Annotated in this window: 105 protein-coding genes, 1 rRNA gene, 8 pseudogenes and 2 riboswitches (1 of these 116 running past the window's edge); of the genes and pseudogenes, 61 read left to right on the top strand and 53 right to left on the bottom strand. The window is 71.9% G+C overall.

The window, feature by feature from the left end; genetic code table 11:
• From rrf to ACWD1U_RS26110, 11 genes are all read left to right on the top strand, one after another.
• Positions 1-95 (top strand): 5S ribosomal RNA (rrf, locus tag ACWD1U_RS26060); the annotation flags it as partial.
• A gap of 109 nt (positions 96-204) precedes the next feature.
• The gene (locus tag ACWD1U_RS26065) at positions 205-813 is read left to right on the top strand and encodes a CDP-alcohol phosphatidyltransferase family protein (RefSeq protein WP_451111001.1); all 609 of its coding nucleotides are present in this window, start codon (positions 205-207) and stop codon (positions 811-813) included.
• 113 nt (positions 814-926) lie between these two features.
• A complete protein-coding gene (locus ACWD1U_RS26070) occupies positions 927-3,422 on the top strand; it encodes a sugar phosphate nucleotidyltransferase (protein ID WP_451111002.1) in 2,496 nt (831 codons plus the stop codon).
• A 98-nt stretch (positions 3,423-3,520) separates the two neighbouring features.
• Entirely contained in the window at positions 3,521-4,435 is a 915-nt protein-coding gene (locus ACWD1U_RS26075; protein ID WP_451111004.1) for a DUF881 domain-containing protein, read from the top strand.
• Positions 4,432-4,764: a small basic family protein gene (locus tag ACWD1U_RS26080; RefSeq protein WP_003988855.1), complete on the top strand. Its 333-nt coding sequence runs from the start codon at positions 4,432-4,434 to the stop codon at positions 4,762-4,764. The genes ACWD1U_RS26075 and ACWD1U_RS26080 overlap by 4 nt, the downstream gene beginning before the upstream one ends.
• Positions 4,765-4,769: 5 nt before the next feature.
• A complete protein-coding gene (locus ACWD1U_RS26085) occupies positions 4,770-5,696 on the top strand; it encodes a DUF881 domain-containing protein (RefSeq protein WP_451111006.1) in 927 nt (308 codons plus the stop codon).
• A gap of 61 nt (positions 5,697-5,757) precedes the next feature.
• Entirely contained in the window at positions 5,758-6,711 is a 954-nt protein-coding gene (locus tag ACWD1U_RS26090; RefSeq protein WP_451111008.1) for an FHA domain-containing protein, read from the top strand.
• A 53-nt stretch (positions 6,712-6,764) separates the two neighbouring features.
• Positions 6,765-7,502 (top strand): transcriptional regulator FtsR, encoded by a 738-nt coding sequence (gene ftsR, locus ACWD1U_RS26095; RefSeq protein WP_451111010.1) that lies wholly within the window; start codon positions 6,765-6,767, stop codon positions 7,500-7,502.
• An 83-nt stretch (positions 7,503-7,585) separates the two neighbouring features.
• The gene (locus ACWD1U_RS26100) at positions 7,586-8,059 is read left to right on the top strand and encodes a bifunctional nuclease family protein (RefSeq protein WP_003988851.1); all 474 of its coding nucleotides are present in this window, start codon (positions 7,586-7,588) and stop codon (positions 8,057-8,059) included.
• A gap of 307 nt (positions 8,060-8,366) precedes the next feature.
• The gene (locus ACWD1U_RS26105; protein WP_451111011.1) at positions 8,367-9,050 is read left to right on the top strand and encodes a MerR family transcriptional regulator; all 684 of its coding nucleotides are present in this window, start codon (positions 8,367-8,369) and stop codon (positions 9,048-9,050) included.
• Between the two features lie 129 nt (positions 9,051-9,179).
• The gene (locus ACWD1U_RS26110; RefSeq protein WP_451111012.1) at positions 9,180-10,652 is read left to right on the top strand and encodes a DNA polymerase IV; all 1,473 of its coding nucleotides are present in this window, start codon (positions 9,180-9,182) and stop codon (positions 10,650-10,652) included.
• A 232-nt stretch (positions 10,653-10,884) separates the two neighbouring features.
• Here ACWD1U_RS26110 and ACWD1U_RS26115 read toward each other — a convergent pair whose 3' ends face one another.
• A complete protein-coding gene (locus ACWD1U_RS26115) occupies positions 10,885-11,262 on the bottom strand; it encodes a PRC-barrel domain-containing protein (RefSeq protein ID WP_451111013.1) in 378 nt (125 codons plus the stop codon).
• 113 nt (positions 11,263-11,375) lie between these two features.
• A riboswitch (glycine riboswitch) is annotated at positions 11,376-11,471 on the top strand.
• A 177-nt stretch (positions 11,472-11,648) separates the two neighbouring features.
• Between ACWD1U_RS26115 and gcvP the strand changes: the two genes are divergently transcribed.
• Positions 11,649-14,534: an aminomethyl-transferring glycine dehydrogenase gene (gene gcvP, locus ACWD1U_RS26120; RefSeq protein WP_451111014.1), complete on the top strand. Its 2,886-nt coding sequence runs from the start codon at positions 11,649-11,651 to the stop codon at positions 14,532-14,534.
• Between the two features lie 70 nt (positions 14,535-14,604).
• On the opposite strand, the gene ACWD1U_RS26125 is transcribed toward gcvP, so the two are convergent.
• The 5 genes from ACWD1U_RS26125 to ACWD1U_RS26145 all read right to left on the bottom strand — a co-directional run bounded on the left by ACWD1U_RS26125 (position 14,605) and on the right by ACWD1U_RS26145 (position 19,999).
• On the bottom strand, positions 14,605-15,669 hold the full coding sequence (locus ACWD1U_RS26125; protein ID WP_451111349.1) for an ABC transporter ATP-binding protein: 1,065 nt from the start codon (positions 15,667-15,669) through the stop codon (positions 14,605-14,607).
• A 19-nt stretch (positions 15,670-15,688) separates the two neighbouring features.
• Positions 15,689-16,519, bottom strand: coding sequence for a molybdate ABC transporter permease subunit (gene modB / locus ACWD1U_RS26130; RefSeq protein ID WP_451111016.1), 831 nt, complete (start codon positions 16,517-16,519; stop codon positions 15,689-15,691).
• Complete coding sequence (gene modA, locus ACWD1U_RS26135; protein WP_451111018.1) at positions 16,516-17,325, bottom strand: molybdate ABC transporter substrate-binding protein; 810 nt, start codon at positions 17,323-17,325, stop codon at positions 16,516-16,518. The genes modB and modA overlap by 4 nt, the downstream gene beginning before the upstream one ends.
• A 154-nt stretch (positions 17,326-17,479) precedes the next feature.
• Complete coding sequence (locus tag ACWD1U_RS26140; RefSeq protein ID WP_451111019.1) at positions 17,480-17,875, bottom strand: TOBE domain-containing protein; 396 nt, start codon at positions 17,873-17,875, stop codon at positions 17,480-17,482.
• A 144-nt stretch (positions 17,876-18,019) separates the two neighbouring features.
• Positions 18,020-19,999: an amino acid transporter gene (locus ACWD1U_RS26145; protein ID WP_451111020.1), complete on the bottom strand. Its 1,980-nt coding sequence runs from the start codon at positions 19,997-19,999 to the stop codon at positions 18,020-18,022.
• A gap of 447 nt (positions 20,000-20,446) precedes the next feature.
• On the opposite strand from ACWD1U_RS26145, the gene ACWD1U_RS26150 reads away from it, so the two are divergent.
• From ACWD1U_RS26150 to ACWD1U_RS26165, 4 genes are read left to right on the top strand one after another with little or no spacing between them, the layout of a single operon-like run.
• Positions 20,447-21,739 carry an extracellular solute-binding protein gene (locus ACWD1U_RS26150; RefSeq protein WP_451111351.1) on the top strand — a complete coding sequence of 431 codons (1,293 nt, stop codon included), beginning with the start codon at positions 20,447-20,449 and terminating at the stop codon, positions 21,737-21,739.
• 6 nt (positions 21,740-21,745) lie between these two features.
• Positions 21,746-22,744 (top strand): carbohydrate ABC transporter permease, encoded by a 999-nt coding sequence (locus ACWD1U_RS26155; protein ID WP_451111021.1) that lies wholly within the window; start codon positions 21,746-21,748, stop codon positions 22,742-22,744.
• Positions 22,741-23,580 carry a carbohydrate ABC transporter permease gene (locus ACWD1U_RS26160; protein WP_451111022.1) on the top strand — a complete coding sequence of 280 codons (840 nt, stop codon included), beginning with the start codon at positions 22,741-22,743 and terminating at the stop codon, positions 23,578-23,580. The genes ACWD1U_RS26155 and ACWD1U_RS26160 overlap by 4 nt, the downstream gene beginning before the upstream one ends.
• A 54-nt stretch (positions 23,581-23,634) precedes the next feature.
• Positions 23,635-24,702, top strand: coding sequence for an endo-1,4-beta-xylanase (locus ACWD1U_RS26165; protein WP_451111024.1), 1,068 nt, complete (start codon positions 23,635-23,637; stop codon positions 24,700-24,702).
• Between the two features lie 58 nt (positions 24,703-24,760).
• Here ACWD1U_RS26165 and ACWD1U_RS26170 read toward each other — a convergent pair whose 3' ends face one another.
• The 3 genes from ACWD1U_RS26170 to ACWD1U_RS26180 form a co-directional block, all read right to left on the bottom strand.
• Complete coding sequence (locus tag ACWD1U_RS26170; protein ID WP_451111025.1) at positions 24,761-24,976, bottom strand: hypothetical protein; 216 nt, start codon at positions 24,974-24,976, stop codon at positions 24,761-24,763.
• 213 nt (positions 24,977-25,189) lie between these two features.
• Positions 25,190-25,396, bottom strand: coding sequence for a DUF5999 family protein (locus tag ACWD1U_RS26175; protein WP_451111027.1), 207 nt, complete (start codon positions 25,394-25,396; stop codon positions 25,190-25,192).
• Between the two features lie 428 nt (positions 25,397-25,824).
• Complete coding sequence (locus ACWD1U_RS26180) at positions 25,825-26,409, bottom strand: hypothetical protein (protein WP_451111029.1); 585 nt, start codon at positions 26,407-26,409, stop codon at positions 25,825-25,827.
• Positions 26,410-26,963: 554 nt separating this feature from the next.
• Between ACWD1U_RS26180 and ACWD1U_RS26185 the strand changes: the two genes are divergently transcribed.
• Together ACWD1U_RS26185 and ACWD1U_RS26190 are read left to right on the top strand one after the other, a co-directional pair.
• Positions 26,964-28,481 carry a glutamate--cysteine ligase gene (locus tag ACWD1U_RS26185; RefSeq protein WP_451111031.1) on the top strand — a complete coding sequence of 506 codons (1,518 nt, stop codon included), beginning with the start codon at positions 26,964-26,966 and terminating at the stop codon, positions 28,479-28,481.
• A gap of 67 nt (positions 28,482-28,548) precedes the next feature.
• Entirely contained in the window at positions 28,549-29,349 is an 801-nt protein-coding gene (locus ACWD1U_RS26190) for a CPBP family intramembrane glutamic endopeptidase (RefSeq protein WP_451111033.1), read from the top strand.
• A 50-nt stretch (positions 29,350-29,399) separates the two neighbouring features.
• Here ACWD1U_RS26190 and ACWD1U_RS26195 read toward each other — a convergent pair whose 3' ends face one another.
• Positions 29,400-30,218: a PhzF family phenazine biosynthesis protein gene (locus ACWD1U_RS26195; RefSeq protein WP_451111035.1), complete on the bottom strand. Its 819-nt coding sequence runs from the start codon at positions 30,216-30,218 to the stop codon at positions 29,400-29,402.
• 176 nt (positions 30,219-30,394) lie between these two features.
• On the opposite strand from ACWD1U_RS26195, the gene ACWD1U_RS26200 reads away from it, so the two are divergent.
• Positions 30,395-31,006, top strand: coding sequence for a PadR family transcriptional regulator (locus tag ACWD1U_RS26200; RefSeq protein ID WP_451111037.1), 612 nt, complete (start codon positions 30,395-30,397; stop codon positions 31,004-31,006).
• Positions 31,007-31,060: 54 nt separating this feature from the next.
• Here ACWD1U_RS26200 and ACWD1U_RS26205 read toward each other — a convergent pair.
• A pseudogene (locus ACWD1U_RS26205) lies at positions 31,061-31,373 on the bottom strand (hypothetical protein).
• Positions 31,374-31,586: 213 nt separating this feature from the next.
• On the opposite strand from ACWD1U_RS26205, the gene ACWD1U_RS26210 reads away from it, so the two are divergent.
• The 3 genes from ACWD1U_RS26210 (at position 31,587) to ACWD1U_RS26220 (ending at position 34,447) form a co-directional block, all read left to right on the top strand.
• Positions 31,587-32,123: a Clp protease N-terminal domain-containing protein gene (locus ACWD1U_RS26210; protein WP_451111038.1), complete on the top strand. Its 537-nt coding sequence runs from the start codon at positions 31,587-31,589 to the stop codon at positions 32,121-32,123.
• 148 nt (positions 32,124-32,271) lie between these two features.
• Complete coding sequence (locus tag ACWD1U_RS26215; RefSeq protein WP_451111039.1) at positions 32,272-33,270, top strand: EamA family transporter; 999 nt, start codon at positions 32,272-32,274, stop codon at positions 33,268-33,270.
• Positions 33,271-33,496: 226 nt separating this feature from the next.
• Positions 33,497-34,447 (top strand): DMT family transporter, encoded by a 951-nt coding sequence (locus ACWD1U_RS26220; protein WP_451111041.1) that lies wholly within the window; start codon positions 33,497-33,499, stop codon positions 34,445-34,447.
• Between the two features lie 39 nt (positions 34,448-34,486).
• On the opposite strand, the pseudogene ACWD1U_RS26225 reads toward ACWD1U_RS26220, so the two are convergent.
• Together ACWD1U_RS26225 and ACWD1U_RS26230 are read right to left on the bottom strand one after the other, a co-directional pair.
• Positions 34,487-35,119 (bottom strand): annotated as a pseudogene (locus ACWD1U_RS26225) (FMN-binding negative transcriptional regulator).
• Positions 35,119-35,805: a pyridoxamine 5'-phosphate oxidase family protein gene (locus tag ACWD1U_RS26230; RefSeq protein WP_451111043.1), complete on the bottom strand. Its 687-nt coding sequence runs from the start codon at positions 35,803-35,805 to the stop codon at positions 35,119-35,121. Before ACWD1U_RS26230 ends, ACWD1U_RS26225 begins: the two are co-directional and overlap by 1 nt.
• A gap of 35 nt (positions 35,806-35,840) precedes the next feature.
• Between ACWD1U_RS26230 and ACWD1U_RS26235 the strand changes: the two genes are divergently transcribed.
• On the top strand, positions 35,841-37,172 hold the full coding sequence (locus tag ACWD1U_RS26235; protein ID WP_451111045.1) for an aminotransferase class I/II-fold pyridoxal phosphate-dependent enzyme: 1,332 nt from the start codon (positions 35,841-35,843) through the stop codon (positions 37,170-37,172).
• Here ACWD1U_RS26235 and ACWD1U_RS26240 read toward each other — a convergent pair.
• A complete protein-coding gene (locus ACWD1U_RS26240; protein ID WP_451111046.1) occupies positions 37,163-38,113 on the bottom strand; it encodes a DMT family transporter in 951 nt (316 codons plus the stop codon). The two genes, ACWD1U_RS26235 and ACWD1U_RS26240, sit on opposite strands and share 10 nt — an antisense overlap.
• A 75-nt stretch (positions 38,114-38,188) precedes the next feature.
• Between ACWD1U_RS26240 and ACWD1U_RS26245 the strand changes: the two genes are divergently transcribed.
• Positions 38,189-39,091 (top strand): LysR family transcriptional regulator, encoded by a 903-nt coding sequence (locus tag ACWD1U_RS26245; RefSeq protein ID WP_451111048.1) that lies wholly within the window; start codon positions 38,189-38,191, stop codon positions 39,089-39,091.
• Positions 39,092-39,103: 12 nt separating this feature from the next.
• Here the strand turns inward: ACWD1U_RS26245 and ACWD1U_RS26250 are convergent, their stop codons facing one another.
• Complete coding sequence (locus ACWD1U_RS26250) at positions 39,104-39,574, bottom strand: pyridoxamine 5'-phosphate oxidase family protein (protein WP_451111050.1); 471 nt, start codon at positions 39,572-39,574, stop codon at positions 39,104-39,106.
• Positions 39,575-39,704: 130 nt separating this feature from the next.
• Between ACWD1U_RS26250 and ACWD1U_RS26255 the strand changes: the two are divergent.
• A pseudogene (locus ACWD1U_RS26255) lies at positions 39,705-40,320 on the top strand (isochorismatase family protein).
• On the opposite strand, the gene ACWD1U_RS26260 reads toward ACWD1U_RS26255, so the two are convergent.
• On the bottom strand, positions 40,307-40,771 hold the full coding sequence (locus tag ACWD1U_RS26260; protein WP_451111052.1) for a Rieske 2Fe-2S domain-containing protein: 465 nt from the start codon (positions 40,769-40,771) through the stop codon (positions 40,307-40,309). The pseudogene ACWD1U_RS26255 and the gene ACWD1U_RS26260 sit on opposite strands and share 14 nt — an antisense overlap.
• 197 nt (positions 40,772-40,968) lie before the next feature.
• Between ACWD1U_RS26260 and ACWD1U_RS26265 the strand changes: the two genes are divergently transcribed.
• From ACWD1U_RS26265 to ACWD1U_RS26295, 7 genes are all read left to right on the top strand, one after another.
• The gene (locus tag ACWD1U_RS26265; RefSeq protein WP_451111053.1) at positions 40,969-41,724 is read left to right on the top strand and encodes a HipA family kinase; all 756 of its coding nucleotides are present in this window, start codon (positions 40,969-40,971) and stop codon (positions 41,722-41,724) included.
• A complete protein-coding gene (locus ACWD1U_RS26270) occupies positions 41,721-42,134 on the top strand; it encodes a DUF3037 domain-containing protein (RefSeq protein ID WP_451111055.1) in 414 nt (137 codons plus the stop codon). Before ACWD1U_RS26265 ends, ACWD1U_RS26270 begins: the two co-directional genes overlap by 4 nt.
• Positions 42,135-42,343: 209 nt before the next feature.
• Positions 42,344-43,105: a 3-oxoacyl-ACP reductase FabG gene (fabG, locus tag ACWD1U_RS26275; protein ID WP_451111057.1), complete on the top strand. Its 762-nt coding sequence runs from the start codon at positions 42,344-42,346 to the stop codon at positions 43,103-43,105.
• Between the two features lie 12 nt (positions 43,106-43,117).
• Positions 43,118-43,876, top strand: coding sequence for an SDR family oxidoreductase (locus ACWD1U_RS26280; RefSeq protein ID WP_451111059.1), 759 nt, complete (start codon positions 43,118-43,120; stop codon positions 43,874-43,876).
• A 199-nt stretch (positions 43,877-44,075) separates the two neighbouring features.
• Positions 44,076-45,659, top strand: coding sequence for an ABC transporter substrate-binding protein (locus tag ACWD1U_RS26285; protein WP_451111061.1), 1,584 nt, complete (start codon positions 44,076-44,078; stop codon positions 45,657-45,659).
• 91 nt (positions 45,660-45,750) lie between these two features.
• Positions 45,751-46,434 (top strand): uracil-DNA glycosylase, encoded by a 684-nt coding sequence (locus ACWD1U_RS26290; RefSeq protein ID WP_451111063.1) that lies wholly within the window; start codon positions 45,751-45,753, stop codon positions 46,432-46,434.
• Between the two features lie 117 nt (positions 46,435-46,551).
• Positions 46,552-47,064 (top strand): hypothetical protein, encoded by a 513-nt coding sequence (locus ACWD1U_RS26295; protein WP_451111065.1) that lies wholly within the window; start codon positions 46,552-46,554, stop codon positions 47,062-47,064.
• 10 nt (positions 47,065-47,074) lie between these two features.
• Here ACWD1U_RS26295 and ACWD1U_RS26300 read toward each other — a convergent pair whose 3' ends face one another.
• From ACWD1U_RS26300 to ACWD1U_RS26310, 3 genes are all read right to left on the bottom strand, one after another.
• A complete protein-coding gene (locus tag ACWD1U_RS26300; RefSeq protein ID WP_451111066.1) occupies positions 47,075-47,593 on the bottom strand; it encodes a hypothetical protein in 519 nt (172 codons plus the stop codon).
• A gap of 112 nt (positions 47,594-47,705) precedes the next feature.
• Positions 47,706-48,218: a DinB family protein gene (locus ACWD1U_RS26305; protein ID WP_451111068.1), complete on the bottom strand. Its 513-nt coding sequence runs from the start codon at positions 48,216-48,218 to the stop codon at positions 47,706-47,708.
• A gap of 42 nt (positions 48,219-48,260) precedes the next feature.
• Complete coding sequence (locus ACWD1U_RS26310) at positions 48,261-48,851, bottom strand: TetR/AcrR family transcriptional regulator (protein ID WP_451111070.1); 591 nt, start codon at positions 48,849-48,851, stop codon at positions 48,261-48,263.
• An 81-nt stretch (positions 48,852-48,932) separates the two neighbouring features.
• Here ACWD1U_RS26310 and ACWD1U_RS26315 point away from each other — a divergent pair, with 81 nt between their 5' ends.
• Positions 48,933-50,117, top strand: coding sequence for an FAD-dependent monooxygenase (locus tag ACWD1U_RS26315; RefSeq protein WP_451111072.1), 1,185 nt, complete (start codon positions 48,933-48,935; stop codon positions 50,115-50,117).
• 11 nt (positions 50,118-50,128) lie between these two features.
• Entirely contained in the window at positions 50,129-51,034 is a 906-nt protein-coding gene (locus ACWD1U_RS26320) for a Gfo/Idh/MocA family protein (protein WP_451111074.1), read from the top strand.
• Here the strand turns inward: ACWD1U_RS26320 and lnt are convergent.
• Both lnt and ACWD1U_RS26330 read right to left on the bottom strand, forming a co-directional pair.
• Positions 50,958-52,544, bottom strand: a complete 1,587-nt coding sequence (lnt, locus tag ACWD1U_RS26325) for an apolipoprotein N-acyltransferase (protein ID WP_451111076.1) — start codon at positions 52,542-52,544, stop codon at positions 50,958-50,960. The genes ACWD1U_RS26320 and lnt overlap by 77 nt on opposite strands.
• Before the next feature lie 67 nt (positions 52,545-52,611).
• Positions 52,612-52,805 (bottom strand): annotated as a pseudogene (locus ACWD1U_RS26330) (nuclear transport factor 2 family protein); the annotation flags it as partial.
• Positions 52,806-52,879: 74 nt separating this feature from the next.
• On the opposite strand from ACWD1U_RS26330, the gene ACWD1U_RS26335 reads away from it, so the two are divergent.
• Positions 52,880-53,095 carry a DUF4291 family protein gene (locus ACWD1U_RS26335; RefSeq protein ID WP_451111077.1) on the top strand — a complete coding sequence of 72 codons (216 nt, stop codon included), beginning with the start codon at positions 52,880-52,882 and terminating at the stop codon, positions 53,093-53,095.
• Positions 53,096-53,135: 40 nt separating this feature from the next.
• Here ACWD1U_RS26335 and ACWD1U_RS26340 read toward each other — a convergent pair whose 3' ends face one another.
• The 3 genes from ACWD1U_RS26340 to ACWD1U_RS26350 all read right to left on the bottom strand — a co-directional run bounded on the left by ACWD1U_RS26340 (position 53,136) and on the right by ACWD1U_RS26350 (position 54,928).
• Positions 53,136-53,315 (bottom strand): hypothetical protein, encoded by a 180-nt coding sequence (locus ACWD1U_RS26340; protein WP_451111079.1) that lies wholly within the window; start codon positions 53,313-53,315, stop codon positions 53,136-53,138.
• 108 nt (positions 53,316-53,423) lie between these two features.
• Positions 53,424-54,299, bottom strand: coding sequence for an undecaprenyl-diphosphate phosphatase (locus ACWD1U_RS26345; protein ID WP_451111081.1), 876 nt, complete (start codon positions 54,297-54,299; stop codon positions 53,424-53,426).
• A 158-nt stretch (positions 54,300-54,457) separates the two neighbouring features.
• Positions 54,458-54,928 carry a winged helix-turn-helix transcriptional regulator gene (locus ACWD1U_RS26350; protein ID WP_451111083.1) on the bottom strand — a complete coding sequence of 157 codons (471 nt, stop codon included), beginning with the start codon at positions 54,926-54,928 and terminating at the stop codon, positions 54,458-54,460.
• Positions 54,929-55,021: 93 nt separating this feature from the next.
• Between ACWD1U_RS26350 and ACWD1U_RS26355 the strand changes: the two genes are divergently transcribed.
• Positions 55,022-56,191 carry a thiolase family protein gene (locus ACWD1U_RS26355; RefSeq protein ID WP_451111084.1) on the top strand — a complete coding sequence of 390 codons (1,170 nt, stop codon included), beginning with the start codon at positions 55,022-55,024 and terminating at the stop codon, positions 56,189-56,191.
• 22 nt (positions 56,192-56,213) lie between these two features.
• Here ACWD1U_RS26355 and ACWD1U_RS26360 read toward each other — a convergent pair whose 3' ends face one another.
• Entirely contained in the window at positions 56,214-57,005 is a 792-nt protein-coding gene (locus ACWD1U_RS26360; RefSeq protein ID WP_451111086.1) for a TVP38/TMEM64 family protein, read from the bottom strand.
• A 333-nt stretch (positions 57,006-57,338) separates the two neighbouring features.
• Here ACWD1U_RS26360 and tuf point away from each other — a divergent pair, with 333 nt between their 5' ends.
• Positions 57,339-58,508: an elongation factor Tu gene (gene tuf / locus ACWD1U_RS26365; RefSeq protein ID WP_451111088.1), complete on the top strand. Its 1,170-nt coding sequence runs from the start codon at positions 57,339-57,341 to the stop codon at positions 58,506-58,508.
• Positions 58,509-58,619: 111 nt separating this feature from the next.
• Entirely contained in the window at positions 58,620-59,465 is an 846-nt protein-coding gene (locus ACWD1U_RS26370) for a spermidine synthase (protein ID WP_451111089.1), read from the top strand.
• Positions 59,466-59,671: 206 nt separating this feature from the next.
• Here the strand turns inward: ACWD1U_RS26370 and ACWD1U_RS26375 are convergent.
• Positions 59,672-60,115, bottom strand: a pseudogene (locus tag ACWD1U_RS26375) (hypothetical protein); the annotation flags it as partial.
• A gap of 163 nt (positions 60,116-60,278) precedes the next feature.
• Between ACWD1U_RS26375 and ACWD1U_RS26380 the strand changes: the two are divergent.
• The gene (locus ACWD1U_RS26380) at positions 60,279-60,731 is read left to right on the top strand and encodes a DUF4442 domain-containing protein (protein ID WP_451111091.1); all 453 of its coding nucleotides are present in this window, start codon (positions 60,279-60,281) and stop codon (positions 60,729-60,731) included.
• Between the two features lie 51 nt (positions 60,732-60,782).
• Here ACWD1U_RS26380 and galU read toward each other — a convergent pair whose 3' ends face one another.
• Positions 60,783-61,730 carry a UTP--glucose-1-phosphate uridylyltransferase GalU gene (gene galU, locus ACWD1U_RS26385; protein ID WP_451111093.1) on the bottom strand — a complete coding sequence of 316 codons (948 nt, stop codon included), beginning with the start codon at positions 61,728-61,730 and terminating at the stop codon, positions 60,783-60,785.
• Between the two features lie 351 nt (positions 61,731-62,081).
• Here galU and ACWD1U_RS26390 point away from each other — a divergent pair, with 351 nt between their 5' ends.
• The 3 genes and pseudogenes from ACWD1U_RS26390 (at position 62,082) to ACWD1U_RS26400 (ending at position 64,896) form a co-directional block, all read left to right on the top strand.
• Entirely contained in the window at positions 62,082-63,929 is a 1,848-nt protein-coding gene (locus ACWD1U_RS26390; protein WP_451111094.1) for a ricin-type beta-trefoil lectin domain protein, read from the top strand.
• A gap of 30 nt (positions 63,930-63,959) precedes the next feature.
• Positions 63,960-64,132, top strand: a pseudogene (locus ACWD1U_RS26395) (phosphoketolase family protein); the annotation flags it as partial.
• Between the two features lie 140 nt (positions 64,133-64,272).
• On the top strand, positions 64,273-64,896 hold the full coding sequence (locus ACWD1U_RS26400; protein ID WP_451111096.1) for a DedA family protein: 624 nt from the start codon (positions 64,273-64,275) through the stop codon (positions 64,894-64,896).
• A gap of 89 nt (positions 64,897-64,985) precedes the next feature.
• On the opposite strand, the gene ACWD1U_RS26405 is transcribed toward ACWD1U_RS26400, so the two are convergent.
• Positions 64,986-65,513: a gamma carbonic anhydrase family protein gene (locus ACWD1U_RS26405; RefSeq protein ID WP_451111098.1), complete on the bottom strand. Its 528-nt coding sequence runs from the start codon at positions 65,511-65,513 to the stop codon at positions 64,986-64,988.
• Between the two features lie 108 nt (positions 65,514-65,621).
• Here ACWD1U_RS26405 and ACWD1U_RS26410 point away from each other — a divergent pair, with 108 nt between their 5' ends.
• Positions 65,622-66,437, top strand: coding sequence for an acyltransferase (locus tag ACWD1U_RS26410; RefSeq protein WP_451111099.1), 816 nt, complete (start codon positions 65,622-65,624; stop codon positions 66,435-66,437).
• Positions 66,438-66,455: 18 nt separating this feature from the next.
• Here ACWD1U_RS26410 and ACWD1U_RS26415 read toward each other — a convergent pair.
• Positions 66,456-66,849 (bottom strand): annotated as a pseudogene (locus tag ACWD1U_RS26415) (EamA family transporter).
• A 95-nt stretch (positions 66,850-66,944) separates the two neighbouring features.
• On the opposite strand from ACWD1U_RS26415, the gene ACWD1U_RS26420 reads away from it, so the two are divergent.
• Positions 66,945-67,517: a helix-turn-helix domain-containing protein gene (locus ACWD1U_RS26420; protein ID WP_451111101.1), complete on the top strand. Its 573-nt coding sequence runs from the start codon at positions 66,945-66,947 to the stop codon at positions 67,515-67,517.
• A 217-nt stretch (positions 67,518-67,734) separates the two neighbouring features.
• Here ACWD1U_RS26420 and ACWD1U_RS26425 read toward each other — a convergent pair whose 3' ends face one another.
• Entirely contained in the window at positions 67,735-68,793 is a 1,059-nt protein-coding gene (locus ACWD1U_RS26425; protein WP_451111103.1) for a cation diffusion facilitator family transporter, read from the bottom strand.
• A gap of 64 nt (positions 68,794-68,857) precedes the next feature.
• Between ACWD1U_RS26425 and ACWD1U_RS26430 the strand changes: the two genes are divergently transcribed.
• On the top strand, positions 68,858-69,217 hold the full coding sequence (locus ACWD1U_RS26430; protein WP_451111105.1) for an ArsR/SmtB family transcription factor: 360 nt from the start codon (positions 68,858-68,860) through the stop codon (positions 69,215-69,217).
• A 1-nt stretch (position 69,218) separates the two neighbouring features.
• Here ACWD1U_RS26430 and ACWD1U_RS26435 read toward each other — a convergent pair whose 3' ends face one another.
• The 3 genes from ACWD1U_RS26435 to ACWD1U_RS26445 form a co-directional block, all read right to left on the bottom strand.
• Complete coding sequence (locus ACWD1U_RS26435) at positions 69,219-70,442, bottom strand: 4-hydroxybenzoate 3-monooxygenase (protein WP_451111107.1); 1,224 nt, start codon at positions 70,440-70,442, stop codon at positions 69,219-69,221.
• Positions 70,443-70,639: 197 nt separating this feature from the next.
• Complete coding sequence (locus ACWD1U_RS26440; RefSeq protein WP_451111109.1) at positions 70,640-72,280, bottom strand: APC family permease; 1,641 nt, start codon at positions 72,278-72,280, stop codon at positions 70,640-70,642.
• Positions 72,281-72,447: 167 nt separating this feature from the next.
• Positions 72,448-72,864, bottom strand: a complete 417-nt coding sequence (locus ACWD1U_RS26445; RefSeq protein ID WP_451111111.1) for a CoA-binding protein — start codon at positions 72,862-72,864, stop codon at positions 72,448-72,450.
• A 98-nt stretch (positions 72,865-72,962) separates the two neighbouring features.
• Positions 72,963-73,123, top strand: a riboswitch (cobalamin riboswitch).
• An 84-nt stretch (positions 73,124-73,207) separates the two neighbouring features.
• Between ACWD1U_RS26445 and ACWD1U_RS26450 the strand changes: the two genes are divergently transcribed.
• The 9 genes from ACWD1U_RS26450 (at position 73,208) to ACWD1U_RS26490 (ending at position 83,095) form a co-directional block, all read left to right on the top strand.
• Positions 73,208-74,236 carry an ABC transporter substrate-binding protein gene (locus tag ACWD1U_RS26450; RefSeq protein WP_451111113.1) on the top strand — a complete coding sequence of 343 codons (1,029 nt, stop codon included), beginning with the start codon at positions 73,208-73,210 and terminating at the stop codon, positions 74,234-74,236.
• Positions 74,233-75,294 carry a FecCD family ABC transporter permease gene (locus ACWD1U_RS26455; RefSeq protein WP_451111115.1) on the top strand — a complete coding sequence of 354 codons (1,062 nt, stop codon included), beginning with the start codon at positions 74,233-74,235 and terminating at the stop codon, positions 75,292-75,294. Before ACWD1U_RS26450 ends, ACWD1U_RS26455 begins: the two co-directional genes overlap by 4 nt.
• A complete protein-coding gene (locus ACWD1U_RS26460) occupies positions 75,291-76,139 on the top strand; it encodes an ABC transporter ATP-binding protein (protein WP_451111117.1) in 849 nt (282 codons plus the stop codon). Before ACWD1U_RS26455 ends, ACWD1U_RS26460 begins: the two co-directional genes overlap by 4 nt.
• 30 nt (positions 76,140-76,169) lie before the next feature.
• Positions 76,170-76,925, top strand: a complete 756-nt coding sequence (locus tag ACWD1U_RS26465) for a hypothetical protein (protein ID WP_451111353.1) — start codon at positions 76,170-76,172, stop codon at positions 76,923-76,925.
• Entirely contained in the window at positions 76,922-77,464 is a 543-nt protein-coding gene (locus ACWD1U_RS26470) for a SixA phosphatase family protein (RefSeq protein ID WP_451111119.1), read from the top strand. Before ACWD1U_RS26465 ends, ACWD1U_RS26470 begins: the two co-directional genes overlap by 4 nt.
• 28 nt (positions 77,465-77,492) lie before the next feature.
• Complete coding sequence (locus ACWD1U_RS26475) at positions 77,493-78,119, top strand: YigZ family protein (protein WP_451111121.1); 627 nt, start codon at positions 77,493-77,495, stop codon at positions 78,117-78,119.
• A 107-nt stretch (positions 78,120-78,226) separates the two neighbouring features.
• A complete protein-coding gene (locus ACWD1U_RS26480) occupies positions 78,227-79,390 on the top strand; it encodes an exonuclease SbcCD subunit D (protein WP_451111122.1) in 1,164 nt (387 codons plus the stop codon).
• On the top strand, positions 79,387-82,383 hold the full coding sequence (locus tag ACWD1U_RS26485; protein WP_451111124.1) for an AAA family ATPase: 2,997 nt from the start codon (positions 79,387-79,389) through the stop codon (positions 82,381-82,383). Before ACWD1U_RS26480 ends, ACWD1U_RS26485 begins: the two co-directional genes overlap by 4 nt.
• A 193-nt stretch (positions 82,384-82,576) precedes the next feature.
• Positions 82,577-83,095, top strand: coding sequence for an immunity 21 family protein (locus tag ACWD1U_RS26490; RefSeq protein WP_451111125.1), 519 nt, complete (start codon positions 82,577-82,579; stop codon positions 83,093-83,095).
• 179 nt (positions 83,096-83,274) lie between these two features.
• Here ACWD1U_RS26490 and ACWD1U_RS26495 read toward each other — a convergent pair whose 3' ends face one another.
• The gene (locus ACWD1U_RS26495) at positions 83,275-84,966 is read right to left on the bottom strand and encodes a DUF885 domain-containing protein (protein WP_451111127.1); all 1,692 of its coding nucleotides are present in this window, start codon (positions 84,964-84,966) and stop codon (positions 83,275-83,277) included.
• 32 nt (positions 84,967-84,998) lie between these two features.
• Complete coding sequence (locus ACWD1U_RS26500) at positions 84,999-85,490, bottom strand: Lrp/AsnC family transcriptional regulator (RefSeq protein WP_451111128.1); 492 nt, start codon at positions 85,488-85,490, stop codon at positions 84,999-85,001.
• A 67-nt stretch (positions 85,491-85,557) separates the two neighbouring features.
• Here ACWD1U_RS26500 and ACWD1U_RS26505 point away from each other — a divergent pair, with 67 nt between their 5' ends.
• Positions 85,558-86,775, top strand: a complete 1,218-nt coding sequence (locus tag ACWD1U_RS26505) for a trans-sulfuration enzyme family protein (protein ID WP_451111129.1) — start codon at positions 85,558-85,560, stop codon at positions 86,773-86,775.
• Positions 86,776-86,784: 9 nt separating this feature from the next.
• On the opposite strand, the gene ACWD1U_RS26510 is transcribed toward ACWD1U_RS26505, so the two are convergent.
• The 5 genes from ACWD1U_RS26510 to ACWD1U_RS26530 all read right to left on the bottom strand — a co-directional run bounded on the left by ACWD1U_RS26510 (position 86,785) and on the right by ACWD1U_RS26530 (position 93,134).
• On the bottom strand, positions 86,785-88,044 hold the full coding sequence (locus tag ACWD1U_RS26510; protein ID WP_451111130.1) for a GNAT family N-acetyltransferase: 1,260 nt from the start codon (positions 88,042-88,044) through the stop codon (positions 86,785-86,787).
• Positions 88,045-88,153: 109 nt separating this feature from the next.
• The gene (locus ACWD1U_RS26515) at positions 88,154-89,716 is read right to left on the bottom strand and encodes an alkaline phosphatase D family protein (protein ID WP_451111132.1); all 1,563 of its coding nucleotides are present in this window, start codon (positions 89,714-89,716) and stop codon (positions 88,154-88,156) included.
• Between the two features lie 125 nt (positions 89,717-89,841).
• A complete protein-coding gene (gene pdxR / locus ACWD1U_RS26520; RefSeq protein ID WP_451111134.1) occupies positions 89,842-91,281 on the bottom strand; it encodes a MocR-like pyridoxine biosynthesis transcription factor PdxR in 1,440 nt (479 codons plus the stop codon).
• 262 nt (positions 91,282-91,543) lie between these two features.
• Entirely contained in the window at positions 91,544-92,374 is an 831-nt protein-coding gene (locus ACWD1U_RS26525) for an alpha/beta fold hydrolase (protein ID WP_451111136.1), read from the bottom strand.
• Between the two features lie 106 nt (positions 92,375-92,480).
• Positions 92,481-93,134: an NADPH-dependent F420 reductase gene (locus ACWD1U_RS26530; RefSeq protein ID WP_451111137.1), complete on the bottom strand. Its 654-nt coding sequence runs from the start codon at positions 93,132-93,134 to the stop codon at positions 92,481-92,483.
• A 110-nt stretch (positions 93,135-93,244) separates the two neighbouring features.
• Between ACWD1U_RS26530 and ACWD1U_RS26535 the strand changes: the two genes are divergently transcribed.
• The gene (locus tag ACWD1U_RS26535) at positions 93,245-94,129 is read left to right on the top strand and encodes an RNA polymerase sigma-70 factor (protein WP_451111139.1); all 885 of its coding nucleotides are present in this window, start codon (positions 93,245-93,247) and stop codon (positions 94,127-94,129) included.
• Positions 94,130-94,295: 166 nt separating this feature from the next.
• On the top strand, positions 94,296-95,057 hold the full coding sequence (locus ACWD1U_RS26540; RefSeq protein ID WP_451111141.1) for a GntR family transcriptional regulator: 762 nt from the start codon (positions 94,296-94,298) through the stop codon (positions 95,055-95,057).
• A 69-nt stretch (positions 95,058-95,126) separates the two neighbouring features.
• Here ACWD1U_RS26540 and ACWD1U_RS26545 read toward each other — a convergent pair whose 3' ends face one another.
• The 3 genes from ACWD1U_RS26545 to ACWD1U_RS26555 form a co-directional block, all read right to left on the bottom strand.
• The gene (locus ACWD1U_RS26545) at positions 95,127-96,284 is read right to left on the bottom strand and encodes an ROK family transcriptional regulator (protein ID WP_451111142.1); all 1,158 of its coding nucleotides are present in this window, start codon (positions 96,282-96,284) and stop codon (positions 95,127-95,129) included.
• A gap of 87 nt (positions 96,285-96,371) precedes the next feature.
• On the bottom strand, positions 96,372-97,034 hold the full coding sequence (locus tag ACWD1U_RS26550; protein WP_451111144.1) for a response regulator transcription factor: 663 nt from the start codon (positions 97,032-97,034) through the stop codon (positions 96,372-96,374).
• A gap of 14 nt (positions 97,035-97,048) precedes the next feature.
• Positions 97,049-98,218, bottom strand: coding sequence for a sensor histidine kinase (locus tag ACWD1U_RS26555; protein ID WP_451111146.1), 1,170 nt, complete (start codon positions 98,216-98,218; stop codon positions 97,049-97,051).
• 108 nt (positions 98,219-98,326) lie between these two features.
• Between ACWD1U_RS26555 and ACWD1U_RS26560 the strand changes: the two genes are divergently transcribed.
• Genes ACWD1U_RS26560 through ACWD1U_RS26570 form a run of 3 tightly spaced genes read left to right on the top strand, consistent with a single transcriptional unit; the run spans position 98,327 to position 100,465 of the window.
• Complete coding sequence (locus tag ACWD1U_RS26560; RefSeq protein WP_451111147.1) at positions 98,327-99,247, top strand: ABC transporter ATP-binding protein; 921 nt, start codon at positions 98,327-98,329, stop codon at positions 99,245-99,247.
• A gap of 2 nt (positions 99,248-99,249) precedes the next feature.
• Positions 99,250-99,978 carry an ABC transporter permease gene (locus ACWD1U_RS26565; RefSeq protein WP_451111148.1) on the top strand — a complete coding sequence of 243 codons (729 nt, stop codon included), beginning with the start codon at positions 99,250-99,252 and terminating at the stop codon, positions 99,976-99,978.
• A gap of 55 nt (positions 99,979-100,033) precedes the next feature.
• Positions 100,034-100,465, top strand: coding sequence for a hypothetical protein (locus ACWD1U_RS26570; RefSeq protein ID WP_451111150.1), 432 nt, complete (start codon positions 100,034-100,036; stop codon positions 100,463-100,465).
• Positions 100,466-100,469: 4 nt separating this feature from the next.
• Here the strand turns inward: ACWD1U_RS26570 and mug are convergent, their stop codons facing one another.
• The 7 genes and pseudogenes from mug to ACWD1U_RS26605 form a co-directional block, all read right to left on the bottom strand.
• Positions 100,470-101,015, bottom strand: a complete 546-nt coding sequence (mug, locus tag ACWD1U_RS26575; protein ID WP_451111151.1) for a G/U mismatch-specific DNA glycosylase — start codon at positions 101,013-101,015, stop codon at positions 100,470-100,472.
• A gap of 13 nt (positions 101,016-101,028) precedes the next feature.
• Complete coding sequence (purB, locus tag ACWD1U_RS26580; protein WP_451111153.1) at positions 101,029-102,471, bottom strand: adenylosuccinate lyase; 1,443 nt, start codon at positions 102,469-102,471, stop codon at positions 101,029-101,031.
• Positions 102,472-102,888: 417 nt separating this feature from the next.
• Positions 102,889-103,668: an SGNH/GDSL hydrolase family protein gene (locus tag ACWD1U_RS26585; RefSeq protein WP_451111155.1), complete on the bottom strand. Its 780-nt coding sequence runs from the start codon at positions 103,666-103,668 to the stop codon at positions 102,889-102,891.
• Between the two features lie 163 nt (positions 103,669-103,831).
• Entirely contained in the window at positions 103,832-104,845 is a 1,014-nt protein-coding gene (locus tag ACWD1U_RS26590; protein ID WP_451111156.1) for a hemolysin family protein, read from the bottom strand.
• Positions 104,842-106,182: a hemolysin family protein gene (locus tag ACWD1U_RS26595; protein WP_451111158.1), complete on the bottom strand. Its 1,341-nt coding sequence runs from the start codon at positions 106,180-106,182 to the stop codon at positions 104,842-104,844. The genes ACWD1U_RS26590 and ACWD1U_RS26595 overlap by 4 nt, the downstream gene beginning before the upstream one ends.
• Before the next feature lie 186 nt (positions 106,183-106,368).
• A pseudogene (locus ACWD1U_RS26600) lies at positions 106,369-106,605 on the bottom strand (GNAT family N-acetyltransferase); the annotation flags it as partial.
• Positions 106,606-106,626: 21 nt separating this feature from the next.
• On the bottom strand, positions 106,627-107,046 hold the full coding sequence (locus tag ACWD1U_RS26605; protein WP_451111160.1) for a GNAT family N-acetyltransferase: 420 nt from the start codon (positions 107,044-107,046) through the stop codon (positions 106,627-106,629).
• Positions 107,047-108,004: 958 nt separating this feature from the next.
• On the opposite strand from ACWD1U_RS26605, the gene ACWD1U_RS26610 reads away from it, so the two are divergent.
• Positions 108,005-109,639: an RICIN domain-containing protein gene (locus ACWD1U_RS26610; RefSeq protein WP_451111161.1), complete on the top strand. Its 1,635-nt coding sequence runs from the start codon at positions 108,005-108,007 to the stop codon at positions 109,637-109,639.
• A gap of 221 nt (positions 109,640-109,860) precedes the next feature.
• Here the strand turns inward: ACWD1U_RS26610 and ACWD1U_RS26615 are convergent, their stop codons facing one another.
• The 3 genes from ACWD1U_RS26615 to ACWD1U_RS26625 form a co-directional block, all read right to left on the bottom strand.
• Positions 109,861-110,205, bottom strand: coding sequence for a DUF5958 family protein (locus tag ACWD1U_RS26615; RefSeq protein ID WP_451111163.1), 345 nt, complete (start codon positions 110,203-110,205; stop codon positions 109,861-109,863).
• Between the two features lie 91 nt (positions 110,206-110,296).
• Positions 110,297-110,431: a hypothetical protein gene (locus ACWD1U_RS26620; RefSeq protein WP_451111165.1), complete on the bottom strand. Its 135-nt coding sequence runs from the start codon at positions 110,429-110,431 to the stop codon at positions 110,297-110,299.
• Positions 110,428-112,616 carry the 3' portion of an ABC transporter permease gene (locus ACWD1U_RS26625; RefSeq protein WP_451111166.1) on the bottom strand. It continues 379 nt past the right edge of the window, so only the last 2,189 of its 2,568 coding nucleotides appear in the window; its start codon lies off the right edge, out of view — the gene reads right to left on this strand; it ends in the stop codon at positions 110,428-110,430. The genes ACWD1U_RS26620 and ACWD1U_RS26625 overlap by 4 nt, the downstream gene beginning before the upstream one ends.

Below are 112,616 nucleotides of genomic sequence, written 5' to 3' on the forward strand. Positions count from 1 at the left end.
AAACGCCCGGTTACATTCCGAACCCGGAAGCTAAGCCTTACAGCGCCGATGGTACTGCAGGGGGGACCCTGTGGGAGAGTAGGACGCCGCCGAACTTCCTTTAGAGCTCTGGCTCTTGGGCACACTGCCCGAGAGCCAGAGCTTTTTTGCGTTGAGGTAAGGTCAGGGGGCATCGTTGGCACGTTTCCCACAGGAGGCCCCCGGGTGGAGGTTCAGGAGACTCGCGTCCAGACGGACCGTGTGCTCACCATCCCGAACATCCTCAGCATGGCGCGTCTCGTCGGCGTACCCGTCTTCCTGTGGCTGATTCTGTGGCCTGAGTTCGGCGGGCCCCAGAGTGACGGTTGGGCCCTTCTGGTACTGGCTCTCAGCGGCGTGAGTGACTACCTGGACGGCAAGCTCGCGCGGCGCTGGAATCAGATCAGCAGCCTCGGCCGGCTTCTCGATCCCGCGGCCGACCGGCTCTACATTCTCTCGACGTTGGTCGGCCTCACCTGGCGCGAGATTCTGCCCCTCTGGCTGACCGCCGCACTCCTGGCGCGCGAGCTGGTTCTGCTGGTAATGGTGGGCATCCTCCGCCGCCACGGCTATCCGCCGCCCCAGGTCAACTTCCTGGGCAAGGCCGCAACCTTCAACCTGATGTATGCCTTCCCCCTGCTCCTGCTCAGTGACGGGAGTGGCTGGATCTCGTCACTGGCTGCGATTTTCGGATGGGCGTTCGCCGGATGGGGTACAACGCTCTATTGGTGGGCAGGAGTCCTCTACGTAGTACAAGTCCGCCGCCTGGTCCGTGCGGACGCCATGGCCGATTGAACTCGCGGACCGCTCCGGCCGTAGGGGCGCGATGGCCCGCGCTGGAAAAGTGCGGGACAATCCTGGCGGGGGAAGTCGGCTAGACCGTCGTCTCTGAGGAGGACGCTTCCGACATGAAGGCCGTCGTGATGGCCGGTGGCGAAGGCACGCGCCTTCGTCCCATGACCTCAAGCATGCCCAAGCCGCTCCTGCCTGTGGCCAACCGCCCGATCATGGAGCATGTGCTGCGGCTGCTCAAAAGGCATGGGCTCAACGAAACAGTCGTGACTGTCCAGTTCCTGGCTTCGCTCGTCAAGAACTACTTCGGTGACGGCGAAGAACTCGGGATGGAGCTCACCTATGCCAATGAGGAGAAGCCACTCGGTACCGCCGGAAGCGTCAAGAACGCCGAAGAGGCGTTGAAGGACGATGCCTTCCTTGTCATCTCCGGCGACGCTCTGACGGACTTCGACCTCACCGAGCTCATCAATTTCCACAAGGAGAAGGGCGCGCTGGTCACGGTCTGTCTGACCCGTGTCCCCAACCCCTTGGAATTCGGCATCACCATTGTCGACGAGGAAGGCAAGGTGGAGCGCTTCCTCGAGAAGCCCACCTGGGGCCAGGTCTTCTCCGACACGGTGAACACCGGCATCTACGTGATGGAGCCCGAGGTCTTCGACTACGTCGAGCCCGATGTGCCCGTCGACTGGTCCGGCGATGTCTTCCCGCAGCTGATGAAGGAAGGCAAGCCGGTCTACGGCTATATCGCCGAGGGGTACTGGGAGGACGTCGGCACGCACGAGAGCTATGTGAAGGCGCAGGCCGATGTCCTGGAGGGCAAGGTCGACGTCGACATCGACGGGTTCGAGATCTCCCCGGGAGTGTGGGTCGCCGAGGGAGCCGAGGTGCACCCCGACGCCGTTCTCCGCGGCCCCGTCTACATCGGTGACTACGCCAAGGTCGAGGCCGGCGCCGAGATCCGGGAGCACACCGTCGTGGGCTCCAACGTGGTCGTCAAGAGCGGCGCGTTTCTGCACAAGGCCGTCGTCCACGACAACGTCTACGTGGGGCCGCACAGCAATCTGCGCGGCTGCGTGGTCGGTAAGAACACCGACATCATGCGCGCGGCGCGGATCGAGGACGGGGCGGTCATCGGTGATGAGTGCCTGATCGGTGAAGAATCGATCGTCCAGGGCAATGTTCGGGTCTACCCGTTCAAGACCATCGAGGCCGGTGCCTTCGTCAACACCTCGGTGATCTGGGAGTCCAGGGGGCAGGCGCACCTCTTCGGTGCCCGCGGTGTGTCCGGGATCCTGAACGTGGAGATCACGCCGGAGCTCGCGGTGCGCCTCGCGGGCGCCTACGCGACCACGCTGAAGAAGGGCTCGACCGTCACCACGGCCCGTGACCACTCGCGTGGTGCCCGTGCCCTGAAGCGTGCGGTGATCTCCGCGCTGCAGGCCAGCGCCATCGACGTACGGGACCTGGAGAACGTGCCGTTGCCCGTGGCGCGGCAGCAGACCGCGCGGGGCAGCGCGGGCGGGATCATGATCCGTACCACGCCGGGGGTGCCGGACTCCGTCGACATCATGTTCTTCGACGGGCAGGGTGCCGACCTCTCGCAGGGCAGCCAGCGAAAGCTGGACCGGGTGTTCGCCCGGCAGGAGTACCGGCGCGCCTTCCCCGGTGAGATCGGTGACCTTCACTTCCCGGCCAGCGTCTTCGACTCGTACACCGGGTCACTGCTGCGCAACGTCGACACGACCGGGATCGCCGAGTCCGGGCTCAAGGTGGTCGTGGACGCGTCCAACGGCAGTGCGGGGCTCGTGCTGCCGAGTCTCCTGGGCAAGCTCGGGGTCGACTCGCTGACGATCAATCCCGGCCTCGACGAGTCCAGGCCGACGGAGACCGCCGACGTGCGGCGGTCGGGCATGGTGCGGCTCGGGGAGATCGTGGCGTCCTCGGGAGCCGCGTTCGGCGTGCGGTTCGACCCTGTGGGCGAGCGTCTGTCCCTCGTCGACGAGAAGGGGCGGATCATCGAGGACGACCGGGCGCTGCTGGTGATGCTGGACCTCGTCGCCGCCGAGCGGCGCAGCGGCCGGGTCGCGCTTCCGGTGACCACGACCCGCATCGCCGAGCAGGTGGCGGCGTACCACGGAACCCAGGTCGAGTGGACGACTACCTCTCCCGACGACCTCACGCGCGTGGGCGGTGAGGAAGGGACGATCTTCGGTGGTGACGGCAAGGGCGGCTTCATCGTCCCCGAGTTCAGCAGCGTGTACGACGCCACGGCGGCCTTCGTCCGGCTCATCGGGCTCGTGGCGCGGACGCAGCTCACGCTCAGCCAGATCGATGCGCGGATCCCGCGGGCGCACGTCCTGAAGCGGGACCTGGCGACTCCGTGGGCCGTCAAGGGGCTCGTGATGCGGCGGGTCGTGGAAGCCGCCGGAGACCGCTTCGTGGACACCACGGACGGTGTGCGTGTGGTGGAGACAGACGGCCGCTGGGTGATGGTCCTGCCCGACCCCGCCGAGGCCGTCACCCACCTGTGGGCCGAGGGCCCGGACGACGCCTCCGCGCAGGCCCTGCTGGACGAGTGGGCAGCGGTCGTGGACAGCGCCGGCCGATAGAACGGCCTGCACGCGGGCGTGCCGGACAAATGTCCTCGACGGGGCCTGTCCGGCACGCCGGTGGGGCCGTTCGGAGGTAGTGGCCCCGACATGCGACGATGTGCGGCATGCCGCAGCAACCCCCCATTCGGAGCACACCCGCGCGGCCCCGGCGCCCGGATGCGTCCATGTCGTTGCTCACCAACGTCATGGACCACAGCCTCGACGACGGATACGCCGAGGCCGCCGCGCGCAAGATGGCCGCGGGCGACGGCGGCATGCCGAAGACCCTGCGGGCGAAGCTGGGGCTCGCCGCCGGCCTGGTGCTGGCGGCCCTGGTCGTGACCGTGGGTGCGGCCCAGGCACGGGTCGCCGCCCCGGTCGTCGCCAAGGAGCGGGAAGAGCTGGTTGACCGTATCGACCGGGAGACCGAGGCGGCGGACAAGCTCGAGGACGCCGTCGACGACCTGCGTGCCGACGTGAGCGCGCGGCAGCGCGAGGCGCTGAAGCACAGCGGCGGCAGCGCCGACTCCGATCTGGTGGGCATCCTGTCGGGTGCCGTCGCGGTGCACGGTCCCGGTGTGAAGCTCGTGGTGAACGACGCCAAGGAAGCCGGCACGGGCGGTGACGGCGACCCGCGGGAGACCTCCGGGTTCTCCGACACCGGCCGGGTGCGCGACCGGGACATGCAGCGCGTGGTCAACGGGCTGTGGGAGTCGGGCGCCGAGGCGGTCTCCATCAACGGGCAGCGGCTGACGGCGCTGTCCGCGATCAGGGCCGCGGGGGACGCCATACTGGTCGACAACAAGCCGCTGGTACCGCCGTACACGGTCCTCGCGGTGGGGGACGGGCAGCGGCTGAGCACGCGGTTCCAGAACAGTGCGGACGGGTTGTACCTGAACGCGCTGCAGGAGAGCTACGGCATCAGGACAGGCATCTCCGTGGAGGACGACCTCCGGCTGCCTGCCGCGCCGAGCGTGACCGTACGTACTGCACAGCCGAGCACTGAGAAAAGCGAGAAGGGCACATCGTGATCGCCGTACTGGGCCTCGTCGTGGGAGTCGTGGCCGGCCTGTTGGTCCGGCCTGAGGTTCCGGCGGTGGTCGAGCCTTATCTGCCGATCGCTGTCGTGGCGGCGCTCGACGCCGTCTTCGGCGGCCTGCGGGCGATGCTCGACGGCATCTTCGACGACAAGGTGTTCGTGGTGTCGTTCCTGTCGAACGTCGTCGTGGCGGCGCTGATCGTCTTTCTGGGTGACAAGCTGGGTGTCGGTGCCCAGCTGTCCACGGGTGTGGTGGTCGTCCTCGGCATCCGGATCTTCTCCAACGCCGCGGCCATCCGCCGGCACGTGTTCCGGGCGTGAGGCCGATGAGCGAGCACGACGACCGGCGTTCCGAGGAGCACCGCGACACGCCCGGGGAGCGGCGCGACGGAAGCGGCGAATCCGGGAACAGGCTGCGCAAGGAACTGCCGCAGGAGGTGACCGTGCCGGCGCCTGCCGCCGAGGACGCCCCTTCCCTCGCACCCGCACCGGAGCTGGAGCCGGAGCCGCAGGTGGAGCCCGAGCGGGGGCTGACGGGCCGGCAACGGCTGGTGCAGGGGCTGTGGCCGCCCCGGGTCACCCGGGCGCAACTCATCGTCGCGGTGCTGCTGTTCGGCCTCGGGTTCGGGCTGGCCGTGCAGGTGGCCTCGAACAGCGACAGCGACAGCGCCCTGCGTGGCGCGCGTCAGGAAGATCTTGTCCGCATCCTCGATGAACTGGATGACCGTACTCAGCGTCTTGAGGACGAGAAGCAAGGTCTCGAGAAGCAGCGTGACGAGCTGGAGAACAGCTCGGACCAGGCCGAGGAGGCCCGGAAGCAGACGATCGAGAAGGAGAGGCAACTCGGCATCCTGGCGGGCACGGTGGCCGCGCAGGGGCCCGGCATCACCATGACGATCCAGGACACGAAGGGGACGGTCGAGTCGGACATGCTGCTCGACGCGATCCAGGAGCTGCGCGCGGCGGGTGCGGAGGCGATTCAGGTGAACGGCGTGCGGGTCGTCGCCGGCACGTATCTCGCGGATTCCGGCAAGGGTGTCAGCGTCGACGGGAACAAGATCAACGCCCCCTATCGTTTCAAGGTCATCGGCAAGCCGCAGGACCTCGAGCCGGCGCTCAACATCCCCGGAGGCGTGGTGCAGACTCTCGAGAAGGAACACGCCACCGTCACGATCGAGCGGTCGCCCAAGATCGTCGTGGACGCCTTGCGAGCGGCGAAGCGGCCTGACTACGCTCGGTCGTCCTCGCAGTGAACCGGGGGTGCATGGGCGGCGTCCGGCGAGGGCAAGAGGTTGCGGGGGGTCGGCGCACCGAATGGGTGGTGCGTGGTGGAAACTGTCTGGTGCAGACGGACGTTGTCAGGATGTCCGGGTCGGCCAGAGTGTTCAGTCAGGGTTCGTCCTGCCCCACGGGCGGGTCTGTTTCGGTCAAGGGGAATCGCCCGTGAAGTTGTTTGCGAAGTTGTTCGGCAAGAGCGCGCGTGAAGGCAGCGACAATGCGACCGCTCGCCATCGCGCACAGCCTGACGCGGAGGGCCGGCGGCCGCTGTTCCGGGACCAGGTCGGCGGTCCGGGCGGCGATGTTTCCGGTGGTCAGGGCGCGCCGTCGGTTGACCCTGCGCAGTCCAGCGGCATAGGTTTCGGGCAACCGTCAGCCTCAAGTGCGGGTGGAGGGTTCTCCGACCCGTATGCGTCCCATGCTCCGGGTGAGCAGCCGCGGCAGGAGGATCCGATGTCGGCCCTGGTGTGTACGAGGTGCGGTAACCGCAACGCGGAGAACAGCCGCTTCTGTTCCAACTGCGGTGCGCCGCTGCGGGCCGGTGCGGCGGCGGAGCGTCCGTCCGAGACGACTTCCACGATCTCCATCTCCGGTCTCGAGGCCTACGACAGCGAGGCCACCGGCCAGACGCCGATGCCGACGCTGTCCCCCGAGGCACAGGCGGCCGTCGACGCGCTGCCGCTGGGTTCCGCGCTCCTGGTCGTGCGCCGCGGGCCGAACTCGGGCAGCCGCTTCCTGCTGGACGGTGATCTGACCACGGCCGGGCGTCATCCGCAGAGCGACATCTTCCTGGACGACGTGACGGTCTCCCGGCGGCACGTGGAGTTCCGCCGCGGTCGGGACGGCTCGTTCACGGTGGCCGACGTCGGCAGCCTGAACGGCACCTACGTCAACCGCGAGCGGATCGACCAGGTCGCCTTGAACAACGGCGACGAGGTGCAGATCGGCAAGTACCGGCTGGTCTTCCACACCAGCCAGCGGGGCTACTGACCCGGCCACCGTCCGGGGAACCCCAGCGAAGGTCCATCCGTCAGGGAAGGTCCATGCTTCAAACACCGAGCGGCGGTGCCGGACACGGTACCGCCGCCACGGACAGTGGGCTGATGAGCATCGGCACGGTGCTGAACGTGCTGCGTGACGAGTTCCCCGAAGTGACCATCTCCAAGATCCGCTTCTTGGAGTCGGAGGGGCTCATCGAGCCGCAGCGGACCCCTTCGGGGTATCGCAAGTTCAGTGCTCGTGACGTCGAGCGCCTCGGCCACGTCCTGAGGATGCAGCGGGACCACTATCTGCCCCTGAAGGTGATTCGGGAGCATCTGGAGGCCATGGAGCGCGGAGAGGCCGTCCAGCTGCCGGTCGTGGGCCGTCAGGGTGACGGCGCTTGCGTGCCCGAGGTCCGCGAGGGGCCCACGGCGGCCAGGATCGGGCGGGCGGAGCTGCTGGCCGCCGCGGGCATCGAGGAGGAGGAGCTCGTGGAGTGGGAGTCGTACGGGCTCCTCACCCCACTTCAGGACGGGTCGTTCGACGCCGAGGCGGTCACGGTGGCCGCGCTCGTCACCGAGCTCGGGCGGTTCGGGATCGAGCCCCGGCATGTGCGGATGATGAAGGCCGCCGCAGATCGTGAGGCCGGGCTCGTGGACCAGGTGGTGGCCCCGCTGAGAAGGCACCGGAACCCGCAGACCAGGGCTCATGCGGAGGCCCGTACGAAGGAGCTGGCTGGGCTCACCGCGAGGCTGCACGCCGCGCTGCTGCAGACGGCGCTCGGGGTACGCCTGCCGTGAGGGGCCGGGCGCGCGGGGCCGGATCAGGCGCCCGACCCCTGCCCGACTACCCAAACGTCCCGGGCACGGCCTAGGGTTACTGTGTGAACGAGCTCGATGTCGTAGGTGTCCGGGTCGAAATGCCCTCCAACCAACCGATCGTGCTGCTGCGTGAAGTGGGAGGCGACCGTTACCTTCCCATCTGGATCGGACCGGGGGAGGCGACGGCGATCGCCTTTGCCCAGCAGGGCATGGCTCCCGCGCGGCCGCTGACCCACGACCTGTTCAAGGACGTGCTGGAAGCCGTCGGCCAGGAGCTCACGGAAGTGCGCATCACGGACTTGCGTGAGGGCGTCTTCTACGCCGAGCTGGTCTTCGCCAGCGGCGTCGAGGTGAGCGCCCGGCCGTCCGACGCCATAGCGCTCGCCCTGCGCACCGGGACGCCGATCTACGGCAGTGACACGGTGCTCGACGACGCCGGTATCGCGATCCCGGACGAGCAGGAGGACGAGGTGGAGAAGTTCCGCGAGTTCCTCGACCAGATCTCCCCGGAGGACTTCGGCAGCAGCAGTCAGTGAGCTCCGGAGCCGGCGCGGGCCGGACTTCGGGAACAGAGGTTGGTACGTCATACGGGCGGCCCGGCGGACGACGTGGTCCGCGGCAGGGGCGCCCGCCGTATTGGCGGGGAAACGCCCGCAGGTGCCGGAGGCTTGTGAGAGCGTCATGCGGCCCGCGCCGAAGGCATTCGGCTAGCCTTTCCCCGCGGTGGGGCACGGGAAACCACTCTTAGGGTGATTATCACTCGGCGTGGCGAGTGTGGCGATCGTTGACGCACCCCTGACGACTGCCTACCGTCGAGAAGGCAGGTCAAGGACGGAGGTCGGCGTGAGAAGCAGCGGCGACGGTACGGCTGGGGGCGGCCCCGAACGCAGTCTCAGGGCGAGCGGTCCGTACCCTCCCCCCGGCTCACGGCTCCGCTCGAGCGGGGGATACCCCCAGCCCGACGGCTCGGTCGATCACGCTCCGCAGCGACCGACGGCGGTGCCGAGCAGCGGAGGGACGACGTCCATGGCGTCCGAGCAGATCGGTTATCGCGGCCCCACGGCCTGCGCGGCCGCAGGCATCACCTACCGGCAGTTGGACTACTGGGCACGCACGGGGCTCGTCGAGCCGAGCGTGCGCCCCGCCCACGGGTCCGGGACGCAGCGGCTGTACAGCTTCCGGGACGTCGTCGTCCTGAAGATCGTCAAGCGGTTCCTCGACACCGGGGTGTCGCTGCAGAACATCCGCACGGCCGTCCAGCACCTCAGGGAACGCGGTTTCAGCGACCTGGAGCGGATGACGCTGATGAGTGACGGCGCGACGGTCTACGAGTGCAGCTCCCCCGACGAGGTCCACGCCCTGCTCCAGGGGGGCCAGGGCGTCTTCGGGATCGCCGTGGGCGTGGTGTGGCGGGACGTGGAGAGCGCGCTGTCCCAGCTGCACGGGGAGCGGATCGACACCGGGGAGACCCTGATCGGGTCCAACCCGGCGGACGAGCTGGCACGACGGCGCAACCGGGCCGTCTGAGCCGTCCGGCTCGGGGTGGATGCAGCTGCGGCATGCGGGCGTTTCCGCGCCGGGGTGGAAGCGGTTGCCCCGGCCCGGTTCGGGTGGTCGGGCGGGGCGCTGTCAGTGGTGTAGGGCAGCATCGGAGATGTGAGAACCGCGCCCACGATCCTGCATCTCGACATGGATGCCTTCTTCGCCTCGGTGGAGCAGGCGTCCAAGCCGAGTCTGCGCGGAAAGCCCGTGGTCGTCGGTGGGCTCGGGCCGCGGGGTGTGGTGGCGACCGCGTCGTACGAGGCGCGGGTCTTCGGCGTGCACTCGGCGATGCCCATGGGGCAGGCCCGGCGGCTGGCGCCCAACGCCGCCTATCTCGTGCCGCGCTTCACCTTCTACCGGGCGATCAGCGAGCGGGTGATGGAGCTGCTGCGGGCGCTGTCGCCGCTGGTCGAGCCGCTGAGCCTGGACGAGGCGTTCGTGGACCTGGAGGCCGGAGGAAAGGCCTGGGACGAGCAGTCGGCGCGGCTGGTCGGGGCGCAGCTGCGCGCGGACATCCGGGCTATCACGGGGCTCACGGGGTCGGTGGGGCTCGCCGCCTCCAAGATGCTCGCGAAGATCGCCTCGGAGCAGGCCAAGCCGGACGGCCTGGTGGTGATCGAGCCGGGGACCGAGCGGGCGATGCTCGGGCCGATGCCGGTGCGGACCCTGCCGGGGGTGGGGCCGGCGACGGGCGACCATCTGCGGCGGGCCGGGATCACCACGGTCGAGGAGATCGCCGAGGCGGGGGAGGACGAGCTGGTCCGGCTGCTCGGGAAGGCACACGGGCACGGTCTCTACGCCATGGCGCTGGCGCGGGACGACCGGCCCGTGGTCGCGGAGCGGGAGGCGAAGTCGGTGTCGGTCGAGGACACCTACGACGTGGACATCCACGACCGGGTGCGGGTCGGGCTTGAGGTGCAGCGGCTCGCCGACCGGTGCGTGCGGCGGCTGCGCGGCGCCGGGCTGTCCGGGCGGACCATCGTGCTGAAGGTGCGGCGCTACGACTTCTCGACGCTCACCCGGTCCGAGACGCTGCGCGGCCCCACGGACGACCCCGCGGTGATCCGTGAGGCGGCGGCCAGGCTGCTGGACTCGGTCGACACGACGGGCGGGGTGCGGCTGCTCGGGGTGGGCGTCAGCGGGCTCGCCGACTACACGCAGGAGGACCTGTTCGCGCAGGCGGCCGGCGAGCGGGCGGTCGCAGAAGATCCAGCCGAGGAGAACGCCGAGGCGCCGGTCGAGGAGCAGCCGGTGCCCGCCGAGCGGCGATGGCCCGCGGGGCACGACGTGCGCCACGCCGAGTTCGGGCACGGGTGGGTGCAGGGCAGTGGCCTGGGGCGGGTCACCGTGCGGTTCGAGACGCCCGGCTCGGGGCCGGGACGTGTGCGGACCTTTCCGATCGGCGATCCCGCGCTGGAGCCGGCGGATCCCTTACCGCTGGTGTTACGAAGACCCGAGGGCGGGGGGCACGGCGGTTCCGCAGAGGCGCAGGGCAGGGGCGGGCCGGGTGCTGCTCCCGGTCCCGCGGGCACACCGGCGGGGATCTCCTCGGCCGCGGACACAGCGTCCGGGTTCTCTTCGGCGTAGAGCTCGTGCGCCGGAAGGGCATCACAGCGCGGGAACGCCAACGCCACCCCCACGTCGGCGGTGGTGACCGCCGGGGCCACCGTCGAGGGCGCGGGGTTGGACGCCGGTCCTCTTGCCTATCGCGGCCGAGGTGTGCGGACGGAGCCGCCTGCGAAGGTGACTCCTCCGTGCCGGAGCAGCGGTGTCGCTCCTGCGGCGTCCGGGGCACAGCGGACGGCTACGGGGCCTGGGCTCAGGTCGTCGTCTCGTCCTTGCCGGCGAGCCGGCCGAAGTCGTGCTCCGGAAGCGGGGGCGGGGCGGCGACGTCGAGGCCGTAGTGGTGGTAGAGCTGGAGTTCCTGCTCCGGTGAGAGGTGGCGGCCCACGCCGAAGTCGGGGGCGTCCTTGATGAGGGCGCGGTCGAAGGGGACGCGCAGGGCGCCTTCGATCAGTTCACTGGGCTCCAGGGGGACGAACGCGTCCCTGCTGAACAGCCCGGTCCGTATGGCCGCCCACTCCGGTTCGCCGGTGGCGTCGTCGAGGTAGACCTCGTCGATCGTGCCGATCCTGGTTCCATTGCGGTCGAACGCCTTGCGGCCGATCAGGTGGCGCGGATCGATATCGGTACGCACGTGCCCTCCACAAGGTCGCAAGTCTTCTGTAGACACCACAAAACGGCACAACCGGGGACCCGGCCACTCGAAGGTTCGTGCGTTGACCCCGCTGGTACGCTGGCAGCGGCTGCTGACCCCGTGCGGGAGAGTCCTCCAGACAGCATCGGAGGCGCCGAAGGAGCAAATCCTCCCCGGAATCTCTCAGGCACACGTACCGCACGGACGAGGTCACTCTGGAAAGCAGGGCGGGTGCCGACGGCTTCCGCTCTCACCGACGGTGAAAACCGGAGGCCTTCGGGCGATCCGGTGAAGCTCTCAGGTTGAGATGACAGAGGGGGAGGCCGTCCGGGTACCCGTGCCGTGGTGCCCCTCGCAGGTCGTGTCAGACCAGGAGGCCTCCGCAAATGACCGCCCATCGCATTCCGCTCTCCGAGCTCGAAGAGGCAGTCCCCTTCGAGCAGCGCCACATCGGCCCCGACCACGAGGCCCGGGCCAAGATGCTCGCGCAGGTCGGCTACGGCTCGCTGGAGGAGCTCACGGCCGCCGCGGTCCCGGCCGTGATCAAGAGCGCCGAGGCGCTGGACCTGCCGGGCGCCCGCAGCGAGGCCGAGGTGATCGCCGAGCTGCGCTCCCTCGCCGAGCGCAACCAGGTCCTCGGCTCCATGATCGGGCTCGGGTACTACGGCACGTTCACGCCGCCGGTCATCATGCGCAACGTCATGGAGAACCCGGCCTGGTACACGGCCTACACGCCGTACCAGCCGGAGATCTCGCAGGGGCGGCTCGAGGCGCTTCTGAACTTCCAGACCATGGTCGCCGACCTGACCGGGCTGCCGACCTCCGGCGCCTCCCTGCTCGACGAGGGGACAGCGGCCGCCGAGGCCATGGCGCTGTCGCGGCGTCTGGGCAAGAACAAGAGGGGCCTGTTCCTGGTCGACGCGGACGTGCTGCCGCAGACCATCGCCGTGATCCAGACCCGGGCCGAGCCGACCGGCGTCGAGGTCGTCGTCGCCGACCTCAGTGACGGCATCCCCGCCGAGATCGCCGAGCGTGAGATCAACGGCGTGCTGATCCAGTACCCGGGCGCCTCCGGAGCCGTCCGGGACATCAAGCCGGTCATCGACCGGGCGCACGAGCTCGGGGCGCTCGTCACCGTCGCCGCCGACCTGCTCGCGCTGACGATGCTGAGGTCGCCCGGGGAGCTCGGCGCCGACATCGCGGTCGGGACGACGCAGCGCTTCGGTGTGCCCATGGGCTTCGGCGGGCCGCACGCCGGCTACATGGCCGTCCAGGAGAAGATGGCGCGCAGCCTGCCCGGACGGCTCGTCGGCGTGTCCGTCGACGCGGACGGGAACAGGGCCTACCGGCTGGCGCTGCAGACGCGTGAGCAGCACATCCGCCGGGAGAAGGCCACCAGCAACATCTGCACCGCGCAGGTGCTGCTCGCCGTCATGGCCGGCATGTACGCCGTCTACCACGGGCCGGAGGGCCTGAAGGGCGTCGCGCAGCGCACCCACCGGTACGCCACGGTCCTCGCCGCCGGTCTCGCGAACGGCGGTGTCGAGGTCGTGCACGAGGCCTACTTCGACACCGTCACGGTGCGCGTGGAGGGCCGGGCCGCCGAGGTCGTGGCCGCCGCGCGGGACAACGGGGTCAACCTGCGTCTCGTCGACGCCGACCACGTCTCCATCGCCTGCGACGAGACCACCACCCGGGCCCAGCTGCGTGCCGTATGGGCCGCCTTCGGTGTCGAGGGTGTCGTCGAGGCACTGGATGCCGCCGCGGAGGACGGGCTTCCCGTTGATCTTCTGCGCACCGACGAGTACCTGACGCACCCCGTCTTCCACCAGCACCGCTCCGAGACCGCCATGCTGCGCTACCTGCGCCGGCTGGCCGACCGGGACTACGCGCTCGACCGCGGCATGATCCCGCTGGGCTCCTGCACCATGAAGCTCAACGCGACCACGGAGATGGAGCCGGTCACCTGGCCCGAGTTCGGGCAGCTGCACCCCTTCGCGCCCGCTGAGCAGGCCGCGGGCTACCTCACCCTCATCCACGAGCTGGAGGACCGCCTCGCCGAGGTCACCGGCTACGACAAGGTCTCCCTCCAGCCCAACGCCGGGTCGCAGGGCGAGCTGGCCGGTCTGCTCGCCGTGCGCGGGTACCACCGGGCCAACGGCGACGCGCAGCGCACCGTGTGTCTGATCCCCTCGTCCGCGCACGGCACCAACGCCGCCAGCGCGGTGATGGCGGGCATGAGGGTCGTCGTCGTGAAGACCGCGGAGGACGGCGAGATCGACGTCGAGGACCTGCGGGCGAAGATCGAGCAGCACCGCGACGAGCTGGCCGTGCTGATGATCACCTACCCGTCCACCCACGGTGTGTTCGAGGAGCACGTCGCCGACATCTGCGCCCAGGTGCACGAGGCGGGCGGTCAGGTCTACGTCGACGGGGCCAACCTCAACGCGCTCGTGGGACTCGCCAAGCCGGGGCACTTCGGCGGGGACGTCTCGCACCTGAACCTGCACAAGACCTTCTGCATCCCGCACGGCGGCGGCGGTCCCGGCGTGGGCCCGGTGGCGGTGCGGGAGCACCTCGCGCCCTACCTGCCGAACCACCCGTTGCAGCCCGAGGCCGGCCCGGAGACCGGCGTCGGTCCCATCTCCGCGGCGCCGTGGGGTTCCGCCGGCATCCTGCCGATCTCGTGGGCGTACGTCCGGCTCATGGGCGGCGAGGGGCTGAAGCGGGCCACGCAGGTGGCGGTGCTCAGCGCCAACTACATCGCCAAGCGGCTGGAGCCGCACTACCCGGTGCTCTACACCGGCCCGGGCGGACTCGTGGCGCACGAGTGCATCATCGACCTGCGGCCGCTGACCAAGGCGACCGGGGTGAGCGTCGACGACGTGGCCAAGCGGCTGATCGATTACGGCTTCCACGCGCCGACGATGTCGTTCCCGGTGGCCGGGACGCTGATGATCGAGCCGACCGAGTCGGAGGACCTGGCCGAGCTGGACCGTTTCTGCGATGCGATGATCGCCGTTCGCGCGGAGATCGAGAAGGTCGGTTCCGGCGAGTGGCCCGCCGACGACAACCCGCTGCGCGGCGCCCCGCACACCGCCGGCGCGCTCGCCGGGGAGTGGGAGCACGCCTACAGCCGAGAGGACGCCGTCTTCCCGGCCGGGGTGTCGGCCGCCGACAAGTACTGGCCGCCGGTGCGCCGCATCGACCAGGCCTTCGGCGACCGGAACCTCGTCTGCTCCTGCCCGCCGCTGGACGCCTACGAGGACTGATCGACCGACCGGTCAGGGGGAGGGGCTCCGCTGTGCGGGGCCCCTCCCGTTCATTCCACGGCGAGCGGCGTCAGGCCGGGTACGCGTGCGTCTGCGTCGCCTTGACCGTCGCCCACACCGGTGCCCCGGGGTGCAGGTCGAGTTCCGCCGCGGCGACGGTGGTCAGGTCGGCGGTCAGGGGGAGTTCGCCGGTGAGGTCGGCGCGGATCTGGTCGCTGTGCGTCTCCAGGCCGGCGACCTCGCAGTGCCACAGGTTGCGGGCGCTGGAGCCGGCCGGGCGCTCCCGGTACAGCGTCACCGCGCTCGGCGGGAACGCCACGAAGACGGGACCGGAGAGCTCCTCGGTGGTGGTGATGGCGGGGCCCGTGGAGAGCCGGACGGTGTGGCCCTCGGCCTGCCCCCGGTAGAGGTTGAGGCCGACCAGCCGGGCGATGTAGTCCGTACGCGGATGGCGGGCGATGCCCGCGGGTGTGCCCTCCTGGACGACCTGACCGTGCTCGACGACGACCAGGCGGTCGGCCAGCACCATGGCGTCCAGCGGGTCGTGCGTGACCAGGACGGCCACGGCCTCGAACTCCGCCAGGTGTCGTCGGAGCTGGGCACGTACCTCCAGTCGGGTACGGGCGTCGAGGGCGGCAAGGGGTTCGTCCAGGAGCAGCAGCCGGGGCCGGGTCGCCAGGGCCCGGGCCAGGGCCACGCGCTGGGCCTGACCGCCGGAGAGGCGGCGGGGTTTGGCGCCGGCGTGGTCGGCCAGGCCCATGCGGTCCAGCCACTCGGCGGCCTGGGCACGGGCCTCGGCCTTGCCGGCGCCGCGGCAGCGTGGCCCGAAGGCGACATTGTCCAGGGCGGTCAGATGCGGGAACAGCAGGTAGTCCTGGAAGACGACACCGACCGGGCGGGCCTCGGGCGGGGTGCCGTCCAGCCCGGTGCCGTCCAGACGCAGATGGCCCGCGGAGAGGGGGACGAGCCCGGCGAGTGCGCGTAGGGCGGTGGTCTTGCCGGCGCCGTTCGGGCCGAGGAGGGCGACGACCTCCCCGGGGGCGGCGGTGAGGGCGACGTCGAGACGGAAGGAGCCGCGGTCCACGACGAGGTGGGCGTCGAGCCCCTCGGTCGTCGGGTCGTCGAGGTGGGTCATCAGGGCGTCGTCCAAAGTGTCAGGAGGCTGTCATCCACCGGTCGCGCAGGGCGGCCAGTACCGCGATGGACACGGCCAGCAGCACCAGGCTGAGGGCGATCGCCGCCGCCGGGTCGTTCTGCAGGGCGAGGTAGACCGCGAGCGGCATGGTCTGTGTACGGCCCGGGAAGTTGCCGGCGAAGGTGATGGTCGCGCCGAACTCCCCGAGGGCCCGGGCCCAGGCCAGTACGGCTCCGGCCGCGATGCCCGGCGCGATCAGCGGCAGGGTGACCCGGCGGAACGCGGTGAGGCGGGAGGCGCCCAGGGTGGCGGCCGCCTCCTCGTAGCGCGGGTCGGCGGCCCGCAGGGTGCCCTCCACGCTGATGACGAGGAACGGCATCGCCACGAACGTCTCCGCGAGGACGACACCCGTCGTGGTGAACGGCAGGGTGATCCCGAACCAGGAGTCGAGCCACTGACCGATCACGCCGTTGCGCCCGAAGGCGAGCAGCAGGGCCACACCGCCCACGACCGGCGGCAGCACCAGCGGCAGCGTCACCAGGGCCCGTACGAGGCCCCGGCCGGGGAAGCGCGTGCGGGCCAGCAGCCAGGCCAGGGGCACACCGACGACCAGGCTGAGGCCCGTCGCAGCGGTGGCGCACAGAAGGGAGAGCCGGAGCGCCTCCCACACCCCGGCGCTGGTCAGCTGCTCGGGAAGGCTGCGCCAGGGTGCCCGGACGAGCAGCGCGATCAGCGGCAGGAGCAGGAAGGCCAGGCCGATCAGGGCGGGCACCAGCAGAGGGACCGGCACGAACCGGGTCCGGCCGCGGGGGCGGTCGCGGCGAGGCCGGCTCGCCGGGGTGTCGCTCACGGCTCGAGGAACCCGGCCCCGGACAGCACCTTCTGGCCCTGCGCGGACCTCACGAGTGCCATGAAGGCCTTTGCCGTGCCGGGGTTGGGGGCGTTCTCGAGCAGGACGATCGGATAGTCGTTGACCGCGTCGGCCGACTCGGGGAAGTCCACGCCCTGCACCCTGTCACCCGCCGCCCGCACGTCGGTCCGGTAGACGACGGCCGCGTCGGCCTCCTTCAGCTCGACCTTCGTCAGTGCGCTCTTGACGTCCTGTTCGTAGGAGACAGGGGTGAGCTTCACGCCACCGGAGTCCAGCGCCTTCCGGGCGGCGGCGCCGCACGGAACCGTCCTGTCGCACAGGACGACCTTCAGGCCGGGCTTGGTGAGGTCCTTCAGGGAGGAGATCCTGTCGGGGTTGCCCGGCAGGGTGGCGATCTCCAGCCGGTTGCGGACGAAGGTGGCCGGTGTGCCCACCGCGTCCTTCTCGTCCGTCACGATCGCCATCGTGTTGGTGCTGGCGGCGGCGAAGACGTCGGCGGGGGCGCCGCTGGTGATGCTGGCGGCGAGGGTGTCGCTGCCGCCGAAGTTGAAGGCGACCTCGGTACCCGGGTGCCGCTTCTCGAACGTCCTGCCCAGCGCCTTGAAGCTCTCCTCCAGGGAGGCGGCGGCGAAGACGGTGACCGTCCCCGAGAGTTTCGGCGACGAGGACGAGCCCTTGTCCGACCCCGTACCGGAGGAGGAGCAGGCGCTCAGTGTCAGCAGCGCGGCGGCGGATGCCCCGGCGACCTGGAGGATCCGGCGGTGGCGGAGCGCGGAACGGGTCATCTCGGGGCCACTCCTCTGCGGGCTGGAGGAAGAGCCCGCCGGGCTCTCCCGATGGATCGATCATACTGGCGCATCTGCCAGGCAGAAGCTTCCTGTCGCTTCGCATGAGCGAGGCAAGCAGGGGTGGTGGGTGTGTATGTGCGGACCTACGGAGTCAGGCGCGATCGATGTGGACGTTCGTCGACTTCACACGGGCCGTCGCCTCCATGCCGACCTCCAGTGCCAGCTCCTCCACGGCCTCACGGGTGAGCAGGGAGACGAGCCGGTGCGGGCCGGCCTGGATCTCCACCTGGGCGGCGACATCGCCGAGCTTGATCGCGGTGACGATGCCGGGGAAGGCGTTGCGGGCCGAGGTGTACGGGATGTCCTCCTCGGCGGTTCCGGACCTGGCGAGTTCGACCGAGAAGGCGGCCAGGTCCCGTCCGTCGACGAGTCGCCGCCCGGTTTCGTCACGGTGTGTGGCGACGCGGCCCGCGTCCGCCCAGCGCCGGGCGGTGTCCGGGCTCACGCCGAGCAGCCGTGCTGCCTGGCCGATCGTGTAGGACTGCATGCCGGTCACCTTAGGGCCGCGGGCGGGAATGGTGGACGCGGGGCGGTCGTGCCGCGCGTACGGATCACCGGTGGGATCAACTACGGCCAGGTTGTCGTGCGCCCGCCGCGCAGGGCTTCGGCAGGAGGGGACCGGCGGCCTGGCTCAGCCCACGTGCACCTTCGGCCGCCGCTTCCGGTCCGGTTCCGCCTCGCGCAGGACTTCCCGGGTCACCGGGGCGACCTCGCCCTGGCCGAACAGGAAGAAGCGCAGGAGGTTGGCGAAGGGCCCGCCCTCGGTCCACTCGAAGTAGATGTGCGGGGTGCAGCCGGTCGTGTCGCGGACGTACAGCAGGAGCGCGGCCAGGGCGTTGGGGATGGAGGAGGACTCCAGGGTCAGGACGCGGTAGCGGTCGTGCAGCACCTCGCCGCGTACGGTCAGGCTCGCTTCGAACTCCGACGGGTCGGTGACCGTCACCTCGACGAAAACGAAGTCCTCCTGGCCGGGCACATCGTTGTCCTGCCGGATCTGCTCGATCTTGTCGCGGTACTCGGCGATGTCGCGCCGGTCGGGCTCGTTGGCGATGAACCGCATCCGCCGGCTGGCCATGTCGCGCACGAAGCGCTCCGCCATGTCGTCCAGGGTCACGCTGGTCACGCGGAGCTCGAACGCTCTGGCCAGCCGTGACAGCAGCGAGACGAGGATGATGCCGGCGATGAAGCAGGCGCCGATCTTCACACCGTCCGGGCGCTCGATGACGTTCGCGACGGTCGTGTAGAGGAACACCGCGGAGATGACCGCGAACGCGATGGTCCAGTTCCGCTGCCGGGCCTTACGGGAGGCGATGGTCACCGCGATCGCGGCGGAGCTGATGAGGACGAGCACACCGGTGGCGTAGGCACCGCCCTGCGCGTTGACGTCGGCGTCGAAGATCCAGGTGACCAGGAAGGCGATCAGCGTGAAGACGATGACCATGGGCCGTACCGCGCGGGCCCAGTGCGGTGCCATGCCGTAGCGGGGCAGGTAGCGCGGCATCAGGTTGAGCAGGCCCGCCATCGCGGAGGCGCCGGCGAACCACAGGATGGCGATGGTCGAGACGTCGTAGACGGTGCCGAAGGTGTTGCCCAGGTAGTCGTGCGCCAGATAGGCCAGCGCGCGCCCGTTGGCCTGGCCGCCCGCCTCGAACTCCTTCGCCGGGATGAGGAGGGTGGTGATGAAGCTGGTCGTGATCAGGAAGACGCTCATGATCAGAGCGGCCGTCGTGAGCAGCTTCTTGGTGTCGCGGATGCGGCCGGCCGGCCGTGCCTCGGTGTCGTCCGGGTCGCCCTTGACGTGCGGCATCACGGCGACGCCGGTCTCGAAGCCGGAGAGGCCGAGCGCGAGTTTCGGGAAGACGAGCAGGGCGAGGCCGATCATGACGAAGACGTTGCTGTGCTGGGTGGTCAGGGCGCTCGACCAGTCGGTGATGACATGCCCCGCGGTCGCGACATGGTAGAGGCCGACGACCACCACGACCACGTTCAGTGCGAGGTAGGCGCCCACCAGCGCGACCGCGACACCGATCGCCTCCAGGAAGCCCTTGAGGAACACCGCACCCAGGAGGGCGATGAGGACGAGGGTGATCAGCATCTGCTTGTCGTGCAGGACACCGTTCAGATGCGGGTTCTCCACGAGGTGGGTGGAGGCGTCGGCAGCCGACAGGGTGATGGTGATGAGGAAGTCGGTGGCGGCGAAGCCCAGCAAGGTCAGGACGAACAGCTTGCCCTGCCAGAAGGAGAGCAGCCTTTCCAGCATCGCGATCGAGCCCTCGCCGTGCGGGCTCTCCTCGGCCACGCGGCGATAGACGGGCAGGGCGCCGGCCAGGGTGACGACGACCAGGACGATGGTCGCGACGGGGGACAGCAGGCCGGCGGCGAGCGCCGCGATGCCCGGCTGGTATCCGAGGGTGGAGAAGTAGTCGACGCCGGTCAGGCACATCACCCGCCACCAGCGCTGGCCCCGGTGCGGGGGTTCCGGTTCGGCGTGGGGTCCGGTGTGGCCGCCGTCCTTGCCCATGTCGGACAGGCCCTCCAGCATCCAGGCGCGCAGTCGGCTGGGTGGGACGGGCTCCGTACGGCTCGGCGGAGGGTGCTCAGTGGTGGCCATCGTCGTGCTCCCGATGTGCGGATCGGCCTGGTTCCGGCCATCACTGGACGGCCCGATCAGCGTAAGCGGAGCGTGACGCTGTGGCCCGTGGATGAGGGGGCTGAGTGCGTCAAGCTTCCGTTAAGAGTGGGGCGGGGCACCTCCGGCCCGGGTGGCCGAGGGTGTGAAACGCGTGTTGAGAGCGGGGAGAGCGGCTGCCGACCGCCCGTCCGTGCGGCTCTCCGGTTCCCGTCGGTCGGTCCGTAGGTCACCACGCTGTGTGATCGCGGAGAAATCCACCCGTAACGTTCGTCTTCCGAATCGAATGTTTCGCACCCTGCCCAAGGCCCTTGCAGGGGACTGAAGATTCACCGCGTCCGAGGGGTTGTCACCCTTTGCAGGCTGTCTCTAGGGTGCGGCAACAGCGAAGCTTTCCGGATTCAGTTCGAAACTTTCGAGGAGAGCATGATGGGCGACCCGGCACTGTCCCGCCGCGGCTTCCTGGCGGCCTCCGCCGCGGCCGGCCTGGGGACGACGGCACTGACCGCATGCGGCGGGGACTCGGACGGAGGGGCGTCCGGGACGGCCACGATCGAGTGGTGGAACATCTCCACCACTCAGCCGGCCAAGGACGTCTGGGCCGCCCTCGCCCGGAGGTTCGAGGCGCAGAACCCCAGGGTCAAGGTGAAGATCGTCCAGCTGGAGAACGACGCCTACAAGTCGAAGATGACGGCCCTGACGGCCTCCGGGAAGCTGCCCGACATCTTCCACACCTGGGGCGGCGGCGTACTGAAACAGCAGGTCGACGCCGGACTCGTCGAGGACCTCACGGACCGGACCAAGGCGTGGGGCGACGCCCTGCTCCCGGTCGCCAGGGAGCCGTACCTGGTGGACGACAGCGTCTACGGCATCCCGTTCGACATCGGCATGATCGGCTTCTGGTACAACAAGGCGCTCTTCGAGAAGGCAGGCGTCAGTGAGCCCCCGACCACCTGGAGCGGCTTCCTCGACACCGTGCGCAAGCTGAAGGCCGCCGAGGTCACGCCCCTGGCGCTGGCCGGCAAGGAGAAGTGGCCCGGCATGTACTACTGGGCCTACCTGGCGATGCGCACCGCCGGCGCCGAAGCGTTGCAGACGGCCTACGAGGAGAAGGACTTCACCGGCGCCCCCTTCGTCGAGGCGGGTGAGCACCTGGACGAACTCGTCGGTCTCCGGCCGTTCCAGAGGGGCTTCCTGGGAGCCGCCTACTCCACGCCCACCGGACAGGCCGCCACCGTCGGCAACGGCAAGGCGGCCATGGAGCTCATGGGGCAGTGGGCGCCCACCGTGCAGGCCGACGCGGGCAAGGGCCTCGGCAAGGACCTCGGTTTCTTCCCCTTCCCCGCGGTCGAGGGCGGCAAGGGCACCATCACCGAGGTGTTCGGCGGAGGCGGCGGACACGCCCTGCGCCGGGGCGCCCCGCAGGCGGCCGTCGACTTCCTGAAGTTCTTCGCCTCAGAGGCCACCGACCTGGAACTGGTCAAGAAGACCGGGGTCCTTCCCGTGGTCCCGGCGGCCGAGAGCGCCATCGTCGACCCCAACATCAAGGCCGTACAGGCACAGCTGAAGCAGGCCACCGGCTTCCAGCTGTACCTCGACCAGGCCTACGCGCCCGCCGTCGGCCAGGAGGTCAACGACAGTGTCGCCGCGCTCATCGCCGGGTCGAAATCCCCCGGGCAGGTCGCCCAGTCGATCACGAAGACCGCGAAGGAAGAGCAGTAGCCGGCGATGACCTCCACCTTCCTGCCGGACAAACGGACCGAACCCGGCGTCGGTTCCCCCCTCCCGCCCACGGACCGGGGCCGGAGCCGCGCCCGGCGTCGCACGCTGCACTGGCTCACCGCGGCCGGCTTCCAACTGCCCGCCCTGGTGCTGTTCACGGGGCTCGTGCTGATGCCGATGCTGTTCGCCCTGTACGCCGCCTTCTTCCGCTGGGGCGGCTTCGGCATGCCCTCCGACTACATCGGCGGCGAGAACTTCACCCGGCTCTTCCAGGACGCCGTCTTCCTCGGCGACCTGTGGCGCTGTCTCGTGCTGGTGGTGCTGTCGCTCGTCATCCAGCTGCCGTTCGCGCTCGCCATGGCCGTGCTGCTCAACCAGCGGATGCGCGGCCGGGCGGTGTACCGGATGCTGTTCTTCGCGCCGTACGTCCTGTCGGAGGCCATCACCGGAATCCTGTTCGGCATGATCTTCGCCCCGGACGACGGCTTCGCCGACCAGGTCCTCGGCGGGATCGGGCTGGACGGGGTGGGCGGGCAGTGGTTCGCCGACCAGTCCACCGTCATGGCGACCCTGTTCCTGGTCATGACCTGGAAGTACTTCGGCTTCCACATGATGCTGTACCTGGCCGGGCTCCAGGCCGTCCCCAGGGAGCTGACCGAGGCGGCGCTGATCGACGGGGCCGGGCCCTGGCAGCGTTTTCGCAGCGTGACGCTGCCGCTGCTCGCGCCCACCCTGCGCATCAGCGTGTTCCTGTCGGTCATCGGCTCGATCCAGCTCTTCGACCTGGTGTGGGTGACCACCGCGGGCGGCCCGGACCACCACTCCGAGACCATGGCCGTGACCATGTTCCAGTACGGCTTCAAGCGCTACCAGGTCGGCTACGCCAGCGCGATCAGCGTGGTCATGTTCGGCATCAGCCTCGTCTTCGCCCTCGCCTACCAGCGGTTCGTGCTCCGGCGCGACCTGGAAGGGGCCACCACGACCATGCGGGGTGACGGAAAATGACAGTCGGTCAGAAGGCCCGTAGAGGCGGGAACCTTCCGCTGCACCTCGTCCTGGTCGTCGTCGGCGCGGTCATGGCCGTCCCCCTGCTCTATGCCGCGCTGTCCGGCTTCAAGTCCACCGACGAGCTCTCCCGCAACCCGGTCGGTCCGCCCGAGTCGTGGGTGACCTCCCACTACACCGGAATCCTCGCTTCGGGTGACTTCTGGCGGCTGATCGGCAACAGCACGCTGATCGCGGTGGGCACGACCGTCCTGGTCGTCGCGGTCTCCGCGCTGTCCGCCTTCTCCTTCGCGCGGTTCGCCTTCCGCGGCCGGGAGGCGCTGTTCACGCTGTTCACGATGGGGCTGATGTTCCCGTTCGCGGTGGCCGCCCTGCCGCTGTTCCTGCTGCTGCGCTCCCTGGACCTGCTGGACAACCCGCTCGGCGTGATCCTCCCGCAGGCGGCCTTCGGTCTGCCGATGACGATCATCATCCTGCGGGGCTTCTTCCGGCAGATCCCCGGGGAGCTCGAGGAGGCGGCCACGCTCGACGGGTGCAGCTCGTTCGGCTTCTTCTGGCGGGTGCTGCTGCCCATGGCCCGGCCCGCGCTCGGCACGGTCTCGGTGCTGGCCGTCGTCACCAGCTGGAACAACTTCTTCCTGCCGCTGCTGGTGTTCACCGACGCGCAGTGGTGGACGCTGCCGATCGGAGTCCAGCAGTTCCAGGGGCAGTACTCGGCGGAGTACGCGAAGGTCTTCGCCTATCTGGTGCTGGCCATGGTTCCCGCCCTCGCCTTCTACTCGGTCGCCGAGCGTCAGCTCGTCGGCGGCCTCACCGCCGGCGCCACGAAGGGCTGACGCGCGCCGCATCCGTACGGCTCACCCCACCCTTCAACCGTGAGGAGTCGCACCATGCGCAGAACCGCTCCACGGCTCGGACTCGCCGCGGCGTTCGCCGCCGCCGCGCTGATGCTCGGCGGCATCGTCACCGGGCCCTCGGCACAGGCGGACGAGCACCACGGCCAGGAACCGACCCTCGCCGACCTCGCCCAGCGGCACGGCCGCTACTTCGGCAGCGCGACCGACAACCCCGAGCTCGTCGACGAACCGTACAAGGCCCTGCTCGGCAGCGAGTTCGACCAGATCACCCCCGGCAACGGCATGAAGTGGTACGCGACCGAGCCACAGCAGGGCGTGTTCGACTTCTCGCAGGGCGACGAGACAGTGAACCTCGCCCGGGCCAACCGGCAGAAGGTACGCGGCCACACGCTCGTCTGGCACAGCCAGCTGCCGGGGTGGCTCACCGGGCGGGAGTGGACGGCCCGGGAGCTGCGGGCGGTGCTGAAGAAGCACATCCAGACGGAGGTACGGCACTACCGGGGCAAGGTGTTCGCCTGGGACGTCGTCAACGAGGCGTTCAACGAGGACGGCACGTACCGGGAGACGGTCTTCTACAGGACGCTCGGCCCCGGCTACATCGCCGACGCACTGCGCTGGGCGCACCAGGCCGATCCGCGCGTCAAGCTGTACCTCAACGACTACAACATCGAGGGGATCGGCCCGAAGAGCGACGCCTACTACAAGCTGGCCAAGCAGCTGAAGGCTCAGCGCGTCCCGCTGCACGGCATCGGCCTCCAGGCCCATCTGGCCCTGCAGTACGGCTATCCGACCACCGTGGAGGACAACCTCCGCCGCTTCTCCCGACTAGGCCTGGACACCGCGCTCACCGAGGTCGACATCCGAATGCAGCTGCCAGCGACCGAGGAGAAGCTGGCCCGGCAGGCCGAGTGGTACGGGGACCTGACCGAGGCGTGCCTGGCGGTGCGCCGGTGCGTCGGGATCACCCTTTGGGACTACACCGACAAGTACTCCTGGATCCCGGCGTTCTTCCCGGGCGAGGGCGCGGCCCTGCCGTGGGACGAGGAACTGCGCCGCAAGCCGGCGTACTTCGCGATCCGTGAGGCGCTCGGAGGGAGGTAGCGGGACGCGGCGCCCTGCCGCCGGGGGGCGGTGGGGCGCGCGCCCCCGGTAGCGGGCGTCAGATCGGTGGCGCCGTGCTCGCCCGTACCACCGGCTCGGTGCCCGGCTCCATCCGGGGCGAGTCCGGCTGCTCGTGGCGGGGCAGGCCGATGATCGTGCGGACGGCCGGTTTGCCCCTGTCGGAAGGGGGCCGGCGGATCGTCGTCAGGGGCGGAGCCGACCAGCGGACCTCCGGAGGGTCGTCGAGATCGGCGTCGGCCTCACGTGCTCCCACTCTCGCCCCACCTCCGTCGACACGGCACCGGCGGAACGTCCAGGAGTCTTCCGGGAAACGGGCGTCCGTGGGAAGGCGTGCGAGTCACCGACGGCCCGTCGCGGGGGGTGACGGGGAGTGACGGCAGCCGGACACGCGTCGGGGCCGGTGCGCAGGGTGTCCCGCAGCCGGCCCCTCAAGTCTGCGGGCGGGCGCCATTCCGCCCGGCGCTCCTCAGGCGGCCGTCATCACCTGGCTGCCGGCCAGCGGACGGTGCGGGGCGATGACCCGGCCGTCCGGCAGGAGCTCACCGGTGTCCTCGAAGAGCACCACGCCGTTGCACAGCAGGCTCCATCCCTGCTCCGGGTGGTGCGCCACGAGGCGGGCGGATTCCCGGTCGGCGGAGTCGGCTGACGGGCACGGCGTCTGGTGCTGGCACATGGGCGGGATCTTTCGCTCTGTCGTGGTGGACGTGGTGGCCGAGTTGACGGAGTTGAATGAGTCGTCTGTGGTGTCTGTTCCGCGGCTGGAAAGGTCGTTCATGGCCGCCCCCCGTTGGAATGAGTCGTCGGAACCCAGTGTTGCCCTACGGGCGTCGATCCGCAGGGATTTCGCAGCACCGCTTCTCACAGGTTGAGGACGCATCACCCGCGCGGACGGTTCATCCCAACGGGACTGTCACTTCGGGTGGTTCGCCGTGGCCGGATGGGGCTAGTCCGGCCGGGCGCCGACCCTTTCGGCTCGTGCGAGCCATGGGGTGCTCCTGAGAGCGATCGTGTGAGCTAAAGCGATCGTGCGAGCGAAGAAAAGCCCGTACCCCGCCGCCGGAATTCGGCGACGGGGTACGGGGAACTGCGCGGCGCCGCGCTTCAGGCGGGTGAGCCGAGCAGCCGCGTCGGGGTCGCCCGGTGGGTCAGCATCGGGAGGAGTTCGGCTACGCGGTGCGGGCGATGTGCCGCGATGCCGGGAGGTGCGGGCGCCAAGGGGACGAGCAGGTCGGTGGCGGCGGGATGGCCGACGGCGCCGTCCGCGCTGCGGTCCTCGTGCAGCCAGAGCGTCAGCATGTACAGGCTGGGCACCGACAGCAGGCGGGGCTGGTACGGCTGCGGCATCGTCTCGGCCTGGCGCAGGGCGCGCTCGGTGGAGGTGATGTACGGGCCCTCGAAGAAGTGGGAGAAGACCCAGCCGTCGGGGGTCAGCTTGGTCTCCGCCGCGGCCACGGCGTGATCGCCGCAGCGGATCAGGAACCGCCACCCCGCCAGCCGGGTCGCGGACACGCCCTCTGCCGTGACCCGGTCGAGGACGTGGACCGGCAGCGGGAGCTCGGGTGTGGCGGGCCCCTGGCCGCCGAGGAGGGAGGGAGTTCGGGCTTCGCGGACCGCGGTGGGCGAGGAGAGCGCGGTCAGGACGGAACGGAGTGCGGACGCGGGAGCCGGCGGGACATGCAGCGGCATGGTGGGTCGCCTCTCATTCAAAGGCACGGTGGCGCGAGGGCGGGGCGAGGGCGGACGGCGCTGTCAGCTCACGGGGGTCAGAGAGGGCAGGGGCCGGGTCTGAGAACGAGAGGGGGTGGGGTCCGTGGAACGTCGTCTCGACGACAGGACCCGTCGACCGCGGGCGCCAACCTTCTGCCTTGTTCGCGGAGTTTATACGACACGGGTTCAGACTGTGTTTCGTCTAGCCGTTTCCGGTGAGTAGAACAAGGGTACATTCGGTCGTCGATACGCGAGAATTATCCCGTTTCCAGGCGGGGGTGTGCACCGGTGACCTCGGCGAATGCCCGCGAACCGGTCGGCCCATTCTCGTCGGCGTTTTTCACGAGTTCGCGGTACCCGAACCTGTCGTGCGCGTCATGCCGGGTGAATGTGCCACCGGTCACATGTGACCAGCGTAGCGGTCGGCGGGCCTCCCCGGGACGTTATCGATCGCTTTCGCTGGGCATCCTCCACCTGACCGGGACCCCGGCGGCCGGATCTTCGGCCGGCATCATCCGAGAAGGGACGCTTCGATGGGGGAGAAGGTCGTGGCAGGCCGGTTCGACCTGTCCGATCGCCAGCGCTACCGTGACAAGCTGCGTCGCTGTCTGACGGGCTTGGAGCGACTCCTGGCGGAGAAGCGGTTCGATCGCCCCAAGAACCTCATGGGTCTGGAGATCGAATTGAATCTCGCGGGCGCCGACGGCATGCCGAGAATGTTGAACGCGCAAGTCCTCGAACGCATCGCGAGCCGCGACTTCCAAACAGAACTCGCCATGTTCAACCTGGAAGTCAACATTCCCCCACACCGCCTGGGTGGTCGGGTATTCGACCGGCTCGCGGAGGAACTCCGAACGTCACTGGCATATGCTGACCGGAAAGCCAACGAGGTCGACGCCGGTATTGTGATGATCGGCATTCTGCCGACCCTCGACCGTGACGACCTGGTCTCGTCGAACCTCTCCGACGTCGACCGCTACACCCTCCTCAACGACCAGATCGTGGCCGCCCGCGGCGAGGAGTTCACCCTCGACATCGACGGTGTGGAGCACCTGAGCTGCACCTCGAAGTCCATCGCGCCGGAGGCCGCCTGCACCTCCGTGCAGCTGCACCTGCAGGTCACCCCGGCCCGGTTCGCCGACGTGTGGAACGCGGCCCAGGCGGTCGCCGCGGCACAGATCGCCGTCGGCGCCAACTCGCCCTTCCTGTTCGGCCGCGAGCTGTGGCGTGAGTCGCGGCCCCCGCTGTTCCAGCAGTCCACCGACACACGCCCGCCCGAGCTCCAGGCCCAGGGCGTCCGCCCGCGCACGTGGTTCGGGGAGCGCTGGATCTCCTCGGCGTACGACCTGTTCGAGGAGAACCTGCGCTACTACCCGGCCCTGCTGCCGATCTGCGAGGACGAGGACCCGCTCGAGGTGCTCGACCGGGGCGGCGCCCCGTCGCTCGCCGAGCTCGTCCTGCACAACGGCACGATCTACCGCTGGAACCGCCCGGTCTACGGTATCGCCGACGGCGTCCCCCACCTGCGCGTGGAGAACCGCGTCCTGCCGGCCGGACCGACCGTCGTCGACATCGTCGCCAACGCGGCGTTCTACTACGGCGTCGTCCGCGCCCTCGCCGAGGAGAACCGGCCGGTGTGGACCCGGCTGCCGTTCGAGGCGGCCGCCGCCAACTTCGACGCCGCCTGCAAGGACGGCATCGAGGCCCGCTTCACCTGGCCCCGGCGCGGCCGGTACGGCGGCACCACCCAGGTCGACGCGGTGAACCTCGTCCGGGACGAACTGCTGCCGCTCGCCGAGGCCGGCCTGGACGCCTGGGGTGTCGAGCCGGCCGACCGCGACCTGTACCTGGGCGTGATCGAGGAACGCTGCCGGCGCAGGGCGAACGGGGCGAGCTGGCAGGCGGCGACCTTCCACAAGGCCCTCGACGCGGGCCTCGGCCGGGAGGACGCGCTGGCCGCCACCACCCGGCGCTACCGCGAGCTGATGCACAAGGGGGACCCCGTGCACAGCTGGCCGGTGGGGCTGCCCGATCCGGTGTCGCCGGGCTGACGCGCCCGCGGGGTGACATCCGCCTGCCGCCATACTGATCCGACAGGTCGGTGAAGTGGAGGCAGGTGTGCAGGCGGAGGCGAGCCCGGTGGGCGATTCCATTCCCCGGCAGGGGCTCTCGCGGCGGATGCTGCGCAACGAGACACTGCTCGTCCTGGCGCTGTCGCTCGGCGCGAGTGGAGTCTCCGCGCTGATCAGCTTCATCGGGTCGGTCACCAAGCCGGGCGGGCTCAAGGACCAGGCGGCCACGATGAACGCCTCGGCCGCGCCCGGCCGCCCCTGGCTCGACCTCGCCTGGCAGCTCTTCGGGATCACCACGGCGCTCGTGCCCGTCGCGCTCGTCGCGCACTTCCTGCTGCGCGAGGGCGCCGGCCTGCGCACGATCGGCTTCGACCGGACCCGCCCCTGGCCCGACCTCGGCCGCGGGGCGGCGATCGCGGCGGTCATCGGCAGCACCGGGATCGCCTTCTACCTGGCGGCGCGCGGCCTCGGATTCAACCTCACCGTGGTGCCCGAGGCGCTGCCCGACGTGTGGTGGAAGTTCCCCGTGCTGATCCTCTCCGCGATCCAGAACGCGGTGCTGGAGGAAGTGATCGTCGTCGGCTACCTGCTGCGCCGCATGGGCCGGCTGGGCTGGACGCCGACGGCTGCCCTGGTGGGAAGTTCCGTCCTGCGCGGCTCGTACCACCTCTACCAGGGCATCGGCGGCTTCGTCGGAAACATGGTCATGGGCGTCGTCTTCGTCTACCTCTACCGCCGCTGGGGCCGTGTCGGCCCCCTGGTGGTGGCCCACTCGCTGCTCGACATCGGCGCGTTCGTCGGATACGCGCTGCTGGCGGGCAAGGTGGGGTGGCTGCCGACGGCGTGAGGGGCTGAAGGAAGGGGCGTACGGCCGGGTCGTACGCCCCTTCGCTCATCTCAGGCCAGCAGCTCGCCCTCGACGACGGTGACCGCTCTGCCGGTCAGCAGGGTGCGGTCGCCGCGCAGCTCCGTGCGGACGCGGCCGGAGCGGGGTGAGGCCTGCAGACCGGTGAGGCCGGGGCGGCCCAGGCGCTCGGACCAGAACGGGGCGAGCGCGGTGTGGGCGCTGCCGGTCACCGGGTCCTCGTCGATGCCGACGTTCGGGAAGAAGCAGCGCGAGACGAAGTCGTAGCCCCCTGCCGGGTCCTGTGCCCGGGCCGTGGCGATGACGCCGCGCTCGGAGTGGGCGGCGAGGGTTTTGAGGTCGGGGCTGAGGCCGTGCACCGTCTTCTCGTCGGCGACCTCGACCAGCAGGTCGCCGAGGTTCGGGCCGGTGTCGAGGACCGTGAGCGGCTCGGTGCCCAAATCCTCGGCGAGGCCGGCGGGCGGGTCGACCGGGGTGAGCGGGGCCGTCGGGAAGTCCACCGTGACGGAGCCGTCGGCCGCCGAGGTGGCGACGAGGACGCCACTGCGGGTGGCGAACCGCACCGGGCCCTCGTGGGTGCCGGTGGTGTGCAGGACGTGCGCGGTGGCCAGGGTCGCGTGGCCGCACAGCGCGACCTCGGTGGCGGGCGTGAACCAGCGCAGCGCCCAGTCGGCCTCGCCGCCCGGCGGCAGGGGGTGGGCGAAGGCCGTTTCGGCGTGATTGACCTCCAGGGCGACGTCCTGCAGCCAGGAGTCGTCCGGGAAGGTGTCCGCGTCTTTCAGGAGCAGCACTCCTGCCGGGTTGCCGGAGAAGGGGCGATCGGTGAAGGCGTCGACGATTCGGATCCGCATGCCCCGACGCTAGGGGTTCCACGAAGCGGCGGACCAAGGCCAATTCACGAGTGCCGGCCCGGTTCTGCCGGCCGGGTGCCGGGGAGCTTCGGCGAGCCGGGCCTTGTCGGACGAGCTATTCCGATATATCGTTGACGCATCACGACAGATCAACGATGAGATGGAGAGTGGTTGCGATGCGTACCCACGGTTTCGAGCACGGGCATGGCCACGGCGGGGGCGGCTTCGAAGGGCTGCGAGCGGCTTTCGGTCCCTTCGGTCCTGGAGGCCCCGGCTGGGGTGGACCCGGCGGCCCGGGCTTCGGCCCCGGCTCCTGGGGCGGACGAGGGCGCGGAGGGCCGAGGGGAAGGGCGCGGCGCGGTGACGTACGGGCCTCGATCCTGGCCCTGCTGAAGGACCGGCCGATGCACGGCTACGAGATGATCCAGGAGATCGCCGAACGCAGCGGCGGGGCGTGGAAGCCCAGTCCCGGCTCGGTCTACCCCACGCTTCAGCTGCTGGAGGACGAGGGGCTGATCCTGAGTGAGTCCGAGGGCGGCAAGAAGCTGTTCTCGCTCACCGAGGCGGGCCGCGCCGCCGCCGACGAGGGGCCCGAGGCGCCCTGGGAGGAGGCCTCCCGCGGGGTCGACTGGGAGGCCCTCGGCGAGATCCGCTCGGCCGGCTTCGGTCTGATGGAGGCCTTCGGCCAGGTCTGGAAGGCCGGCAACAAGGAGCAGCGGGAGAAGGCGCTCGGTGTCATCAACGAAGCGCGCAAGAAGCTGTACCTGATCCTCGCCGAGGAGGACTGACCCTCACGCGGGAGGCGCCCCCGGATCATCCGGGGGCGCTCGTCGTGCACGGGGTCAGGTCACCAGGCCGTCCAGCCCGCGCGGCAACTCGTTCACGGCCGCCGTGGGCGAGTCCTTGAGCTTGCCCGCCGGCAGGGACACCGTCGCGCCGGTGAGCTCGCCGTCGATGAGGACGTTCCTCCCGTCCGCGTCCGGAGTGAAAGGCCGCGCCCACGTCCAGGGGCTCGGGGCCGCCCTTCGGGAGGCTGGTGTGGTCCGCGTTCCACTCGCCGTACGCGGACCAGTCCGTGAGCTTGGCCCGCACCTTCTCGGCCGGCGCCCCGACTCGTGCCTCCGCGCCGAGCGCCGACTTCGGCCGTGCGACCACATCTTCATGTCGGGCCGGCTGTCGCGGAACGTAGCCGTGACGGCTCCGATGTTCCATACTGACGAACCGTCAGCCGTCCTGGGGTTCGCGCCGAAGCAGCCTGATGTCCTCCGTAAGGAGGAGACGCGGTCGGTGGAGTCCACTTCCCGTGGGACGCGAGAATGCTTCCCACCGGGGATGCCCCAGGCCCGCGGGACTGATGGGGTAGGGGGTGTGCAACCCCATTTCCCCCGGCAGTCGGCCCATGAGCACGGCATTCAGCGCGTGGACAACGATGCCAGGCTCAGTGACGAGCTGGCGTCGGTGGTCGGCGGCGCCCGTCGCAGGGCGGTCCGGGACGGGGACCGGCAGATCGACACGGCCCATCTGCTCCACTCCCTGCTGGAATCCGACCCAGAGGTGCGTGCCGTCTTCGGTGAGGGGCCGCAGATCGCGCGGCTGCTCGGCTATCTCGTCCAGCGCAGCATCGGCTACGGCCTGCGCTGGCGAAGGGGCGTCGAGGACTCCGACGCGGTCCCCGTGGTGACGGAGACGGCGGGTTTCTCGCCGCTCGCCGCCGCGTCGATGGAGTACGCCTGCGAACGCGCTGCCGGGTGCGGCCGGCCGGCCCGGGGCACCGACCTGCTCGCGGCGATCGTCGTCGACCGACAGGCGCGCGCCGTCGAGGTGCTCCAGCGGGCCGGGATCGACCCGCGCGAGGTGTTCGCCCGGCTCGAGGACAGGCCGGGCGCCTCACAGGAGCGTGGCTAAGGGGTCCTTGCACTGTGCCCGATCAGGTCGCTCATAGTGCAAGGACCCCTAAAGCCGCGCACTGAGGGTGGGGGCTTCGCCTCGTCCATGCTGTGAGACAGGTGTCATAGGGGGTGACGCTCCTGTCGTGGCCTGCCATCATGTTCCGGTGCGTACGACGGACAGCAGCGCGAGTGGGCGCGGCAGGGGTGTGGGCCTCGGTCTCGCGCTCGTGTCCGCGGTGGCCTTCGGCGGATCCGGTGTCGCGGCCAAACCGCTGATCGAGGCGGGCCTCGACCCGTTGCACGTGGTGTGGCTACGGGTGGCCGGGGCGGCCCTGGTGATGCTGCCGCTCGCCGTGCGCCACCGCGCGCTGCTGCGCCGACGCCCCGGGCTGCTCGCCGGGTTCGGGCTGCTGGCCGTCGCCGGTGTCCAGGCCTGCTACTTCGCCGCGCTGTCCCGGATCCCCGTCGGGGTGGCGCTGCTCATCGAGTATCTGGCGCCCGCCCTCGTCCTGGGCTGGGTGCGGTTCGTGCAGCGGCGGCCCGTGACCCGTGCGGCGGCGGTCGGTGTCGTCCTCGCGGTCGGCGGACTCGCCTGTGTCGTCGAGGTGTGGTCGGGCCTCGGCTTCGACGCTCTGGGACTGCTTCTCGCGCTCGGCGCGGCCTGCTGCCAGGTCGGCTACTTCGTGCTGTCCGACCAGGGCAGCGACGCCGGGGACGAGGCGCCCGACCCGCTCGGCGTCATCGCCTACGGACTGCTCGTCGGCGCGGCCGTGCTCACCGTCGTCGCCCGGCCGTGGGGCATGGACTGGTCGGTGCTCACGGGCGCCGCGCGCATGGACGGCACGCCCGTCGCCGCCGTCGTCCTGCTGGCCTGGATCGTCCTCGTCGCCACGGTCGTCGCGTACGTCACCGGTGTGGTCGCCGTGCGCCGGCTCTCCCCGCAGGTCGCCGGGGTCGTGGCCTGCCTCGAAGCGGTCATCGCCACCGTCCTGGCCTGGGTGCTGCTCGGCGAGCACCTGTCGGCGCCGCAGATCGCCGGCGGCGTGGTCGTGCTGGTGGGCGCCTTCATCGCGCAGTCCTCGACGCCCGCGAAGGGGTCGGAGCAGCCGGTGGCGAGCGGTGGCCCGGAAAGGGAATTGTCCACCCCCGGGACCACCGCATAGGGTGGCGATCATGCCTTCGAACGCGCTCGTTCTTCCGCCTCCGGCCGCCTGAGGCGGGCCCTCCGGAAACCGCGCCCGGCGCTCTCGCCGCCGGGCCGAACGGTGCTGCCCGTAGACGAAGTCCGTGGACCCCGCTGATCTCGACCGATCCGGGGTTCTTCCCGAACTTCCGCGCATCCGCCGCCCGACACGGGTACGGCGCCGTGCGCTTCTGCGGAGAGAACACGTGTCGAACACTGTCTCCGGCCTGCCCGTCGGGCGAGGCCTCCTCTATCTGATCTTCGCCGGTGTCGCCTGGGGCACCGCGGGCGCGGCAGCCTCCCTGGTCTACCAGGCCAGTGACCTGGGCCCGGTCGCCCTTTCCTTCTGGCGTTGTGCCGCCGGTCTGGTCCTGCTGCTCGCCGTGCGCCTGCTGCGGCCGCGCACCGGCACGCCCGGCCGCGAGCCGCTCGGCCGCAGGGCGTTGCGGGCCGGCGTCACCGGGCTCGGGCTCGCTGTCTTCCAGACCGCCTACTTCGCGGCCGTCTCCGCCACCGGCCTCGCGGTGGCCACCGTCGTGACCCTGGGCGCGGGGCCCGTACTCATCGCGCTCGGCGCGCGGCTGACGCTGGCCGAGCGACTGGGCCGGGGCGGAATCGCGGCCGTCGTGGGCGCACTCGCCGGGCTCGCGGTCCTCGTCCTCGGCGGCGGGGGTGCGGCCGTACGCCCGTGGGGTGTGCTGCTCGCGCTGCTGTCCGCGGCCGGATACAGCGTGATGACGCTGCTCACCCGCCGGTGGGGCCGCCACGGCGAAACCGACGCCTCCCGGACGACCGTCGAGGCCTTCGCCGTCACGAGCCTGTGCCTGTTGCCGTTCGCCCTGGCCGAGGGTCTCCTGCCGCACACCGAGGAACCCGGCCTGCTGCTGGTCCTGCTGGCGTACGTCGCCGCGGTGCCGACCGCCCTCGCGTACGGCCTCTACTTCGCGGGCGCCGCCGTCGTACGCTCCGCCACCGTCTCGGTGATCATGCTGCTGGAGCCGGTGAGTGCGGCGTTCCTCGCGGTCGTCCTTCTCGGTGAGCACCTCACGGCGCCGACCCTGGCCGGCACGCTGCTGATGCTGGGCTCGGTCGCGGGGCTGGCGGTGGGGGAGACCCGGGGTGCGCGGACGGGGGAGGAGCCGGTGACGCTCGTGTGAGGACCGGGGGGCCTGCTCGGGTGCCGCCCGCCCGCTCCCTCAGGCCCCCCGCCCGCGCAGCAGGTGTTCGCGCGCCCTCCAGTCGCGCGGACCGCTGCGGGCAGCGAGGCCGGTGGCGATCCGGTCCCGGACCTCGGCCGGCTTGTGAGCGGCGTACTTGAACTTCGCCCGTACCTCCGTCACTTCGAGGCGCAGGGCGCGGATGCCGGCGAGCATCCGCCCGTACGGGGCATCGCCGACCGCCGCCCGGGCCGAGACACCCGGGGCTGGAAGTGGTCGACCTGGCGGTTGAGGAGAACGGCCTTCTCCGCCGGGTCGTCCACGACGTGGGCGCGACAACGAAGCTGGACGGCTGCGTAGAGGCTCGTCGGGACGCCGTGTTCGGGCGGGACGTCCGGGGCGGCCTGCCAGGGGCCGGGCACGTACACGTAGTCGTCGACCACGCTCAGCAGGACGTCCGGGTCGGCCTCCAACGCGTCCCAGAGCGGGTTCGGCCGGGCGAGATGGGTGACGACCTCGCCGTGCTCGGGGTCGTACGCGAAGTGCAGGGGCTGGACGTGCGGCGGTTCGCCGGCCAGGCCGTTGACGGCGAGCTGCCCGAAAGTCGTGGTCGGCCAGCCACCGTTGCCATTCGGCGTCGTCGCCGGGCGCGTCCCAGGGGTGGATCAGCATCACAGCGCCTCGAGATAGCCGGGCAGTTCGGTGCCGGTGGCCAGGCCGGGGTCGGGGACCGGGGTGCCGTAGGCGCGCCGCACCGGGACGATGCCCGCCCAGTGGGGGAGGGTCAGGTCCTCGGGCTCGTCGTTGACGCCGCCGGTGCGGAGCTTGGCGGAGACCTCGTGCAGGTCCAGGCGGATCACCGCGGTCGCGGCCAGCTCCTTCTTGTCGGCGGGGCGTGAGTCGGCGGAGCGGCCCGGCACGACGTGGTCGACCAGGGCGTCCAGAGCCCGGCGCTTCTCCTGCGGGTCCGTCACGTCGTGGGCGACGCCGTGCACCACCACGGAGCGGTAGTTGATCGAGTGGTGGAAGGCCGAGCGGGCCAGGACCAGCCCGTCGACGTGGGTGACCGTCAGGCAGACCGGGAGGCCGGGGTCCGCCTGGCCGGCCGCCCGCAGCGGACGAGAGCCCGTCGAGCCGTGCACGTAGAGCCGCTCGCCGACCCGGGCGTACAGCGTGGGCAGGACGACCGGCGCGCCGTCGCGCACGAAGCCCAGATGGCAGACGTAGGCCTCGTCGAGTATCGCGTGCACCAGTTCCCTGTCGTACGAGGCCCGGTCCGGGGAGCGGGTGGGGACGGTGCGGTCGGTCGGGGTGTAGGCGGCGTCGGGCTGTGACGGCGTCTGCGCGGTCCCCTGCATGGCGCTCTCCCTTGCACTAGTGCATAATCAGCTTTGTGCTAGGAGAGTATCGGATCAGCGGGCGGCGCGCAGCGGACATCTCCGCGAGCATCGAGCGGGCGGTGGGGGCGGGCGAGCTGCGGCCGGGTCAACTGCTGCCACCCATGCGGGAGTTGGCGGAACGGCTGGGTGTGAACCCCAACACGGTCGCGGCCGCGTACCGGACACTGCGGGACCGCGGGGTCATCGAGACCGCGGGCCGGCGCGGCAGCCGGGTGCGGCCCGCGCCGGCCACGACCGGGCGGGACCACATCCGGGTGGACGTCCCCGACGGGGTGCGGGACGTGGCGAGCGGCAACCCGGATCCGGCGCTGCTGCCACCGCTCGCGGGCGCGTTCGCGGCGGCGGCCGCCGAGGGCGACCGGGCGCCCGTCCTGTACGGGGACACCCCCGTGGAGCCGCGGCTGGCCCGGATCGCCCGCGCCGGTCTCGACGCCGACGGCGTGCCGGACGGTCCGCTCGCCGTGGTCTCCGGGGCGCTCGACGGCGTGGAGCGGGTCCTGGCGGCCCACCTCAAGCCCGGAGACACCGTCGCCGTCGAGGACCCGGGCTGGGGCCGCACCCTCGACCTGGTGCCGGCGCTCGGGCTGCGGACCGTGCCCGTCCGCGTCGACGACGAGGGGCCGCGACCCGAGGACGTGCGCGGGGCGCTGGAGGCCGGGGCGCGGGCCCTGATCGTCACGGACCGGGCGCAGAACCCGACCGGCGCCGCGGTGAGCGCCGCACGCGCGGGCGCCCTGCGCTCCGTGCTCCGGGAGCAGCCGGAGGTGCTGCTGATCGAGGACGACCACGGCCACGGCATCGTCGACCTGCCCCTCCACCCCCTGGCCGGCGCCACCCGGCACTGGGCGTTCGTCCGCTCGGCCGCCAAGGCCTACGGCCCCGACCTGCGTCTCGCCCTGCTCACCGGAGACGCCGTCACCGTCGACCGGGTCCGTGGCCGGCAGCGGCTCGGGCCCGGCTGGGTGAGCCTGCTGATGCAGCGGGCGCTGGTGCGGCTGTGGGCCGACGGCGCGGTGGACACGGCCGGGGTGGCGGCGGCGTACGGGCGGCGGCGGGACGCGCTGATCGATGCCCTCGAACGGCACGGCGTCGCGGCGCACGGACGGAGCGGCATGAACGTGTGGGTGCCCGTGCGCGACGAGACCGGTGCCGTCGCCCGGCTGCTGCACGCCGGCTGGGCCGTCTCTCCCGGCGCCCGCTTCCGGCTGAGCGCGCCGTCCGGCATCCGTGTCACCGTCTCGACGCTCACCGGGGACGAGACGGAGGCGCTGGCCGACGCCATCGCCTCCGCTCTCGGCCCGGCACCGCAGCGGAGCTACGTCTGAGACAGCGGCCGGGGCTTCGGGTGTGCCTGTGTGAGCGCCGCCCCGATCAGCACGATCACCGCCCCGACCGGTGTCGACCAGGTGAGTGACTCGCCGAGCAGGGCGACGCCAGCGGCCGTGGCGATGACCGGGATGAAGTACGTGACCATCTGCGCGGTGGTCGGGCCGACCTCGGCGACCAGGCCGTACTGCAGGAGCACGGCGAGGCCCGTGCCCAGTGCGCCCAGGGCGGCGATCGCCAGCAGCGGCACGACGGACACGCTGGTGGGCAGGGTCGTGAACAGCGGGGTGACCAAAGCCAGTTGGACCGTCGCGAGGAGCAGTTGCGCGCCGGTCATGGACAGGTGCGAGTGGCTCGTGCCGGCCAGGGTCCGGCGGACGTAGATCCAGCCGACGGGGTAGCTGAGGGAGGCGAGCAGGGCCAGGGCCGTGCCGGTGGCGTCCAGACCGTGGAAACCCTGCCAGACGCCCAGCACCGTGAGCGCCCCCAGGAAGCCCAGCCCGAGCCCGGCGACCCGCACCCGGGTCGGGCGGTCCTCCGACAGGGCGACCAGCGACAGGGCCATGCCCCACAGCGGCGAGGTCGCGTTGCAGATGCCCGCCAGCGTGGACGGGATGGTCAGCTCGGCGTAGGCGAACAGGGAGAAGGGCAGGGCGTTGAGCAGGAACGCGGCGACCGTCAGATGCCCCCAGACGCGGGCCCCCCGCGGCAGCCGCTCGCGTCGCACCGCCATCGCGGCGGCCAGCACCGCCGTACCGAACACCAGTCGGCCGAGCGTCACTTGGAACGGGGCGTAGCCCTCGGTGCCCACCTTGATCAGAAGAAAGCTGAAGCCCCAGATCAGGGACAGGGCGGCGAAGCGGAGGCGCCAGTCGAGGCGGGGCCGGGGCCGTTCGGGCGGTGTGGTGGTGACCCGGCTGGAGGTGGTGACGGTGCTCATGCCGGCCACGATGCGGGAACACGACCTCGTAGCACAATCGAGAATTCGCGCCCGGTATTGCGTAGCATTGCTTACGTGTTGAACCTGGAGCGCCTCCGCACCCTCGACGCCCTCGCCCGGCACGGCTCGGTCAGCGGTGCCGCCGACGGGCTGCACATCACGACGTCCGCCGTCTCGCAGCAGTTGTCCAAGCTGGAGCGAGAGGTCGGCCAGCAGCTCCTCGCCAAGAACGGCCGGGGCGTGCGGCTCACCGACGCGGGTCGGCTGCTCGCCGAGCACGCCGCGCGCATCCTGTCCCAGGTCGCGCTCGCCCAGTCCGACCTGGAGGCCCAGCGCGGGCAGGTCGTCGGTGAGCTCAGACTGTCGGCGTTCCCGACCGCCGCGCGCGGCCTCTTCCCGCACGCGCTGTCCGCGCTGCGCGAGCAGCATCCCGCGCTCCGGCTGCGCTCCTGCGAACTCGAACCGGAGCAAGGGATCGCCTCAGTCGTGCGCGGCGACCTCGACCTCGCCGTGGTGCTCGACTGGTACAACAAGCCGATGGCGCTGCCCGACGGCCTGGTCAAGGCCTCGATCCTGGACGACCCGGCCGAGGTCGCCGTGCCGGTGGACCACCGGCACGCCGGGAGCGAGGAGGTGGACCTCGCCGAGTTCGCCGACGACGAGTGGATCACCTGGGGCCAGGGCGAGTTCTGCCACGAGTGGCTGATGTTCACGCTCCGCTCCATGGGTGTCGAGCCGATCGTCGGCCACCGCGCCGCCGAGAGCCACACGCAGCTCGCGCTGGTCGCCGCGGGCCTCGGGGTGTGCATCGCCCCGCGGCTCGGCCGCCATCCCGTGCCGGACGGGGTCGTGACCGTCCCCCTCAGACAGCGGGTCCGGCGGCATGTGTACGTCGTCTGGCGCGCGGACGCCGACCGGCGCCCGTCGATCAGGGCCGCGGTGACGGCCCTGCGCGCGGCGGGGGAGGGCCTCGGCTGATCCCGGCCGGCGCTACCGCGCCCCCAGCTTGCGGAAGTCCCAGGACACGATCTTCTCCGGTATCAGCCGCAGCCAGGCGTGCCGGCCGTCGTGCGGCATCTCCTCCAGGCCGAAGTGCTTCCACGCGAACAGCGTCTCGGGGACGTCCAGTTCGGCGCGCAGCTCGCCCGTGCGCGGGATCTCGCCCACGAATTCGACCGCGCCCGACAGCTCGGCGTCGCGCAGCTCGTCGTACTCCTCGCCGGTGTCGACCACGATCGCCACGCGAGGGTCGCGCCGCAGGTCGGTCCACCGCTTGCTGCGCACGACCGAGTACAGCCACATCGAGGTGCCGTCCCAGGCGAACCACAGGGTGCTCACGTGCGGTGCGCCTGCCGCCGACACCGTGGCGACCCGGCAGGTGCGCTGCGTGGTCAGGAAATCGTCCAGCTCGCCAGGCGTCATCATGATCTTCCGGCCCCGGCGCTGCTGCGTGACGGTCATGCTCCCCCTCTTTCTCCCACGTCGTGCCAGAGGAGATCCTCTGACATCACGTCAGAAAAAGGATGAGTGCTCTTCCGTTCGTGCGCGATGCCGGCCACGCCCGCCCGGCCGTCGGCGACAGGGGGGGACCGTGCCCTCGTACGAAGCGCTCGGCGAACTCCTCGATCCGGACACCACCGTGCCGCTCACCGTCGAGTGCCGGGAGGGAGTCGCCGGGACGGACAGCGCACTGCCCGAACTCGCCGGCCAGGCGCGTGCCGGTGGGGCGCTCGCCGGCGTCGCCCGGCTGGTGGAGCCGCCCACGCCGGCGGTGTCCAGGTCGGTGGTCCAGTCCGTCGCCGAACGCCGCCCCGACGGCCGCAACGCCTGTCTCCTCCGAGCCCGCCGGACGCCTGCCCGTCCAGCAGCCATCCGGCCCGCCGGCGGAAGAGGTGGCCGCCCCGATCGAGGCCGCCGAGGGGGACCTCGTCGTACGGCGGCCGCGCGGGCTGTCGCCGCTGCAAGGGCCGACGTCGATCCGCTGCTGCGCAACCTCGGCTGCCACACCCTGATCGTCACCGGGGTCCCGGCCGCCGTGGCCGTACCCGACGCCGTGAACCGAGGCAGCACCGCCGTCGTCCCCGCGGACGCCATCGCGGGGCTGCCCGTCGACTGCACCCCCGCGATGATCAGCCACCCTCGCGTGGGTCGCCACAGACGAGGTGCCGGCGTGTCCGGAGCGCCCGCGGGGGATCAGGCGAGCGTGATGGAGTCGCCGTTCACGCTGATCTGCTTCGCCTCCAGCGGTTCGACCGCCGGCCCCTTCTTCACGCTGCCGTCGAGGACGGAGAACTGACTGCCGTGGCAGGTGCAGGAGATGATGTCGTCCTTGAGGTCCACCATCGGGCAGTCGCGGTGGGTGCAGATCGTCGAGAAGGCCTTGTAGTCGCCCGCCGCCGGCTGGGAGACCACGACCTTCTCGTCCTTGAAGATCTTGCCGCTGCCCTCGGGGATGTCGGAGGTCTTGGCGATCGCCGCACCACCGGCTCCCTCGTTCGTCGCGCCGCCACCCCCGGTTCCCTGTTCGGTGGACGAGCCGGACGCCTTGTCGTCCGAGCCGCACGCCGTCAGCGCCACGGTGAGCCCCGCCACGCCGACCGCCGCCACGACGGTACGGCGGTTCGGTCCCGACACCGGCTGAACTGATTCGCTGGTCATGCTGACGTTCCTTCCGGGGGTTCGTGATCTGCCGAGAGGTACGGCCCTCGGGGACCCGCTGTTCAGACAACGCCGAAATCCTGACCCCTTCGCGGGAGGACGTGGGTAAAGCGGGGCTGTCGGTTCGCTGTCGGGTTCCGGCCCCGCCCCCGCGAGGCCGTCGCCGACGCCCGGGGCGGCGTCAGTAACCTGGGGCGATGCTCAAGGAAGTGATCGCGACCCGGTTCATCGCGCCCCTGCGCGAGGGCGGTTCGCTGCCGGGCCTCGTCGAGGCCGACGACTTCGGCCTGTACGTCCTGAAGTTCGCCGGCGCGGGACAGGGACGCAAGACGCTCGTCGCCGAAGTCGTCTGCGGGGAGCTCGCCCGTCGGCTCGGGCTGCGGATGCCGCGCCTGGTCACGGTCGAGCTCGACGCGGAGCTGGGGCTCGGGGAACCCGACCAGGAGGTGCAGAGCCTGCTCAGATCCAGTGGCGGCACCAACCTCGGCATGGACTTCCTCTCCGGCGCGCTCGGCTTCGATCCGCTCGCTTTCCGGGTGAGCCAGGAGGAGGCCGGGCGGATCGTCTGGTTCGACGCGCTGGTCAACAACGTCGACCGGTCCTGGCGCAACCCCAACCTACTGATGTGGCGCGGCGAGCTGTGGCTCGTCGACCACGGCGCGACCATGATCTGGCACCACAACTGGCCCGGCGTGGAAGCGTCCGCGGCCCGCCCGTACGACGCCTCCGACCACGCGCTGGCGCCGTTCGCGCCCGACGTCGCCTCCGCCGCGGCCGAGTTGGCGCACCAGGTCACTCCCGAACTCCTCGCCGACGTCACCGCGCAGATCCCCGACGCCTGGCTGACGGACGAGCCCGGTTTCGGCGCGCCGGACGATCTGAGGCTGGCCTACGCGCGGCCGCTGCTCGCGCGGGCCGCCGTCATCCACGACCGCATCCAGGGGCTCAAGTGAACGACCGGCACATCATCAAGGGCGGGCCGCGGGACCGCCAGGTCTACGAGTACGCCCTCCTGCGCGTGGTTCCGCGCGTCGAACGCGGCGAGTGCCTCAACGCCGGGGTCCTCGTCTACTGCCGCGCCGAGGCCTACGTCGGCGCCCGCACCCACCTCGACGAGGCGCGCCTGCTGGCCCTCGACCCCGAGGCGGACGTCCCCGGCATCCGCGCGGCGCTGGGGGCCGTCGAGGCCGTCTGCACAGGTGGCCCCTCAGCCGGCCAGGCATCGTCCGACGACCCCGGGCGCCGCTTCCGCTGGCTGGTCGCCCCCCGCTCGACGATCGTCCAGCCGGGCCCCGTCCACACGGGCCTGACCAGGGACCCGGCGGCGGAGACGGAACGGTTGCTGGCCCTGCTGGTGCGGTGAGGGCTCACCAGCAGGGCCCGGACGTCAGCTCCGGCGGCGTTTCACCACTACCCCTTGGCCCGACCGGGTGTGCGCGGGGCCGCGCCGGGCATCGTGGGCTCGGGGGATGGATCACATGGCTCGTCCGGCCGTTGACACCGGGTGCCAGGGCTTCTAGCGTCACCCCCACTGAAGGTACTAAGCGGTCGCTCACCTGAGGAGAACCAGTCATGTCCACCACTGAGCAGCGGGTCGCCGTCGTCACCGGTGCCGCGCGCGGGATCGGTGCCGCCACCGCCGTACGACTGGCCGCGGAGGGTCGTGCGGTCGCCGTCCTCGATCTTGACGAGGCGGCCTGCAAGGACACCGTCGAGAAGATCACCGCCGCCGGGGGCAAAGCCATCGCGGTCGGGTGCGACGTCTCGGACGAGGCCCAGGTCGAGGCGGCCGTCGGGCGGATCGTCGAGGAGCTCGGCGCGCCGACGATCCTCGTCAACAACGCGGGCGTGCTGCGCGACAACCTGCTGTTCAAGATGAGCGTCTCCGACTGGGACACCGTCATGAACGTGCACCTGCGCGGCGCCTTCCTGATGTCCAAGGCCTGCCAGAAGCACATGGTGGACGCGGGATTCGGCCGGATCGTCAACCTGTCGTCGTCCTCGGCGCTGGGCAACCGCGGGCAGGTCAACTACTCGGCCGCCAAGGCGGGCCTCCAGGGCTTCACGAAGACCCTCGCCAAGGAACTCGGCAAGTTCGGCGTCACCGCCAACGCCGTCGCCCCCGGCTTCATCGCCACCGAGATGACCAAGGCCACCGCCGACCGGGTCGGCATGGGCTTCGAGGACTTCAAGGCCGCCGCCGCGACCCAGATCCCCGTGGCGCGCGTCGGGGAGCCGGAGGACATCGCCAACGCCATCGCCTTCTTCACGGGCGAGGCGGCCGGGTTCGTCTCCGGCCAGGTGCTGTACGTGGCCGGCGGACCGCTCGACTAAGGGACGGCAGACATGACTTCCGTGGAACTCTCCGGCAAGGCCGCCCTCGTCACGGGCGCCAGCCGCGGCATCGGCTACGGCGTCGCTGAGGCGCTCGTCGCCCGCGGCGACCGCGTGTGCATCACCGGCCGCAACGAGGACGCCCTCAAGGAGGCCGTCGAACAGCTCGGCTCCGACCGCGTGATCTACGTGGCGGGCAAGGCGCACGACGAGGCCCACCAGGCCGTCGCCGTCGAGCGCACGATGGAGGCCTTCGGCCGCCTCGACTTCCTGGTCAACAACGCCGGCACGAACCCGGTGTTCGGCCCGATCGCCGACCTCGACCTGAACGTCGCGCGCAAGGTCTTCGAGACCAACGTCGTCTCGGCGCTGGGCTTCGCCCAGAAGACCTGGCACGCCTGGCAGAAGGACAACGGCGGCGCGATCGTCAACATCGCCTCCGTCGCGGGCCTGTCGCCCTCCCCGTTCATCGGCGCGTACGGCGTCAGCAAGGCCGCGATGATCAACCTGACCGTGCAGCTCGCGCACGAGTTCGCGCCCAAGGTGCGGGTCAACGCGATCGCCCCGGCCGTTGTGAAGACCAAGTTCGCCCAGGCCTTGTACGAGGGCCGGGAGGCGGAGGCCGCGGCTGCCTACCCGCTGGGCCGGCTCGGCGTGCCCTCCGACATCGGCGGCGCCGCCGCGTTCCTCACCTCCGAGCAGTCCGACTGGGTCACCGGCCAGACGCTCGTCGTGGACGGCGGCATCTTCCTCAACGCCGGCACGGGCTGACACCGGCTCGCACGCGGCACGGCACGGGGCGCCCCTCGACGGGAGGGGCGCCCCTCACCCGCGTAAAGGCGCCGCAAAGGAAGATGACAACATCGTCAAAGGTTTATCGATCAAGGAGTCATGTACCGGCAGGGTCAGCCGGCGCGGCACTGCGGTATGGTCTGCCGACCCTTGGTATGGCAGATCGAGGAGCGTGCGCGTGTTCAACCGGAACCGATGCCTGCGTATGGCGGCCATCGCGTCCATATCGTCCCTGGTCACCGGGTGTGGCGTGCTGGCGTCCGACACCCCGGAGGACGAAGGACCCATCGTGGTGGGCACCACCAGTGCGCCCAGCACGCTCGATCCTGCCGCCTCCTGGGACAGCTCCTGGGAGCTGTTCCGCAACATCTACCAGACGCTCCTGAGCTACCCGACGGGCACGAGCGAGCCCCAGCCGGACGCCGCCGAGCAGTGCGGCTTCAGCGACTCCTCGAACGAGGTCTACCGCTGCGAGCTGCGCGAGGGCCTGAGGTTCTCCAACGGAGACGCACTCGACGCCCAGGCGGTCAAGTACTCCTTCGACCGGATCCGCAAGATCAACGTCAACGGCGGCCCGGCCGGTCTGCTGGGCAGCCTCGAGCGGGTCCAGGCGCCGAACGACCGCGAGGTGATCTTCCACCTCAACAAGCCCGACGCCACCTTCCCGTTCGTGCTCGCCACCCCGGCCATGTCGATCGTGTCCCCCGAGGCCTACCCGCGGAACAGCCTGCGCAAGGACGACGACGTCGTCGGGTCCGGGCCGTACACCCTCGACTCGTACGACGAGGGCAAGGAGGCCGTCCTCACCCGCAACGACGCCTACAAGGGCTTCGCGGAACGCCGGAACGACGCGGTGACCGTCCGCTACTTCCAGGACTCCGGCGCCATGGTCAAGGCCCTGCGCGACAAGCAGATCGACGTGACCTACCGCGGCCTGGCCGCCGGCGACGTCGTCGACCTGCAGAGCAAGTCCTCCAAGGAGGCGGAGATCCAGCTCGTCGAGGGCACCGGCACCGACATCAACTACCTGGTGTTCAACCCGAAGGACTCCTGGGCGAACAAGAAGGCCGTGCGTCAGGCCATCGCGCAGGTCGTCGACCGGGCGGCGATCGCCCACAAGGTCTACAAGGACACCGTCGACCCGCTGTACTCCATGGTCCCCAAGGGCCTCACAGGCCACACCACAGGCTTCTTCGACGACTACGGCGACCCCGACGTCGCCAAGGCCCGCAAGATCCTCACCGAGGCCGGCATCAACCAGCGCGTCCCGCTCACCTTCTGGTACACGAGCGACCGCTACGGCTCCGAGACGGCCGCCGAGTTCAAGGAGCTGGAGCGCCAGCTCGAGGACTCCGGCCTGTTCACGATCACCCTCAAGAGCCGCCCCTGGAAGACCTACGTCGAGGGCTACCAGAAGGGCGAGTACCCGGTGTTCGGGCGTGGCTGGTTCCCCGACTTCCCGGACGCCGAGAACTTCATCGCGCCGTTCGTCGGCGAGCAGAACGCCCTCGGTACGCCCTACCCGGCGCCCGAGATCACCGGTGACCTGCTGCCCCGCTCGCGCCGGGAGAGCGACCGCGCGAACGTGGAGAAGGAGTTCGAGGAGGCCCAGCGGATCCTCGTGGACGACGCCCGGCTGCTGCCACTGTGGCAAGGTCGGCAGTACGTGGCGGCGAGCCGGGACGTCTCGGGCGCCGAACGGGCCCTGGACCCGTCGACGATCATGATGATGTGGGAGCTGCACCGCAAGACCGCCTGGTAGGCGGGCGGTCCCCACTCCTCCCGGCGCGTTGTCGGTGGTCGCCTGTAGGTTCTGAGGCCTGCAAGTGACCGCACATCGTGAGGACGTTGACGTGACCGACATCGCCATGCTGCCCGACTCCTGGCGCGGGGTTCTGGGTGACGAGCTGCAGCAGCCCTATTTCAAGGAGCTGACGGAGTTCGTCGAGGAGGAGCGGGCGAAGGGTCCCGTCCACCCGCCGCGCGAGGAGGTCTTCGCGGCGCTGGACGCCACGCCGTACGAGAGGGTGAAGGTCCTGATCCTCGGCCAGGACCCGTACCACGGCGAGGGTCAGGGGCACGGGCTGTGCTTCTCGGTCCGGCCCGGGGTGCGGATCCCGCCGTCCCTGCGCAACATCTACAAGGAGATGCACGAGGAGATGGGCACGCCGATCCCGGACAACGGCTACCTGATGCCGTGGGCCGAGCAGGGCGTGCTGCTGCTGAACGCGGTGCTCACGGTCCGGGGCGGCGAGGCCAACTCGCACAAGGGCCGGGGCTGGGAGCGGTTCACGGACGCGGTCATCCGCGCGGTGGCCGAGCGGCCCGACCCGGCGGTGTTCGTGCTGTGGGGCAACTACGCGCAGAAGAAGCTGCCCCTGATCGACGAGTCCCGGCACGCGGTGGTCAAGGGCGCGCACCCCTCGCCCCTGTCGGCGAAGAAGTTCTTCGGCTCGCGTCCGTTCACACAGATCAACGCGGCCGTCGCGGCTCAGGGGCACCAGCCGATCGACTGGACGATTCCGAACCTGGGCTGAGCGGAGCCGGCCCTCCGGCCGTGACGGGCCCGGTGGTGTACGGAGCCGCCTGAGCCGGATCGCCCCGGCCTGCGGTTAGCGTCGGGAGGAACAGCCGGCGAGTACGCGGAGGACGTCGTGGCGGAGCGACAGGGGCAGACGGCGCCGGATGCCGTGCTGACGCGGATCGGGCAGGTCGTCATGCTGCACCACGCGGGCGACCGGGAGGAGGCCCGGCACCGGTTCCTGGATCTGTGGGCGGAGATCGGGGAGCACGGCGAGCCGCTGCACCGCTGCACCCTCGCCCACTACCTGGCCGACACCCAGGACGACCCGGCCGACGAACTCGCTTGGGACCTGCGCGCGTTGACGGCGGCGGAGGAGATCACCGCGGACGGGCTCCCCGCGGGGGAGGGAGTCCTCGCGGTGCGCGCGTTCTACCCCTCGCTGCACGTGAACCTGGCCGACGACTACATCGGACTCGGCCGGTGCGACGCCGCCCGCACCCACCTGCGACGTGCCAGGGAAGCGGCCGCCGCCCTCGCCCACGACAGCTACGGCGACGGAGTGTGGGCGGCGATCGCACGGCTGGAGTCCCGGCTGGGGGAAGGCGGCACAAGCACCTGGGCGCCGCCGCGGCAGCACCCCTGAGCCGGCCAGGTCAACGCCGGTAGGCGTCACGGCAGATCGTCGCCTCCGGGCTGTCCGCCCGCCATCCGCCGTAGCGCCTGCCCAGCGCGCACACGTCCGTGCTGTCCGGAACCCGCTGGCGGACGTCCTGCCGTACCGACTCGGAGACATCGGGCAGACCGGGGCGTGGTCGCTGGGGACCGCGCGGGGCCGGCCGGAGGCGTTCCGGGCGGGCGGGGCGGGGGCGGGCCTCGCGGGCGCCGGACGGCGACCGGCCCCGCTCCGCCGAGGCAGCCGCGGACGGCGGGGTCGGGCGGGGCGCCGACGTGGCCGGTTCCGGGCGCCGGGGCAACTCGATGAACTGCAGGGCCTCACGGGCCGGCGCCTGCACGATCTGGGTTTCCGACTGCCCCTCCGGCTGCGGCACCGACGGCCGGGACGGCGCGGTCGAGGAATGCGGTACGGGCGGATGCTGGACCGTCGTACAGCCGGAGAGGGCCGAGAAAGCCACGGTCACCAGGAGCGTCGCTGTGGTCGTGGTTCGATGCACCCGAGCAACTCTGCTGCGTCCGGCCCCGGTTGGGGCAGCGGACAAGCGGAGGATGCCCCGCACGGGTGATCTCCCGCCCCGTACGGAGGCCGCGGACGTGACGTGGGTGACGTCAGTCTCCGATCGCGCCGTCGATGCGCTCGCGGAGCAGATCGGCGTGGCCGTTGTGCCGCGCGTACTCCTCGATCATGTGGGTGTACAGCCACCGCAGGTTGAACCGCTCGCCGCTGCGCCGCTGCTTGCCCTCGGAGATGTCGTCCAGGCCGAAGCGGGCCGCGTTGCGCCGGGCGGTCTCGATCTCGGCCTGCCAGACGGCGTACGTGTCCTGCCAGGTGTCCGCCTCGGTGAGATGGAACTCGCCGTCCGTGTCCTCATCGCTCCAGTAGAGCGGCGGCGCGTCCTCGTTCGTCAGCACCCTGCGGAACCAACTCCGCTCCACGTCCGCCATGTGCCTCACCAGCCCCATCAGGGACAGTTCGGAGGGCTCCACGGAGGCGGACCTGAGCTGCTCGTCGCTCAGACCCTCGCACTTCCAGGCGAGGGTCTGCCGGTGGAAGTCCAGCCAGCCCTCCAGCATGGTGCGTTCATCGGCGGTCGTGGCAGGCACACGTCGTTCGGTCGTCATGCGGGCATCCTTTCCCGACACCCTTCGTCCCACCACGCGTTTTCAGCCTTCGAGCATCCCGCCCAGCAGCTCCCGCAGCCCGGCCCGCACCTCCTCAAGGCTCGGCACCCGGGTGCCGAACGACCCCGCCACGCAGCTGAACATCAGCCCGTCGGCCCAGGCGATCAGTGACAAGGTGTGCCGGGCCGGGTCCGTCGAGCCCATCCCGGTGACCAGGGCGGAGAGCTGGTCCCGGAAGCGGGCGCCGGTGGCGTCGAAGCAGGCACGCAGTTCGGGGCGCCGCGTCGCCTCCAGGGCCAGTTCATAGCGGGCGAGCGTGAGGGAGCGGTGGTCCGTGAGGGCGCGGTGGGTCGCGAGGGCCAGCGCGTCCGCCATGGATTCGGCCCCGGCCCGGGGGTCCGGCATCTCGTGCAGGGCCAGCACCCGTGCCTCGCGGTCGGCCAGCCGCCGCACCGCCAGTTCCAGCAGGGCCTGCCGGGTCCGCGCGAGGTTCGAGGTCGAGCCCTGGGGGAGTCCGGCCGCCTCGTCGACCGCCCGGTGGGTGAGGCCGCGCATCCCGCGCTCGGCGAGCAGGGCGAGAGCGGTGTCGGCGACGAGGTCGGAGCGGGAGGGGCCGATGGTGCGTACGGGCATGGACCTACGCTACCCGTCCGACTACACCTGTAGTAGCCTCGACATCGTCACTACAGATGTAGTCAGATGTGAGGAGAAGCCATGAGCAGGTCGAGGCGGGCCGTCGTGATCGGCGGCGGTATCGGAGGCCTGACCGCGGCGGCCGCCCTGCACCGGTGCGGCTGGCACGTCACCGTCCTGGAGCGCGCCCGCTCACTGGAGCCGGTCGGCGCCGGCATCTCCCTCGCGCCCAACTCCCTGCGCGCTCTGGACGTCATCGGCCTCGGCGACGAGTGCCGCGACCTCGCCGCATGGACGGGGGACGGCGGCCTGCGCACACCGTCCGGGCGTTGGCTCTCACGCTCCTCCGCCGTTGCGGCCGCCGAGCGCTTCGGCGGCCCCCTGGTGCTGCTGCACCGTGCCACCCTCATCGCGAGCCTGGCCTCCCGGCTCCCGCCGGACGCCGTCCGCCCGGACGCCGCCGCGACCCTCACCGACAGCGGCGGCCCCGGCAGGCCGGCCCGCGTCACGACGGTGGACGGCGAGCTGGAAGCCGACCTCGTGGTGGGCGCGGACGGCGTCCGGTCCGCCGTGCGCCGGGCGCTCTTCCCCCGCCACCCGGGGGCCGTCTACGCCGGCTTCACCACCTGGCGGATCGTGGTCCCCGTCCCCGGCGCGCAGTTCGCCTCGCACGAGACCTGGGGCCGGGGCCGCATCTGGGGCACCCACCCGCTCAAGGACGGCCGCGTCTACGCCTACGCCGCCGCCATGACCCCCGCCGGCGGCCGGGCGCCCGACGACGAGCGGGCCGAGCTGCTGCGCCGCTTCGGCGACTGGCACGACCCGATCCCCGCCGTCCTCGCCGCCGCCCGCCCCGAGGACGTCCTGCGCCACGACGTCCACCACATCACCGAACCCCTGCCCGCCCACCACCACGGCCGGGTCGCCCTCGTCGGCGACGCCGCGCACGCCATGCCCCCGACCCTCGGCCAGGGCGGCAACCAGGCCATCGAGGACGCGATCGTCCTCGCCCACCACTGCGACGACCTCGCCGCCTACACCGCCGCCCGGCTGCCCCGTACGACGGCCGTCGCCCGCAAGGCCGTGACGGTGGCCCGCCTCAACCTCATGTCCAGCCGTGCCGGGATCGCCGTACGCGACACGGCGGTGGCAGCGCTGTCCAAGGCCGGACCCGCCCTGTTCCTGCGGAGCTTCGACGGCATCGCCGACTGGCGGCCGCCGCAGCAGCCGTATGCTTCCGAGGACACCCCGGCAGGCAACCGGTAGAGGAGCACCCCGTGAAGGTCGGCTGCATCGGACTCGGTGACATCGCGCAGAAGGCCTACCTTCCGGTCCTCGCCTTCCGGCCCGGGGTGGAACTGCACCTCCAGACCCGTACGCCCGCCACGCTCGACCGGGTCGCCGACGGCCTCCACATCCCGCGGGAGCGGCGGCACACGACCCTCGACTCCCTCCTCGCGGCCGGCCTCGACGCCGCCTTCGTGCACGCGCCCACCCTCGTCCACCCCGAGATCGTGACCGCGCTGCTGGAGGCGGGCGTACCGACCTACGTCGACAAGCCGCTCGCCTACGAACTCGACGACTCCGCGCGGCTGGTGGCGCTCGCCGAGGAGCGGGACGTCAGCCTCGCCGTCGGCTTCAACCGCCGCCACGCCCCCGGCTACACGCAGTGCGCCGACCATCCGCGCGAGCTGATCCTGATGCAGAAGAACCGCATCGGGCTGCCGGAGGAGCCGCGCACGATGGTCCTCGACGACTTCATCCACGTCGTCGACACCCTGCGGTTCCTGGTGCCCGGCGCGATCGACGACGTGACCGTGCGCGCCCGCGTCCGGGACGGACTGCTGCACCACCTGGTGCTCCAGCTCGCCGGGGACGGCTTCACCGCGCTCGGCGTGATGAACCGGCTCAGCGGCTCAGCGGAGGAGATCCTGGAGGTGTCCGGGCAGGACACCAAGCGGCAGGTGATCAACCTCGCCGAGGTCGTCGACCACAAGGGGCAGCCGACCGTGCGGCGGCGCGGGGACTGGGTGCCGGTCGCCCGGCAGCGCGGGATCGAGCAGGCGGTGCTGGCGTTCCTGGACGCGGTCCGGGCGGGCAAGGTCCTCAGCGCCCGGGACGCGCTGGAGACCCATGAACTGTGCGAGCGGGTGGTACGGGCGATTCAGGATCGGACCGCCTGAGCCGCAGGCTCCGTCCGCCCTCGCCGACGGCCCAGACGGCGAGGACCAGCATGGCCGCGTGCACGGTCCGGTCGCCGAGGCGTACGTAGGGCGTGGTGCCGTGGGCGAGGGGGATCTCGTAGATCCGCGTGGCGGAGGCGTCCGTCCCGAGCCGTGATCCGAGCGGCAGCCCGTCCGGGCCGTAGACGGCCGAGACGCCCGTCAGGGTCGCGTGCACCATCGGGCGGCCGGTCTCGGCGGCGCGCAGGGCGGCGAGGGAGGCGTGCTGCCCGGGGGCCCAGCTGTGCTGGAACGTGGAGGTCGACGACTGGCCGACCAGCACGTCGACGCCCTCCTCGGTGAGGTGGCGGGTCATGTCGGGGAACGCGGTCTCGAAGCACACCATCGGCCCGATGCGCAGGCCGCCGCTCCCGACGTTCATCACGACCGGCTGCGTGCCGCGCCTGCGGTCCTCGCCCGCGGCCTTGCCGACGGAGGTGGCCCAGCCCAGCAGGGAGCGGGCCGGGATGTACTCGCCGAAGGGGACGAGCCGCATCTTGTCGTAGCGCTGGCCGGTGAGACCGTCCGGCCCGATCAGGACCGAGCTCTTGTAGATGCCGGGCTTGTCGGAACGACGGGCGTCCACGTTGACCAGGACCTCGGCGCCCGTGGCCCGGGACAGGTCCGCGAGCCGCCGGGCGAGATCGGGCCGGTCGTCGAGGTCGAAACCGACGCTGCTCTCGCCCCAGACGATCAGGTCGGCGTCCTGGCCGGCGAGCCGGCGGGTGAGCTGCTCCTCCCGGTCGAACCGGCGCTCGGCGCTGTCCGGCCCGCCGATGACGCCCGGCTGGACCACGGCGATCCTGACCTCGCCGTCGACGGCGGGGCGGGGCGCGAAAGCCCAGGCGGCCGAGGTGGCTGCGGCCGTGGCGACGAGACCGGCCACGGCCGGCACGCGGGCCCGACGGACCGCGACGAGGACGGCGACGGCCACGTTGATGACCACGATCAGGAAGCTCAGCAGCCACACCCCGCCGACCGAGGCGAGCCGCAGCGCGGGTTCGACCTGCCACTGACTGCTGCCGATCATGCCCCAGGGGCCGCCGAGCCCCTGCCAGGAGCGGACCAGCTCGGCGGCCAGCCAGCCCGAGGGCAGCACCAGGAGCGCCCAGGCGACCTGACCGAGCGGGGGAGTCCCGCCCAGGAGACGGCGCACCAGCCAGCCCCACGGGACCCACAGGGCGCCGAGCAGGGCGGCGATGACGAACGTGAACACGTGCAGGCTCGGCAGCAGCCAGTGGTGCATGGCCAGCATGAAGCCGAAGCCGCCGCACCAGCCGTCGTACCCCGCCCGTTTCCCGGTCGGCGCGGTGCGCAGCAGCAGAAGCCAGGGAACCAGCGCGACGTAGGCGCACCACCACAGGGACGGGGCGGGGAAGGCGAGGACCGGGAGGGCGCCCGCCACCGCGGCGGCGGCTGAACGCCGCCAGGGGGAGGCGAGCCAGTGGCGCCAGTGGCCGAGCGTCTTCATAGGCGCCTCCTACCCCGTGGTGCCTCCAGTGTGCCCCCTGCGGACGATCTAGGACACAGAACGCGAGTCAGTCGGCCACGGGCGCCGTCCGCCGCTCGGGAAGGCGCCGCCACTCTCCTGTACGGCCACCTCGCTCAGCCGCCGGCCGTCGTCCGTCCGCAGCGGCGCGAAGGCGTACCGGCCGCCGCACACGAAGTCGGGAGCGGGCCCCTCGACGGCCATCGGATTGACGTAGCCGGCCTGGACCCGGGCGGTGTCGCCGTGTCCTGCTCCCAGGGCCGTGCACGGCGACCGGGCGGAGGGGAAGCGGCAGTCGAGGCGCGCGGGCGGCGCGGGTGCAGTGGGCCCGGAGCGGGATCTGTGTCTCGACGCGCTGCCGCACCGACCGGTCACTTCAGCTGGGGCTCGTGGGAGAGGCGGCGGCCCGCGACGCGGACGAGTGGATCGTGGGGATCGAGAACGTCACGCCGCTCGCCACGGAGATCCACGGGCCGGTGCGGGCCGGGCAACCGGAGTCGGCCGCCGGGCTGTCGCCCGAGGAGCGGCCCTGACAGGTCGACGACGAGGTGCCGGCGCGTCTGCGCGCCTGACTCAGGCTGCCTTGACGACGTCGGCGCGTACCGCGACGGCCCATTCGACGACCAGCAACTCGTACTCCGCGCGCTCTTCGGCCGACAGGGTGCCGCCCGTGCGCAGCCACAGCGCACGGATCTCCTCGTTGACCTCGGCAGCGGACCGCACGGAACCAGGGGTCACGAAATCGGGGGACATGCGGACAAGCCTAGGGGCAGCCACTGACAGGCCGCTACCGGACGGCTACCCGATCACTATGCGGTTGGTCACGAGACCCGGGTCACAGGCTCCGCGCGGCGGCCCGGCTCAGCCCGCCGACTCGGCCGCGTGCGGGCTCAGCACACCCATGCTGACCAGCACGATGATGACGATGCCGAGCACGATGCGGTAGTAGACGAACGGCATGAAGCTCTTGGTCGAGATGAATTTCATGAACCATGCGATCACCGCGTACCCCACCCCGAAGGCGATGACCGTGGCGAAGATCGTCGGGCCCCAGGAGACGTGGCCGCCCTCCGTCGCGTCCTTGAGCTCGAACAGGCCGGAGGCCAGCACCGCCGGGATGGCGAGCAGGAAGGAGTAGCGGGCCGCGGCCTCGCGCTTGTAGCCCATGAACAGGCCGCCGCTGATGGTGGCGCCGGAGCGGGAGACGCCCGGGACGAGCGCCATGGCCTGACAGGCGCCGTAGATCAGGCCGTCCCGGACGCCCAGGTCCTCCAGGGCCTTGCGCTGCTTGGGCGCGCGGTGCCGGCCGCCGCTCTCGTCGCGCGCGGCGAGCCGGTCGGCGACGCCGAGGACGATGCCCATGCCGATCAGCATCGTCGCGGTGATCCGCAGGTCGCGGAAGGGCCCCTCGATCTGGTCCTTCAGCGTCACGCCGAGCACGCCGATCGGGATCGAGCCCACGATGACGAGCCAGCCCATGCGCGCGTCGGGGTCACTGCGCAGCGCCTTGTTCGTGAGCGAACGCGTCCACGCCGAGATGATCCGCCCGATGTCCTTGCGGAAGTAGATCAGCACGGCGGCCTCCGTGCCGATCTGGGTGATCGCCGTGAAGGCCGCGCCCGGGTCCTTCCAGCCGGAGAAGGCCGCCGTCAGCCGCAGATGCGCGCTGGAGGAGACGGGGAGGAACTCGGTCAGCCCCTGGACGAGTCCGAGGATGAGTGATTCGAACCAAGACATGAGGTAGCGGAGTCCAAGTGCCGATCTGGAACGGACGACGGGCACGCCGCGCCGCCGTTGCGGTGAACGGGGGGATCATGTGTGCCGAGGGGGAAGCGTAGCGCCCCCGGAGCGCCGCTCGGACACAGGGGTTGGAAGCCGGCCGCGGGCAGGGGCGATCAGGCCGCGGTGGGCCCGGTCACCGTCCAGCCGGGCGCCTGCGGGCGGGCCGTGAGGTCCTGGTGGCGCACCTCGTCACCGCAGGCCCGGCAGGTGACGGCCGGGACGAGGGGCCGGCCGCAGGAGTGCTCCAGGACCATCGGGCGCTCGCCGTCCCCCCGGAGATGGCGGTCGCCCCAGGCCATGAGGGTCCACAGCACCGGCTCCAGTTCCCTCCCCGCCGGTGTGGGTCGGTACTCGAAGCGCTGCGGGCGCTCGCTGTAGAGCTGCCTGGTCAGGATTCCGGCATCGACGAGCCGGCGGAGCCGGGTGGCGAGGATGTCGCGCGGGGCGCCGATGTTGCGCGCCAGTTGGTCGAACCGCCCGTTGCCGAGGCACACCTCCCGCAGGACGAGCAGGGAGTACTTCTCGCCGGCGAGCGCCAGGGTGTCGGCGATGGAGCAGGGGCGCGGGTTCTTGGTGGCGGCCATGCGGCCCAGTCTAAGAGAGGGTTGGATTTTCCAACCCATAGAGCTACCGTGAGTTCGGATTTCCTACTCACTGGTGGTCGTGGAGGCCCGCACATGCGTGACGCAGTCATCGTCGAAGCCGTACGCACACCGATCGGCAAGGGCAAGCCGAACGGCGCCCTCGCGCACGTCCACCCCGTGGAGCTCCTCGCCCACACCCTGCGCACCCTCGTCGAGCGCTCCGGCGTCGACCCGGCACTGATCGACGACGTCATCGGCGGCACCGTCGACCAGGTCGGCGAGCAGGCCATGAACACCACCCGGTACGCCGTCCTGTCGGCCGGCTTCCCGGAGTCGGTGCCCGCCACGACCGTGGACCGCCAGTGCGGGTCCTCCCAGCAGGCCGTGCACTTCGCGGCGCAGGGTGTCCTCTCGGGCGCCTACGACCTGGTGGTGGCCTGCGGGGTCGAGTCGATGAGCCGGGTGCCGATGTGGTCGAACGTTCCCGCCGGAACGGACCCCTTCGGCCCCGGAGTCGCCGAGCGCTATCCCGAGGGGCTCGTCCCGCAGGGCATCAGCGCCGAGCTGATCGCCGCGAAGTGGTCGATCACCCGCGAGCAGATGGACGCCTTCGCGGTCTCCTCGCACCGGAAGGCCGCCGCGGCCTGGGAGAGCGGGCTCTTCGACGCCGAGGTCGCTCCCCTGGACGGCGTCACACGCGACGAGTGCGTCCGGCCGGGCAGCACCACCGAGGTCCTCGCCGGGCTCAAGCCCGCCTATCACGACCCCGGATTCGCCGACCGCTTCCCACAGATCGAGTGGAACGTCACGGCGGGCAACGCCAGTCCGGTCAACGACGGGGCCTCCGCGGTGCTCATCACCTCCGGTGAGACGGCGGCCCGGCTCGGGCTGCGCCCGCTCGCCCGCCTGCACAGCTTCGCCGTCACCGGCTCCGATCCGCTGCTGATGCTCACGGGCGTGATCCCGGCGACCGAGAAGGTGCTGCGCAGGGCGTCGCTCACCCTCGACGACATCGACCTGTTCGAGGTCAACGAGGCGTTCTCCAGCGTCGTACTGGCCTGGCGGCAGGAGACCGGCGTCGACCTCGCCCGGGTCAATGTGCACGGCGGCGCCATCGCACTCGGCCATCCGCTCGGCGCGAGCGGCACCCGGCTGACGACGACACTGGTGCACGCGATGCGGGAACGAGATGCCCGGTACGCGCTGCAGACCATGTGCGAGGCGGGCGGACTCGCCAACGCCATGGTGCTCGAAAGGGTGTGAGCCGGGACGGCGTGACGGCCCGTCAGAGCTGGCGCAGGCGGTGCCGCTTGCGCCAGGCCACGACCACACCCGCCAGCGCGGGCAGGGCGATGCACGCCAGGGCGATCAGGAAGGCGGGGGAGGTCGGGGTGGAGGCACGGGCGCCGGCGACGGCGTAGGCGGCGGTGTTCGGGATCGAGCCGAGGCCCGTGGCCAGCAGGAACGGCAGCAGGCCCATACGGGAGACGGAGGCGCAGTAGTTCGCGGCCCAGAACGGCACACCGGGGAACAGCCGCACCGCCAGCATCGAACGGAAGCCGTGCCGGCTGAGCTGGCCGTCCGCGGCCTTCAGCCAGCGCCCCCGCAGCAGCGGCCGCAGGGCGTCCTGGCCCAGCGCCCGGCCCAGGCAGAAGGCGATCCCGGCGCCCAGCACCGTGCCCGACAGGGAGACACCGAGGCCCAGCTGCGACCCGAACAGCGCGCCCGCCGCGAGGTTCAGCAGCGGCCTCGGCACGAACGCCACGGTGCACACGCCGTACGCGACAGCGAACACCAACGCCGCCATGGCTCCGCCGAGCTGCGGTGGCCAGCCCTGCGTCAGCAGCCGCTGCGGCTCGAAGAGCAGCACGGTGCAGGCGCCGGCGGCGAGCAGGGCGGCGAGCAGGGACAGCCGTGCCCACGGGGTGAGCAGAACTCTCGTGCAGCGGGCGGCGAAACCGGTGGATACGGCGGGCGAGGCGGTCGTTGCCGGGGGAACGGCGACGGCGAGCTCCGCGGCGGTGGCCCGGGGAGAGGCCGTGGCGGTGCCCCCAGAGCGGGTGGTGGCATCGAGCATCCGGTGACACTAACCGACAAATGTGTCTGATCGCCGTATGGTTCGTCTCACGACCGTCACAGGCCGCCGTGCGCACACCTGTACGCAGGGCGGATGAAAACCATTCGACGTGCGGTAAAGCGTCGGCAATGATCGACCTCATGTTCCGGCACGCCTTCGCCCTCGCAGCATCCGTGGTCACGGATGCCCCGAAGGCTGCCGTCGCCGTTCTCACGGCCGTTGCAGACGGTGCCCGAAGCTGACCCTCTCCGGTTCGTCCGGCGGCCCCGCAAGGGGAGGGTCGGGCAGGTCCTCGGGGTCCCACTCCATGACTAGACGCTTCGAGGTACAGCCATGTCCAAGACGGCCTACGTCCGCACGAAACCGCATCTCAACATCGGCACGATGGGTCATGTCGACCACGGCAAGACCACCCTGACCGCCGCCATCACCAAGGTCCTCGCCGACCGGGGCACCGGCGCGTTCGTGCCGTTCGACCGGATCGACCGGGCGCCCGAAGAGGCGGCGCGCGGCATCACCATCAACATCGCGCACGTCGAGTACGAGACCGACACCCGGCACTACGCGCACGTCGACATGCCGGGCCACGCCGACTACGTCAAGAACATGGTCACCGGCGCCGCGCAGCTCGACGGGGCGATCCTCGTCGTCTCCGCGCTCGACGGGATCATGCCGCAGACCGCCGAACACGTCCTGCTCGCCCGGCAGGTGGGCGTCGACCACATCGTGGTCGCCCTCAACAAGGCCGACGCGGGGGACGAGGAGCTCTCCGACCTGGTCGAGCTGGAGGTACGCGACCTGCTCACCGCGCACGGCTACGGCGGTGACTCCGTACCCGTCGTACGGGTCTCCGGGCTGAAGGCGCTGGAGGGGGACCCGCGGTGGACGGCGTCGATCGAGGCGCTGCTCGACGCGGTGGACACGTACGTGCCGATGCCGGAGCGGTATCTGGACGCGCCGTTCCTGCTGTCCGTCGAGAACGTGCTGACCATCACCGGGCGGGGGACCGTGGTCACCGGGGCGGTGGAGCGGGGCACGGTGCAGGCGGGGGACCGGGTCGAGGTGCTCGGGGCGGACCTGGAGACCGTGGTGACCGGGCTGGAGACCTTCGGCAAGCCGATGGAGGAGGCGCAGGCCGGGGACAACGTGGCGGTGCTGCTTCGGGGGGTGCCCCGGGGCGCCGTCCGGCGGGGGCACGTCGTCGCCGCGCCGGGAAGCGTGGTGCCGAGCCGTCGCTTCACGGCACAGGTGTACGTGCTGTCCGCGCGTGAAGGCGGGCGTACGACGGCTGTCTCCAGCGGGTACCGGCCGCAGTTCTACATCCGTACGGCGGATGTGGTGGGGGACGTCGACCTCGGTGAGGCGGCCGTGGCCCGGCCCGGGGAGACGGTGGTGATGACCGTGGAGCTGGGACGGGACGTGCCGTTGGAGGCGGGGCTCGGGTTCGCCATCCGTGAGGGTGGGCGGACCGTGGGGGCGGGGACCGTGACCGTGGTCGGTTGAGGTTTGGGGGGACTGCGGGGCCGGTCGTGGCTGGTCGGGCTGGTGGCGGTGCGGCATGTCAGCACGGCCCCGCGCCCCTCGGGGGCGCCGCACCGCAGGCACAATGAGATGGTGAACGAGCCCATTCCCGTGATCCGCGACGTCGATCACGGCACCGCCAAGCTGATGCCCGACGTCGACCGGGAACGGGCCTGGTTGCTGACCGTCGACGGGGCGCCGCAGTCGTACGTCGACCTGGACGAGCCCACGCATCTGGAGTTCGAGTACGCGCGGCGGCTGGGTCATGTGCTGGATGTCGTGGCGGTACCGGGGGCCGTGCTGGACGTGGTGCACCTCGGGGGTGGGGCGCTCACGCTGCCCCGGTATGTGGCCGTGACGCGGCCCGGGTCGCGGCAGGAGGTCGTCGAGGCCGATCGCGGGCTGCTGGACCTGGTCGCCGAGCATCTGCCGTTGCCGGAGGGGGCCCGGGTCGCGCTGCACGCGGCGGACGCGCGGAAGTGGCTGGAGAACGCCGCCGGGGACTCGGCCGATGTGATCGTCGCCGACGTGTTCGGCGGCTCCCGGGTCCCGGCGCATCTCACGTCCGTCGCCTATGTGCGGCAGGCCGCGCGGGTGCTGCGGGGGAGCGGGGTCTACCTCGCCAATCTCCCCGATGCCGCCCCGTTCGACTTCCTGCGGTCGCAACTCGCCACCCTGGCCACCGCCTTCGAGGAACTCGTGCTGATCGCCGAGCCGGGGGTGCTGCGGGGGCGGCGGTTCGGGAACGCGGTGCTCGTCGCCGGGCACGAGCCCGTCGACATCGCCGCCCTGACGCGGCTCACGGCCGCCGACGCCTTTCCCGCCCGGGTCGAACACGGCCCCGGACTGCGGGAGTTCGTCCAAAGTGCCCGGCCCGTGCGGGACGAGGACGCCGTGCCGTCACCCGAGCCCCCCGACGGTGCGTTCGGAATCGGCTGACTCGGTCCCGGTCATCCCGCCCCGGGCCACCGGCGTCGTCCTGCGGCGCAGGTCGCGTACGTCCGCTACGCGCAGAGGAACAGCATCAGCGGGAGCGTCCGCGCCGCCGCCACCAGGGTGACGTCACCGCCGTCACCGCCCGTCCCGAGGACGGCGAACACCGCCGCGACGAGGGCGCCGTGGCTGCCCAGGTCTGGTCGCCTGTCCCCCTCACCGCCCCGCGGGTCGTCCGCGGCGGCCGAGGCGCTCGGCTCCGTCGAGGACTTCTCGGAGGCGGTCGGAGACGACTTCTCGCCGTCCTTCCCGTCCGCCGTGTCGTCCTTGTCGCCGCCCAGCACCGGGAAGCCGGTGACACCGGCGGCACGACCACCGCGGTGGCCGCGATGATCGCGACCGGCTTCGCCCCGACCTGAACGTGGCCGGCCTGGTCGCCCTCGCCTTCGGTCCGATTCCCGCCGCCACCGCCCTGCGGACGCTGCGGTGCACCGGCCGGCGCGGGGGTGCCCCGTGCGGCTGCCGGCCGTAGGGGTTGGGCTACTGCCGGCAGCCCGGACGCCGGTGCGGATTCGGCTGCTGGTACCCCGGCTGCTGTACGGGTTGTTCGCTTGCGGGTTCTGCTCGGCGCCGGGCGGCCGCTGTCCTGGCCACATGGGCAGCCACCCTGGCCCGCGCCCCGGACACGATTCGGTCGCCGCCGTGGACGGAGCGGTGGCAACCCGGAGCCGGGGCGGTGCCGCGGAGGCGGAGCCGGTCGATGCGGCGGTCGTCACACCGGCCTGGCCAGCCGTCTCTACTCGTGAGTAACATTCGGCCATGAGCGCAGACCAGATGTCCATCGGCGAGATGCTCGCCGCCACGGTGCCCATGGCCCGGACCCTGAACCTCGAGTTCCTCGAGACCTCGCCGGAGCGCGCGGTGGTCTCCCTGCCGGACCAGAGCGAATACCACAACCACGTGGGCGGCCCGCACGCCGGTGCGATGTTCACGCTCGGCGAGTCCGCGAGCGGGGCGATCGTGCTGGCCGCGTTCGGGGACCAGCTCTCGCGCGCCGTCCCGCTCGCCGTCAGCGCCGAGATCGCCTACAAGAAGCTGGCGATGGGCGCCGTCACCGCCACGGCCACCCTGGGCCGCCCTGCCGCCGAGGTCGTCGCCGAGCTGGACGCCGGGGAGCGGCCCGAGTTCCCGGTGACCATCGCCATCCAGCGGGCCGACGGCGCCGTGACGGGCGAGATGATTGTGGTGTGGACCCTGCGTCCCAACGGCTGATCAGGCGGTCGTGCGTGCGGAGCCCCGGCCGCGGGCCGGGGCCGTCGCGGATCAGGCCGCGATGTCCCGCGGCATGGGGCGCGCGCCGTCCAGCTCCGCGACGAAGTCCTTGAGCCACGCCACGAACTCCGGCCCCAGGTCGGGTCGGTCGCAGGCCAGGCGGACCACCGTGCGCAGGTAGTCGGCCCTGTCGCCGGTGTCGTAGCGCAGGCCCCTGAAGACGACCCCGTGCACCGTGCCGTCCGCGGCCAGTTCCTGGAGGGCGTCGGTCAGCTGGATCTCGCCGCCCCGGCCCGGCGGAGTGCGCTCCAGGACGTCGAAGACGGCCGGGTCGAGGACGTAGCGGCCGATGACGGCGTAGCGGCTGGGCGCCTCCCGCCGGTTCGGCTTCTCGACCAGGCCGGTGACGCGGACGACGTCCTCCTCGCCGGTCTTCGCCACGGCCGCGCAGCCGTAGAGGTGTATCTGCTCCGGCGGGACTTCCATCAGGGCGACGACGCTGCCGAGCCGGCCGTCGCGGACCTCGAGCATCCGGCTGAGCAGGCTCTCGCGCGGGTCGATCAGGTCGTCGCCGAGGAGGACCGCGAAGGGCTGGTCGCCGACGTGCCGGCGGGCGCACAGTACGGCGTGGCCGAGGCCGAGGGGGTCGCCCTGGCGGATGTGGTGGATGCTCGCCAACCGCGCCGGATCGCGCACCGCGTCCAGCCGCACGGCGTCGCCCTTGGCCGCCAGAGCCTGCTCCAGCTCGAAGGCGTGGTCGAAGTGGTCCTCGATGGCTCGCTTGTGCCGGCCGGTGACCATCAGGACGTCGTCCAGTCCCGCCGCTGCCGCCTCCTCGACGACGTACTGGATGGCCGGCTTGTCGACGACCGGCAGCATCTCCTTGGGTGTGGCCTTCGTGGCGGGCAGGAAGCGGGTGCCGAGGCCGGCGGCCGGGACGACCGCCTTGCGGACGGTGCGGGCGGGGGCGGCCGGGGCGGAAGGGTGGGGGGCGATCATGCGGGCCATGCTGGCGGGCGGAGCTGAGAGCGCGCCGAGAGCCGTATGGGAGCAGGCTGTGGAGTTGGAGATTTCGTGGACCAACCGCCTTTGACTGCACACAACTTGCCGGTCTTACCGGCGGCGTTCTCGAAAGCCGGTGTGGATACCGCCGGTAACATATCCGAATTCCCCGCGTTTTGAACTTGGGTCATCCGAACTCCTTGTTACCTGTCAGTCGCGTGTGCGAAAGTGAGCCACCTCACAGCCGAGTCCACAGCTGACGCGGCACAGGTATGCACCAATCAAGCACCTGCTTTCCGACGGACGCGCAATTCGCATGTCGTCCTGCGGCTGGAAGGAAATGGTTCCGTGCAATCCCCCTACCCCCCACGCCCGCCGTACCCGCCACGACCCGGAGCGACGCCCGCCGAGTCCGACCGCAATCTTCTCGCCCGGGTCGGTGCGCCGGATGAAGGGCCGCACGCCGTCGCGCTGTTGCTGGCACGGCACTGGCGCGCTGTCCACGAGTACGCCGTGATCTGCCTGGCGTCCTCGCATGACTCGGCGTCGATGGCGGCTGCCGCGGCCTTCCGCCGGGAACTGGCCCGGCCGGGCGGCGGCGCTCTGCGTCCCCGTCTGCTCGCGGCCGTGCGGGACACGGTCGGGGAGTGGGCCGCCGACAGCGGAATTTCCCAAGTGCTGCCGGAACTCCGCAAAACCGTCGGGGCGCGCGGCCTGCGCGCCGCCCGGTCCGTGACACCCGAAAGACGGCGCCTCGCCGAACGTGCTTTCCGTGCCCTTCCGGGGGCTTCCCAATGCCTGCTCTGGCACACGGAGGTCGAGGCCGAGTCCATATCCGTACCGGCCGGTCTGCTCGGAGTGGACGCCGGTACCGCGTCGGCCGCGCTGGAGCAGGCGCGTGAGCAATTCCGGTCGGGTTGCGTGCGGGCACACCGGGAACTCGCGCCGACGCGGGAATGCCGCTACTACAACCGCCTGCTCGATGTCCCGATGCGCCGCGGCGGAGCCCTGCTGCCGGATGTGCAACGGCATCTCATGGCCTGCCGCTACTGTCGGCACGCCGCCGAGCAACTCAGCCATTTCGAGGGCGGTTTGGAGGACCTGCTCGCGGAGACCGTGCTGGGGTGGGGCGCCCGCCGCTATCTGGAATCACGGCCGGGCCGCGGCGGGGGCCGGGACGCCCTGGCCGCCGGCGGCCGCCACCGCCTCAAGTCCCGTGCCCCGCAGGCGGGCGGGCGGCCCGGGTCGTCGAAGCGGCATGCGAAAGCGCTGGCCGCCGCGGTCGGGGTGACCTCCCTCGTCCTGCTCGCGACCCTGCTGACCGCCCGGGGCTGGACGGAGGAGGGCGGCCCCGCCGACCCGCAGGCCACGTGGGGAGCGGTCAGCGGCCATTCCGTCGACCCGGACGCGGTGAAGTCCTCACCGGTGAGGCCGGACCCAGGGGAGTCCTCCTCCGCGGGCCCGGACGCGGGACGTCCCCCGTCGGCCGCCTCCGCGGACCACCCCGCCGAAGTGGCCCGGGGCCGGCTGCGCAACCTCGACACCGGTCTGTGCCTCGACGTCCGCGGCGGCCGGCCGCGTGCCGACGCCCCCCTCGCGCTGACCGGCTGCTCCGCCGGATCGCCGCAGTGGACCTACCAGGACGACGGCATGCTGCGGCTCGCCGCCGACCCCACGCTCTGCCTCGCGTCCGACTCGGCCGAGGGCTCGGTCGTGGTGGCCGGCTGCCTCGTGCACGCCGGGGTCGTCCGTCACGACCTGACCGTGCGCGGTGAGTTACTGCCGCGCGGCGCCGACGGGCGGGCCGTCGCCGCCGGGAAGGGCCGGGACGTGATCGTCACGGCACGCGACGGGTCCGAGGCCCAACGCTGGGCGCTGGAACCGGCGCTCACCTCCGGGGAGTCCCGGGCGAAGCGGTCCGAGGACCCGCCCCGGGAGAGCCGCCGGAAGAAGCAGGAGCAGCCGTACGACAGTGCCCCGCCCGGGCGCCGGCCGGAGCCGCCGCGGACGAAGTCCGCCGACCTGCCGCGGGAGCGGTACGGGATGCGGTTCGCGCAGGTGGGCTGCTGCGACGGGGCCGGGCCCGGAGCGTCCTCAGCGGAGCCCGGGGCGCAGTCCGGCACCGACGTACTCGGCCCCGCGGCCGCCGTCGTCTCCGACACCGTCACGACGCTCCACTCGGTCGCCCTGCCGTAGCAGGGCTCGGGGCGGCCGCTCGGGTGACCCCGCAGCCGCGACCACGTCAACGTCGTCGTGGCGGGCAGGCAGCCCTGCTTCGACTGGCTGCCCGTGGACGAGGCCCCGGTCCACTGCGCCCGTGGCGCCGGCACCTGGGGACGGGCGGCACGCGGGACGGCAGCGAGCCCGATGCCGTCCTGGCCTGCGCCCGTGATGTCCCACCCTGCCTTGATCCGTGAGCACGGCACCGACCTGCCCGAGGTCGCCGAGTGGAGTTGGAACGCCTGAGCCGCGAGGGGCGTCCTATGAGCCGGTAGGCTTCCCGGGGCACGCAGGGGAAGCACAGGGAAAGGAACCGGCGTTGCACGTCCAGGAGTGGCTCGAAACCGTACCGGCGGTCGCCGTCTACGCGCTGGTGGGCCTGGTGATCGGCCTGGAAAGCCTGGGCATCCCGCTGCCGGGCGAGATCATCCTCGTCTCCTCGGCGCTGCTCGCCTCCCAACACGGCGAGATCGACCCCCTCGTCCTGGGCGCCAGCGCCACGGCCGGCGCGATCATCGGCGACTCCATCGGCTACGCCATCGGCCGCAAGGGCGGTCGGCCCCTGCTGGCCCGGCTGGGCAAGAAGTTCCCCAAGCACTTCAGCGAGGGGCACATCGCCACCGCCGAGCGCTCCTTCGAGAAGTGGGGCATGTGGGCCGTCTTCTTCGGCCGCTTCGTCGCCCTCCTGCGCATCTTCGCCGGCCCCCTCGCCGGTGTCCTGCACATGCCGTACTGGAAGTTCCTCATCGCCAACGTCCTCGGCGGCATCGTCTGGGCCGGCGGCACGACAGCGGTCATCTACTACGTCGGCATCGTCGCGGAGTCCTGGCTGAAGCGCTTCTCGTGGCTGGGTCTGGTGGCGGCCGTCCTGGTCGGTCTCACGTCCATGCTGATCCTGAAGCGCAAGGCGAAGAAGGCAGCACCCGTGGTGGCGGCAGAGTAGGACGCCCTCAGGGGCGCGGGGCCGTGTCGATGTGCGGCTCCGCCACGTGGGCGCGACCAGCCGCACACGACCCGCACCCGCCGAGCGACCTACGCATGCGCCTCGCGGTGCGCCGTGGCCAACTCGCCATACATCGTGCCGTTGAGGGTGACCCCCTGCCGCTCCTCCTCCGACAGCTCCCGCCGGACCTTCGCAGGCACCCCCGCGACCAGCGACCCGGGCGGCACGACCATGCCCTGCGGCACCAGTGCCTGCGCGGCGACCAGGGACCCGGCCCCGATCACCGCACCGTTCAGCACCGTCGCTCCCATCCCGATCAGACAGTCGTCCCCGACGGTCGCCCCGTGCACCACGGCGTTGTGCCCGATGGACACCCGCTCACCCACCGTCACCGGGAACCCCGGGTCGGCATGCACCGTGCAATTGTCCTGGACATTGCTGCTCGCGCCGACGGAGATCGCCTCGACGTCACCGCGCACCACGGCCCCGTACCAGACGCTCGCCCCCGCACCCAGCGTCACACTCCCGATCACCGACGCCGTCGGCGCCACGAACGCCGTCTCGTCGATGTCCGGCTCCCGGCCGCCGATGCCCGTGATCATCGCCCGGTGTCCCATGTCCGCCTCCAGAAACGTCGTCGACTCCGGCACCGTACGCCACCCGTGGGGTGAAGATCACAGGCCCTCGCCCCCATGAGGGGTCTCTCCGCTGAGTACGGTGACCTCGTGCCTAAGCGCAAGAACACGTTCTCATCCTGGCGGCGGGGCCTCACACAGCGCGCCGTCCACACAGGCTGGGCCTGGCTGCAACGGACGGCTTCCGTGACCGCCGAGCACCCCGGCCGGTACCGGTTCGGCACGATAGGAACAGGTACCAGGCTGGCCTTCCCGCTGGGCACGGTCTTCGGTGAACCCTGGATCCACCTCGGCGCCCACTGCATCATCGGCGAGCAGGTCACCCTCACCGCGGGCCTGATGCCCGATCTCGATCTCGGCCCGGACCCCATCCTGCGTCTCGGCGACGGCGTCGTCCTGGGCCGTGGCAGCCACGTCATCGCGGACACGACGGTCACGATCGGCAGCGACTGCTACTTCGGGCCGTACGTGTACGTCACGTCCACGAACCACTCCTACGACGATCCGCACGAGCCGATCGGCAAGCAGTGGCCGCGGATGGAGCCGGTGGAGATCGGGCCGGGCTGCTGGATCGGCACGGGAGCGGTGATCCTGCCCGGGGCCCGGATCGGGCGGAACGTGGTGGTGGCCGCCGGCGCGGTGGTCCGGGGCACCGTGCCGGACCACGCCGTGGTGGCGGGCGCACCGGCCCGCGTCGTACGGCGCTGGACACCGGCCGACGGCTGGCAGCCGCCGCTGCGCACCCCGCCGCCGGTACCGATCCCGGAGGGCGTCACGCCCGAGCAGTTGCGCGCGCTGTCGGAGATGGACGAGCAGACCGCGGCGCGACTGGCGGAGCTGGACGAGGAGGCGGCGGCCGGACTGGCGGAGCTGGAGCCGGGGCCCGACGTCCCGGGCAGGGCCTGACGGGCGAGTGAGCCGGGCTCAGCCCGACGCCAGCAGCACCGTCCTACCAGGGCCAGACCCGCCCCCGCGGCCTGCACCGCCCGCAGCCGCTCGTGAAGGACGCCCCGTGCAGCCACGGCCGTCACCACCGGGTAGAGGGATGCGAGCACGGCCGCCACCGTGACCGGGCCCTGCTGCGCGGCGATCGAGGACGTGCCGTTCGCGGCTACGTCCGCGAGGCGGCGAACCCCAGCTGCGGCCCCGCCTCGCTCCAGCCGCTGATCGCCACCGCGACCGCGCCCAGCACGGCCACCGCGATCGACTGCGAGACCACGACCACCGTGAGCGCGGGCGTGCGGCGGGTCAGCAGTCCGCCGCCGAAGTCGGCCAGTCCCCACAGCACGCTTGTGGCCAGGGCGAAGAGCGCTGTCATGGAACGGAAGCCTCGCAGTACAGTTCAGTGAACGATCAGGCACCACACCCTAGTGCATTCTGTTGCACTGTGTCATACAGAATATTGGACGGAATGTGTCGGACCTCGACCTGCTGACCCAGTCCCTGGCGCGCAGCGTCAAGCACTGGCGCGCGGTGCGCGGCTTCACCCTGGACGTGCTCGCCGCCCGCGCAGGCGTCAGCCGCGGCATGCTCATCCAGATCGAGCAGGCCCGCACCAACCCCAGCCTCGGCACCGTCGTCAAGATCGGCGACGCGCTCGGCATCAGCATCACCACGCTGCTCGACCACGAGCAGGGCCCGAACGTCCGCATCGTCCCCGCCGAGCAGGCCGTGCGGTTGTGGCACACCGATGCCGGCAGCTACAACCGGCTGCTCGCGGGCACTGAGGCGCCCGGCCCCCTGGAGATGTGGGACTGGCGGCTGATGCCCGGCGAGAGCAGCCCATCGGACCCGCACCCCGCCGGCACGACCGAACTGCTCCACGTCACGGCCGGGGAACTGACACTCACCGTCGACGGCGTCGAGCACCGCGTCCCCGCGGGAGCGAGCGTCCACTTCGAGGCCAACGTCCCGCACACGTACGGCAACACCGGCGACGTGCCGATGGAGATGGTCATGGCTGTCTCGGTGCCGCCCGTGTCCTGAGACGCCACGCCCGGCCCGCGACGCGGTCCGCTGGTGTTCGCCTCGACGGCAGGTCGACCGGCGAGCCCGGTATGGAGCACGGCGGCATCACGCCGCTCGGACTGCCGGACGGCGGGCCGTCCTGGTCGCCGCGGCCGTCGCGGAGCGCGCCGGGCAAGGCCTTCGCGGAACTGCCGCAGTGTGGTGGTGCTGGAGGACTCGGGGTGGCCCGTCCGCGCTACGCCGCCGTGTGGTGGGCCAGCGCCAGGTGCGGGTCTGTCTCGCCCGGGGCCGGTTCGGGATCCGCGTGGACCAGGGCCGCGGTCAGGCGCGGTACGGCGTGCAGCAGCGCGTGTTCGGCGTCGACGGCGATGCGGTGCGCCTGCCGTACCGTGACGTCGCCGTCGACCACGACCGCCACCTCGGCGCGCAACCGGTGGCCGATCCAGCGCAGCCGCAGCTCACCCACCCCGCGCACACCGACGACCCCGGCCAGCGCCTGTTCGGCACGGTCCACCAGGGCCGGGTCGACGGCGTCCATCACCCGCCGGAACACCTCCCGCGCCGCGTCCCGCAGCACCAGAGCGATCGCCGCCGTGATCGCCAGCCCGACGACAGGGTCCGCCAGGTGCCAGCCCAGGGCCGAGCCTCCGGCGCCCAGCAGCACGGCCAGTGACGTGAACCCGTCGGTCCGGGCGTGCAGCCCGTCAGCGACCAGCGCGGCCGAGCCGATCGAGCGGCCGACACGGATGCGGTAGCGAGCCACCCACTCGTTGCCCGCGAAACCGGCGAGGGCGGCCACGGCGACCGCCGGGACGTGCTGGACGGGGCGCGGGTCGAGGAGGCGGTCGACCGCCGTCCAACCCGCGAAGGCGGCGGACGCGGCGATCGTCAGTACGATCACCAGGCCCGCCAGGTCCTCGGCCCGCCCGTAGCCGTAGGTGAAGCGGCGGGTGGCCGCGCGTCGCCCCAGCACGAACGCGATGCCGAGCGGCACGGCGGTCAGCGCGTCCGCGGTGTTGTGCACCGTGTCCCCGAGCAGCGCCACCGAGCCCGAGGCGGCCACCACCACCGCCTGGACCAGCGCCGTCACACCCAGCACCGCGAGGGAGACCCAGAGCGCCCGCATACCCCGGGCCGAGGACTCCAGGGCGGAGTCGACCTTGTCGATCGTCTCGTGGGAGTGCGGGGCGAGGAGGTGGGCCACGCGATGCCGCATGCCATGCCCGTGGTCGTGGTCGTGGTCGTGGTCGTGCCCGTGGTCGTGAGGGTGCGGGTGCTCGTGCCGGTCGATCACGTGGATTCCCCTTCCGGTGCGCGCGAGAGTGGACGTACCCACGTCGTGGGGCCATTATGTGCGTATGAGCGCACGCATGCACCTGTCACCTGCGCACGATGCGCATCCGCGCAGCCCCGGCGAGGAGCAGTTCGCGCTCGCCGCCGAACTGCTCGCTCTGCTGGGGGACCGGACCCGCCTCGCCCTGCTGCACGCGCTGGCCGGATCGGAGGCCGATGTCACGACGCTCACGGAGGCGTGCGGGGCGCAACGTCCCGCCGTCAGTCAGCACCTGGCGCGACTGCGTCTCGCGGGCCTGGTGAACACCCGCAAGGAGGGCCGCCGGGTGATCTACTCACTCCGCGACGGCCATCTGCGCCGGCTCGTGGACGAGGCGCTGAACGTGGCCGACCACCGCCTCAGTGACCGCCCCCCGCACGACTGAGTCAGTACCGCGCGGCCGTCCCGAGGTACTGCTCGGCGAAATGTGCCGCCGCAGCGGGCGAGGTGAACAGCCGGCGCAGCCGGGCGAGCGTGGTGCCCGCGCGGAACGGGTCGCCCGCCGCCGTGCCGTGGTACACCTCGGACAGCCACTGCGAGAACTCCTGGTAGTCCCACACCCGCCGCAGGCACGCCTGCGCGTAGCCGGCCAGGCCGCTGTCGTCACCCGTGGTCAGGTGGGCGACCAGGGCGTCCCCGAGCAGGAACCCGTCGTGCAGGGCGAGGTTCATGCCCTTGGCGGCGATCGGGGCGACCAGGTGGGCGGCGTCGCCCGCGAGGAAGAGCCGGCCGTGCGTCATGGGCTCGACCACGTAGTCGTGCATGTCCAGCACGCGCTTCTCGATCAGCCGCCCCTCCGTCAGCGGCGGCGCACCGGCCGCTGAGAGCCGCGCCTGGAGTTCCGCCCAGACGCGCTCGTGCGGCCAGTTCTCCGGGTCGTCGCCCGGCGGGCACTGGAGGTAGTAGCGCGTCACCTTTGGGCTGCGGGGCATCTGCCCGGCGAACCCGCGCGCATGGCAGCCGAAGAGCACGCAGTCGGCGGAGGGCGGTGCCTCGGCGAGGAGCGCCAGCCACCCGATGCCGTAGTCGTGCCGCGCGACCTGGACCCGCTCCGGCGGCAGCGAGGCACGGGTCACGCCACGCGCCCCGTCGCAGCCGGCGATGAAGTCGCAGTGCACGAACTGCCGTTCACCCGTCTCGGGGCAGAGGTAGGACACGGACGGCCGGTCGGAGTCGAAGTCGTGGAGCCGTACGTCCCGGACCCCGAAGCGGATCTGCCCGCCGCGCACGTCGGCGTACTCGCGGACCAGGTCCGTCACCAATGACGGCTGCGGATAGACGAAGTGGTGGCTGCCCGTCAGCTCGCCGTACGCGAACCGGTACCGCTCCCCGTCGAAACGAAACTCGCACGTGGTGTGCAGCTCCGCCCGGTCCAGCAGGTTGCGGGCAAGGCCCCGCTTCTCCAGTCCCCGTACGGCCCATTCCTCGATGACCCCGGCCCGGGGCCGCTGTTCGATGAACTCCCGGGTCTCGGTCTCCAGCACCAGGCAGTCCACCGAGGCGGCCCGCAGGGTGTTGCCGAGGGTGAGGCCGGCGGGACCCGCGCCCACGACGACGACCGGAGAACGTCGTGCCGACGCGGAGTCGCGACGGGGTGAGGTGGAGGTCACCTTCACATTATGACGTCGCCGGGACAGCGGAAAACCGACCGCCGGAAACGGCAGTCGGTTCACCTGAGAAGAACTCCGCCACCAGGTGCAGAGGTCCGAATCGGATCAATATGGATTCCGATGGGCGTGGTGCACGGGCTTTTTGGCGGCTGTGCCGTCGACGACCTCACTCGGGCACACTCGCCGCCCGGCCGGATTCAGTGCGTGGGCACGTCCACGACCACCACCTCGTCGATGCTGCGCCGGATCTCCTCGGGGCGTGAGGCCACGGCGCGGGCCCAGTAGTAGATCGCCAGGGAGAAGACGGTGACGATGAGGATGTCCCACCACAGCGGGATGTCGCCCCGCCCGCCGAAACCGCCCTGCCATGAGATCACGCCCATGCCGAGCAGGTAGACCGGGAGCCACTGGGCGGCTTTGAAGTCCATCCGCGGCGCGTCGGGCAGGCCCTTGCTCCTGGCGTACAGGGCGTAGCCGCCGAGCAGCACGTAGCCGAGGATGATCGCCACGCCGAGCCGCCACAGGACGTCCCAAGTGGCCCAGTAGATGACGAGGTTGGCCACCACGAAGGACAGCGGGGAGATCAGCTTGCCGCCGGGGAGGCGGTAGGGGCGATCGTGGTCGGGCAGCTTGTCGGCGAACACGCCGTATGCCAGTGGCGCTCCCGCGTACATCAGGACGCTGGCCGAGGTGATGAAGCCGACCAGCTTCTGCCAACTGGGGAAGGGAAGGAAGCAGAGGACACCCGTCACGAAGGAGAGGATCAGGCCGAACCACGGCACGCCGCGGGCGTCGACCTTCTCGAACAGCTTCGGCGCGTAGCCGTTCTTGGAGAGGCCGAAGGAGACGCGGGAGGTGGCGGTGGTGTAGATCAGGCCGGTGCCGCCGGGGGAGACCACGGCGTCGAGGTACAGCACGACACTCAGCCAGCCCAGGCCCACCAGGGTCGCCAAACCCGCCCAGGGGCCGTCGATGCCCGGGAACTTGAGGTCGGCCCAGCCGTGCGCGAACGTGCTGTGGGGCAGCGCGGCGATGAACACGACCTGGAGCAGGACGTAGATGATCGCGCCGATCGCGACCGAGCCGAGGGTCGCGCGCGGCAGGTCGCGCTGGGGGTTGCGGCTCTCACCAGCGAGCTGGATCGCCTGCTCGAATCCCAGCAGGGCGAAGATGATGCCGCTGGTGCTGATGGCGCTCAGCACACCCTTGGCGCCGAACGGGGCGAAGCCCTCCGAGGCGAAGTTGCCCGGGTGGAAGTTGCCCACCGCGACGATGAAGATCGCGGCCAGTGGGACGGCGATCTTCCACCAGGTGGCCGCGCTGTTGGTGTGTGCCAGTACCTTCACGCCGAGGAAGTTGACCGCGACGAAAACGGCCATCAGGAAGACAGCGACAATGAGGCCGCTGGTCGTCAGGGTGCTGTCCTGCTGGTGCAGGAAGCCCTTCGCGAAGTCCCAGTGGCCGGCGTAGCCGATCATGGCCTCGACCTCGATCGGGGCCACGGTCGCCGCCTGCAGCCAGGCGAACCAGCCGAACGACATGCCGGCCAGGCCGCCGAAGGCGTAGTGCGGGTAACGCGCCGTGCCGCCCGCCACCGGGAACATGCCGCCGAGCTCGGCGTGCACCAGGGCGAGGAGGACGATCGCGACGGCACCGATCACCCACGAGATGATCGCCGCCGGACCGGCCATCATGACGGCGTTCTTGGCGCCGTAGAGCCAGCCGGAGCCGATGATGGAGCCTACGGAGGCCCACATCAGTCCGATGAGCCCGACGTCCCGGCGCAGTCCGCCCGGACTCCCCTTCACCCCCGGTACCGCCTGGTCGACACTTACCATGTTCTTAGGGGCCTCTCATAAAATGAACAGAGCGTTCGGCGTGCAAGAGGCCGTCAGGCTAGGTATCAATTGTCGACCGGCAGAAGACTGTTGCCGTGCATTTGACCGGGGGCGGGGATTTCCAGGAGAAATCTTCAAGGAATCTGTACGGGGAAATCAGAGAGCCGTTAACGTCTCAAGCCCAGCCGCGGGATCTCGATGGCCGGGCAGCGGTCCATCACCGTCTCCAGGCCCGCCGCGCGGGTCCGGTCGTACGCCGCCTCGTCGACGACGCCGAGCTGGAACCACACCGCCTTCGCCCCCTTCGCGACCGCCTCGTTGGCGACCGCGCCGGCGAGGTCGCTGTTCACGAACACGTCCACGACGTCCACGTCGAAGGGAATGTCCGCCAGGCTCGCGTACCCCTGCTCGCCGTGTACCGTCTCCGCCTTCGGGTGCACCGGCACGACGCGCTTGCCGAACCGCTGCAGCACGGCGGCCACGCCGTACGCCGCGCGCTCCCGGTTCGACGACAGGCCCACCACCGCCCAGGTGTCGCCGAGCCCGGTGAGAATCCTGCGGACCGTTGCCTCGTCGCCGTACACGGGTGACCTCCTCGAAAGTCGCGGAAGAACTGTGCCCGCCACAACGCCGCCGGACGCGCGGTGATTCCCCCCGCGGCCCCCCGTGATAGCTTGCCGAGGCCAGTCGAACCCATGTACGTGGGTCAGGGAATCCGGTGCGAATCCGGAACTGACGCGCAGCGGTGAGGGGGACGGGCGGGGCCTCGGCCACTGGACGCTCTCGCGGGTGTCCGGGAAGGCGCCCCGATCCGGTCGAACCCGAGTCCGAAGACCTGCTGGCGGCCCCCGCGGCCGGTACGCGGCGGGGGAGCAACGTACGACCGGGCTCCGCGATCGAGCCCTCGACGACTGAGGACTGGTTCCCGTGCCCCTCGCCCGACCCGCCCGTGCCACCGTGCTGCTCGCGGCCGGCTCCTTGCTCGGCTCCCTGCTCCTGACCGGCTGCGGCGACTCGAAGGCCACCACCGCGAAGGCCGCCGTCACCCTCGACGACTGCGGCCACGAGGTCCGCGTCGAGGCCCCGCCGCAGCACGCCGTCTCCCTCAACCAGGGCACCACCGAGATCCTGCTCTCCCTCGGCCTCGGCGACCGCCTCGCGGGCACGGCCACCTGGACCGACCCCGTGATGAAGGGGCTGGAGAAGGCCAACGCGAAGGTGCCGCGCATCGCCGACAACAATCCGTCCTTCGAAACGGTTTTGGACGCCGACCCCGACTTCGTCGCCGCCTCCTTCGTCTCCACCCTCGGCAAGGGCGGCGTCGCCACCCGCGAGCAGTTCGAGAAGCTCGGCGTGCCCACGTACGTCTCGCCGTCCGACTGCGCCGGCAAGGACAACTCGTCGGGCGGCGACGGCATCCGGGACAAGGCACTCGGCATCGACACCGTCTACCGCGAAGTACGCGACCTGGCCACCGTGTTCGGCGTGAAGAAGCGCGGCGACGAGCTCGTGGCCTCCCTCAGGCAGCGCATGGCGAAGGCCACCTCGGGCGTCGACGCCTCCGACGTCACCCTTCTGTACTGGTTCGCCAACTCCGAGTCGCCGTACGTGGCGGGCTGTTGCGGAGCGCCCGGCATCATCACCCGGGCCCTCGGCGCGAAGAACGTCTTCGACGACACGCACGAGGAGTGGCCGCAGGTCAACTGGGAGACGGTCGCCGACCGCGACCCCGACGTCCTCGTCATCGGCGATCTGACCCGGAAGTCACAGACCGCCGAGTCGGCCGCGAAGAAGATCGCCTTCCTGGAGTCCAACCCGGTCACCAGGAACATGGACGCGGTCCGGCACAAGCGGTACGTGCTGCTCAGCGGGCAGGCCATGAACCCGACCATCCGTACGGTCGCGGGCGTGGAGCAGGTCGCCGCCGGGCTGCGCCGGTTCGGGCGGGCCGAGTGACCGTCCGGGACCTGCCGGAGGTGGCGGGACCGGCGGCCGGCGCCCGGCGCCGAGCCGGGCTCGCTCTGGGCGTGGCCGGGACCGTCGCGCTCGTCGCCTCCCTCGCCGTGGCCATCACCATCGGTCCCGCCGACATCCGCGTCGGTGACGTGTGGTCCGTGGTGGCCGCCCACGTCGGCCTCGGCAGTTCGGAGCTGACGCCGATCCGGGACGGCATCGTCTGGCAGTTGCGACTGCCCCGCACCCTGCTCGCCGCCGTGTGCGGGGCCGGGCTCGCCGTGTGCGGGGCCGTCATGCAGTCGCTGCTGCGCAACCCGCTCGCCGACCCGTTCGTGCTCGGGGTGTCCTCGGGCGCCTCCACCGGCGCGGTGGTCGTGGTCGTGCTGGGCGTGGGCGGCGGTGCCGTCTCGGTGTCCGCCGGCGCGTTCCTCGGCGCCCTGGTGTCCTTCGCGCTCGTGCTGCTGCTCAGCCACACCCTCGGCGGCACCACCGACCGCGTGGTCCTCGCGGGCGTGGCCGCCATGCAGCTCTTCTCCGCGCTCACCTCCTTCGTGGTGATGACCGCCGCCGACGCCGAGACGACCCGGGGCGTGCTGTTCTGGCTCCTCGGCTCGCTCGGCGGCGCGGGCTGGAGCGACGTCCGGCTGTGCCTGGCCGTCCTGGCCGTGGCGCTGGTCGTGTGCCTGTCGTACGCCCGTACCCTCGACGCCTTCGCCTTCGGGCAGGACGCGGCGGCCGCGCTCGGGGTGTCCGTGGCCCGCACCCGCCTGGTGCTGCTGTGCGTCACGGCCCTGCTCACGGCCGCGCTGGTCAGTTCGGCCGGGGCGATCGGCTTCGTCGGGCTGGTCCTGCCGCACGCCGCCCGGGCCCTGACCGGTCCCGGGCACGCCCGGCTGCTGCCGGTCACGGCGCTGGCAGGGGCGGTGTTCCTGGTGTGGGTGGACACCCTCGCCCGGACGGTGCTGGATCCGCAGGAGGTTCCCGTGGGGGTGGTGACGTCGCTGGTCGGGGTGCCGGCGTTCGTGGTCGTGCTCTACCGGACGCGGAGGGCGCGGTGAGCGGGACGGGAGCACCGGTGGGCGGGAGCGGGGCACCCGCGGGCGGGGCCGGGTTGCGGGCCGACCGGGTGGACCGCCGCGCCGACGGACGCCTCATCCTGGACGGCGTCGTCCTCGCGCCGGAGACCGGTTCCACGGTCGGCGTCCTCGGTCCCAACGGCTCCGGCAAGTCCACCCTGCTGCGGCTGCTGGCCGGGTTGCTCACGCCGACCGCCGGAGTCGTCACCCTGGACGGCACACCGCTGGGCGACCTGCCCCGCCGAACGGTCGCCCGCCGCCTGGCCGTCGTCGAGCAACAGTCCGAAACGCAGGTCGAGTTGACGGTCGCGGACGTCGTACGGCTGGGCCGCGTCCCGCACCGCCGCGCCTGGACACCCGCCTCGGCCGACGATGAGCGGGCCGTGCGTGCCGCGCTGGAGCGCACCGGCCTCACCGACCGTGCCGGCCAGCCCTGGCACACGCTCTCGGGCGGCGAACGCCAGCGGGTGCAGATCGCCCGCGCCCTCGCCCAGGAGCCCCGCGAACTCCTCCTGGACGAGCCGACCAACCACCTCGACATCCACCACCAGCTCGACCTGCTCGCCCTGGTCACCGGCCTGCCGGTCACGACGGTCGTCGCCCTGCACGACCTCAACCTCGCGGCGATGTACTGCGACCGGGTCGTGGTGCTGAGCGCCGGGCGGGTGGTGGCGGGCGGCACACCGGGAGACGTCCTCACGGAAGAGCTGATCGCCGAGGTGTACGGGGTACGGGCGGACGTCCGCCGCGAAGGCCCCGGGGGACGGCCCCACGTCCGGTTCCTGGGGACGCTGGAGGGAGCGGCGCGCACGCCATCGGTGGGGTGATGGCGCCACACGGTCCGGAACACGCCGAACCTGCCTGCGCGGGCCCGCCCACCCGCCTACGCTCGCCCTGTGCTGCGCATCATCGACGCCCGAACCGGCGAGCCGGCCGACCCCGCCCCGGCCCGCCGGGGCCTGACCCGTGTCCAGGTGCACGCGCCCGGCTCCGACACCACGAACCTGCGGGTGCTGCTCGTCGCGGACCTGCTGGTCAGGGCCCTCGAGCTCGGCGGCACACCGGTGTGGGCGCTGCTCACCGGTGGACGGCGGCAGGCGGAACTGCGGGCGAGTGCCGCGGCGCTCGGCATCCGTCCCTTCGAGGACAGCCCCGACGTCGGCGCCGGGCTGGGCGAGGCCCAGGTCGTCCACGTGGCCGCCGAGGGCGGGCCGGCGCCCGACGGGCTGCGGATCGAGGTCGCGCCCGTGCGGACCGATCCCGCGGGCCACACCGATCCAGCCGTCCTCCGCCTCACCCTGATCAGCCGGCATCACAGCGCCCCCGCCCGGCCGGCGGCGGCCGACCTCGGCGCCGCGAGCGCCACCCTCGCCCGCTGGCGCGGCGCGGTCGCCCGTTGGGCCCGCAGCCCCTCGCGGCCGATTCCGGACGACGTGCGCCGGCGGTTGCGCGACGCCTGGGAGGACGACCTGGACGTGCCCCGGGTGCTGGACGTCCTGCACCATGTGGAGACCGGCCCGGAGTTCCCGGACGGCGCCCGCTTCGAGACCTATGCCTACGCCGACCGCCTCCTCGGCCTCGACCTCACCACCGACCTGGGATACCCGTCATGATCGACCGCGCAGGAGCGGGCCCGTTGCGCCGCCTGGTCGTGCTGCGGCACGCCAAGTCCGCCTGGCCGGTGGACGTCGCCGACCACGAACGCCCCCTCGCAGCCCGCGGCCGCCGGGACGCCCCCGCCGCCGGGCGGGCCCTGGCCGAGGCCGACTGCCTGCCGGACCTCGCGCTGTGCTCCACCGCCGTACGCGCCCGCCGGACCTGGGAGCTGGCCGCCGCCGAATGGGGCACACCGCCGCCGGTCCGCCACGACCGGCGCCTGTACGCGGCCGGCCCCCAAGGCCTGCTGACCGTCGTGCACGAGGTGCCCGACGAGGTGGGGACGCTGCTGCTGATCGGCCACAACCCCGGTCTGGAGGACCTGGTCCTGGCGCTGGCCGGAGACGGCCTGGACGACACCCTGGAGCAGGTCCGCACGAAGTTCCCCACCTCGGCGATCGCCGTCCTTTCCTGGCACGGCACGACCTGGCGCGCCCTCACCCCCGGCACCGCCCTGCTCACGTCGGTGACCGTGGCCCGGGGCGCGAAGAAGTAGTCCGCACCCGCGCGCATAGGCTGGCCGGATGCAGGACGAATACCGCACGGTCGCCCGCGCGGGCGTGCACGAGACCGAGGTCAACCGCTCCCGCTTCCTGTGCGCCCTCGCCCCGGCGGCCACCGAGCAGGAGGCCCAGGAGTTCATCACCGCGGTCCGCAAGGAGCACGCCGACGCCACCCACAACTGCTGGGCCTATGTCATCGGCGCCGACGCCTCCGTGCAGAAGGCGAGCGACGACGGCGAACCGGGCGGCACCGCCGGCGTCCCCATGCTCCAGATGCTGCTGCGCCGCGACATGCGGTACGTCGTCGCCGTCGTCACCCGCTACTACGGCGGGGTCAAGCTCGGCGCGGGCGGGCTCATCCGGGCGTACGGCGGAGCGGTCGGCGAGGCCCTGGACACCCTCGGCACGCGCACCCGCCGCAGATTCCGGCTGGCCACGGTCACCGTCGACCACCAGCGGGCGGGAAAGCTGGAGCACGACCTGCGGACCACGGGGCGCGAGGTGCGGGACGTCAGCTACGGGGAGGCGGTCGCCATCGAGATCGCACTCCCGGACGCCGACCTCGACGCCTTCCGGGCCTGGCTCGCCGACGTGACTGCCGGCACGGCCCGCTTCGAACCGGGCGGGGAGGCGTACGGCGACGCCTGAAGATCCGGACCGAGCGAGTGTGACGGGTGGGGGCCGGCGGGGGATGAAGGGCCGATACGGGAGTAACCCCCCGTGATGTCAGACGCGGCGGTTAGTCTCGGGAGATCATGAGACTGCTGCACACCTCCGACTGGCACCTGGGCCGGGCCTTTCACCGGGTCGACATGGGCGGTGCCCAGGCCGACTTCGTCGGGCATCTCGTCGCGACCGTGCGGGAGCGGGCCGTGGACGCGGTGGTCGTGTCGGGGGACGTGTACGACCGGGCGGTGCCGCCGCTCGCCGCGGTCGAACTGTTCGACGACGCCCTGCACCGGCTCGCCGACCTCGGCGTGCCGACCGTGATGATCTCCGGGAACCACGACTCCGCCCGCCGGCTGGGCGTCGGCGCCGGGCTGATCGGGCGGGCCGGGATCCACCTGCGGACCGAACCGTCGGCGGCCGGCACCCCGGTGGTGCTGTCCGACGCCCACGGGGAGGTCGCCTTCTACGGGCTGCCGTATCTCGAACCGGCCCTGGTGAAGGATGAGTTCGGTGTGGAGAAGGCCGGGCACGAGTCCGTGCTCGCCGCCGCCATGGACCGGGTCCGCGCCGACCTCGCCGCCCGCCCGCCCGGCACCCGCTCCGTCGTCCTCGCGCACGCCTTCGTCTCCGGCGGCGAACCCAGCGACAGCGAGCGGGACATCACCGTCGGCGGCGTCGCAGCGGTACCGGCCGGCGTGTTCGACGGCGTCGACTACGTTGCCCTCGGGCATCTGCACGGCTGCCAGACCCTCACCGACCGCGTCCGCTACTCCGGCTCCCCGCTGCCGTACTCCTTCTCCGAGGCAGCCCACCGCAAGAGCATGTGGCTGGTCGACCTGGCCCCGGACGGCACGGTCGACGCCGAGCGGGTCGACTGCCCCGTACCGCGCCCCCTGGCCCGGATCCGGGGCGCGCTGGAGGACCTGCTCGCCGACCCGGAGCTGACCCGGCACGAGGAGGCGTGGGTCGAGGCGACGCTCACCGACCCCGTCCGCCCGGCCGACCCCATGGCCCGGCTGACCGCGCGTTTCCCGCACACGCTCAGCCTCGTCTTCGACCCCGACCGGGACCGGGAGGAGACCGAGTCGTCGTACGCCCGACGCCTCGCCGGACGCAGCGACCAGCAGATCGCCGAGGACTTCGTCGCGCATGTGCGCGGCGCCGGACCCGACGCGCACGAACAGGGCGTGCTGCGCGAAGCGTTCGACGCGGTGCGGGCCGACGAGGCCGTACGAGAGGTGGCCCGGTGAGGCTGCACCGGCTCGCGGTCACCGCCTTCGGACCCTTCAAAGACACCCAGACCGTCGACTTCGACGAACTCTCCGCCGCCGGGCTGTTCCTGCTGCACGGCCCGACCGGCGCGGGCAAGACCTCCGTCCTCGACGCCGTGTGCTACGCCCTCTACGGCTCCGTGCCCGGTGCCCGCCAGGGCGGCGGGCAGGGCACGGCCCTGCGCAGCGACCACGCCGCCCCCGCGACCCGCACCGAGGTAGGCCTCGAACTCACCGTCGCCGGACGCCGTCTGGAGATCACCCGGCAGCCGCCCTGGGAACGCCCCAAGAGGCGTGGCACCGGCACCACGGTCGACAAGGCGCAGACCTGGCTCCGCGAGTACGACTCCACCACCGGGACCTGGAAGGACCTCAGCCGCTCCCACCAGGAGATCGGCGAGGAGATCACCCAGCTGCTCGGCATGAGCCGGGAGCAGTTCTGCCAGGTCGTGCTGCTGCCGCAGGGCGACTTCGCCCGGTTCCTGCGCGCCGACGCCGAGGCCCGCGGCAAACTGCTGGGACGCCTCTTCGACACCCGCCGCTTCGCCGACGTCGAGAAACGCCTCGCCGAACGCCGACGGGCCACCGAGGCCCAGGTGCGGGACGGGGACGCGGAGCTGCTGGCCGACGCCCACCGGATGCAGCAGGCCGCCGGCGACACCATGGAGCTGCCGGACCTGGCCCCGGGTGAACCGGGACTCGCCGAGGCCGTGCTGGGCGCGGCCGCCGTCGCCCGCAGCACCGCCCGGGAACAGCTGACCGTCGCCGCATGCACGCTCGCAGCCGCCGAGTCCGCCCAGGCCACCGCCGGCCGCGCCCTGGACGACGTACGCGAACTCGACCGGCTCCAGCGCAGGTTCGCGCAGGCGCGCGAACGGGCGGCGCGTCTGGAGGAGGGAGCCGAGGCCTACCGGGAGGCGCAGGCACTCATGGAACGGGCCCGCAAGGCCGAGGCGGTCGCGCCCGCCCTGGAGCTGCGGGAGTCCGCCGAGGCCGAACACCGCCGGGCGGCCGCGGCCGAGGCCCGCGCGCGTGCCCTGTTGCCGGAGCGCTTCGCCGACGCGGGCGCGGCCGGACTCGCGACCGCCGCACGCCGTGCAGCCCAGGACCTGGGCGGACTGGACTCGGCCCGCCGCGCCGAACGCCGGCTGGCCGAACTCCTCGACGAACGCGCCCGCCTCGACCGCCAGGAGCGCGCCGATGCCGACCTCCTCCAGGAAGCGGAGGCATGGCTCGAGGGCTGGGAGGAGACACGCGTGGCTCTCCAGGCCCGGGTGGACTCCGCCCAGCAGGCCGCCTCCCTCGCCGAGCAGCTCGCCGTACGGCGCGAGCCCGCGCAACAGCGGCTGAAGGCGGCCCGGCTGCGCGACCGGCTCGCCGAGGACACGAACGAGGCCGTCGAACAGGTCCGCTCCGGGCAGGAGGAGGCGCTGCGGGCCAAGCAGCACTGGCTCGACCTCAAGGAGCAGCGCCTGGCCGGCATCGCCGCCGAACTGGCGGCGAACCTCACCGACGGCGCGCCCTGCGCCGTCTGCGGCGCCACCGAACACCCCGCCCCCGCCCGCAAGGTCGCCGGGCACGTCGACCGCGAGGCCGAGGAACGCGCCCTCGCCGCCTACCAGCGGGCGGACGAGCAGCGCGCCGAGAGCGAGCGGCGCCTCGGCGTCGTACGGGAGGCCCTGGCCGCCGCCACCGCCGAGGCCGGAGACACCCGCACCGGTCAACTCGTCCGGGGGGTCGAAGAGTTGGAGGAGCAGTACGCGCACGCCCGCGGGGCAGCCGCCGAACTGCACGCCGCGCAGGAGCGGTTGCGGCAGGCCGGGCACGAGCACGAACGCCGCGTCGCCGCCCGGCAGGAGGCCGCCGTGCGGACCGCATCCCGCGTGGGGCACCGGGAGCGGCTGGACCGTGAACGCGCCGCCCTGGCTGAGGAGCTGGACCGGGCGCGGGGCACCCTGGACAGCGTCGCCGCCCGTGCCGCGCAGCTGGAACGGCGGACCGCGCTGCTCACGGACGCCGCAGACGCCGCCCGCGCCGCCGAGGACACCGCCCGGCGCCTCAAGGACGCCGACGCCCGGCTCGCCGACGCCGCCTTCCGGGCCGGTTTCGAAACCCCGCAGGCCGCGGCCGCGGCCCTCCTCGACGCCGCCGCCCACCGCGAACTGCAACGCCGCCTGGACGCCTGGCAGCACGAGGAGGCCGCCGTCCGGGCCGTCCTCGCCGAGGCCGACACCGCGGCCGCTGCCGCGCAGCACCCCGTCGATCTCGCCTCGGCGCAGCAGGCCGCCGACGAAGCGACCCGCCGCCTGCGCGACGCCGCCTCCGCACACGACGCAGCCCGCCGGCGCTGCGCCGAGCTCGACCGGCTGTCCGACCGGGCCACGGCTTCGGTGCGCCGGCTGGCGCCGCTGCGCGAGGAGTACGACCGGGTCGCCCGCATGGCCGGCCTCGCCGCGGGCACCTCGGCCGACAACGAACGCCGGATGCGCCTGGAGTCGTATGTGCTGGCGGCCCGGCTGGAGCAGGTCGCCGCGGCCGCGACCGTACGGCTGCGGCGCATGTCGTCCGGCCGCTACACCCTGGTCCACTCCGACGACCGCAGCGGACGCGGCCGCAGCGGCCTCGGACTGCACGTCGTCGACGCCTGGACCGGCCGCGAACGGGACACGGCGACGCTGTCCGGCGGCGAGACCTTCTTCGCCTCCCTCGCGCTCGCCCTCGGCCTCGCGGACGTCGTCACGGACGAAGCGGGCGGCGTGCGGCTGGACACCCTCTTCATCGACGAGGGATTCGGCAGCCTCGACGAGCAGACCCTCGACGAGGTGCTCGACGTCCTCGACTCCCTGCGCGAGCGCGACCGCAGCGTCGGCATCGTCAGCCACGTAGCCGACCTGCGGCGGCGGATCCACGCCCGGCTGGAGGTCGTCAAGGGCCGGTCGGGGTCGGCGCTGCGGCAGCGCGGGGCGGGCTGAGGTCAGCGGCCCGGAGAAGGGCTCGCAGATGCCGTTCGGATACCTCAGCCGTACGAACGCGAGAATCGGCAGGCCCAGCGGCTCCGGGCCGATCACCGCCGCGTGGCCGTCGACGGCTCCCGTGCAGGCCGGCGACTGCGGCTGGTGAACCCCGGCGTGGATGCCACGAGTCGGCCCTGTAGGTTCTTGCGCCATGGTGCGATACGCGGAACCGGGCGTCGTGGAGTGGGTGGAGTCGGGCGGTGGGCCGCTGATCGCGGTACCCGAGACCGTCCTGCCGTTCTGGGCCGGCGCCGACGGCGAGGAGACGGCGTCGGACTACGACCGGGCCTGCGAGGTGGACGGAGACGTCGGCCTCCTCCCGGTCGGCGACTGCACCGCCCTCGTCCTGGGCGACGAACCCGCCTCGACCGCGTACTTCCCCGACCACGGCATGTTCGTCCGGTGGCACGCGGCCGAGTCCGAGGACGAAGTGCTGGCGAGCGTCCCGCCGGCGATCGCCGGCGCGGAGTGGGAGCCGGAGGTGCACTGGGAGGTGCCCGGGGCCGTGCTCCTGTTCGACGCGGCCTGGCCGGGAACGGACCCGTCGGGGGCCGGCCATGTGCGGGTCGCCCTGGAGCCGGGCAGATACGCGGTCCGCGCCGCGAGGGTCCAGCCGGGCCCGGAGACGTGGCTGGGCCTGGTCCACCTCCGCCTCTTGGCGCCGCGATAGCCGACGCCCCTCCGCGGAGCGGGGAGCCCTCACCGGTCACACCCGCACTCGCACGACGGCCCGGTCGAACCCGAGCCGCACTTCCCCGGCCCACCCTGAACCAGCGCGGGGCATGCCGGGAAAGGGGCACCGGGCAGGTCGTCGACTCCGAGGGCCGTTTCCCGCCCCCTGACCGGCTCCTAGAGCTGCGACAACTCGTCCACCAGGTCGTCCAGGCCGAGCGATCCCTGCGACAGCGCCGCCATGTGCCACGCCTTCGGGTCGAAGGCGTCCCCGTGCCGCTTGCGGGCGTTCTCGCGGCCCAGCAGCCAGGCCCGTTCGCCGAGCTTGTAGCCGATGGCCTGGCCCGGCATGGACAGATAGCGGGTCAGCTCACTCTCCACGAAGTCCGCGGGGCGGCTGCTGTGCGCGCCGAAGAATTCCTGAGCCAGTTCGGGCGTCCACCGCTCACCTGGGTGGAAGGGCGAGTCGTCGGGGATGGTCAACTCGAGGTGCATGCCGATGTCGATGATGACGCGCACGGCCCGCATCATCTGCGCGTCCAGGTAGCCGAGCCGGCGTTCCGGGTCCGTCAGGAAGCCCAGTTCGTCCATCAGCCGCTCCGCGTACAGGGCCCAGCCCTCGGCGTTGGCGCTGACCATGCCGACGCTCGCCTGGTAGCGGGAGAGGTCCTGCGCCACGTGCTTCCACTGGGCCAGCTGGAGGTGGTGGCCCGGCACGCCTTCGTGATACCAGGTCGACACCAGGTCGTAGACCGGGAAGCGCGTCTCGCCCATGGTCGGCAGCCAGGTGCAGCCCGGGCGGGAGAAGTCGTCCGACGGCGGTGTGTAGTAGGGGGCCGCGGCGCTGCCCGGAGGGGCGATGCGCGACTCCACCCGGCGCACCCGTTCGGCCAGGTCGAAGTGGGTGCCGTCGAGCGCGTCCATCGCCTCGTCCATGAGGCCCTGCAGCCAGTCGCGCACCTCGTCGACGCCCTCGACGTGCGTGCCCTGGTCGTCCAGGTGGGCCAGGGCCTCCCACGGTGTGGAGGCGCCCGGCAGGATCTTCTCGGCCTCGGTCCGCATCTCGCCGAGGAGGCGGCGGTACTCGGACCAGCCGTAGGCGTACGCCTCGTCCAGGTCGAGGTCCGTGCCGTTGAAGTAGCGCACCCAGCGCGCGTACCGCTCCCGGCCCACCACGTCCGGCGCGCCCTCGACGGCCGGCGCGTACACCTCCCGCATCCAGTCGCGCAGCCGTACGACGGCCTCGGTGGCCGAACGGGCCGCCGCGTCCAGCTCGGACCGCAGGGACTCGGGGCCGGCGGCCGCGTACTGCTCGAACCAGCCGTGGCCCTGACCGTCCGCGTCGGCCCACTCGCCGAGCTGCTCCACGAACGTCGCCGTGGCGCGGGGCCCGCCGTGCAGCTTCCGCTCCAGGCCGAGCGCCAGCGACTGGCGGTAGCCCTCCAGTGCCGCCGGAACCGCGCGCAGCCGCTCGGCGATCGCCGTCCAGTCCTCCTCCGTCTGCGCCGGCGTCACGGTGAACACCTGCCGCACCGAGTGCGCGACGGAGCTCAGGTTGCTGACGGATCGCAGGCTCTCGTCGGCCTCGTGCACGGCGAGCTCGGCGGTGAGCCGCTCGCGCAGCAGCCGTGCGCAGCGGCGTTCGATGTCACGGTCCGCGCCGGGCTGTCGCTCGGCCTCGTCCAGCCGGGCCAGCGTCCGGCGCGCCAGCTCCGCGAGCGCCTCCTGGCCCGCGGGTGAGGTGTCGGGCAGCCTGCTCGAACTCTCCTTGTCACCGAGGTACGTACCGGTGATCGGGTCGAGGGCGACGAGCTCGTCGACGAATGCGTCGGCGACCTCACGGGGCAGCGGGCTCTTGGTCTCAGACATGCGGTCCATCCTGGTACCACGGGCCGCACACGTCACCCGGATTGAGCCGAGGGCGAAGGCGGCAGCAGCGGCCCGCACTCCCACTGCTGGAAGATCAGCCGGGTCTCCACCCGCGCCACCTCCCGCCGCGAGGTGAACTCGTCCAGCACGAGCCGCTGCAGGTCGGCCATGTCGGCCACCGCGACATGGACCAGGTAGTCGTCCGGCCCGGTCAGATGGAAGACGGTCCGCGACTCCGGCAGGGCCCGGATCCGCTCCACGAACGGCCCGACCAGCTCTCGCCGGTGCGGCCTGACCTGCACCGACAGCAGCGCCTCCAGCCCCCGCCCCAGCTTGGCCGGGTCCAGCTCCAGCCGGTGCCCGAGTATCACCCCCGAGCGGCGCAGCCGGGTCACCCGGTCCAGACAGGTCGACGGCGCCACCCCCACCCGGGCGGCGAGATCGCGGTACGTCGCCCGGGCGTCGTTCTGCAACAGCCGCAGCAGGTGGAGATCCACCGGATCCAGTACGACAGATTCGGCCATCGGGCGAACGTAGCACGGGATGCCACCTCAGTACCCCGGTCGATGTTCACCCTGTCCCATCATGGACATGGACACCGCAAGCATGGGCGCCCACGACGACGTACGCACCGCACGGCGAGCACTGGCCACGGAGGCCGTGCACGCCGGGCGGGACGACCTCGCCCGGCAGGGGCTGCACGCCCCACCGATCGACCTGTCCACCACCTACCCGTCGTACGACAGCCGCGGCGAGGCGGCGCGTATCGACGCCTTCGCCACGACCGGCGCGGAGCCGGACGGCCCGCCCGTGTACGGGCGGCTGGGCAACCCGACCGTCGCCCGCTTCGAGACGGCGCTGGCCCGGCTGGAGGGCACCGAGGCCGCGGTCGCGTTCGCCAGCGGCATGGCCGCGCTCAGCGCCGTCCTCCTCGTACGCGGCTCGATGGGCCTGCGCCACGTCGTCGCCGTACGCCCCCTCTACGGCTGCAGCGACCACCTGCTGACCGCCGGGCTGCTGGGCACGGAAGTCACCTGGACAGATCCGGCGGGCGTCGCCGACGCGCTGCGCCCCGACACCGGACTGGTCATGGTCGAGTCCCCGGCCAACCCCACGCTCGCCGAGGTCGACCTGCGGGCCGTCGCCCACGCCTGCGGCTCGGTGCCGCTGCTCGTGGACAACACCTTCGCCACACCGGTCCTCCAGCGTCCCGCCGAGCACGGCGCGCGGCTGATCCTGCACAGCGCCACCAAGTACCTCGGCGGCCACGGCGACGTACTGGCGGGCGTGGTCGCCTGCGACGAGGAGTTCGCGGGCCGGCTGCGCCAGGTGCGTTTCGCCACGGGCGGCGTCCTGCACCCGCTGGCCGGCTACCTGCTGCTGCGCGGCCTGTCCACCCTCCCCGTGCGGGTCCGGGCCGCCTCAGCCACGGCCGCCGAACTCGCCCACCGCCTCGCCGCCGACCCGCGGATCGCCCATGTGCACTACCCGAGCATCGGCGGCGCCATGGTCGCCTTCGAGACGCACGGCGACCCGCACGAGGTCATCGCCGGGGTACGCCTGATCACCCCGGCGGTGAGCCTCGGCAGCGTGGACACCCTCATCCAGCATCCGGCCTCCATCAGCCACCGCATCGTCGACCCGGAGGACCGCAGGGGAGCCGGGGTGAGCGACCGACTGCTGCGCATGTCGGTGGGCTTGGAGGACGTGGAGGACCTCTGGTCGGACCTCGATCAGGCACTGGAACGCCGTGTGAGGGGCGCGGGCAGCCGCGCGACCGGCCGCAGCGAACCCGCACCCGCCGGCTGACACACGGTGTTAAGGCGTCGAGGCGCTTCCCAGCTCCTGCGCGTGTGTCGCAACGGTCTCACCCAGCCGCGCGGTGATGACCAGCGTCCCCTCCTCGACCTGGTAGTCGAGAGGCAGCCCCAGCCCGCGCATCGCGGCCACCATCCCGGTGTTGGAGGCCTGCGTCACGGCATAGACACTCGAGCACCCCGCCTCGACGGCCATGGCCACGAGCCGGGCCAGCAACTCCGCGCCCACACCCCGCCGCTGCCACGCGTCCTCGACGATCAGCGCGATCTCCGTCTCGTCCCCGTCCCACAGCAGGTGACCGAGCCCGACGATCCGCCCGGAGGCCGTCTGCACGGCGAGGGTACGGCCGTAGCGCGGACTGAGCAGGTGGTTGAGATACCGGTCGGCGTCACCGACGGGCCCGTGGTACCGGAGGCTGAGCGTCCGCGCCGAGCACCGCTCGTGCATCGCCCTGGCCGCTTCCAGGTCACGCGGATCGGCCCGCCGCACGGTGATGTCGCTGCCCTCGGCGAGGGTGAGCACGTCCCGTCCGTGCGGTACGCGGGGGCCGAGCCGGGCGTCCAGTTCCACCAGGGCCCTGGCCCGGGCGAACTCGGTCGGCGTGAACGGCAGATAGGGCCGTTCGACGGTGATCGTTCCGCCCTCCGGGGCGCGCAGGCACATCACCGTGTCGTCGAGGGCCCCTTCCACCGGCAGGCCTCCGGCCGCCCGGCCGCCGCCGACGGTCGCGGGCTGGGAACGGATCGTGCACCGGCCCAGCAACTGACGCAGGGCCAACGGGAGTTCCGCCGCGTCCAGGGCGGTGCGGGCGGCGAGTCCCAGGATCCGGGTCGGTGCGTCGACCAGGTCGTGCGCGTCCGCCCGTTCCATCCAGGTGTCGGTGCCGCCGGCCGACCGGACGGCGGTGCTGATGGCGGAGGACGGCAGCTCACCCGGCGCCCGGAGCAGGAACTCGTCCACCACCGTGCCTTCGGCCAGCGGGTGTGTCTGGAGGCTGAGGATGTCGACCCGTTGCTCGGCGAGGGCCGTGCACAGGGCGGCCAGTGACCCCGGCTCGTCCTTGACCGTCGTCCGCATCCGCCACAGGGTGTGAGCCCCCGGCACCGGCTCCGGCGCCGGGGACTCGGTATCGCCCGTGGGCGGCGCGTGTTCGTGGCGTCGTGTCCGCCGGCCGTGGAACGCCGCTGTGGCCCGCTGCCACAGCGTCGCGGTACGGCGGTTGTCGTTCCGGTCCGTCACTTCGGTCACGTCTCGCGTCATGCACCCACTGTGACCGAACGGTGTTGCGTGATCGAGAACGCATTGTGACTGGCGGGTAAAGGAGGCAGTTTCCCCCCTTTGTCGAGGCTTCAAACGTTGCGCTGTGTACCTACTGGCCGACTCGGCCCGGCTGGAGCACCTGGGTGAACAGCACGGTGCCGTCCTGCTCGCGCAGACGCACCGTCAGCTCGCCGCTGTGGCCGTCGATGTCGACCTCGCCGAAGAACTGGTACCCCCCGGCGGGCGAGACGTTGGCGGTCGCCGGCGCCTTCACGAACACGCGGTCCGGACCGAACGTGCCGTCGAGCGTGTTCGCCGGGAAGGCACCGGCGTTCAGCGGGCCGGAGACGAACTCCCAGAACGGCTCGAAGTCCGTGAAGGCGGCCCGCGACGGCTGGTAGTGCTGCGCCGAGGTGTGGTGCACATCGGCCGTGAGCCACACCGTGCCCGTGATCCGCCCGTGCTTGATGTGCCGGAGCAGTTCGGCGATCTGGAGTTCACGGCCCAGCGGCTTGCCGGGATCGCCCTGGGCGACGGCCTCGATGTTCACAGCGTCCGGGACGACCAGACCGATCGGCATGTCGGAGGCGATCACCTTCCACACCGCCCGGGAGCGGGACAACTCGCGCTTGAGCCACTCCAACTGCTCGCGGCCGAGAATGCCCTGAGGATCGACGGGCTGGTCGTCCGGCGAGTTGGCGTTGCGGTAGGTGCGCATGTCCAGGACGAAGACGTCCAGCAGGGGGCCGTGGTGCTGCACGCGGTAGACGCGGCCGTCGGGGCGGCGCAGCGTGGAGATCGGGAAGTACTCCGAGAAGGCCTGGCGGGCGCGGGCGGCCAGCACGTCGACGCGCTTCTCGGTGTACCGGGCGTCGGTGAGGATCTCGCCCGGATACCAGTTGTTGGTGACCTCGTGGTCGTCCCACTGGACGATGGAGGGGACCCGGGCGTTGAAGGCGCGCAGGTTCTCGTCGAGCAGGTTGTAGCGGAAGTTGCCGCGGAACTCCGCGAGCGTCTCGGCGACCTTCGCCTTCTCCTCGGTGGTGATGTTCCGCCAGGTCCGGCCGTCGGGCAGGGCCACGGTCTCGGCGATCGGGCCGTCGGCGTAGATGTTGTCGCCGCTGCAGAGGAAGAAGTCCGGGTCGAGCGCGGCCATCGCGTCGTAGATCCGGTAGCCGCCGAACTCCGGGTTGATGCCCCAGCCCTGCCCGGCCAGATCGCCGGACCAGACGAACCGCACGCCGTCGCGGCGCTTGGCGGACGCGGTGCGGAAGGTGCCGGTGACCGGCTCGCCGGTGCGGCGCGGGTCGTCCGGGTCGGCCAGCAGCACGCGGTAGTGGATCTGCTCGCCCGACGGCAGGCCGCGCAGCCGGGTCGTGCCGGTGAAGTCCGTGCCCGGGCCCAGCAACGGGCCGTGCCATCTGCTCGGGTTGCGGAACGACTCGGTGGCCGACGTCTCCACGATCATCCGGGCCGGCCGGTCGGACCGCACCCACACCAGCCCGGAGTCGCAGGTCACGTCGCCGGCCTGCACACCCCACCCCGCCTTCGGGCGCCCGGACAGCGCGAAGGCCGGCGCCGCGCCGAGCGCGGTGGGCAGGGACAGGGCCGCCGACGCGGCGAGGGAGCCGCGCAGGACGCTACGACGCCCGGGGAAGGGACGGTGTGACATGGATACGCCTCCAGGGACGGGATCCGGCCAGTGTGCAGAGCCACAACTACTGGCACGCCGCAGCGCCCGCACGAACCCCAAGTGAACAACTGACAGCGGGGCGGGGGAACCGTGGGCGCGGCGGGTCACCCGGTGACCGCCTCCGCCATCAGCCGTACGCCGTCGGCGATCCGGGCCGGCGGCACGTGGGCGTAGCCCAGGACGAGCCGCACCTCCTTCGACCCGGTGCCCTCGTCCGGCGCGTGGGCGTACGCCGACAGCGGGCGCACCGCCACCCCGGCCTCCGCCACGCGCGCGAGGAACCGCTCCTCGGGCCCGTACCGCTCCGGCAGTGCGGCGATCACATGCAGGCCTGCCGCGATGCCGGACACCTCCGAGCCGGGGAAGTGCTCGTCCAGGGCGGCGACGAGCGCGTCACGCCGGTCGCGGTAGGCGCGCTGGCAGCGGCGCAGCTGACGGTCGTAGTCGCCGCGTTCCAGGAAGCGGGCGAACAGCGCCTGGTCGAGGGCCGGATGGCCGAGGTCCATGGTGCGTTTGCGTTCGACGATCTCCTCCGCCCAGGACTCGGGCACCAGCAGCCAGCCCAGTCGCAGGCCCGGGGCGAGGGACTTGCTGACCGAGCCCGTGTAGGCCACGTGGTCCGGGTCGAGGCCCTGGAGTGCGCCGACGGGGGCGCGGTCGTACCGGAAGTCCCCGTCGTAGTCGTCCTCCAGGACGATGCCGTCCACGGACCGGGCCCAGTCGAGCAGCTCGGCGCGCCGGCGGGCCGAGTAGGCGATGCCGGTGGGGAACTGGTGGGCCGGTGTCGTCACCACAGCCCGTACGCCCGAGGCCCGCAGTGGCTCCGGGGCGACCCCCTCGCCGTCCACGGGCAGTGGCACGGCGGCGACCCCGGCCGAGCCGTAGAGCGCGTCGTGCTGCGGACTGCCGGGGTCCTCCACGCCGACGGTGCGCACCCCGCGCGCGTGCAGCGCGAAACCGAGCAGCGCCGTCGCCTGGGCCACCCCGGAGACGACGACGATCCGTTCCGGGTCGGCCACCACGCCCCGCCGCCGGGAGAGCAGCTCGGCCAGCGCGGTGCGCAGCCGGGGCAGCCCGCGCGGGTCGGGGTAGCCCAGCTCCCTGTGGGGCAGCTCCGCCAGCACACCCCGCTGCGCGGCGGCCCACGCCGAGCGCGGGAACAGCGCCAGATCCGGCGTCCCGGGCACGAAGTCGGCCCGGGCGCCGGGCGAGCGCGGCGCGCGGTCGTGCGCCCGCGGCCGTGCGGCCCGTACGGCCGCGCCCACCCAGGTCCCTGCGCCCCGGCCGCTGCGCAGATACCCCTCCGCCGTCAGCTGCTCGTACGCCTCGGTGACCAGACCGCGCGACACGCCCAGGTCCGCCGCGAGATCCCGGCTCGACGGCAACCGCGTGCCCGGCGTCAGCCGGCCCGAGCGGACCGCCTCGCGCAGTGCCGCCTGGAGGGAACGGCCCCGCGTGCGTGCCGGTGCCGAAGCGGCGGGGAGCAGCAACTCCCAGGCGGCGGACGCGGTACCGCCGCCCGGGTCGCTCTGCGTTGACCTCATGTGGGGAGACCTTAGGGGTCCTTGCCCTGTGAGCGTCCGATCAGGTCGGGTGGTCCGGTGCCGGCCCAGATCGTCAGATCGCCCGCCTGTCCGCGGACCGGCGCCGTGCATCGCAAGGCACCGGAGTGCCCTGGTAGCGGAGCTACCCGGGCGTTTCGACGCGGCGAGGCGCGGTGCCAGGCCGCGCGTCCCGGGCGGGCACAGTGCAGGGGCCCCTCAGAGGCTCCGGGTGGTGGACGGTCCCGGCCGGACTCCGCGCGGTTCAGCGGCTGCCGTCGAGCACCACCCGGGCCACCAGCGCCGGGTCGTCGTTCATCGGGACGTGGCCGCAGCCGGGCAGCCGTACCAGCCGGGCCTGGGGGATGACGCCCTTGGCCCGGACGCCCTGGCGGGGGATGAGGATCCGGTCGCGGTTGCCCCAGGCCACGGTGACCGGCGTGCCCACGATGTCGTCGGTGAACTGCACGGTCCGGCCCGAGCGAAGCGTCTCGGAGAACCGCTGGGCGCGGGCCAGCGCGAGCGTCTCGGCGATCACGGCCTCGGGCGCACGGCGGCCCGGGCGGGCGTAGATGGTGCTCGTCAGCAGGGTGCGGCCGATCGCCGGCCGGGCCAGCCGTTCGACGACGGGCAGCGGCATCCGCTGGGCGATCTGCCGCATGGTCATCAGCACGGCGAAGGCGTAGCGCCGCTCGGCCTCGTTCCAGAAGCCGGCGGGGGACAGGGCGGTGACGGACCGGACCAGCGAAGCCCGGGCCAGGTCCAGGGCCAGCAGGCCGCCCAGCGAGTTGCCCGCCACGTGCGGCCGTTCGATCTCCAGCGCCTCGCACAGCGCCGCGAGAACGGCGTTCATCGTCGGCAGGTCGTGTGCCATGCCGTCCGGGAGCGCCGGTGACTCACCGCACCCGGGCAGGTCGACGGCGATCACATCGCGCTCGGCCGCGAGCGCGGGGATCACCGGGTCCCACACCTGCCGGTGGTGGCCGATGCCGTGCAACAGGAGCAGCGGTTCACCGCTGCCCCCGCGGGTGTACGACAGGGTCACGGTCTGCTCGCCGCGCGCGGTGGCGACTTCGAAGGAGACGGTGGCGGACATGGGGTGCTCCTCGGCTGTACGTGCTGACGGACGCTAGACAGCTTGTCAGCGATTGCTACCGACGGGTAGCCCCCATGATGTCGGCGCCTCCATGGCCCCGCGCCGCTCAACGTGCCCGGCGCACCTCCAGGTTGAACTCCCCGTGCCCGAACTTCTGGAACAGGCCCACCCACAGCGGCAACCACATCTCCACGGCCCGGGACGCCCGGATGCCGCCCAGGTCGAGCACCCGGTCCGCCGGCCAGCCGAACTCGCCGAGCAGCGCCGTCACCCGCTCCTTGGCGTCCGCGTCGTCCCCGCAGACGAACACGTGGTGCCCGCCCGGCACCCGCGCCGGTTCCACCATCACCCGGCAGTTGACGGTGTTGAGCGTCTTCACCACGCGCGCGTGCGGAAAGGCCCGCTGGATCTGCTCGCCCACACTGTCCGACTCGACGGGGGACAGCCGCAGCTCGTCCTCCTCGAACGCCAGCGGGTTGGAGACGTCCACGAGGACCTTCCCGCCGAGGTTCTCCGGGCCGGCCGCCTCCAGCGCGGCGAGCGCAACCCGCCCGCCCACCGCGTTCACCACGACCTCCCCGAACGCCGCCGCCTCCGCGAACGTCCCCGCGCCCGCCCGGGGGCCCGCCGCGGCGGCCCACTGCACGGCGGCCGTGTTGTCCCGCGTGCGCGAGCCGAGCCGCACCTCGTGCCCCAGCTGCACCAGCCGTCCGCCGAGCGTGCGCCCGACCTGGCCCGTGCCCAGTACCGCGTACCGCATCGCCACCTCCGGGAGCCGTTCCGCCGATCACCGGCGTCCTGTCGGCCATTCTGTCCGGCAGGGGGCGATTCCGCCTCGACAGGGCGGCACCGGTGGGCTGGGATGGAGCCGTGACCACCGAGACCGCGACCGACGTCTTCGAAGAGCACCGACCCGTCCTGCTGGGCGTCGCCTACCGCATGCTGGGGCGCGTCGCCGACGCGGAGGACGTGGTCCAGGAGGCCTGGCTGCGCTGGTCCGGCGCCGACCGCGGTGACGTGCGCGAACCTCGCGGCTACCTCGTGCGGATCACCACCCGCCTCGCCATCGGCCGGCTGCGCCGGATCAGGTCCCGCGGCGAGACGTACGTCGGCCCCTGGCTGCCCGAGCCGTACGTCACCGACCTCGGCGCCACCGTGCCGGACACCGCCGAGCGGGCCGTGCTCGCCGACTCCGTCTCCCTCGCCGTCCTCGTCGTGCTGGAGTCGCTGTCACCGCTGGAGCGCGCGGTGTTCGTGCTGCGCGAGGCCTTCGGCTTCCCCTACGCCGACATCGCCACCATGCTCGACCGCGGTGAACCGGCCGTTCGCCAGCTGGCCGGGCGGGCCCGCAAGCACGTCGAGGAGCGCCGACCTCGCTACGAGGTCGACCCGGCCCAGCGCCGCGATCTCACCGAGCGGTTCCTCGCCGCCGCGGCCGAGGGGGATCTGGAGGGGCTGATGGCCCTGCTCGCCCCGGACGTCCGGCTCGTCGGCGACAGCGGCGGCAAGTCGCGGGCGCCCCTGCGGGTGCTGCACACCGCGGACAAGGTGGGCCGCTTCCTCGTGGGTGCCGCGCGCAAGGGCGTCCCGGACTTCTCCGTCCGTTTCCTGGAGCTCAACGGCGGCCCGGCCGCGCTCGTGCTGTCCGGCGACAAGCCCGACACCGTCTTCCAGCTCGACGTCGCCGACGGTCGCGTCCATGCCGTCTACATCATCCGCAACCCCGACAAGCTGCGGGTGCTGGCCGCCGCGTAGCCGACGCCGCCGGAGCCCTCGGGCCCTCGTCCGACGGCCCGTGAACGTTCCCGCCATTGGTCTTGACCAAGGATCAGGGCCGCCCTATGGTCGCAGAGAAGTGCAACAACCTTTAATAAACAAGGGCGCTAAAACGCTGCCGACCACGGCGATCGCGGAGGACAGGGTGGGGACCACGCAGCTGGAATCGGTGCCGGAACCGAAGTACTGGCAGCTCAAGACCGTGCTCAGCCAAGCGCTCGACTCGGAGTTCTCGGTGGGGGAGATCCTGCCCAACGAGCGCGACCTCGCTGCCCGCTTCGGCGTCGCCCGCGCCACGCTCCGCCAGGCCCTGGAGCAGCTCGAGCTGGAAGGCAGGCTGCAGCGCCGCCGCGGTGTCGGCACGACGGTCGCGCCGCCCCGCGTGGGTGTCTCCCTCGGCACGGGCCCGCACACCTGGCCGGGCGGCCCCGAGGACGCCTGGCAGCCCGTCGACTGCACGGCGGCGGCGCCGCCCGCGGCCGTCGCCGAGGCGCTGGAGACCGGCCCGGACGAGCCCGTGCACATCGTGCGCCGCTCCCGTGTCTCGCACGGCCGGCCGGTGGCCGCCGAACTGCTGTACATCCCCCAGTCCTCGGTGCCGGACCTCTCGGGTATCGACGCGCCGTCCGGGGCGGCACGCGCGCGTGCGGTGCTGCGCGAGCTCCAGCGGCTGGAGCCGGCGCGGCAGGAGAACGCGGTGGAGCTCGGCTCGGCCGGGGCGGACGACGCGAAAGAACTGGACCGGCTGCCCGGGGCGCCCGTGCTCGTGGTGACGACGCGGTTCGTCGCCGCGGGGCGCGCGGCCGCGCTGTCGGTGGCGACGTATCGCGCTGACACGTGCCGGTTGACCTTCGGTGATGCGGGGGGCGTGGAGATTCACGCCGGACCGCAGCAGCAGGCTTCTTGACCCGTGGCGCCGCAGGGGGGAGTGCGAGCTGCGGGTGCGTTGGGGCTGGTCGCGCGGTTCCCCGCGCCCCTAGAGGGGCGTTGTCGCCCTGCCCTCCACGGTGAAGAGCTGTTCCTCCACGTGGTCCAGGGCCAGGCGTAGAGCACCTGTCGCTCCTGCCGCGTCGCCCAGGCGTGACAGGGTCACCTGCGGGGGGCGCAGGCAGTAACGGGCGAGTTCCTGACGGAGGGGGTCGAGGACGCCGTCGAGGTCTGCCGCCCAGCCGCCGATCACCACCAGTTCCGGGTCCAGGGCGACGACGAGAGCCGCCACGTCGTGGACCAGGCGCTGCAGGAAGCGGTCGATGGCCGCGCGGGCCCGCTGGTCGCCCTCGCGGGCCTGGGCGAAGACCCCGGCGACGGCCTGCTCGTCGAGCGGGTGCAGGGGTTCGTCCGTGGTGGACAGGAGCGTCTCGGGCGTCACCTCCCGGCCCAGCAGGTGCAGCGCGCCGATCTCCCCCGCCGCGCCGCCGTAACCCCGGTGCAGCCGGCCCCCGATCAGCGCACCGGCGCCCGGGCTGAGCCCCGCCAGCACGAACACCACGTCGGCCGACTCGGCGGCCGCGCCCTTCCAGTGCTCTGCGACAACCGCAGCGTTGGCGTCGTTCTCGACCAGCACAGGGCACTTGAAGGACCTGCTCAGCCGCTCGCCCAGCCGCAGCCCGGTCCACCCGGGCAGCGCGGTGCCCAGCCGTACCGTGCCGTCCGCCTCGACGATGCCCGGCGTCGCCACACCCACGGCCCGCAGCGAGCCGCGTGCGACACCGGCCCTTCGCAGCAACTCGGCGACGGTGCCTCGCAGCCGCTCCAGCCGCTCGTCGGCCCCCGCGGTCTCCGGAACGTCCCTGGCCTGGGAGCCGATCACCCGGCCGTCCAGGTCCGCCAGCAGCGCGGCCACCCGGCGCGCCCCGATCTCCAGCCCCAGCAGATGCCCGGCCTCCGCCCGGAACCGGAACCGCCGCGCCGGCCGCCCCTGACGCCGCGCGGCACCCTCCGCGGCCGCCTTCTCCACGACGAGCCCGGCCCCGATCAGCCCCTCCACGACGCCCTCGACGGTCGGCCGGGACAGCCCCGTCACCCGGGTGATCTCGGTCAGCGTCGCGCAGTCCGTGACACGCAGCGCGTGCAGCACCACCGCGGAGTTGATCCTGCGCAGCAGCGAGGGGTCCCCACCGGTCAGCCGCCCCACCGTCCGCCCTCCCAGGTCGTGCGCGTGTCGGCCGGATCGTACTCGGCACGGCGCACCCCGGCGAGGGGCGGCACCGGCCCGGGAGGATCAGCCCGGTGCCACGAAGCCCGACTCGTACGCGGCGATCACCGCCTGGGTGCGGTCCCGCGCGCCCAGCTTCGCCAGCACGGCGCTGACATGCGACTTCACGGTCTCCGTCCCCACCACCAGCCGGGCGGCGATCTCCGCGTTCGACAACCCCCGCGCCATCAGCCGCAGCACCTCCGCCTCACGGTCGGTCAGCTGGGCCCGCTCCATCGCCGCCCGCGCCGCACGGTTCCCTCCGCTGTCGCCGTACTCGGCCGCCAACTGCCGCACCGACGCCGGGAACAGCAGCGACTCGCCCTCGGCGATCAGCCGCACCGCGTGCACGATCTCGGCCGGCCGGGCCCGCTTCAGCAGGAACCCGTCGGCTCCCGCGCGCAGCGCCTCGTACACGTACTCGTCGTTCTCGAAGGTCGTCACCACGAGGATCCGCGGCGGCTCGTCGACCGTCCGCAGCAGCGCCCGGGTGGCCTCGATGCCGTCCAGCAGCGGCATCCGGACGTCCATGGCGACCACGTCGGGGCGCAACTGCCGCACCAGCGGGATCACCGCCGCCCCGTCCGCGGCCTCCCCGACGACCTCGATGTCGGGCTGCGCCTCCAGCACGACCCGCAGACCCGCGCGCACGAGGGGTTCGTCGTCGACGAGGAGAACGGTGACCGGCATCGGACCAGCGTAGATCAACTCAACGGCAGCTCTGCATGGACCTGCCAGTCACCTCGGTCGGGGCCGGTCCGGGCCCGGCCGCCGAGCAGGGCCGCGCGCTCGCGTATGCCGCGCAGGCCGCTGCCGCGTCCGGGACCGGGTATCGCGGCGGGGAGCGGGTTGTGTATCGCGAGGACGAGCGTGTCGCCGACGACCTGAACGCGGACGCGTACCGGGACCGCCCCCGCGTGCCGCAGCACGTTGGTCAGCGATTCCTGCAGGATTCGGTAGCCCTCCCGCGACACCGGCCCGGGCACGGTCTCCACCGGGCCGGTCACCTCGGCATCGACCTTGGCCCCGGAGGCCCGCGCCGATTCCAGCAGACGGCCGGCGTCCGCCAGGGTCGGTCGGCCGCTCACCGGCTTCCCCGACTCGCGCAGGATGCCGAGCACCCGCTCCAGATCCTCCAGGGCGGCCCGCCCGGTCTCCTCGACGGCGCACAGTGCCCGGTCGGTGAAGGCCGGATCACCCGCCGCCCGGGCGGCTCCCGCCTGCACGACGGCGACCGTGAGCGCATGACCGATCGAGTCGTGCAACTCACGGGCGATCCGGGTGCGTTCCATGAGTTGTTCGGTGCGCTCCTCCAGCGCGGCCAGCCGTTCGGCGGGGGAGGGGCCCAGCAACCGTAGGGCGAGCGCGGTGATGAGGTGGCCCGACTGGATCACCGCCAGGGCCAACAGCAGCAGGGGCACGGGTGCGAGCAGGGCGTGCCACCAGTGGTGCCCTGCGACGGGAAGCCAGGCACCGCCGGCCCGCTCCCCACTGACAGCCGTCGACACCAGATCCACCGTGAGCAGGGGGAGCTGGACCGAGAGATGTGACACCAGGGCGCCGAGCAGCAGCCGCACCTCCAGCCACACCACCGTCCGCCCGCGGTCGGCCCAGGTGGCCGACGGGGTGGCCACGATCGCCGCGCTATCGCCCTCCTGTCGATGGCCGGTCAGCAGCAGCCTGGCCTGGAACCCCTCCACGAGCCGCGTGGCGGGCACCAGGCCCACGAGCCCGAGCAGCACGGCAGCCGTGGCCTGGGTCCACCACGACTCCTGGACGAACAGCCACATGGACGGCCACACGATGGCCACGGCGAGATGCAGCCACCGTGTGTATGTCACCGCCCGGGTGAACGGGCGCAGCATGCGGACCATTGCGCCATCGTGCCAGCCGCCACCGACAACGGTCCTCCCCCGCACGGGGGAGACGATCTCCACCGCCGGGGGAGGACCGCTCCGCAGGGGGACGGCCACGCTGGTGCCATGACCAGCATCGACGTCCAGAACCTCACCAAGGAGTTCGGCAGCCGACGCGCCGTGGACCACCTCACCTTCCGCGTGCTGCCCGGTCGCGTCACCGGCTTCCTCGGCCCCAACGGCGCCGGGAAGTCCACCACCATGCGACTGGTGCTCGGCCTCGACCGGCCGACCGCCGGCTCCGCCACGGTCGGCGGCCGCCCCTACCCGGTCCTGCGTGAACCCCTGCGGCATGTGGGCGCCCTCCTCGACGCCCAAGCCGCACACGGTTCCCGCACCGCCCGAGACCACCTCCGGGTCCTGGCGGCGAGCAATCGCATCCCCGACCGGCGAGTGGACGAGGTCCTGGCGGAGACGGGCCTGGCGTCGGTGGCCCGGCGCCGCGTGCGGACCTACTCCCTGGGCATGCGGCAGCGCCTCGGCATCGCCGCCGCCCTGCTGGGCGACCCCGAGGTGGTCATGCTCGACGAGCCGTCCAACGGCCTCGACCCCGAAGGCATCGTATGGATCCGGCAGTTGCTGCGCCGGCTCGCGGGGGAGGGCCGCACGGTCCTGGTCTCCAGCCACCTGATGAACGAGACCGCGTCCTTCGCCGACCACCTCGTCGTCCTCGGCCGGGGCCGCCTCCTCGCCGATACCCCGATGCGGGACTTCATCCACGCGCGCGTGCAGCCCAGCGTCCGGATCCGCACGAGCGACCCTGTGGCCCTCGGGTCCGCCCTCGCCCGGCACGGTCACGACGCCGAGGAACACGCGGACGGGCACTGGACCGTGCACCACGCGCGCGTGGACGACATCGGCCGCATCGCCTCCGCCGCCGGCGTACCGGTCCTGGAACTCGCCGTCGAGGAGGGCACTTTGGAACAGGCGTACTTCGACCTCACCGGCGCCGAGACCGAGTTCGCCGCCCAGCCCCAGGAGGCCTGACCATGGAACTCACGCCCGTACTCCGCTGCGAGTGGCTGAAGATCCGCACGCTCCGCTCGCTCCCGGGAGCGCTTGTGGCGCTGTTCGCGACGACCACGGCGTTCTCCGCGATCGCCGGTGCCTCCGAAACGTCGGACCCCGGCTTCGACCCGCTGTTCACCGCACTGTCCGGTGTCATCCCGGGCCAGATCGCCGCCGTGTCCTTCGGGGCCATGGCCATGTCGTCGGAGTTCCACTCGGGCGCGCTGCGGCTGTCGCTGGCCGCGGTGCCGCGGCGCGGCCGGTGGTTCGCGGCCAAGGCGGCCGTCATCGCCGCCCCGGCCCTCCTGGTGGGTCTGGTGACCGGCCTCGTCGCCCTCCTGGTGGCGCGGTCGGGGCTCGGCACGGCGGCCGTCGGGCTCAGCACCGGCGAGCAGGTGCGCGGTGTCGTGGGCTGCGCCCTCTACCTGATGCTGATGGCACTCTTCGCCGCCGGGCTCGCCGCCCTGCTGCGCAGCGGCGTGGCCACGCTGTCCCTGATGGTGCCGTTCATCCTCGTCGTGTCGTTCGTGATCGGCGACGCGACCGGCACCGTCGCCGACTTCCTGCCCGACAAGGCGGGACAGCTGGTCCTGAGGCAGACGCACGACGGGTCGGCCCTCGGACCGTGGTCCGGGCTCGCGGTGACCGCGCTCTGGACGGCCGCCGCCCTGGTCGCCGGGGCGTGGAGCCTGCGGCGCAGGGACGCCTGACGGCGAGCCGGGTGATGCCCCGCCAAGTGTCAGTGGCGCCGGGTTTACTGGAGCCATGAACATCGCACAGCACATCGCCCTCATCGACGAGCTGTGCTACCGCCCCTTTCCGGCGGAGCACGGCCCGTCGGACGTCGGCGTTTCCGGACCCGGCCACCACATCGCGGTGTTAGCGGCCGCGGGCGAGGACGACCCGGCCCTCCGGGCGGTGACGATCGACCAGTTCGAGAAGGAACGGGACGCCGTCTACGAACTCCTGGCCTCACGCTGGGGTGACACGGCTCCGTACAACCTGCAGACCCTCACGCTGCGCACCGAGCGCGAGGAGATACCCCGGCCGTGGGCCGAGTTGAGCGAGCGGGCGGGCGTCGCCCACCTGTGGGAGGTGGAGGGCACCGGCCGCTGGGTCGCCGTGGCGGTCGCCGACCGGGACGAGTCGGACGAGGTCCGCCTGCTGGCGCTGGTCACGGAGACGGACCCGCCGTGACGGATCAGCTCCCGGCGGCCTCTCGCAGCCGCCCGAACTCCTCCGCCATCGTCTCGACCGTCCAGTGCGCGTTCAGTCCGCTCGGGTTGGGCAGCACCCACACACGCGTGTCCCCGATCGTCCTCGACTGCGGACCCACCTGAGCCTTCCGGTCGTCGAACGCCGTGCGGTACGCGGTCACTCCCACCACGGCCAGCCAGCGTGGCCGCAGCCGCTCCACCTTCAGCGCGAGCAGCCGCCCGCCTTCCCGGTACTCCTCGCCGGTCAGCTCGTCCGCCCGGGCGGACGGCCGGGCCACGACGTTGGTGATGCCGAGCCCGTACGACAACAACTCCTGCTGCTCGGACGGCTTCAGCAGCCGCGGCGTGAACCCGGACCGGTGCAGCACCGGCCAGAAGCGATTGCCCGGGCGGGCGAAGTGATGGCCCGTGGCGGCCGTCATGAGACCGGGATTGATGCCGCAGAACAGCACCCGCAGACCGTCCGCGACCACGTCCGGCACGACACGGTCGCGGGCGGCCTGAAGCTCCTCGGGGGTGAAACGCGGCATCGCGTGCGGCGCGTCAGAGGATCGCGCCGGGCGTGTAGCCCGCGGCCTGGGGGTGCTGCTTCACGATCTCCTCGACCCGGGCGACCACGGCGGCCACCTGGTCGCCCGCGGCACCGGTGAAGGACAGTTTGTCCGCCATCAGCGCGTCCAGCTGCCCCCGGTCCAGCGGAATGCGCTCGTCGGCGGCCAGCTTGTCGAGCAGTTCGTTGCGCTCGGCGCCCTGCTCGCGCATCGCGAGTGCGGAGGCGACGGCGTTCTCCTTGATGGCCTCGTGCGCCAGCTCCCGGCCCACGCCCGCCCGCACGGCGCCCATCAGGACCTTGGTGGTGGCGAGGAACGGCAGGTAGCGGTCGAGCTCGCGGGCGACGACCGCCGGGAACGCGCCGAACTCGTCGAGCACCGTCAGGAACGTCTCCAGCAGGCCGTCCAGCGCGAAGAACGCGTCCGGCAGCGCGACGCGGCGCACCACCGAGCAGGACACGTCGCCCTCGTTCCACTGGTCGCCCGCCAGCTCGCCGGTCATCGAGGCGTAGCCGCGCAGGATCACCATCAGGCCGTTGACGCGCTCGCACGAGCGGGTGTTCATCTTGTGCGGCATCGCCGAGGAGCCGACCTGCCCCGGCTTGAAGCCCTCGGTGACCAGCTCGTGCCCGGCCATCAGCCGGATCGTCTTCGCCAGCGACGAGGGCGCCGCGGCCAGCTGCACCAGCGCGGTGACCACCTCGTAGTCCAGCGAGCGCGGGTAGACCTGGCCGACCGAGGTGAACGCCTGCGAGAAGCCCAGGTGCGCGGCGATCCGCTGCTCCATCTCCGCGAGCTTCGCGGCGTCGCCGCCCAGCAGGTCCAGCATGTCCTGCGCGGTGCCGACGGGGCCCTTGATACCGCGCAGCGGATAGCGGCCCAGCAGTTCCTCGACGCGGCCGTAGGCGACGAGCAGCTCGTCGGTGGCCGTCGCGAAGCGCTTGCCGAGGGTGGTGGCCTGCGCGGCCACGTTGTGCGAGCGGCCGGCCATGACCAGCTCGCCGTACTCACCGGCCAGCTTGCCGAGCCGGGCCAGGACCGCGACCGTTCGGTCGCGCATCAGCTCGAGCGAGAGCCGGATCTGCAGCTGCTCGACGTTCTCGGTGAGGTCGCGGGAGGTCATGCCCTTGTGCACGTGCTCGTGCCCGGCGAGGTCGTTGAACTCCTCGATCCGCGCCTTCACGTCGTGCCGCGTGACCTTCTCGCGCTCGGCGATGGAGGCCAGGTCGACGGTGTCGAGCACACGCTCGTAGTCGGCGAGCGCGGCGTCCGGCACCTCGATCCCGAGGTCCTTCTGGGCCCGCAGCACGGCGAGCCAGAGCTGCCGCTCCAGCTTCACCTTCTGCTCGGGCGACCAGAGCGTGGCGAGCTCGGCGGAGGCGTAGCGTCCGGCGAGGACGTTCGGGATGCGGGGCTTGGCGGGAGCGGAAGTCACGTGGACGGATTCTACTGGCGATTCGCGCAGGCCAGGGCATCGGGTGGGTTCGTCGGAACCTACGAGAGCCGCACCGCGGGGGTCGGCCGGTACCTCCGCGGAGCCGGGATCAGGCACGCAGCAGCTCCTCCGGCGCCCTGCCGTGCGGCTCGGGCGGGCCGTCGCGCGAGTCCGAGGCACCACCGGCGGGCGAGGAACCCGGCTCACTCCTCCCGGCCGGGGCTTCTCGTGTTCTGCTCCCTACAAGCTGTCGAGGATCTTCGTCCGTCGATCCTGGTATTCCGCGTCCGTGATCGCGCCGGCCGCCCGCGACTGGTCCAGCTCATCGCCGGCAGGCCGTTGCCCTTGCCGGACACCCACGTGGCGAGCATCTCCACCGTCTCGCAGCCCGAAGGCGTAGCGGCCTGCGGGGACCGCCTACGCCAGATCCTCGTACGGCAGCAGCTCGGGTCGCTTAGGCGGCAGGCCGTCGCCGGAGGAACGGCCCGTCAGGCGGCGGCCTATCCAGGGGAGCAGGTGCCGCCGGGCGAACCGCACGTCCGTCGCCCGGCGCATGAACCAGCCGGGCGGCGGCGCGGCCGGCATCGGCGTGTGCCACTCGGCGTCCTCCGGCTCGTGGCCCAGGGCCTGCCACACGGCCTCCGCGACCCGGCGGTGTCCCTCGGCCGTCAGGTGCAGCCGGTCCACGTCCCACAGCCTCGGGTCGCCGAGCGAGGGCGCGCCGTACAGGTCGACGACGATCGCGCCGTGCCGCGCGGCCAGCTCGTCCACGCAGGCGAACAGCTCCTCCATGCGCGGCCGGAACCGCTCCAGAACGGGGCCCTGCCGACCCGGGCTGCGCATCAGCACGAGCTGCCTGCACGCGGGGGCCAGCTTCCCCGCGGCCTCCTCCAGGAGCCCGCGCACGCGGCCCATGTCGCACTTGGGCCGCAGTGTGTCGTTGAGGCCGCCGACCAGGGTGATGACATCGGCCCCCATGGCCGCCGCCACGTCCACCTGCTCGTCGACGATCTGCCGGATCAGCTTGCCGCGCACCGCGAGGTTGGCGTACCGGAAGCCGGGCGTACGGGCCGCCATCCGTGCGGCGAGCAGGTCGGCCCAGCCCCGGTAGGTGCCGTCGGGCAGCAGGTCCGACATGCCCTCGGTGAAGGAGTCGCCGACCGCGACCAGGCTGCTGTAGGTGGGGTTCGTCTGCATGGCGACGGAAATGGTATCCCGTGCACATACCCAGCAGTCGGTCGGCCTCGGAGCCCGGGAGCTTCAGGTGACCAGGCCTGGCGGCCGGTCGGCGTCCGAAGCCCGGCCGGAGTACGGTCGGCCCCGGCAGGGCCCTGCGTGCCGGGGCCGTGCCGGAGTCGTCTCACGCCCGCTGTCCGAACAGCTCCCGCAGCACGTCCTCCATCGTCACCAGCCCGGCCAGACGCCCGTCCGCCCCGAGGACGGCCGCGAGGTGCGTACGGCTGCCGCGCATCGCCGTGAGGACGTCGTCCAGCGGCGTCTGCTCCCGCACGCGCGCGATGGACCGCATGTCCCGCAGCCGGAACGGCACGCCCCGCCCGGTGGCCTCCAGGGCGTCCTTCACATGCAGATAGCCCACGATCCGCCGTCCCTCGTCCACCACCGGGAAGCGGGAGAACCCGGACTCCGCCGACAGCCGCTCCAGCTCCTCCGGGGTGACACCCACGCTCGCGTACACCACGCGCTCGAGCGGCAGCACCACGTCACGCACCGGACGGCGGCCCAGCTCCAGCGCGTCGCGCAGCCGCTCCTGGGCGCGGTCGTCGATGAGTCCGGCCTCGCTCGAGTCCTTCACGATCCGCGCTATCTCCGCGTCCGAGTAGGAGGCGGCGACCTCCTCGCGGGCCTCCACGCGCAGCAGCTTGAGCAGGGCGTTGGCGAAGGCGTTCACCGTGAAGATCACCGGCCGCAGCGCACGGGACAGCGCCACCAGGGGAGGACCGAGCGCCAGCGCACTGCGCACCGGCTCGGCGAGCGCGATGTTCTTCGGGACCATCTCGCCGAGCAGCATGTGCAGATACGTCGCCAGGGCCAGCGCGATCACGAAGGACACCGCGTGGCCCGCGCTCTCGGGCACACCGGCCGCGTGGAACGCAGGCTCCAGCAGGTGTGCGATCGCCGGCTCGGCCACCACACCCAGCACCAGCGTGCACAGTGTGATGCCGAGCTGCGCGGCCGCCATCAGCGCGGACACGTGCTCCAGCCCCCACAGCACGCTCTTCGCGCGCCGGTCCCCCTGGTCGGCGTAGGGCTCGATCTGGCTGCGGCGCACCGAGATCAGAGCGAACTCGGCGCCGACGAAGAAGGCGTTGACGACGAGTGTCGCCAGACCGATCAGCAGCTGGACGGCGGTCACAGCTCCACCCCCTTCTCCTGGGGCTTCTCGTCGTCGAGGGGCGTGCGCAGCAGGACGCGGGCCGCCCGGCGGCCCGTCGCGTCCACGACTTCCATCCGCCAGCCGGCGACCTCGAGGATGTCACCGGTGGCCGGTATCCGGCCGAGCACCGTCGCCACCAGCCCGGCGAGCGTCTCGTACGGCCCCTGCGGGGCGCGCAGCCCGACGCGCTCCAGGTGGTCCACGCGGGCGGAGCCGTCGGCCGAGTACAGGGCGCGGCCGCTCTCGTCCGTGCCGGCGGGGGCGAGGTCAGGCAGCTCGTGCGGGTCGTGCTCGTCGCGCACCTCGCCGACGACCTCCTCGACGATGTCCTCCAGCGTCGCCACGCCCGCCGTGCCGCCGTACTCGTCGATGACGACGGCCATGGTGCGCTTGCCGGAGAGCCGGTCCAGGAGGCGGTCGACGGTGAGGGTCTCCGGGACCAGCAGCGGCTCGCGCATCAGCTCGGACACGAAGATCCGGGTCCGGCGCTCCGCCGGGACCGCCAGCACGTCCTTGACGTGCGCCGTTCCGACGACCGAGTCGAGGGTGCCGCGGTAGACGGGGAAGCGGGACAGGCCGGTCGCCCGGGTCGCGTTCGCCACGTCCTCCAGGGTCGCCTGCACGTCGAGCGCGACGACCTGCACCCGCGGCGTCATCACGTTCTCCGCGGTCAGGTCGGCGAGGTTCAGGGTCCGCACGAAGAGCTCGGCGGTGTCCGGCTCCAGGACACCCTCCTTGGCGGAGTGCCGGGCGAGCGCCGCCAGCTCCTGCGGCCCGCGCGCCGAGGCCAGCTCCTCGGCGGGCTCCACGCCGATCCGCCGCACGACCCGGTTCGCCATGTTGTTGAGGTGCGTGATGAACGGCCGGAACAGCGCGCTGAACCAGCGCTGAGCGTTGCCCACCGTCTTGGCCACCGCCAGCGGCGACGAGATCGCCCAGTTCTTGGGCACGAGCTCGCCGACGACCATCAGGAACACCGTCGACAGAGCCGTGCCGAGCACCAGAGCCACACTGTGCGACGCCGAGCGTGAGATGCCGAGGTCCTCCAGGGGCCCGGCGATCAGCGCGGCGATCGACGGCTCGGCGAGCATGCCGACCACCAGGTTCGTGACGGTGATGCCCAGCTGGGCCCCGGAGAGCTGGAAGGTCAGGTTCCGTACGGCTTTCAGCGCGCCGTGCGCACCCCGCTCGCCGCGCTCCACCGCCCGCTCCAGCTCGGCGCGCTCGACCGTCGTGAGCGAGAACTCGGCCGCCACGAAGGCGCCGCAGGCCAGCGAGAGCAGGATCGCCGCCAGGAGCAGGAGCACTTCCGTCATCGGTTCACCCCCGTTCCATGGTTCTCCAGGACGGCGTGGAACGCGCGACGTCGCGCACGGGGAGGCTCGCCCATGGGCGGACGCTCACAACCTTTCATGCAGAACCGAGTGGCCAGTCAAGAGTAAAGGATGGGTAAAGCCCTTCGGGTGGAGCACTCGGACGGCGTCGGCGGGCACGCGAACCGGCTAGTCGGTCAGGGGCTTCACCCAGCGCCGCCACTGCTCCTGCGGCCCGTACCCGGCGGCGCCCCACGCCTGGTGGGCGGTCTCGTTGCGCGTGAGCACCATCGCGTCGGCGCGCCGACCGCCGAGCCGTGCGAACCGCTCCTCGGCGGCGGCGAGCAGCGCGGACGCGATCCCATGACGGCGGTGGTCCGGGTGCACGGCCAGCCGGTACAGGTGACAGCGCCAGCCGTCGAATCCTGGCTGGTCACAAGCATCCGACTACAGGGGTTTGACCCAGCGTCGCCAGTGGTCCTCGCGGTGGTAGCCGGTGGCGGCCCACGCGTGGTGGGCCTGTTCGTTAACTTCCAGGACCATGGCGTCGACGCGTCGTCCGCCGAGAGCGGCGAAGCGTTGTTCTGCTGCTTCCAGCAGGGCGGTGGCGATGCCTTGCCGACGGTGGTCGGGGTGTACGGCCAGCCGGTAGGCGGAGCATCGCCATCCGTCGAAGCCGGCTATGACGGTTCCGGTGAGGATGCCGTCGCGCTCTGCGAGGAGCAGGGCTTCGGGGTCCCGCGTGATGAGTCGGGCGACTCCGTCGTGGTCGTCGCTGATGCTCGTTCCTTCAGCGGCGTGGCGCCAGAACCGCAGCACGGCGTCGATGTCCGAGGGGGTGGCGTGGCGGATGCGAAGATCACTCATGGCGTGAGCAAAGCAGAGCGCTCGCCTGTCTGGCGACCGGGTTTCCGTGCCGGGGAAGCGAGAGAGGGGCGTGCTTGCTCCACGGCTCGTACAAGCCACGAGCCCGTCAGATGACCATGCATGGGGCTACTTCGGCCTGAGTTCGCGGGAGAGGCTGCGCAGCCAGGGCTCAACGAAGGCTGGCTCCGAGCTGAAGGTCCGAACGAGACGCTGCCGCACCATCGGCAGGCCGCTGGTCACACCCGGTTTTCCCAGGCCCGCTCTTGCCTCCGCGCAGGTGTGCGGCGAGCGTGTCGCCACCGCTTGCCGTCGCGTCGTCGGACAGGTCAAAAGCCACGAGGGAGCCCGGCCCCGGTCTGCACCGGGACCGGGCTCATAGGCCGTCTGACCAGTACGGACGAGGTTGTCAGCAGGCCCGGGCCACCCCCACCGGGCTCAAGCTCGCGCATGGCTGAAGGCAGTCGCTGTAGAGGGTGAAAAGCATTTGTCGGCGTGTAGCGGTCCTGGCTGTGTCCCCCTCACGGCCGCTCGTATACGGGGGCAGACGACGGCAGCACGGGAGTGTTTCCGGTCTCACCCAGCTTCGTCATGGCCGGTTTATCGGTTCCGGTGAACCGGCGGCGGCGGCCGTACGTGCCAGTCCATGGCACCGATATCAACACCACTTTGGACATGCGGCTCAGTCAGGACGCATAAGTCCGCCCCGTACTTCCTGATACCGGTGACACTCCCGTCGCAGGGCGGGGCGGGGCGGGGCAAGACAGGGCGGGGCTCAGGGAAGGGCCGCAGTGTCGAAGGCGAAGGCGACATGTCGTTCCGGGAGCCGGGACAGAACCAAGGGCTTCGCGGGGGGCGCCTGAGCCGACAGGCCCCTTCGACCCGCACGTTCCCATGAAGCAGACCCGCACGTCCCGAAAAAGACCCGCACGTCCCCGAAGAAGGCAGAAAGGACCCGCACATGAACACCTCCCGAAGACTCATCGCCAGGCTCACGGCCACGGCATCCGCCATCTGTTTAGCCGCTGCCGGACTCGCCCTCCTCCCGGCGAGTGACGCCTCGGCGGCCGGCGCCCCGCAGGGTGGCCACGTCTACGCGCTGACGGCGGCGCACAGCGGTAAGAACGCCGCCGTGCTGTCGGACTCCCTGGCCAACGGCGCGGCGGCCGTGCAGAAGACCGCCTCGGGCGGGCCCGGTCAGCTGTGGGAAGCCATCGACCACGGCGACAACACCTTCTCGCTGGTGAACATCAACAGCGGCAAGTGCCTGGACGTACCGAGCGGCTCCACGGAAGCGGGGACCGCTCTCAGCCAATGGACCTGCAACGGCGGCAGCAACCAGCGCTGGACCTTCAGCGGCTCGACGATCGTCTCCGCCCGCAGCGGCCTGTGCCTGGACGTCTCCGGCAGCTCCACCGCGGAGGACCGCGCGCTCGTCCAGTACACCTGCAGGAACACGACCAACCAGCAGTGGAGCCTGACCGAGCGCCCGCGCTCGGCGACCTGGGGACCGAGCATGGTCAGCGGCGGCCAGACCTTCAACGAGCAGACCATCCGGATGGTCGTCCACAACAACACCTCCGGCGCGGGACTGCGCATCCGGCTGTCCAACCTGCGCAGCACGACCCCGCTGTCGGTCGGTGCCGTCAGGGTGGCCGTCCAGTCCAGCGGCGCCACGGCGGTCGCGGGCACCACCCGCACCGTCACCTTCGGCCGCTCGGCCGCGCCCACCATCCCCGCCGGGCGGGAACTGACCAGCGACGTCATCCCGATGCCGGTCGTCGCGGAGCAGAACCTGCTCGTGAGCGTCTATCTCCCGCGCAGTACCGGCGCCTCCACCTACCACTACGACGCCCACCAGACCTCGTACCTGACCAATGCGGGCACCGGCAACCACGCGGCCGAGGAGGCCGCGACGAACTTCACCACCACCACGGCCCGCTGGTTCTACGTCGCGGGGCTCGACGTGGTGTCACCCACGGCCAAAGGCACCGTGGTTGCCATCGGCGACTCCATCACCGACGGCTCCAGCGCCACCGCCAACGCCAACCGGCGCTGGCCCGACTACCTCGCCCGGCGGCTGCAGGCCGAGTCCGGCGGCCAACGCCTCGGCGTGGTCAACGCGGGCATCGGCGGCAACCGCGTGGTCACCGACAGCCCGTCCGAGCGGCAGGGCATCGCGGCCGTCACCCGGTTCTCCCATGACGTCCTGACCCAGCCGGGCGTGAAGAACGCCATCGTGCTGGAGGGCATCAACGACATCAACAACACCAGCGTCACCGCCGAGCAGATCATCGCCGGCTACCGGACCATGATCGACCAGGCACACCAGGCCGGTGTCCGGATCATCGGCGGCACGATCCTGCCGCACTCCTCACAGAGCGCCGCCAAGGCCGCCATCCGCGCCCAGGTGAACAAGTGGATACGGACCAGCGGAGCCTTCGACGCGGTGATCGACTTCGACGCGGCGCTCAGGGACCCGGCCAACCCGGCGCGGCTGCTCCCCGCCTACGACAGCGGGGACCATCTGCACCCCAACAGCGCGGGCATGCAGGCCATCGCCAACGCCGTGAACCTCTCGCTGCTCACCTCCTGAACGGTGCCCACCTCCTGGCCGGCTCGTTCCGTTCCGTGCCCCGCGTACGGGCCGGCGAACGGAACGAGCCGCTCACGCGCGTGCAGGTGGGTAGCCGCTGCCGCGGACGGTGCCCAGGACGACCACACGCATCCCGGACCCGGACGCGCGTTGATGGGGTCCAGCATCACGGCGGAAACGCTCGACCGGGAAGTGGCCTTCAGGGGTGCGGCGCTGGGTTGTCAGCCGACGGGCAGTCTGTGCCACCAGTGACTGCAACCGTCGGAGCAGAAGCGCTCGCGGCGCCGCGCGTCGGCAATCGTGAGCACCGCGCTCAGCAGCCTGAACGCCTTGCGGCGTTCGTCGAGAGGCGCGAGAGCGGCGATCTTTCCCCATTGCTCGTCGATCCGGCCTCGTGAGATCAGCACTGCGGGCGTATGCGTCGGGCGCAGCCCGGCACGGCGGATGCTCTCCGGTGCGTCCTCGGCGACGGCGCGCGCCTGGACGCAGTGATGGCGCAGGGACAGCAGCACCTCGGACTGCTCTTCCTGGCCGAGGCCGTCGAGCCATTCGATTCCCTCTGACACGGGCGCAGCCCCTGCACGAGCTCGTTGAGCAGGGTGCTGCGTTCGTTCAGTGACTGCCTTCCCTGGGACAGACGCTGATCCGCAGCGGTGATCAGGATCCGAGCAGCACCGCCAGATCGGCCGCGCCTTCGGCGTCGAGGTAGATCCGGGCAGCGCGTGAGCCGAGGGCTCTGAGGGGCGTATACCGGGCGCGCCCGTCGCCTTCGAACCCGTCTGATTCCGTCACTCGTGCGCGATGGCCGCCAGTACGTTCATGCGTGAGGCGCGCAACGCCGGCAGCAGCGCAGCCACGACCCCGACCACCGCCGAGCCGACCACCACCGCGACGATCGTGAACCACGGGATCGCGAGGGCCGTCATGCCCTGCAGTGCCAGCACCTCGTGGGTGCACACGCCCCACACCAGCCCCAGCGCGAGCCCCAGGACGGCCCCGAACACCGCGATGACCACTGACTCCAGCCGGATCATGCGCCGCAGCTGACGCCGGGCCAGCCCGATCGCACGCAGCAGCCCGATCTCCCGGGTGCGTTCGACGACCGACAGGGCCAGGGTGTTGACCACGCCGAGCACCGCGATGATGATCGCCAGTCCCAGCAGCGCGTACACGAGGTACAGCAGGACGGCGATCTGGTCGTGGACGAGCTGCTTGTAGTCGGCCAGGTCCCGCACCTGCACCTGCGGGTACGGATCCAGGGTCTCCTCCAGGTTCGCGCGCAGATCGTCCTCGCTCGTGCCCGGTGCGGCGTTGACGTACAGCGCGGAGTCCTGCCCGCCCGGTGCGTACCGTTCCAGAGTGCCGAGGCCGAAGTAGAGACCGCCCCGCGTCCCGAACCCCTCGGCGGAGTCCTGGTCGGTGAGGGCGCCGACCCTCAGCCCGGCCGAACGTCCGCCAGGGAACCGCACCGGGAGGGTGCTGCCCACCCGCACGTCGTGGTCGCGTGCGAAGTCCCGGTCCATGGCCAGGCGCCCGGGCGCGAGCGCGGCGGCGGAGTCCCCCTGCGCGTAGGTGATGTTGGCGACCTCGTCGAGTCGCGGATCGTAGCCCGCGGCGGTCGTCTCCACGCGGTCGCCGTCCGGGAGGCGCACCTCGACCGGCGTGAACCGTCCGCGCACGACCAGGCCCACCCCCTCGGTGTTCCGCACCTTCTCGGTGACCTCCTCGGGGAACGGCAGGAAGTTGGTGTTCTGGATGACGTAGTCGGAGCCCAGCGTCTTGTCGATCTGCTCGTCGAACGAGGCGGTCATCGACTCGCTCGCCACCGACATCCCGCCGACCAGGGCGAGCCCCACCATCAGGGCGGCCGCGGTGGCGCCGGTGCGCCGGGGGTTGCGCAGGGCGTTGCGCTGGCTCATCCGGCCGATCGAGCCGAACAGGGCGGGGAAGGCCCCGCCGAGCACGCGGATCACCGGGCGCACCAGCAGCGGACCGGCGATCACGGTCGCGATCAGCGTCAGGACGACACCGAGGCCCAGCAGGGACGCCGCCGCCGATGTCCGCTCCGCCACCACGCACCCGACGAGCGCCGCGGCACCGGCCGCCCCGACGATCGCGCCCGCGACCGCGCGCACCCGCAGCGGCCGGCCCACCCCTGCCACCTCGGCGTCCGAGAGCGCGGCCATCGGCGAGACCCCCGCGGCCCGTCGTGCCGGGAGGTACGCGGCGACGAACGTGACCCCGAGCCCGACGACGTACGCCGACACGGGTGTCACCCAGCCGATCTCCATCTCGTCGGCGTCGATGTTCATGCCGAGCAGGCCCATCAGCTCGATCAGCCCGGCCGCGAGCCCGATGCCCGCGGCCAGCCCCAGCGTGGAGCCGACCAGTCCGAGCAGCAGGGCCTCGGTGAGCACCGAGCGGCGCACCTGGCGCCGGTCGGCGCCCAGCGCCCGCAACAGACCGAGCTCGCGGGTGCGCTGCGCGATGAGCATGGAGAAGGTGTTGACGATCAGGAAGACGCCCACCAGCACGGCGACCCCGGCGAAGCCGAGCATCACGTACTTGATGACGTCGAGGAATCCGCCCAGTTGCTCGACGTCGGACTCGGCCTGCTCGTCGGCCGTCCTGAAGTCGTAGGTGTGCGCGCCGACCGCGGCGGCCACGCGCTGCTTGAGCCGCTCGTCGCTGACACCGTCCGCCGCGTCGACCGAAACGCCGGTGGCGACCCCCGGCCGGCCGAGCAGTTTCGTCTGCGCGGTGGGGGTGTCGAAGTAGAGCAGCGCCGCGCCGGGGTTGGTGGTGGTGAACGTGACGATGCCGACGACCCGGACCTTGAACGACCCCGGGGGCGCGACCACGGTGAGGGTGTCGCCGATGCGTACGTCCTTGCGGTCGGCGGTCTCCGAGTCGAGAAGAGCCTGGGCGGGGCCGTGCGGGGCGTGGCCGGAGGTCAGCTCCACGGGGCTGCGCTCGT

The organism is Streptomyces sp. NPDC002788 (assembly GCF_053592115.1).

Coding starts and splice junctions, on each gene's coding strand:
- ACWD1U_RS26070 (WP_451111002.1), top strand. CDS start 927: ATGAAGGCCGTCGTGATGGCCGGTGGCGAAGGCACGCGCCTTCGTCCC.
- ACWD1U_RS26075 (WP_451111004.1), top strand. CDS start 3,521: ATGTGCGGCATGCCGCAGCAACCCCCCATTCGGAGCACACCCGCGCGG.
- ACWD1U_RS26085 (WP_451111006.1), top strand. CDS start 4,770: ATGAGCGAGCACGACGACCGGCGTTCCGAGGAGCACCGCGACACGCCC.
- ACWD1U_RS26090 (WP_451111008.1), top strand. CDS start 5,758: ATGGGTGGTGCGTGGTGGAAACTGTCTGGTGCAGACGGACGTTGTCAG.
- ftsR (WP_451111010.1), top strand. CDS start 6,765: ATGCTTCAAACACCGAGCGGCGGTGCCGGACACGGTACCGCCGCCACG.
- gcvP (WP_451111014.1), top strand. CDS start 11,649: ATGACCGCCCATCGCATTCCGCTCTCCGAGCTCGAAGAGGCAGTCCCC.
- ACWD1U_RS26125 (WP_451111349.1), bottom strand. CDS start 15,669: ATGACCCACCTCGACGACCCGACGACCGAGGGGCTCGACGCCCACCTC.
- modA (WP_451111018.1), bottom strand. CDS start 17,325: ATGACCCGTTCCGCGCTCCGCCACCGCCGGATCCTCCAGGTCGCCGGG.
- ACWD1U_RS26140 (WP_451111019.1), bottom strand. CDS start 17,875: ATGCAGTCCTACACGATCGGCCAGGCAGCACGGCTGCTCGGCGTGAGC.
- ACWD1U_RS26145 (WP_451111020.1), bottom strand. CDS start 19,999: ATGGCCACCACTGAGCACCCTCCGCCGAGCCGTACGGAGCCCGTCCCA.
- ACWD1U_RS26150 (WP_451111351.1), top strand. CDS start 20,447: ATGGGCGACCCGGCACTGTCCCGCCGCGGCTTCCTGGCGGCCTCCGCC.
- ACWD1U_RS26155 (WP_451111021.1), top strand. CDS start 21,746: ATGACCTCCACCTTCCTGCCGGACAAACGGACCGAACCCGGCGTCGGT.
- ACWD1U_RS26160 (WP_451111022.1), top strand. CDS start 22,741: ATGACAGTCGGTCAGAAGGCCCGTAGAGGCGGGAACCTTCCGCTGCAC.
- ACWD1U_RS26165 (WP_451111024.1), top strand. CDS start 23,635: ATGCGCAGAACCGCTCCACGGCTCGGACTCGCCGCGGCGTTCGCCGCC.
- ACWD1U_RS26175 (WP_451111027.1), bottom strand. CDS start 25,396: ATGTGCCAGCACCAGACGCCGTGCCCGTCAGCCGACTCCGCCGACCGG.
- ACWD1U_RS26180 (WP_451111029.1), bottom strand. CDS start 26,409: ATGCCGCTGCATGTCCCGCCGGCTCCCGCGTCCGCACTCCGTTCCGTC.
- ACWD1U_RS26185 (WP_451111031.1), top strand. CDS start 26,964: ATGGGGGAGAAGGTCGTGGCAGGCCGGTTCGACCTGTCCGATCGCCAG.
- ACWD1U_RS26195 (WP_451111035.1), bottom strand. CDS start 30,218: ATGCGGATCCGAATCGTCGACGCCTTCACCGATCGCCCCTTCTCCGGC.
- ACWD1U_RS26200 (WP_451111037.1), top strand. CDS start 30,395: ATGCGTACCCACGGTTTCGAGCACGGGCATGGCCACGGCGGGGGCGGC.
- ACWD1U_RS26230 (WP_451111043.1), bottom strand. CDS start 35,805: ATGCAGGGGACCGCGCAGACGCCGTCACAGCCCGACGCCGCCTACACC.
- ACWD1U_RS26240 (WP_451111046.1), bottom strand. CDS start 38,113: ATGAGCACCGTCACCACCTCCAGCCGGGTCACCACCACACCGCCCGAA.
- ACWD1U_RS26250 (WP_451111050.1), bottom strand. CDS start 39,574: ATGACCGTCACGCAGCAGCGCCGGGGCCGGAAGATCATGATGACGCCT.
- ACWD1U_RS26260 (WP_451111052.1), bottom strand. CDS start 40,771: ATGACCAGCGAATCAGTTCAGCCGGTGTCGGGACCGAACCGCCGTACC.
- ACWD1U_RS26265 (WP_451111053.1), top strand. CDS start 40,969: ATGCTCAAGGAAGTGATCGCGACCCGGTTCATCGCGCCCCTGCGCGAG.
- fabG (WP_451111057.1), top strand. CDS start 42,344: ATGTCCACCACTGAGCAGCGGGTCGCCGTCGTCACCGGTGCCGCGCGC.
- ACWD1U_RS26280 (WP_451111059.1), top strand. CDS start 43,118: ATGACTTCCGTGGAACTCTCCGGCAAGGCCGCCCTCGTCACGGGCGCC.
- ACWD1U_RS26305 (WP_451111068.1), bottom strand. CDS start 48,218: ATGACGACCGAACGACGTGTGCCTGCCACGACCGCCGATGAACGCACC.
- ACWD1U_RS26310 (WP_451111070.1), bottom strand. CDS start 48,851: ATGCCCGTACGCACCATCGGCCCCTCCCGCTCCGACCTCGTCGCCGAC.
- ACWD1U_RS26315 (WP_451111072.1), top strand. CDS start 48,933: ATGAGCAGGTCGAGGCGGGCCGTCGTGATCGGCGGCGGTATCGGAGGC.
- lnt (WP_451111076.1), bottom strand. CDS start 52,544: ATGAAGACGCTCGGCCACTGGCGCCACTGGCTCGCCTCCCCCTGGCGG.
- ACWD1U_RS26340 (WP_451111079.1), bottom strand. CDS start 53,315: ATGTCCCCCGATTTCGTGACCCCTGGTTCCGTGCGGTCCGCTGCCGAG.
- ACWD1U_RS26345 (WP_451111081.1), bottom strand. CDS start 54,299: ATGTCTTGGTTCGAATCACTCATCCTCGGACTCGTCCAGGGGCTGACC.
- ACWD1U_RS26350 (WP_451111083.1), bottom strand. CDS start 54,928: ATGGCCGCCACCAAGAACCCGCGCCCCTGCTCCATCGCCGACACCCTG.
- ACWD1U_RS26355 (WP_451111084.1), top strand. CDS start 55,022: ATGCGTGACGCAGTCATCGTCGAAGCCGTACGCACACCGATCGGCAAG.
- ACWD1U_RS26360 (WP_451111086.1), bottom strand. CDS start 57,005: ATGCTCGATGCCACCACCCGCTCTGGGGGCACCGCCACGGCCTCTCCC.
- tuf (WP_451111088.1), top strand. CDS start 57,339: ATGTCCAAGACGGCCTACGTCCGCACGAAACCGCATCTCAACATCGGC.
- ACWD1U_RS26380 (WP_451111091.1), top strand. CDS start 60,279: ATGAGCGCAGACCAGATGTCCATCGGCGAGATGCTCGCCGCCACGGTG.
- galU (WP_451111093.1), bottom strand. CDS start 61,730: ATGATCGCCCCCCACCCTTCCGCCCCGGCCGCCCCCGCCCGCACCGTC.
- ACWD1U_RS26405 (WP_451111098.1), bottom strand. CDS start 65,513: ATGGGACACCGGGCGATGATCACGGGCATCGGCGGCCGGGAGCCGGAC.
- ACWD1U_RS26430 (WP_451111105.1), top strand. CDS start 68,858: ATGAGCGCACGCATGCACCTGTCACCTGCGCACGATGCGCATCCGCGC.
- ACWD1U_RS26440 (WP_451111109.1), bottom strand. CDS start 72,280: ATGGTAAGTGTCGACCAGGCGGTACCGGGGGTGAAGGGGAGTCCGGGC.
- ACWD1U_RS26470 (WP_451111119.1), top strand. CDS start 76,922: ATGATCGACCGCGCAGGAGCGGGCCCGTTGCGCCGCCTGGTCGTGCTG.
- ACWD1U_RS26475 (WP_451111121.1), top strand. CDS start 77,493: ATGCAGGACGAATACCGCACGGTCGCCCGCGCGGGCGTGCACGAGACC.
- ACWD1U_RS26480 (WP_451111122.1), top strand. CDS start 78,227: ATGAGACTGCTGCACACCTCCGACTGGCACCTGGGCCGGGCCTTTCAC.
- ACWD1U_RS26490 (WP_451111125.1), top strand. CDS start 82,577: ATGGTGCGATACGCGGAACCGGGCGTCGTGGAGTGGGTGGAGTCGGGC.
- ACWD1U_RS26495 (WP_451111127.1), bottom strand. CDS start 84,966: ATGTCTGAGACCAAGAGCCCGCTGCCCCGTGAGGTCGCCGACGCATTC.
- ACWD1U_RS26500 (WP_451111128.1), bottom strand. CDS start 85,490: ATGGCCGAATCTGTCGTACTGGATCCGGTGGATCTCCACCTGCTGCGG.
- ACWD1U_RS26505 (WP_451111129.1), top strand. CDS start 85,558: ATGGACACCGCAAGCATGGGCGCCCACGACGACGTACGCACCGCACGG.
- ACWD1U_RS26510 (WP_451111130.1), bottom strand. CDS start 88,044: ATGACGCGAGACGTGACCGAAGTGACGGACCGGAACGACAACCGCCGT.
- ACWD1U_RS26515 (WP_451111132.1), bottom strand. CDS start 89,716: ATGTCACACCGTCCCTTCCCCGGGCGTCGTAGCGTCCTGCGCGGCTCC.
- pdxR (WP_451111134.1), bottom strand. CDS start 91,281: ATGAGGTCAACGCAGAGCGACCCGGGCGGCGGTACCGCGTCCGCCGCC.
- ACWD1U_RS26525 (WP_451111136.1), bottom strand. CDS start 92,374: ATGTCCGCCACCGTCTCCTTCGAAGTCGCCACCGCGCGCGGCGAGCAG.
- ACWD1U_RS26530 (WP_451111137.1), bottom strand. CDS start 93,134: ATGCGGTACGCGGTACTGGGCACGGGCCAGGTCGGGCGCACGCTCGGC.
- ACWD1U_RS26550 (WP_451111144.1), bottom strand. CDS start 97,034: ATGCCGGTCACCGTTCTCCTCGTCGACGACGAACCCCTCGTGCGCGCG.
- ACWD1U_RS26555 (WP_451111146.1), bottom strand. CDS start 98,218: ATGGTCCGCATGCTGCGCCCGTTCACCCGGGCGGTGACATACACACGG.
- ACWD1U_RS26560 (WP_451111147.1), top strand. CDS start 98,327: ATGACCAGCATCGACGTCCAGAACCTCACCAAGGAGTTCGGCAGCCGA.
- ACWD1U_RS26565 (WP_451111148.1), top strand. CDS start 99,250: ATGGAACTCACGCCCGTACTCCGCTGCGAGTGGCTGAAGATCCGCACG.
- ACWD1U_RS26570 (WP_451111150.1), top strand. CDS start 100,034: ATGAACATCGCACAGCACATCGCCCTCATCGACGAGCTGTGCTACCGC.
- mug (WP_451111151.1), bottom strand. CDS start 101,015: ATGCCGCGTTTCACCCCCGAGGAGCTTCAGGCCGCCCGCGACCGTGTC.
- ACWD1U_RS26585 (WP_451111155.1), bottom strand. CDS start 103,668: ATGCAGACGAACCCCACCTACAGCAGCCTGGTCGCGGTCGGCGACTCC.
- ACWD1U_RS26595 (WP_451111158.1), bottom strand. CDS start 106,182: ATGACGGAAGTGCTCCTGCTCCTGGCGGCGATCCTGCTCTCGCTGGCC.
- ACWD1U_RS26605 (WP_451111160.1), bottom strand. CDS start 107,046: ATGAGTGATCTTCGCATCCGCCACGCCACCCCCTCGGACATCGACGCC.
- ACWD1U_RS26610 (WP_451111161.1), top strand. CDS start 108,005: ATGAACACCTCCCGAAGACTCATCGCCAGGCTCACGGCCACGGCATCC.